The organism is Burkholderia sp. GbtcB21, assembly GCF_019091065.1.
In the GTDB taxonomy this organism is placed as follows: Bacteria; Pseudomonadota; Gammaproteobacteria; order Burkholderiales; family Burkholderiaceae; genus Burkholderia; species Burkholderia pyrrocinia_C.
Map to the genome: position 1 here is coordinate 285,467 of NZ_JAGXKA010000005.1, position 113,589 is coordinate 399,055.

Below are 113,589 nucleotides of genomic sequence, written 5' to 3' on the forward strand. Positions count from 1 at the left end.
CTGACCGCGTGGGAGGACGACTACACCGCGCGCATGCTTGCGTATGCGGCGGAGGGCCACGGTGCCGGCGACACGCTGGCGCGTTACCTTCGCATTGCCGCCGAGAAACGGCCGGGGCGTGAAATCGCGATTCGCGCATGGGCATTGCACGATCCGCTGGTCGCGGAATTCCAGCAGCGCGTCGACGCGGCGCGGCTCGCGTTTGCGATCGAGACGTCGCGCCGGCTGGTGCGCACGCCGGGTGAGGCCGAGATCGTCGGGCAGGCCGTGCACTTGTGCCTGATCGGCGGACAACAGGCGGGGCTGCGGCGCGATGCCGACCGGTTCAACAGTTTCATGCAGCGCGCTGTTTCAATGGTCGAACGTGTGTTGCCGATGCGTCGTGCATGACGCGCGACGTGGCAGCGTACCGGCAGCGCGTGCTGCATGAATGGAGCGAACCTGGTATCAGTTAGGCGCGTTCGCGTGCCCGGTGCGTATGACGTGGAGGGCGGCGCGATATCCCGCGCCGGCCACGGTCATGCGTGCTGCGGCGAGGCGGGTGGTGCCGCGCGATAGCGCAGGTGAATCAGCGGATAGGCTCGCCCTTGTCCATCGAGCGCCGATCGCCCGCAGCGCTCGAAGCCGAGCCGTTCATAGAATCCCGCTGCCGATTCGTTCTGCTCGTTGACGTCGGTCGACAGGTCGGAATGACGCCTGAGCGCATCTTCCACGAGCAGCCGCCCGACACCTGCGCCATGGTGAGCGGGATCGACGAACAGGGCTTCCATGTGACTGCCGTCGAGCAGCATGAAGCCGATCGGGCGGTCGTCCTCGTCGACGGCGAGATCAAGCGGCGCACCGGGCAGGAACGCGACAACGTCGGATTCGATCGCACGACGGTCGTCGTCGCTTAGGAAGTGATGCGTGGCGTCGACTGCGTTGCGCCAGATATCCAGCACGCGTGCGCCGTCGGCCTCGGTGGACCGGCGAATTCTGATCATGGGTTGACCTGTTTTGATTTGTCATTTGAAGGTCGGCGGGTAACCGACCCCGTCACGGCCCCGATCGGGCTGATCGCAAGGGAAGCGGGAAAGACGGCGTTGTTTCAGGTAATGGCCGGATGCCGTGCGTCGCCAAGGGCCGCCGCGCGCTCGATCGCTCGTCGCGCGACGTCGCGAACGCCCGCGCTCGTCGGCAGATCATCGCGGTCGAGCTCGGCGTGCTCGGCCACGCGCGCGCCGGCGTCGCGCAGCGCATCGTCGCTGCCGTGCGACCGGCTCCATACGACGAGCGGCGTGCCGGCCCGCGCGAGATTGAGCGCCATCGGCGTGCCCATTACGCCGAGGCCGATGAATCCGGTTTCGGTTTGCATGTTCTGGCTGCCACTGTGGGTGGAGACAATCGTGGGCGTCAGTACCGCAGCGTTTCCGCACGACTGCCATGTCGTCGGCGCACCCGCGGGAGCCACGTCACGGCCGCGCCGTCATATCCGCCAGATACGGCCACGGATAGATGCCGCGCGCATGGCCGTCGCCGAACAGGGCGCGGATGCCGTAGCCGGCCGCTTCGAGGCTGTCCAGCGTCAGGTCGGGCTGCGCATCGACACGACCGCCGTCGAGCCGGATCCTTCGGCATTCCGCACACGGGCACTCACCGCGCAACCGCGCATAGCCGATACGTTGCGTGCGGCCGTCCGGCCAGCGGAGTGTCAACGTGCGTGCCTGGTGATCGAATGCGATTTCGATCGGCGAGATCATCGCGACGCCTCGTCGATTTGCCGGATCGCGATTCGCACCGCCTTGCGTACTTCCGGATCGTGATCGTCCAGCGCGTGCGTGAGCGCGGGCAACGTCGCGCGGTCGCGCAATTCGCCGAGTGCAAGCGCGGCTTCCTTGCGCAGATTGCTGATCGCGTGCGAGAGCAGCGCGACGACGGCCGGCGCTGCGGCAGCATCGCGCAACTGCCCGAGCGCACGCGCGGCACGCAAGCGCACTTGCCAGTAGTCGTCGTCAAGCGCGGCGACGAGTGGTTCGCGGGCGGCCGTGATGCGCAACTTGCCGAGCGTCGTGGCGGCCTCCTCGCGCACCTGCCATACCGTGTCCCGCAGTGCCGCAAGCAACGCAGCGACGACGGTCGTGTTGCCGGGTGTCGCGAACCCGATCGCACCGACCGCAACACGCCGCACGTCCGCATCGGCATCGGTCGTCGCGACGCGCGCGAGCGGCGACAACGCGCGTATATCCCTGAGCCAGCCGAGCACGGCGACGGCCTCGGCGCGCACGGCGGTGGCGTCGGCGTCGAGCGCGCGTAACGCAGGCGCGAACGCATCGGGATCGCGCAACTCGCGCAGCCCGCGCAGCACTGCGCTGCGCACGTACGGCTCGGGCCGGTCGGCCCAGCTGCAAAGCACGGCGCCCGATGCCGCGTCCTTCAGTTCGGACAGGCTCTGCGCAGCGGTCGCGCGCACACCGTCGTCCTGATCGAGCAGCGCGCGGCACAGCGCATCGACGACGTCGGGCTGTTCCCATGCGCCGAGTACACGGGCCGCCTCGCTGCGCACGTCGGCCGACGGGTCGTCGCGCAGCGCCGCGACGAACGCGGGGATGAAGCCGGATTCCTCGAGATCGGCGAGTTCGAGCAGCGCGATGCGGCGCACGGATGCGTCGGGTGCAGCGAGGCGGGCGACGAGCGCGGCACGATCCGGATCGTGCGTGCCGGGCAGCGAGGAGGTGGAAGAGAAAGCGGTCATGGGAAGAAGGTCGGTTCGATGAAAGAGCGGCTGCTCGCGGAGCGCGGTGCATGGGCGGCGCGGTATGGCGACGCGAATCTGGCGAACGCCGGCCCGGCCCTCACGTCGTCGATGCACGGCTCCCGCGAGCAGCACGACGACGATCGGCGTGCGCCCGGTCAGCGCAGCAGGTAAGGGATCTCGACCTTGACCGCACCGGTCGGGCAATCGCGCTCGCACGGCATGCAGTACCAGCATTCGTCGAACTGCATGTAGGCCTTGCCCTTGGTTACGTCGATCGCGAGCAGGTCGAGCGGGCACACGTCGACGCAGACGGTGCAGCCCTTGTCTGCGATGCACAGCGCCTCGTCGATCGTGACGGGCGCGCTGCTGCGCTGGAAGATGTCGTGCGGGGTATGGGGCATGGTAAGGCTCCTCAGAGAGCGGCCGCGAGCGCGGCCGGTTCACGGATGCGCAGATGCGCGTAGGCGCCGCGTTCGTCGTCGGCCAGCGGCACGATGTAAGGCTCGATCGGCCGCTTCTCGCTGCGCATCGCGCCGTAGGCATCCTTGTGCAGCCACGTATGGCAGAACCATTCGGCGTCGTTGCGGTGCGGATAGTCGACGCGATGGTGGTACAGCCCCCAGCGGCTCTCGGTGCGGAATAGCGACGCGCGCGCGGCCATCTCGGCGCAGTCGCGGATCGCCCGCACTTCGGCCGCGCGCATCAGTTCGTGAGGGTGGCTCGCCTTTATTTCTTCGATATCCTCAGTAATCTCGTCAAAACGCTGCAGCCCGATTTCCATCTTGCGCGTCACCTTCGGCGGTTGCAGATAGTCGTTCACCATGCGGCGCAGCTTGTATTCCACCTGCGCCGGCGCCAGGCCGCGCTCGCGTAACAGCGGGGCGAACACGCGTGTACGTTCGGCGTCGACCTGTTCGTCGTCCACCGGTGCATGGTCGCGGCCGGCCACGTAGTCGGCCGCGTTCTGCCCGGCGAACCAGCCGTACGTGAAAGCGCCGAGCATGTAGTTGTGCGGGACGGCGGCCATGTCGCCGGCGGCGTAGAGCCCGGGCACGGTCGTCTCCGCGCGTGCGTTCACGTAGACGCCCGACGCGCTGTGGCCGCTGCAGAAGCCGATCTCGGAGATGTGCATTTCGACCATCTGGCTGCGGTAGTCGGTCCCGCGCCCCGCATGGAAGCGGCCGCGGCTCGGCCGCTCGTTCGTATGCAGGATCTGCTCGATGGTCCGGATCGTTTCTTCCGCGAGGTGGTCGAGCTTCAGGAACACGGGGCCATTGCCGCTTTGCAGTTCCTGGTAGAACTCCCACATCATCTGGCCGCTCCAGTAATCGCATTCGATGAAGCGCTCGCCCCGGCCGTTCGCGGTGAAGCCGCCGAGCGGCCCGGTCACGTATGCGCATGCAGGGCCGTTGTAGTCCTTGATCAGCGGATTGATCTGGAAGCATTCGAGGTTCGCGAGCGCGGCGCCCGCGTGATAGGCCATCGCGTAGCCGTCGCCCGCATTGGTCGGGTTCTCGTACGTGCCCATCAGGTAGCCCGACGCCGGCAACCCGAGCCGGCCGGCCGCGCCGCAGCAGAGAATCACGGCCTTCGCGCGGATCACGTGGAACTCCGCGGTGCGGCAGTCGAAGCCGAGTACGCCGCTCGCGCGGCCGTGCGCGTCGGTCAGCACGCGCGTCGCGACGATCCGGTTCGTGATCGCGATGCGTGCGCGCTTCAGTTGCCGGTACAGCACCTTCTTGATGTCGTGTCCTTCCGGCATCGGCAGCACGTACGAGCCCATGTGATGGACCTTCTTCACTGCATAGTCGCCGGTGCCGTCCTTCTCGAACTTCACGCCCCAGCGGTCGAGCTGTTCGATCGTCGCGAAGCTGTGCGTCGCATACGCGTACACGGCTTCCTGGTCGACGATGCCGTCGTTGGCGATCGTGATCTCGCGCGTGTACTGCTCGGGCGTCGCATGCCCGGGGATTACCGCGTTGTTCAGTCCGTCCATTCCCATCGAGATCGCGCCGCTGCGCTTCACGTTGGCTTTTTCGAGCAGCAGCACGCGCAGGGACGGGTCGCGTTCCTGCGCCTTGATCGCCGCCATCGGGCCGGCCGTGCCGCCGCCGACCACGACGACGTCGTATTCGTGCAGATGGGTATTCATTTCGGGTTCCTTGCAGGTTTGCGCGCCTTCTGCCGGTCGATGCGCAACCGGTACTGGAAGGCGTCGCCGCGGAAGTAGAGGTATTCGTAGTCGATCGGTGCGCCCGATGCGTCGTGCGTGAGGCGCTCGATGCGCAGCACGGGGCTGCTTTCCTCGACGTGCAGCGCGTCGACGATCTCGTCGTCGGCGAGGATCGCGTCGATCGACACGTCGGCATGACCGAGCGGGATGCCGCAGTCGTTTTCCAGGATCAGGAAGATGTCGCGGGTCGCGAGATCGGTGCCCGCAAGACGCTTGCCGAGCGCTTCGGGCACCCAGGTCTGTTCGAGCGACACGGGCTCGCGGTTCAGCAGCCGCACGCGATGGATCTCGACGAGCGGCGCGCCTTCCGGCACGTTCAGCTTCGTCGCGAGATGGCGATCGGCCTTCACGGTGCGAAAGCTGCGCAACTGGTTGACGATCTCGTAGCCCATCGACGACATCGCCTCGGCGAACCCCTGCAGCGACGTCACGTTCTGGAACGCCTTCGGCTTCGACACGAACGTGCCCTTGCCGTGCAGCTTGAACAGCAGGCCTTCCTTCTGCAGGTCGCCGAGCGCCTGGCGCACCGTGATGCGGCTGACGTCGAACATCGCGCAGAGTTCGTGCTCGGACGGCATCCGGCGGTGCGGCGCATAGGTGCCGTCGAGAATGCGCGCGCGCAGCGTGTCCTTGATCTGCACGTAGAGCGGGGCCGCCGACAGCGGGACGACGTTGGTTGGAGGCATCGGTCAACTTGTTATGACAAGATGGTCCGAGTGTAGCCAGCGCGATCGTGCGTCCAAACCAACCATTTCTGATTTCGACTTTCCGAAATCGGAAAAGCGGGGCGGCGGGCCGGAGGGGCGCTCCTGCGTTCGGTGTTCGAACGATCCGCCCGTTGCCAGCCGCGCGGATCGGCTGACAATCCAAAAAATCGCCGGCGCGTGCGCCGCACATGTCGATTTCCCGATGCGTCGCTCGTCGTATCCATGTCGACCGGGTTCGCGACAGCGTCGATGCGACAGCCGGGCAGGCCGCCGCGCGGCGCAGCAGGCGCGCGGTTCCCGAGGATTGCCGAAACGAACAAGGAGACGCCAAATGCCGGATTCCCGATACCGCTGGGTGATCGTCGCCGCGGGCGGCCTGATGGGCTGCATCGCGATCGGCGCGATGTTTTCGCTGCCGGTGTTCCTGCGCGCGATTGCGCGCGACACGGGCTGGTCGATGACCGGCATTTCCGGCGCGATGACGCTCGGCTTCATCGCGATGGCCTTCGCGAGCATGGGGTGGGGCAGCCTGTCGGACCGGATCGGCACGCGCGCGGTCGTCGTGACGGGCGCCGTGCTGCTGTCGGCGAGCCTCGCGCTGGCGAGCCGAGCGCCGTCGCTGCTCGCGTTCCAGCTGACCTTCGGCCTTGCCGTCGGCAGTGCGACGGCCGCGGTGTTCGCGCCGATGATGGCGTGCGTGACGGGCTGGTTCGACACGCACCGCAGCCTGGCGGTGTCGCTTGTCTCGGCCGGCATGGGGATGGCGCCGATGACGATGTCGCCGCTGGCCGCGTGGCTCGTGTCGACGCACGACTGGCGCACGTCGATGCTGCTCGTCGCCGCGCTGGCGGCCGTCGTGATGATCCCTGTGTCGCTGCTGGTGCGCCGGGCGCCCGCGCTCGACCGTGCGCACGCGGCGCCTGCGCCTGCCGGCGCGCCCGCGGCGATGTCGGTCGCGGACGCACTGCGCTCGCCGCAGTTCATGGTGCTGCTGCTGACCAATTTCTTCTGCTGTGCGACGCACTCGGGTCCGATTTTCCATACGGTCAGCTACGCGGTGACGTGCGGGATCCCGCTGATCGTCGCGGTGTCGATCTATAGCGTCGAAGGGCTCGCGGGCATGGGCGGCCGGATCGTGTTCGGGCTCCTCGGCGACCGTGTCGGCGCGAAGCGCATGCTGGTGGCCGGGCTGCTCGCGCAGGCGCTGGGCGCGCTCGGCTACTACTTCGTGCGCACGCTGGACGGGTTCTACGCGGTCGCGACGCTGTTCGGCTTCATCTATGCGGGCGTGATGCCGCTGTATTCGGTGCTCGCGCGCGAGAACTTCCCGCTGCGGATGATGGGCACCGTGATCGGAGGCAGCGCGATGGCCGGCAGCCTTGGCATGGCCGCGGGGCCCGTTGCCGGCGGCCTGATCGTCGATACGTTCGGCGGTTACGGCTGGCTGTACCTCGGTTCGTTCGCGATCGGTCTCGGTGCGTTCCTGATCGCGATGATGTTTCGCCCGTTTGCGAAAGCACGGCCGGAAACGGTGGCCGCGTGACCCGGCAGCGGAAGTGGGGCGGTGTCCGTTTCGCCGGATTGGCGACGCCCGGAACGCACCGCCGCAGATAGAAATCAGGGCCCGACACCGCCTGCATTTGCCGGTGCCCGGACGGCGCTTCGCCCGCTGCGGCGCAGCAGACCGGCAACTGGCGCCGATCGGCGCGCATGCGTCACGATTCGGCCCCTAAAAGCACAATATCGAGCATGTATTCGAAGGGCCTGTCATACCCGCGTCACCCTGCTAGAATTCGGCCTGCCGCATTGTTCCCATTGACTGATGAGATTGCTTGACGCCCTGGTCGAACAACGTATTGCCGCCGCCGCCGCGCGGGGCGAGTTCGACGATTTGCCGGGTACCGGCGCGCCGCAGGCGCTGGATGACGACCTGCTCGTGCCCGAGGAGGTGCGGGTGGCCAACCGTATCCTGAAGAACGCGGGCTTCGTGCCGCCGGCTGTCGAGCAATTGCGCGCGCTGCGCAACCTGCATGACGAAGTGCAGGCGGTCAGCGACCGCGCCGCGCGCTGCCGGCTGCAGGCGAAGATCCTGGCGCTCGACATGGCGCTCGAATCGCTGCGCGGCGGCCCGATGGTGATGCCGCGCGACTACTGCCGGCGCATCGCGGAACGCCTGTGCGAGCGCGGGCTCGACGAGGCGCCCGCCGAAACGGGGCCGATGTGACGTCCGACGCGCTGCACGACGCAGCCCGATCGGTGGCCGACGCGGCCGCTGAACCCGCCGCACAGTCTCCTATTTCCGAAACCGCACCCGTATCGGCGCGCGACCTGCATTTCATGCGGCTCGCGCAGGCCGCCGCGGAAGAGGCGCGCGCGGCCGGCGAAGTGCCGGTCGGCGCGGTGCTCGTGCGCGGCGACGAAGTGATCGCACGCGGCTTCAATCATCCGATCGGCGGGCACGACCCGTCGGCCCATGCGGAAATGGCGGCGCTGCGCATGGCCGCGCAAAATCTGCAGAATTACCGGATGCCCGGCTGCGAGCTGTACGTGACGCTCGAGCCGTGCCTGATGTGCGCGGGTGCGATCATGCACGCGCGCATCGCGCGGGTCGTCTACGGTGCCGCCGATCCGAAGACGGGTGCATGCGGCAGCGTGATCGACGCGTTCGCGAATCCGCAGCTCAACCACCATACCGAAGTGACCGGCGGCGTGCTCGCCGACGAGTGCGGCGCCGCGCTGAAGTCGTTCTTCGCCGAGCGCCGTCGCGCGTTGCGCGAAGCACGGCTGGCCCGCGACGCCGAATCCGGCGCGTCATAGTCGCGCCGGCCGCGCCTGTCGCCCCGGGCGCGCACGGTTCCGCTGAACCGAAGACGGTTCGGACCCTCTAAGCAGGTTTGACGACCCGACACCTTTCGCCATGTCCTTCCAGCCCGCCGCGTCCTACACCATCCGCCTGCTGGCGCCGTCCGGTTATCCGCACGATCCCGACGCGATCAATCGCGCGCTCGAACGCCTCAGCACCGCGCAGCAGCGCATCGAGAACATCGAGGCGACGCAGCGGCGCTTCCAGCGTTTCGGCGGCACCGACGGCGAGCGGGCAGGCGACCTGAACCGTCTCGCCGATCCGGAGCGGCCGCTGCCGGACATTGCGCTCGCGGTGCGCGGCGGCTACGGTGCCGCGCGGATCCTGCACGGGCTCGACTATCGCGGGCTCGAGCGCAGGCTGCGCGACCAGCCGGTCGCGCTCGTCGGCCACAGCGATTTCACGGCGATCCAGCTCGCGCTGTACGCGAAGGCGCGCATCAAGACGTTCGGCGGCCCGATGCTTTCCGCCGATTTCGGCGCGGAAACGCCGAGCGACTTCACGATGCAACACTTCTGGCAGACGCTGACGCAGCCGAGCACGACGATCATCGCCGAAGCACCGCAGGTGCAGACCATGAACGTGACGGGCACGCTGTGGGGCGGCAACCTCGCGATCCTCACGTCGCTCGTCGGCACGCCTTACATGCCCGACATCGAGGGTGGCATCCTGTTCATCGAGGACGTCAACGAACAGCCGTTCCGGATCGAGCGGATGATCTATCAACTGCACCTGTCGGGCCTGCTCGCGCGCCAGCAGGCGCTCGTGCTCGGCCAGTTCACCGGCGCGCGGACGTTCGAGTACGACAACGGCTACGACATGCAGGCGATGATCGACCAGGTGCGCGAGGTGGTCGGTATTCCGGTCGTCACGGGCCTGCAGTTCGGCCACGTGCCCGACCTGCTGACGCTGCCGTTCGGCGCGCAGGCGCAACTGGTCGCGAATGCGCACGGTTTCCGGCTCACGTTGTCCGATTATCCGCATCTCGGCTGATGCGGGCGCGGTCGATCGAAAGGCGGGTTCTCCGCCTTTTTCTTTACGTAATTGTGCAACTAACGGTCAAAAATTTCGGCTGACGTCGACAGAATCGTCGCCGGATTTTGCACCAGTTTTGTCAACAAAATGGCCGGGAGGGTATACGACGAGACGGCCTCTGTCATGGCACTCAGGCTTGTTGTGCATGGATTTCGCGCATCCTGCACCGATTGGAGTCGTGTCCGTGCACGCCGATTGTGCGAAATGTCGGAAAAGAATTGTTGACAATCTTTATGTCCATCCTAGGATGAGGACCATCACACGATGCAGATCATGAACGAGCCCGATTCCCACCCGTCCGGTGCCGCCAGTCCCGAAGCGATCGCCGAGCGGATCCGCACGGCGATTCTCGAGCATCGGCTCGCGCCCGGCGCGAAGCTGACGGAGGCGCAGCTCTGCGACGTGTTCGGCGTGAAGCGCGGGACGATCCGCCAGGCGCTCGCGCAGCTCGCGACCGACAAGCTGGTCGAGCTCGAGCCGAACCGCGGTGCGTTCGTCGCGAGCCCGACGCTGCAGGACGTGCACGAGGTGTTCGAGATGCGCCGGATCATCGAGCTCGCCGTGGTCGAGCGGCTCGCGACCGGGCCCGGCGCGAAGCGGCTGAAGGGCGTCGCCGCGCTGATCGACAAGGAACGCAAGGCGTTCGAGCGGCACGACTTCGCGGCATGGATCCGGCTGTCGGGCGAATTCCATACGGCGCTCGCCACGCTGATGGGCAATGCGACGCTCAGCGAGTGCCTCGAGGGGCTCGTCGCACGCTCGACGCTGATGTCGGCACTGTACGAATCGCACGGGCGCAGCCCGTGTTCGTGCGACGACCACGACGAGATCCTCGCCGCGCTGGAGGCGGGCGATCCGAAGCGGGCGGTGACGCTGATGGCGCGCCACCTGCAGCATGTCGAACTGAAGATGCTGGACCGGCCCGCGCAAGGGCAGGTCGATCTGCGCGAAGTGTTCGGCGGCGCCTGAGCGGCGACGCGAACCCGGCCGCGCGCCACAGAACGAGAGCAATGCAGGCCTGCGGTGTCCGCCGCGGGCCGCTGGTCCGACTCCGGGCGACGATCCGGAGCGGTAACGATGACAGTGGAGCGGCCTCGGCCGCGTCAAGGAGAAGTCATGGCTCAGTTCAGTGTGGCGCACGACAGCGCCTATCCGGCGGAAGAAGGCGGCGAGGGCGGCGATCCGACGCTGCCGGGCGGTTACAGCGAACGTCTGTACAACGAAGATTTGGCACCCCTGAAGAATCAGACATGGGGCTCGTACAACATCTTCGCGTTCTGGATGTCGGACGTGCACAGCGTCGGCGGCTACGTGTTCGCGGGCAGCCTGTTCGCGCTCGGGCTGACGAGCTGGCAGGTGCTGATCGCGCTGATCGTCGGGATCGGCCTCGTGAACGTGCTGTGCAACCTGATCGCGCGGCCGAGCCAGCAGATCGGCGTGCCGTATCCGGTCGCGTGCCGCGCGACGTTCGGCGTGCTCGGCGCGAACGTGCCGGCAGTGATCCGCGGGCTGATCGCGATCGCGTGGTACGGCATCCAGACCTATCTCGCTTCGAGCGCGCTGGTGATCGTCGTGCTGAAGTTCTTTCCGCAATGGCTGCCGTATGCGGACGTCCATCGCTACGGCTTCCTCGGGCTGTCCGCGGTCGGCTGGGCCGGGTTCATGCTGCTGTGGGTGCTGCAGGCGTTCGTGTTCTGGAACGGGATGGAGACGATCAAGAAGTTCATCGACTTCGCGGGCCCGGCCGTCTATGTCGTGATGTTCATCCTCGCCGGCTACATGGTGTGGCGCGCGGGCTGGCGCAACATCGGCATCAACCTCGGCGGCGTCAAGTATCACGGCGCGGAAGTGATCCCGGTGATGATCACGGCCGTGTCGCTGGTCGTGTCGTACTTCTCCGGGCCGATGCTGAACTTCGGCGATTTCTCGCGCTACTGCCGCTCGTTCGGCGAAGTGAAGCGCGGCAATTTCTGGGGGCTGCCCGTCAACTTCCTCGCGTTCTCGCTCGTCACGGTGATCACGACGGCAGCGACGCTGCCGGTGTTCGGCGAACTCATCACCGATCCGGTCGAGACGGTCGGCCGCATCGACCATCCGACCGCGGTGATCCTCGGCGCGCTGACGTTCACGATCGCGACGATCGGCATCAACATCGTCGCGAACTTCGTATCGCCCGCGTTCGATTTCTCGAACGTCGCGCCGCGCCTGATCAGTTGGCGCGCGGGCGGGATGCTCGCGGCCGTCGCGTCGATCTTCATCACGCCGTGGAACCTGTTCAACAACCCGGCCGTGATCCACTACACGCTCGACGTGCTCGGCGCGTTCATCGGCCCGCTGTACGGCGTGCTGATCGCCGACTTCTATCTCGTCAAGCGCGGCCGGCTCGTGCGCGACGACCTGTACACGATGTCGGAGAGCGGCACCTACTGGTACACGGGCGGCGTGAACCGCCGTGCGCTCGCCGCGCTGCTGCCGGCCGCGGTGATCGCGGTCGCCTGCGTGATGGTGCCGGGCTGGCAGGGCGTCGCGAACTTCTCGTGGTTCATCGGCGCGGGGCTCGGCTTCGTGTTCTACCGGCTGCTCGTGAGCGCGAAGGCCTGAGGAGCATGCGATGAAGATCCGACTGATCAATCCGAATACGACGCAGCGGATGACCGACGCGATGGGCCGCTGCGCGCGCGACGTCGCGGCCGCGGGCACGGAGATCGTCGCGGTGAGCCCGCCGATGGGGCCGCCGTCGATCGAAGGGTATTACGACGAGGCGCTCGCGACGCCCGGGCTGCTCGCCGAGATCGCGCAGGGCGAGCGCGACGGCTGCGACGCATACGTGATCGCGTGCTTCGGCGATCCGGGCCTCTACGCGGCGCGCGAGCTCGCGCGCGGGCCGGTGATCGGCATCGCCGAGGCCGCGATGCATGCGGCGAGCGTGCTCGCTCCCGGCTTCTCGGTCGTCACGACGCTCGCGCGCACCTGCGGGATGGCATGGCACCTGGCTGAACGCTACGGGATGAAGCGGTTCTGCCGCAACGTGCGCGCGACCGACGTCGCGGTGCTCGAACTCGACCGGCCGGGCTCGGCCGCGCGCCGGATCATCGTCGACGAATGCCGGCGCGCGCTCGACGAGGACGGCGCGGACGCGATCGTGCTCGGCTGCGCGGGGATGGCCGAATTCGCGCACGAGATCGAGCAGCAGATCGGCGCGCCGGTGGTCGAGGGCGTCACGGCGGCCGTCAAGTGGGCCGAGGCGCTCGTTGCGCTGCGCCTCGCGACCGCGAAGCGCGGCGACTACGCGCGGCCGCTGCCGAAGCGCTATGACGGCGCATTCGCCCGCTTCAGCCCGCCGGACGGGGAGGCGGCGGAACCCGCCCCGAATTTGCCGCAGCCGCACATACACACCGTCTGACATGCACTATCTGCGCCGCTGTATGGGCGCGTCTGGACGTTTTCGCTACACTGGGCCGTCAACGCATCGGCCCGCGCGGCCGGCCTGCGGCACCCGCGCGGTCGATGCGAACCCATTATTTCAGCGAAACCTTCGCGGCACTTCGAACCATGTCACTCGATCCCAACTATCCTCGCGACCTGATCGGCTACGGCCGCCATCCCGTGCAGGCGAACTGGCCGGGGCGCGCCCGCGTCGCCGTGCAATTCGTGCTGAACTACGAGGAGGGCGGCGAGAACTGCGTGCTGCACGGCGATCCGGGCTCCGAGCAGTTCCTGTCGGAAATCGTCGGCGCGGCCGCGTATCCGGACCGCCACATGAGCATGGAGTCGATCTACGAATACGGTTCGCGGGCCGGCGTGTGGCGCATCCTGCGCGAATTCGAGAAGCGCGGGCTGCCGCTGACGGTATTCGGCGTCGGCATGGCGATCGAGCGTCACCCGGAGCTCGCGCGCGCGTTCGTCGAACTCGGCCATGAGATCGCGTGCCACGGCTGGCGCTGGATCCATTACCAGAGCATGACGCCCGAACTCGAGGCCGAACACATGCGTCTCGGGATGGAGGCGATCGAGCGCGTGACGGGCGAGCGCCCGCTCGGCTGGTATACCGGTCGCGACAGCCCCAATACGCACCGCCTGGTCGCGGAATACGGCGGCTTCCTGTACGACTCCGACAACTACGGCGACGACCTGCCGTTCTGGATGGACGTCGCCGTGTCGGGCGGCGGCACGCTGCCGCAACTGATCGTGCCGTACACGCTCGACACGAACGACATGCGTTTCGCGACGCCGCAAGGCTTCAACACCGGCGATCACTTCTTCGACTATCTGCGCGACGCGTTCGACGTGCTGTACGCAGAGGGCGACGAGGCGCCGAAGATGCTGTCGATCGGCATGCACTGCCGGCTGCTCGGCCGGCCGGGCCGGTTCCGCGGGCTGCAGCGGTTCCTCGATCACATCGAGAGGCACGATCGCGTATGGGTGACGCGCCGTGTCGATATCGCGCGTCACTGGCGTGAACATCATCCGTATCAGCCCAATCATCGAAACGAAGGGAAAGCATGAAGGCGATGCGTTACACGTTGAATCAATTGAACACGATGGCGCCGAACGCATTCGTCGCGGCGCTGTCGGGGATTTTCGAACATTCGCCGTGGGTGGCCGAGGTCGCCGCGGGCGAGCGGCCGTTCGCGAGCATCGACGCGCTGCACAAGACGATGTCGGGCGCGGTGGAAACGGGCGGAGAAGCGCGCCAGCTCGCGCTGATCAACGCTCACCCGGAGCTGGCCGGCAAGGCCGCCGTGCGCGGCGAGCTGACGGCCGAGTCGACGCGCGAGCAGAGCGGCGCGGGCCTCGACCAGTGCACGCAGGAAGAGTTCGACAAGCTGCTGACGCTGAACCGCATGTATCGCGAGAAGTTCGGCTTCCCATTCATCCTCGCGGTGCGCGGCTACGACCGGCACGGCATCATCGCGAACTTCGAGTCGCGCGTGAATCATTCGCGCGCCGAGGAATTGCGCGCGAGCCTCGACCAGATCTACCGGATCGCGCGCTTCCGCCTCGACGACCTGATCGACGCCTGACACCGCAATACGGCCTGCTGCGTCGCGGCGGCCGGATCGCATCACTGAAACAAGGAAATATCATGGCTGTTCCGCTTCTCGATCCCAACGCACCCGAATTCACGCGGCGCTACGTGAATCTTGCAGACCCGCGTCTCGGTGCGCAGGCGCTCGAAGCCAGCGACGATTTCTTCGCGCCGAAGGACCGGATGCTGAACCCCGAGCCGGCCGTGTTCATTCCCGGCAAATACGACGACCACGGCAAGTGGATGGACGGCTGGGAAACGCGCCGCAAGCGCACGACGGGCTACGACTGGTGCATCGTCAAGCTCGCGCGCCCGGGCGTGATCAAGGGCTTCGACATCGACACGAGCCACTTCACCGGCAACTTCCCGCCGGCCGCGTCGATCGAGGCCGCCTTCGTGGCCGACGGCGCGCCGACGCATGCGACCGAGTGGGTCGAGGTCGTGCCGTCGACGACGCTGCAGGGCAACAGTCATCACTACGTCGAAGCGAGCGATGCACGTGCATTCACGCATCTGCGCGTGAACATCTATCCGGACGGCGGCATTGCGCGCCTGCGCGTGTACGGCCAGCCGCAGCTCGACTGGGCCGGCGCGAGCGCAACCGAGCAGTTCGATCTCGCGGCGATGGAAAACGGCGGCTACGTCGTGGCCGCGAACAACCAGCACTTCGGCGTTGCGTCGAACCTGCTGCTGCCGGGCCGCGGTGTGAACATGGGCGACGGCTGGGAAACCCGCCGCCGCCGCGAGCCGGGCAACGACTGGGCGATCATCGCGCTCGCGCAGCCGGGCGTGATCCGCAAGATCGAAGTCGATACCGCGTTCTTCAAGGGCAACTACCCGGATCGCTGCTCGATCCAGGCTGCCTATGTGTCGGGCGGCACCGACAGCTCGCTGATCACGCAGTCGATGTTCTGGCCGGTGCTGCTCGGCGAACAGAAGCTGCAGATGGACAAGCAGCACTACTTCGAAGCCGACATCGCGTCGCTCGGCCCCGTCACGCACGTGCGACTGAACATCATTCCGGACGGCGGCGTGTCGCGCCTGCGTCTGTGGGGGACGCTCGACAAATGAAGACGCTTGTTATCGAACCGCTGACCAAGGAAGCGTTCGCGCCGTTCGGCGACGTGATCGAGACGGAAGGAGCAAAGCAGATCCCGATCAATCTCGGCACGACGATCCGCTTTCACGATCTCGCGAAAGTCGATGTGAGCGACGAAGACGGCCGCACGCTCGTCAACCTGTTTCGAGGCCAGCCGCGCACGCTGCCGTTCGAAGTGAAGATGCTCGAGCGGCACCCGCTCGGCAGCCAGGCATTCGTGCCACTGAACGACCAGCCGTATCTCGTCGTCGTGGCGCCCGCGGGCGATCTCGATCCGGCGAAGATCCGCGCGTTCGTGACGAGCGGCTGGCAGGGCGTCAACTATGCGAAGGGCGTGTGGCATCACCCGCTGATCGCACTCGGCGGCGTCAGCGATTTCATCGTGGTCGACCGGGGCGGCGACGGCCTGAACCTCAACGAGCAGGATCTGCAGGAATCGCTGTGGCTCACCGATGAGGCGCTAACTGCGTTGACCGCCTGAGTCGTCGGCGTTTCCGCGCCAACTCGTCGAAACCCGCGCATGTTGCGCGGGTTTTTTTATGTGCGGCCGTTTATGAGCGACTCAGGTCGCCACGGTCTTGCCCGTGTCGCGCGAACCGCTGCCGCCGCGACGCCGGTTCGCGACCGGCGCATGCTGCGCCATCAGGTCGGCGATCCAGTCGACGAAGACGCGCAGCTTCGCGCTGACGTGCCGGTTCGGCGGGAACGCGACGTACATCGGCATCGGTTCGAGCTGCCACGCGTCGAACAGCTGCACCAGTTCGCCGCGCTCGCGATGCGCGGCAGCCATGTAGTCGGGCAGCCACAGAATGCCCAGCCCGGCGAGGCCGGCCTCGAGGTATGCGTTGCCGTCGTCGACCGCGAGCACGTAGCGCCCGCGCACGTCGACGCGCTCGCCGTCGCATTCCATCGCAAACGGCAGCGCCTTGCCGGTACGCGCCCACAGGAAGCCGACGATCCGGTGATGCGTGTCTTCCAGTTCAGCCGGATGCGACGGCGTGCCGGCGCGCGCGAGGTAGGCAGGCGACGCATACACGCCGAGCCGCAGGTCGCCGACGCGACGCGCGACCAGCGAGCGGTCGGCCGGTTCGCCGCCGCGCACGACGCAGTCGACGTTCTCGCCGATCACGTCCACCACGCGGTCGCTCACGCCCATGTCGAGCTGGATGTCAGGATAGCGAGCATGGAACGCGGGCAGCGCGGGGATCAGGATCAGGCGCGCGAACGGGCTCGGCACGTCCACGCGCAGCCGCCCGCGGGGCGACGCGGACGCGGCGGACAGGCTCGTTTCGGCATCGTCCATGTCGGCCAGCAGCCGCACCACGTGCTCGTAGTACGCGGCACCGTCGGCGGTGACGACGACCTTGCGCGTCGTACGGTTGAACAGCTTCACGCGAAGCCGCGCTTCGAGCTGCTGCACCAGTTGCGTGACGGTGGTGCGGCTCATGTGCAGCGTCTCGGCCGCCTTCGTGAAGCTGCCGGCTTCCACTACGCGGGCGAACGCCTGCATTGCGTCGAATCGATCCATCGGGTCAGGGCTCCGCGTCGGTCGGAAATTGTTTGGTGCGCGCAAACAGTGTTGGACAGGGTTGCCGGTTTATCCGCCGGGCGACGGTCCTTAAAGTGCCTTCATCGTTGATGCAGGGGCGGCTTCGCCCCACTGACTGATGGAGGTGTTGGATGGCAAAGCGTAGCGTAGTTTTCCCGCCCGGTCGCCGGGCGCTGTATGAGCGCAACCGCTACTCGCCGGCGCTGCGCTCGAACGGTTTCCTGTTCGTGTCCGGGCAGGTCGGCAGCCGCGACGACGGTTCGCCCGAGCCGGAGCTGGGCGCGCAGGTTCGCCGCGCGTTCGACAACCTGAACGCGGTGCTGAGTGCGGCCGGCTGCACGTTCGACGATGTCGTCGACGTGACGGTGTTCCTCGTCGACCCCGAAGCGACGTTCGAGCGGATCTGGGAGATCGTCCCCGAGTATTGGGGCGATGCACCGCATCCGACGCTGACCGCCGTCGGCGTGACCTGGCTATACGGCTTCCAGTTCGAGATCAAGGCGATCGCGCGGTTGCCGGAATCCGTCGACGGGTGAGGTGGCCGTCCGAGGCTGGCTTGCGGATGAAGTCGCGGCGGTGCGTGCATGGCACCGTCATCGCGCGTGCTATCGTGCCCGCATCGCCACCGCACGACGTCCTGTTCCGGACGTATTCCTCCGATGAGCCAACCTGAAAACGACCTCGCGATCCTGCTGCGCACGATGCAACCCGAACTGCATCCGGGCGCGTTCGCGTTCGTCTCGCTGCCGACCGATGCAGACGTATCGTTATCCGAAACGATTGCAACGTTCCGCGAAGCGGAAGGGCTGACGGTCGTGGTCGACGAAGAGGCGGCTGCGCGTCGCGGCTGGCCCGTGCTGTTCCGCGCCGCGTGGATCACGCTGACCGTGCATTCCGATCTCGCGGCAGTCGGCCTCACCGCGGCATTCGCGCGGGCGCTCGGCGCGGCCGGCATCAGTTGCAACGTGATGGCGGCCGCGTATCACGACCACATCTTCGTGCCGTTCGACGACGGCCCGCGTGCACTCGAGGCGCTCGTCGCACTGCAGCGCGACGCGATGCGCGGCTAGCGCGCTGCGCATTCGGAACACGCAAAAAAACGGGCCCGTCACCGGGCCCGCGAACGGAGAGGATGGCGCCGGCAACCGGCGCACGGCGGCTTACTTGACCGCGCCGCCCTCGAACCAGGCGGCGAGCTTCGTCCGCTCGTCGTCGGTCATGTGCGTGACGTTGCCGATCGGCATCGCCTTCAGGCGCACGGCTTGTTCGTAGATGCGCTGCGCGTTCTTCGACACTTCGTCCGGCGTATCGAACAGCACGCCCGCGGGTGCGCTGCCCATCAGCGTCGGCTTCGACGAGTGGCACTCGACGCAGCGCTGCTGCAGGATCGGCATGATGTCGTTGATCACGATCTTCGGCGCGTTGGCGGCCTGCGCTTCCGGTGCGACCGGCTTCGGCATCGTCCACACCAGCGCGCCCGACAGCAGCGCGACGCCGCCGATCGGCAGGTACCACAGCTGCTTGCCGCGGTGACGCATCACGAAGAACTGGCGGATCAGCGCGCCGGCCAGCATGATCAGCACGAGCACGATCCAGTTGAACTTGTTCGTGTACGTCATCGCATAGTGGTTCGACAGCATCGCGAACACGACGGGCAGCGTGAAGTACGTGTTGTGCACCGAGCGCTGCTTGCCGCGCTTGCCGTAGATCGGGTTCGGCTCTTCGCCCTTGAGCATCTTGTCGACCATCTTGCGCTGGCCGGGGATGATCACGAAGAACACGTTCGCCGACATGATCGTCGCGAGCATCGCGCCGACGATCAGGTACGCGGCACGGCCCGAGAAGATGTGGCAAGCGAGGTACGCCGCGACGACGACGTAGAGGCCGACGCAGATGCCGAGCACGCGGTCGTTGGTGCCGAGGAGGCGGCACAGCGAGTCGTAGACGATCCAGCCGGCTGCGAGGAAGCCGAGCGCGGATGCGACGGCGACGACCGGGCCCATGTCGAGCACGCTCTTGTCGATCAGGTAGGTGTTCGGCGCGAGCAGGTACAGCACGAAGAACAGCGAGAAGCCCGACAACCAGGTCGTGTACGACGGCCACTTCGACCAGTGCAGGTCATCCGGCATTTCCGGCGGGGCGACCGTGTACTTCTGCATGTTGTAGAAGCCGCCGCCGTGGACGTGCCACAGTTCGCCGAACACGCCGCGCTTGCGCTGGTTCGGGTCGGTCGGCGGTTTCAGGCTGTTGTCGAGCGCGACGAAATAGAACGACTCGCCGATCCACGCGATGGCGACGATGACGTGCAGCCATCGCAGCGCGAGGTTCAGCCAGTCGGTGATGAAGCCTTCCATGAAACTCCTCCAGACTCAGATCGTTTGTCTTTGATGCGGGCGCCGATGCGTATGTCAGCTGCCGCGATAGGTGCTGTACGACCACGGCGACACGAGCAGCGGCACGTGGTAGTGCGAGCCGGTGTCGGCGATGCCGAAGCGCAGCACGACGCGGTCGACGAAACGGGGTTCGGGCACCTTCACGCCGAGCGACGCGAAATAGTCGCCGGCATGGAACACGAGTTCGTATTCGCCGGCGGCGAGCGCGGCGCCTTCGAGCAGGGGTTCGTCGCAGCGGCCGTCGCTATTGGTCAGCACGGTCTTGATCGCGCGGCGCGATTCGCCGTCCAGCGCGTAGAGGTCGACCTTGATTGCGGCGCCGGGACGACCGTGCGCCGTATCGAGTACGTGGGTAGTGAGCTTTCCCATTCGTTGTGTCCTTGTGTGAATGCGAGGTTCGGCGGCGACTCGATCCATTGACTGTGCGGCGGATCGAGGCTCCACGTCACGTGGCTACATACCCGTCGGCGAGGTGAAGCGAGCGCCGTGCAGGCATTGTAAAAAGGTTCCCCGAGCAAATACGGGCGCGATATCGAAGATAATGCGCCGCGCATAAGCGGCTGTCGACGGCACGCCGGATATGGCTTTCAGCCTGCGTTTCGGGCGTCCGGCGGCAGGGCGGACCATGCGCGCGCGGCGTACCATATCGGAACCGTGAAGTGCGGTATTACGGATTGCGCATTGTGCGCCGCGCGTGCTTGGGCGATCCTCCCGCCGTGCGCGTCGGCCTGTGGCCCGCGCGTACCCCGAAGACGGCGAGCACGCCGGGTAACCGGGCCAGGGCGTTCGAACGGACGCAGGCACCGGGGCGTGCCGCGAATCAGCGTTCGAACGGCTTTGTGACCGTCCCCAGGATCAGCCCCTGGGGCCGACCGACGCGGAGAACGCATGAACCTCGAGCAGCACGCCGGCGCACACGCGCCGAACGCATCCCCATCCCGCCCGAAAACCCTGCTGGTCAAGCACGCCGACGTGCTCGTGACCATGGACGACACGCGCCGCGAATTGCGCGACGCGGGGCTCTACATCGAAGACAACCGGATCGTCGCGGTCGGCCCGACCGCCGAGCTGCCCGACACGGCCGACGAAGTGCTCGACCTGCGCGGCCACCTCGTGATCCCGGGGCTCGTGAACACGCACCACCACATGTACCAGAGCCTCACGCGCGCGGTGCCGGCCGCGCAGAACGCCGAGCTGTTCGGCTGGCTCACGAACCTGTACCGGATCTGGGCGCACCTGACGCCCGAGATGATCGAGGTGTCGACGCTCACCGCGATGGCCGAGCTGCTGCAGTCGGGCTGCACGACGTCGAGCGACCACCTGTACATCTACCCGAACGGCAGCCGGCTCGACGACAGCATCGGTGCCGCGCAGCGAATCGGCATGCGTTTTCATGCGAGCCGCGGTGCGATGAGCGTCGGCCAACGCGACGGCGGGCTGCCGCCCGATTCCGTTGTCGAACGCGAACCCGACATCCTGCGCGACACGCAGCGCCTGATCGAGACCTATCACGACGAAGGCCGCTACGCGATGCTGCGCGTGGTGGTCGCGCCATGCTCGCCGTTTTCCGTGAGCCGCGACCTGATGCGCGACGCGGCCGTGCTCGCGCGCGAGTACGGCGTGTCGCTGCACACGCACCTCGCGGAGAACGTCAACGACATCGCGTACAGCCGCGAGAAGTTCGGGATGACGCCCGCCGAATATGCGGAAGATCTCGGCTGGGTCGGCCACGACGTATGGCATGCGCATTGCGTGCAGCTCGACGATGCGGGCATCGGCCTGTTCGCGCGCACCGGCACGGGCGTCGCACACTGTCCGTGCTCGAACATGCGGCTCGCGTCGGGTATCGCGCCGGTGAAGAAGATGCGTCTCGCGGGCGTGCCGGTCGGCCTCGGCGTCGACGGCTCCGCGTCGAACGATGGCGCGCAAATGGTCGCGGAAGTGCGGCAGGCGCTGCTGCTGCAGCGAGTCGGCTTCGGGCCCGATGCGATGACCGCGCGCGAAGCGCTCGAGATCGCGACGCTCGGCGGCGCGAAGGTGCTGAACCGCGACGATATCGGCGCGCTGAAGCCCGGCATGGCTGCGGACTTCGCCGCGTTCGACCTGCGCCAGCCGCTGTTCGCGGGCGCGCTGCACGATCCGGTCGCGGCGCTGGTGTTCTGCGCGCCGTCGCAGACGGCGTACACGGTGGTGAACGGGAAGGTGGTGGTGCGGGAAGGGCGGCTGGCGGCCCTCGATCTGCCGCCCGTCATCGAGCGTCATAACGCGCTCGCGCATGCGCTGGTCGAGGCATCGCGCTGAACGAAGCCTGAAGCGATACGGTGGCCGCCTTGCCGGGCGTGCCGCCAGCCGCCGTCGCGTTGCTCCGCGCCGCGACGGCGCGGGCGGTGCGTGCGGTTACGCTTCGATCAGCGTGCGGGTGGCTTCGGCGACGAGGCTGCGCAGCCAGCGCACTTCGTCGGAGTAGTGGCAGCGCTCGTGCCACAGCTGGTAGTACTGCATCGGCGGGAAGTCGAGCGGCGCCGGCACGACCGACAGCGGCAGGAACTTCGCGTAGTGATCGGCGAACAGGCGCGTGGTCGTGAAGATCAGGTCGGACTTCACGAGCACGTACGGCGCGAGGTTGAAGTACGGCAGCGTGACGACCACATGACGCTTGAGCCGTTCGCGCGCGAGATGCACGTCGATCGCGCCGCGCTGTCCGACCGAGTACGGCGTCGGCGCGAGATGCGGCGCGTTCAGGTACTGGTCGAGCGTGAGCCCGCCGCGCTTCGCGAACGGGTGCGTGTTGCTCATCAGGCAGACGATCTCGTCGACGAACAGGTTCGACAGGTGCAGCTGCTCGGGCGGTTCGGGCCAGTTGCCGACGACGATGTCGAGCTTGCCGTCTTCCAGCGCGAGTTCGTAGTCGAACGCGGGGCCGAGCGAGTGAAACTCGAGCGTCGCGTTCGGCGCGGCCAGGCGGAAGCGCTCGACGACGGTCGGCACGAACAGCACGTTCAGGTAGTCGGGGCAGCCGATCCGGTAGCAGCGGATCGACGTGGCCGGGTCGAAGTTGTGCTGCTGGAACTTGATGCGCTCGATTTCACGCAGCGCATTCTGCACGGGCTCGAGCAGACGCAGCCCGTATTCGGTCGGCACCATGCCGGATTTGCCGCGCACCAGCAGCGGATCGCCGGTGATGTCGCGCAGGCGCCGCAGCGCGGCGCTGATCGCCGGTTGCGACTGGTTCAGTTTGACGGCCGCGCGCGTGACGCTGCGCTCCATCAACAAGGTGTGCAAGACGCGCAAGAGGTACGTGTCGATCGCCTCGCGTTGCTGACTCATGATTTCTCCAGGTTATATGGCTGGGCTGATCGAGGGGTACTGTGGGTATATCGTTTTTAATATGAACGAAAGTCAGCGTCAAGAGATGGATACCCGCACGCACCCGCCGGCCGGGCCTCGACAAGGGGCCTGAACGGGGTTGCAAGCGGGCGCGCGCGGCGCCGCGCGGAGGCGCGTGTAGTGCGACTCCGGATCGCGGCGCGGCGCGTGATGCGGCGGTTGTGTCAGTCGTCGATGCGCATGCCGACCTTCAGCGTGACCTGCCAGTGAACGACCTGGTCGCCTTCGATGTGGCCGCGCGTTTCGGTCACCTGGAACCAGTGCAGGTTGTGCAGCGTCTTGCCGGCCTTCGAGATCGCGTTGCGGATGGCGTCGTCGCTCGATTGCTGCGACGAACCGGTCAGTTCGATCAGCTTGTACACGTGGTCGCTCATGATGCGCTCCCTGGGATATCGGTCTGTATCGCCGGTGCAAGCTGCGGTCCCGAAGCGGCGCCGCGCGTGCCCGGCTTCTTGAGTGATAGGTATGATGGGCGGCAAGTGCAACCCATATCGGAGACGAGGAATATCGTGGAAGTCGGATTTTGCGGACCGGGATTGATGGGCGCGCCGATGATTCGGCATCTGCTGGCGGCCGGGCATCGGGTCAGCGTGTGGAATCGCTCGCGCGACAAGGCCGAGGCGCTCGTGAAGGGCGGCGCGCAGGTGGTCGGCACGCCGCGCGAACTGGCGGAACGCGTCGATACGGTATTCGTGTGCGTGCTCGACGGGCGTGCGGTCGGCGACGTCGTGTTCGGCGAGCACGGGCTGCTTTCCGGCGACGCGGCGGCGCGCCGCCTGCGGCGCATCGTCGATCATTCGAGCATTCCGCCTGCCGCGACGCGCGACTACGCGGCGCGCGCGGCCGCGCTCGGCGCCGGCTGGGTCGATGCGCCCGTGTCGGGCGGCGTGCCGGGCGCGCAGGCCGGCACGCTCGCGGTGATGGCCGGCGGCCGCGCGACCGATCTCGACGCGGTGCGGCCGCTGATCGGCACGTACGCGTCGCGCGTCACGCACATGGGCGACGCGGGCGCGGGCCAGACGGCGAAGCTGTGCAACCAGGCGATCGTCACCGCGACGGTGACTGCGATCGCCGAGGCCGTCGGCCTCGCGCAGGCGAGCGGCATCGACGCCGCGCGGCTGGCCGAGGCGCTGGCCGGCGGCTGGGCCGATTCGGTGCTGCTGCAGACGTTCGTGCCGCGCATGACGTCGAGCGGTCACGCGCCGATCGGCGCGCTGAGCACATTCCAGAAGGACGTCGATGCGATCGCCGACGCGGCGCGCGACACGGGGGCGGTGATGCCCGTGTCGGCCACCGTGCAGCAGGTGCTGCGGCTCGGCGCCGCGCAGGGGCTCGCCGGCGCCGATTTCGCCGCGTTCATCGATATCGTGCGGCCCGGCAACGGGCGTCGGCAGCCCGCGTGACGGGCAAGCGGCGCGCGTGAATGGCAGATGGGCCGCCCGGAGGCGGCCCATCGAATGACTGGCGGTTCAGCCGAGGGAGCGTGGTGTCGTGTCGCCGGCGTTCTGGCGACCGAGCCCGCCGCGCAGGCTCGCTTTCGTGCCTGCACCAAACTCGGGCAGGATGCGCGCGCGTGCCCGGCTCGCGAATACCAGGAAGCCGAAGCCGTTCGCTTCGTACCAGTACCCGCCGTTCTCGAGGCCGTCCAGCGGCTGCTCGAGCGCGTTGGCGATCGATTCGATGCAGCGCTTGCGCAACTCGGCGATGGCCGGATAGGGCGGCTGTGCGCCGCGCACGCTGCACAGGAGCACGTCGAGACCGGGCAGCACATGCGCGTAGAGGACGGGTTCGTCCTGCGCACGGGCGCGGGCAATCTTGGTGTCGAGCTGGGCGAAAGGTTTCGAGTGACGCAACACCGCGAGGAATGACTCCTGGCCATCCTGTTGGGCACGCCGACGTTTTTTCGGGAAGGACATAAACACTCGCCTCAAAAACAATTGCAAGAAATGCGGCACTTTCATGCGACCCACTCCCGGCTATGTACGCCGCATGTCGATCCTTTATAGCACACGAAAATGCTGCATTCGTGCAGTACGACGATCAATGTCTCCCGTCGACCTGCTCGCCATGATCGACACAGCCAGCGTCTTGGCGCCCGTACTGTCGTTTAGTCTCCATCATAGACCCGCTTTCCCCGCGCGTGCATTCGCGCGTCACAAAAAAATGAGACAGGCTGCATGCGGCGGGCGGCGCATGGCGTGCGCAATAAAAAGGCCCGCACGGGGCGGGCCTGACAGGCGGGGCGCTCAGCGGCTCAGCGCTGCTTGAGCGAATCGCGGATCTCGCGCAGCAGCACGGTGTCTTCCGGCGTCGCGGCCGGCGCGGCTTCTTCCGGCTTGCGCAGCTTGTTGATGAATTTCACCATCAGGAAAATGATGAACGCGAGGATGACGAAATTGATCGCCACGGTGATGAACGAGCCGTAGCCGAACGCGGCGACACCGGCCGTCTGCAGGTCCTTGAACGAATCGGGATTACCCTTGAACGTCGGAGGGATGGTGCCGAGCAGAACGAACTTGTTCGAGAAATCCAGGCCGCCCGTCAGCAAGCCGATGACCGGCATGATGAGGTCTTTCACGATCGAATCGACGATCTTCGAGAAGGCGCCGCCGATGATCACGCCGACGGCGAGATCCATCACGTTGCCCTTGACGGCGAACTCCTTGAATTCCTTGATGATGCTCATGAGCGGCTTTCTCCTTGTTGGTGCCAGAGGAGGCGTGCCGCGACGCGCAGGCTTGTATTGCGTCGAATGAGGGTCGGTGGCACGCCGATGGCCGCATGATAGCGAACGCTCCCCATTGCCGGTAGTCCATCTTGAAATGATTGACAAATCCGCGCGTCGGCGCGGCCGGTGATGCAGGGGAGCGTGGCGTGTGTTGCGGCGCGTCGACGGGAATGTCGACGCGCCGCGCAGGGTCAGGTGTTGTCGTCCGTCCAGCCGTCGTCGTTGCTGCCGAGATCGACGTTGCCGCTGCCGCCGTCGCTCCAGTTCGACGCGTCGCCGCGGCCGAGGTCGAAGCCCGGGTCGGCATCCTGCCGGCGGTGCTCGCCGTCGACGATCACGTCGCGTTCGACCACGCGCTCGCGGCCGCCGGACATCGCCTCGCCGAGCAGCACGCCGGTCAGCAGCCCGCCCATCCCGCCGCCGAAACCGCCGCCGCCTTGCTGGATCACGACGGGCGGCTGCTGTTGCGGGTAGGGCTGTTGCGGATACGGCTGGCCCTGCGCGCCCGTCATGCGATCGGCTTCCTGCGCGTACACGGAGCCGCTGCCGTTCGCCGGCGGCGCGGGTTGCGCGGCCGGATCGGGTCGGCCTTCGACGCGTGCCTTCACGCTCGCGTGACGCTGCTCGAGTTCGTCGACCTGATACGGCGGCACCGGATTCTTGCCGTTCGCCAGCGCCTCGACGAGCGTGCGCGCGTCGGTCTCGATCGCTTCGAGTTCGCCCATCAGCGCCGCGGCGCCGGGCGCCGCCGACAGCTTCGCGTCGAGTTTCAGCGGACGGATGTCGTTCAGTACGTCGGTCGCACGCTTGAGCTGCGTGCGGCGTTCGTCGTCGGCGCGGCTGTTGTCGGCCGTGCGCGCGCGCCGCAGCGTCCAGCGCAGCACCAGCGCGATCACCGCGACGATCAGCCCGAGGCCGATCCACATGCCGGTCGACGGGCCGTGTTTTTCGGCCGGCACGACGGCGGGCGCGAGCGACGGCTGCAGCGTGCCGGCCTGTGTGGCCGACGGCGCGTTGCCGCTCACGCGCGCGGCGTCCGCACGAATGCGCGACTCCGTCTGCGCGAAGCGCGACGCGTCGGTGAAGCGCAGTTGCGGATCGAGCGACTTCGCACGCTGCAGCTGCGCGAGCGCGTCGGGCGCGCGGCCTTCGCGGTCCAGCACCTGCGCATACAGGTAGCGCGCGTGCGCGTTGTTCGGATGGGCGTCGATGACTTGCGACAGCTGCGTGTCGGCTTGTTGCCAGTTGCGCTGGGCGATCGACTGCTCGACCTGTTGCAGCGACGGTACCGCAAACGCGGCGGACGACAGCAGCATCAGCGAGAGGCCGAGTGCGGCGAGAGATTTCTTCATGGTCGAACCGGGCGCAGGCGCCCGTCTCCTGACGATCGGTTCGCGCCGCGTGCCCGGGCGGGCCGCGGCGCGGTTGCCGTTACTGCGCGGGCGTGTCGAGCTGCTTCTTCAGCGCGGCGAGGCGATCCTCGACCGACGGGCCCTTGTTCAGTGCGGCGAGCTTGTCGTCGAGCGCCTTGCCGCTCGACGTGTCGGCCGAATTGAGGCGCGCGTCCGAGCGTGCGTTCTGCAGTGCGACCTTGTCCTCGAGCTTCTGGAAGTCCTCGGACAGGTTCTTGCCGCCGATGCCGCCCAGGGCGCTGGCCGCGACATCCTTCGCCTGCGCGATTTCCTGCTTGGCCTGCAGGATGTTCGAGCGCGCGTTCAGGTCGTTGCGGCGCTGGCGCATGTCGGCGATCTGCCCCTTCAGCTTGTCGACCGACGGTTCGAGCGTCGTCAGCTCGGCCGCGAGCGCGTCGCGCTCGGCTTCCGCGTTCGACTGTGCGGCCAGTGCCTCGCGTGCGAGCGCTTCGTCGCCGGACTGCAGCGCGCGCTTCGCGCCGTCTTCGTACTTCTTTACCTTGTCGTCGGCCGCATCGCGCTTGCTGCGCTGGGTCGCGACCTGCGCCTCGATCTCGATCAGCGAATTTTCGGCACGACCGATGCTGTCGTCGAGCTCCCGCACGATCTGCCGTGCGTCGCGCGACGGATCCTGTACCGAATCGGCCGCATCGTTCAGCAGGCCTTTGATCGTGCGCGAAACAGAGTCGAAAAGCGACATGAAATCCTCCGTGGTTGAAAGGCGCCGCGTAACCGCGGCAATGCCCGCCGCGTGCTGGTTGCAACCCGCGTGAGCCGGCGGATATTACACCACCGGTTCACTTAAATACGGCTTAAACGCGTGAGTTCAAGTGGCTTGCGTATCGGGATGACAAACCTTTCGCGATTGAAAGAAAATCGGCCGCGCGCACCATATTGCGTGTCCATGATAGGCCGAGGATGCCGACAATACGTTCCGCAAATCACGGCGTTGCGGGAATTTTTACAAAAAATCGCGAAGGCACCCGGTCGATTTCATTAAAATGCGCTGTCACGTCGCGGGAACGGATCGCCGCGCGGCGGGGTCTGTCGACGTGACAGTCGCATCTCGATGCACCCGCTCTGATCCATCCGCTTGCATTTCCGCATGCGTCCGAGGGCGCCACGTACGCCCGCCATTCCGACATGCCAATTATCAAACGACCACCTTCTTCTTCCGACAGGAACGAACCCCACTACACGCTGCGCCGTTCACCGTCCGGAGCCTATTACCCCGATGACGACGATCGCGACCATCGCGACGACGGCCGCCGCGCACAGCGCAGCGGCGGCGGGGGGCGTCGAACGTTCGGTTCGCGCGTCGCGCTGTGGTTCGCCGGCCTGTTCGCCACGCTGGCGATCGTCGGTGCGTTGATCGTCGGCTACGCGCTGGTCGTGATGGCGCCGCAACTGCCGTCGCTCGATGCGCTGACCAACTACCAGCCGAAGGTGCCGCTGCGCGTGTTCACGGCCGATCACGTGCTGATCGGCGAGTTCGGCGAGGAGCGCCGCAGCCTGGTGCGCTTCCAGGACATTCCGGACGTGATGAAGAAGGCGGTGCTCGCGATCGAGGACTACCGCTTCTACGAGCACGGCGGCGTCGATTTCGTCGGCATCCTGCGGGCGGGCGTCGCCGACCTGATGCACGGCGGCGCCCGCCAGGGCGCGAGCACGATCACGATGCAGGTCGCGCGCAACTTCTTCCTGTCGAGCGAGAAGACCTACACGCGCAAGATCTACGAGATGCTGCTCGCGTACAAGATCGAGAAGGCCCTGACGAAGGACCAGATCCTCGAGCTGTACATGAACCAGATCTATCTCGGCCAGCGTTCGTACGGCTTCGCGGCCGCCGCGCGGGTCTATTTCGGCAAGGACCTGAAGGACATCACGCTCGCGGAAGCGGCGATGCTCGCGGGGCTGCCGAAGGCGCCGTCCGCGTACAACCCGGTCGTGAATCCGAAGCGCGCGAAGGTGCGCCAGGAATACATCCTGAAGCGCATGCTCGAGGTCGGCTACATCACGCAGCCGCAGTACGACGCGGCCGTGAAGGAAGAGATCCACGTGCGCACGCCGGGCAACCAGTACGCGGTGCACGGCGAATACGTCGCCGAGATGGTGCGGCAGATGATGTACCAGCAGTACAAGGACGAAACCTACACGCGCGGGCTGACCGTCACGACGACGATCAACTCGGCCGACCAGGAAGCCGCGTACCAGGCCGTGCGTCGCGGCATTCTCGACTACGAGCGCCGCCACGGCTATCGCGGGCCGGAAGCGTCGATCAACCTGCCCGCGGCCGGCGACGACCGCGACGAGGCGATCGACGATGCGCTCGCCGATCACCCGGACAACGGCGACCTGCAGTCGGCGGTCGTGCTGTCGGCCTCGCCGAACGCGGTCGAGGTGCAGTTCGTCGGCGGCGCGACGACGACGATCGGCCCGGCCGGGCTGCGCTTCGTGTCGGGCGCGCTCGGCCCCCGCGCGAACAACGCGCTGCGCATCAAGCCGGGCTCGATCGTGCGCGTGCTGAAGGACGGCAAGGCGGGCTGGCAGGTCGTGCAGCTGCCGCAGGTCGAAGGCGCGCTCGTCGCGATCGCGCCGCAGGACGGCGCGATCCGCTCGCTCGTCGGCGGCTTCGACTTCAACAAGAGCAAGTTCAACCACGTGACGCAGGCATGGCGGCAGCCGGGCTCGTCGTTCAAGCCGTTCATCTATTCGGCATCGCTCGACAAGGGCCTCGGGCCGGCGACGATCATCAACGACGCGCCGCTGTACTTCCCGCCGAGCGTGCCGGGCGGCACCGCGTGGGAGCCGAAGGACGACGACCAGCCGGACGGCCCGATGACGATGCGCACCGGCCTGCAGCGCTCGAAGAACCTCGTGTCGATCCGGATCCTCGCATCGATCGGCACGCAGTATGCGCAGCAGTACGTGACGCAGCGCTTCGGCTTCGATCCCGCGAAGACGCCGCCGTACCTGCCGATGGCGCTCGGTGCGGGCCTCGTGACGCCGCTGCAGCTCGCGACCGGCTACGCGGTGTTCGCGAACGGCGGCTACAAGGTCGATCCGTACCTGATCGCCGAAGTCGACGACGCGCGCGGCCAGGCACTGCAGAAGTCGCAGCCGGTGATCGCGGGCAGCACCGCGCCGCGCACGATCGAAGGACGCAACGCGTACGTGATGAACAGCCTGCTGCATACGGTCGCGACGGCCGGCACGGGCGCGGGCACCAACGCACTGGGCCGCAGCGATCTGCAAGGCAAGACGGGTACGACGAACGACGCGAAGGACGGCTGGTTCGCCGGCTACCAGCAGTCGCTCGTCGCGGTCGCGTGGATGGGCTTCGACCAGCCGAAGAGCCTCGGCAGCCGCGAATTCGGCGCGCAGCTCGCGCTGCCGATCTGGGTGAACTACATGCGCACCGCGCTGAACGGCGTGCCGGAGCAGCAGATGCCGATGCCGGACGGCCTGACCTCGCTCGACGGCGAGCTGTACTACGCCGATCGCACGCCGGGCAACGGCTTCGTCGGGAACGTCGACATCAATCCGGCCGAGAACGCGATCAGCGCGAACGACGCACTCGGCTCGGCGGGCGCGGCAGGGCTCACGCCGCCGCCCGTCACGGCGCAGGAGAAGCAGCAGATCATGGACATGTTCGAGAGCAAGTAAGCGGTACGCCGCTGTTCCGGCATGCGACGGGCGCCTTCGGGCGCCCGTTTTTTGTGCGCCCAGCATGGGCGCACTCCTGCGGGTGTAAGTCCCGCCGTAAGTTGGTCACAACGAACGAAGTGAAGCGCAACTGCATGAGGGTGACCGAGTGTGGGAAGGAAGCGTGGAGCGTAAATCGTGAGCCGATGGACAAGAACCGTATAGAAGGCATTGCTGAGCAGGGCGAGCGGGCAAAAGACCGCGAAGCTCTTGTGACCAAGGCGAGGCGATGTAAATACGGCGGTTGTGCGATGAAGGAGTGCGTTCTTACCTGGGGAGACCTTGCCTTACGTCTGAAAGGGCGACGGTGACGAGCCGGAGCAAGGAGTCAGCAGAGGCCATAGTAGCCGCTAGCCAGGGCGAAGGGCCGAACGAGTAGGAGAGTGATCGGTCATGTCGTTCGAACGAGCAAGGCATCAGAAGTCCGGGGAACCGGAGCGAATCGCGGAGAGGCGAGGTGAAGCTTCGCCGGACGCGGGGCGCGATGAAGCACGTGCGGCACGGCGAGAATCCGAAAGCTCAGGACGGGAGGAACTGCTAGTGCAGGCCCTCTCGACCACGAACATGGTGTTGGCATGGAAACGTGTCAAAGCCAATCGTGGCAGTGCAGGGGTTGATGGAAGGACGATTACCGAAACGGCGAAATACCTGAAGACGCACTGGCCGCGGATTCGGAAGGAAATACAAGACGGAAGCTACCGGCCTCAGGCCGTGCGGCGCGTCGAGATTCCGAAGCCCGACGGTGGAGTGCGAGAACTGGGGATTCCGACGGTGACGGATCGTCTGATTCAGCAAGCCCTTCTGCAAGTCCTGCAACCGTTGATTGATCCCGGCTTCTCCGAACACAGCTACGGCTTCCGGCCGGGCCGTCGAGCGCGTGACGCGGTGCTGATGGCACAAAGTCACGTGCGGGACGGGTACGACGTAGTCGTCGATGTGGATCTGGAAAAGTTCTTCGATCGAGTCAATCACGACGTTCTGATGGAACGGCTATCAAGGCGAATCGAGGATAAAGCCGTCCTTCGGTTGATCCGTCGATACCTCACGGCCGGGGTCATGGACGACGGGATTACCAAGGAGCGATTCGAGGGCACGCCGCAAGGCGGTCCGCTATCGCCCCTCTTGGCGAACGTGTTGCTGGACGAGGTGGATCGAGAGTTGGAGCGGCGCGGGCACCGGTTCGTGCGCTATGCCGACGACTGCAATGTTTACGTACGCAGTCGGCGCGCGGGGGAACGCGTACTGGATGGATTACGCTGCCTCTACTCTGCTCTACGCTTGAAGGTCAACGAGTCCAAAACGGCGGTCGCACCAGCGACGGGCCGAAAGTTCTTGGGGTACGAGTTGTGGCGTGACCCAAGTGGCCAGGTCAAATGTGCGGTTTCGTTAAAGGCGCACGCAGCCTTCAAGCAGCGTATCCGGGAGATCACGCGTCGGTCTGGCGGCAGCAGCATGCCGTCCGTGGTGGAGCGACTACGGCAATACGTGCCGGGGTGGAAGGCGTACTTCCAACTGGCACAAACACCGAAGGTGTTCCGCCGACTGGACGAATGGATCAGACACCGGCTGCGTGCACTGCAGCTCAAGCACTGGCGTCGGGGCACAACAGTCTATAGAGAACTACTAGCGCTGGGCGCGTCGGAATCGGCGGCGCGGAAGGCCGCTGGTCATAGCCGCCGATGGTGGCACACCAGCGGGCGGGCGCTGCACCTCGTGCTCTCCACTGGTTACTTCGACCGCCTCGGCGTACCCCGACTCTCATAGCCTCAACTACTCGAACCCCCCGGTGCGGACCCGCACGCCGGGTGGTGTGGGAGGGGAACGGTCAGGCTTCTGACCGCCCCTATCCCGATCTGTGCGCTGCCGGTAGCGGGAGACGCGGAATCAGAACGACGCGCAGGCCGGCGCGAACGTGATGCCGACCGACTCCTGATGGAACCGCTCCGCGTACGCGTGCCGGATCGCGGCGAGCCGCGCGTGCGTGTCGGGCGTATCGTCGGCGATGATACGGATCACGAAGCTGTCTTCGCGTGTGATGTTGCCGGTCGCGCGGTCGCGCCACTGGCCGTGCGTGTCCCAGTACGTGAGGCCGTCGGGGAAACGCGGCGTGACGGTGTCGGCGAGGAACGCGGCGCGTTCCGCATCGGTGACGGGGCCGCGCCCCGCGATGTCGCGCCCGAACAGCAGGTCGGCCTGCAACATGCGGCTCGCGCCCGGCTGCGTGCAGGCCGGCTGCGCGCCGGCGACGGGCGAGGGTGGTGCCGCGCAACCGGCGAGCAGCGCAATCGCCGCGGCGGCGATCAGCGGCCGCGCGCGGCGCCGCCAGATTGCAGCCCATAGCGACCGCATTTGCTCATTTCGCGTCCGACGACCTTCGTGCGCGCAAAACGCTGCGCGCTCAACCACTTGCATGCTTGTTCGGCGGGTTATCAACAGGGCTGTCAACATAATCTGGGGATAACCCTAGGTCGGTTCGCCGGCGCCCGGCGTGTGGTCAGTGCTGCAGTTTCGCGTGCGCGAGATGCATGCCGAGCGTGCCGGGGTCGGTGTTCGTGCCCGACAGCAGCACGCCGACGCGCTTGCCCTGCAGCGTTTCGCGCAGCGGGCCGAGCAGCGCGGCGAGTGCGGCTGCGCAAGCCGGTTCGACCGACAGCTTCAGGTGCGAGAACAGGAACAGCATCGCGGCGCGCAGCGCGTCGTCGGACACGGTCACGATGCGGTCGACGTGGCGCCGGCACAGCTGGTAGCTGTATTCCTCGGTATGCGGCGCCATCAGCGAATCCGCGATCGTCTGCATCGCACTCATCTTGATCGTGTGATTCGCCGCGAAGCTGCGGCTCATCGCGTCGGCGCCTTCCGGCTCGACGCCATACACGTGCACGCGCGGATTCGCGAGCCGCAGCGCGGTCGCCATGCCGGCCGCGAGCCCGCCGCCGCCGATCGGCACGATCACCGCATCGAGGTCGGGTGTCTGCGTCGCCCATTCGTAGCCGAGCGTCGCGGTGCCGAGGATCGTGTGATAGCCGTTGAACGGATGGATGAAGAAGCGGCCTTCCTCGGCCTCGATCCGCCGCACGAGATCGAACGCCTGCGATGCGCTGCCCGCGAGCACGACTTCCGCGCGGTACTGCTTGCACTGCGCGATGCGCGTCGGGCTCGCGGTATGGAACATCACGACCTTCGCGCTGCTGCCGAGCCGCATTGCCGCATACGCGACGGCCGCCGCATGATTGCCGGCCGACACGCAGGTGACGCCGGCATCCTTGCGTGCCTCGTCGAGCGCGAGCAGGTGCGTGAATGCGCCGCGCGCCTTGAAGCTGCCGCTCACCTGCAGCAGTTCGAACTTGAAGTTGACGTGCGTGCCCTCGAGGGACGGCAGGTCGGCGCGTTCGAACACGGGCGTGCGCGCGACCCAGGGCGACAACGCGAAATGCTGCGCGGCGATTTCGTCGAGCGTCGGAATCGGCTCGCCGTCGATCGTCGTATGGGCAGTGCCCTGCTGTTCAGTCGACATGACGTGGCGGGTGGCGGAGTGGGCCGGCCCGCACACGCGGGCCGGCGTGGCGGGAGGCAGTCAGTGCGCGTCGACCGACATGCTGCGGATGAACTTGCGCAGGAACTGCTCGCAGCCGGCGAGCTGCGCGAGCTCGACATATTCGTTCGGCTTGTGGGCCTGCTCGATGTTGCCGGGCCCGCACACGACGCTCGGGATGCCCGCGCGTTCGAACAGGCCGGCTTCGGTGCCGTACGCGACCTTGCGCTTGTCCTGGTCGGCGGTCAATGCGCGCACGAGCTGCGTGATCGCGGCCTGTTCGGTCGCGTCGAGGCCGGGCGCCGCGGCGATCTTCGAGAACTCGATCGCGGCATTCGGATGCTCGCGAAGCATCTGCGGCAGCAGCGTTTCCTGCGCATATGCTTCGATGCGCGTGAAGATCTGCTCGGGATCGAGCGTCGGCAGGTTGCGGAACTCGAAGTCGAACCGGCATTCGGCCGGCACCGTGTTGATCGCGTTGCCGCCCTGGATCGTGCTCGTTTGCGCGGTCGTGAACGGCACGTCGTACAGCTCGTCGAACGGGCCTTCGGCGCGGAAGCGCTCGGCGATGTCGCGGATGTGGCAGATGAGGCGCGCCGCGTACTCGATCGCGTTGAGCCCCTTCGGCGTCAGCGACGAATGCGCCGCGTGGCCGCGCACGCAGCAGCGGTACGCGTTGATGCCCTTGTGCGCGATGATCGGCCGCATGCTGGTCGGCTCACCGACGATGCAGCCGGACGGCTGCACGCCGCGCTTGACGAGGTCGGCGATCATCAGCGGCGCGCCCGCGCAGCCGATTTCCTCGTCGTAGGACAGCGCGAAATGGATCGGCTTCGCGAGCTTCGTCGCCTGCATCTCGGGCAACAGCGCGAGCGCCGTGCCGATGAAGCCCTTCATGTCGCAGGTGCCGCGGCCGTACAGGCGGCCGTCGCGGATTTCCGGTGCAAACGGGTTGCTGTCCCATTGCTGGCCGTCGACCGGCACGACGTCGGTATGCCCGGACAGCACGATGCCGCCGTTGGTCGAGCCGTCGTGCGCGGGCACCGTCGCGAACAGGTTTGCCCAGCCTTCGCGCGGATCGTGCGTGATCGTCGAGGCGATGCCTTTCGCGGCGAGCGCGTCGCGCACCGTTTCGATCAGGCCGAGATTCGGCACGCGGCTCGTCGTGTCCATCGACACCAGTTGCTTGACCCACGGCAGACTGACCAGCGATGCGTCGCCTTGGGTTGCGGCGGACGGCGCCGTCGCGTCGAGAGTGGACATGGCAAAACTCCGTCTGATGAATGGGAAAATCATACTCAAAAACGCGCCGGCCCGCCTGCGCCGGGCGCGGTGCGGTGCAGCATCGCCGCGGCCCTCAGCGCACCGCGGCGGCCGCTCCCTGCTTCGGCGCGAGCGCGCGCAGCGTTTCCTTGATCGTCGACACGCGGATCGCGAGATCGGGCGAGCGCGTCTCGATGCGCAGCTTGTCCTGGCCCGCGAGCTTGATGTGCCGGTGCTTCTGCACCATGTCGATGATCCGCATCGGATCGATCGGCGGATTCGGCTCGAACTGCAGCCCGATCGCGGCTTCGCTCGCGTCGATCTTCACGATGCCGAGCGGCTTCGCGGCGATGCGCAGCCGGTGCGTCTCGACGAGTGCGTGCGCCTGCGGCGGCAGCTTGCCGAAGCGGTCGATCAGTTCCTCCTGGATGCCGTCGATCGCGTCGCCGTGCTCGCAGTTCGCGAGACGCTTGTACAGCGACAGCCGCTCCTGCACGTCCGCGCAGTAGTCGGCCGGCAGGATCGCGGGCGCATGCAGGTTGATTTCCGTCGTCGCGGCCAGCGGCGCGGTGAGGTCGGGCTCCTTGCCGTTCTTCAGCGCCTTCACCGCGTCGTTCAGCATGTCCGTATAAAGCTGGAAGCCGATCTCGTGGATCTCGCCCGACTGCTTGTCGCCGAGCACTTCGCCGGTGCCGCGGATCTCGAGGTCGTGCATCGCGAGATAGAAGCCCGAGCCGAGTTCCTCCATCTGCTGGATCGCTTCCAGCCGGCGCTGCGCCTGCTTGGTCAGTGCCTGCGGATCGTGGACCAGCAGGTACGCATAGGCCTGGTGATGCGAGCGGCCGACGCGGCCGCGCAACTGGTGGAGCTGCGCGAGGCCGAACTTGTCCGAGCGGTGCATGATGATCGTGTTCGCGCTCGGCACGTCGATGCCGGTCTCGATGATGGTCGTGCACAGCAGCACGTTCGCGCGCTGCGCGACGAAATCGCGCATCACGCGCTCGAGCTCGCGCTCGTGCATCTGGCCGTGCGCGATCACGATGCGCGCCTCGGGCACGAGCTCCTCGAGCATTGCCCTGCGGTTCTCGATCGTCTCGACCTCGTTGTGCAGGAAGTACACCTGGCCGCCGCGCTTCAGCTCGCGCAGCATCGCCTCGCGGATCACGCTTTCCTCCTCGCGGCGCACGAAGGTCTTGATCGCGAGCCGCTTCTGCGGCGCGGTCGCGATCACCGAGAAATCGCGCAGCCCTTCGAGCGCCATCCCGAGCGTGCGCGGGATCGGCGTCGCGGTGAGCGTCAGCACGTCGACTTCCGCGCGCAGCGCCTTCAGCGCTTCCTTCTGGCGCACGCCGAAACGGTGTTCCTCGTCGATGATCACGAGGCCGAGGCGCTTGAACTGCACGTCCGACGACAGCAGCTTGTGCGTGCCGATCACGATGTCGACGCTGCCTTCGTTGATCTGCGCGATCGCCGCGTTGACTTCCTTCGTGGTCTTGAAGCGCGACAGCTCGACGATCCGCACCGGCCAGTCCGCGAAGCGGTCGACGAAGGTCTGCGTGTGCTGCTCGGCGAGCAGCGTGGTCGGCGACAGCAGCGCGACCTGCTTGCCGCCCATCACCGCGATGAACGCGGCGCGCAGCGCGACCTCGGTCTTGCCGAAGCCGACGTCGCCGCACACGAGGCGATCCATCGGCTTGCCGCTCGTCATGTCGCCGATCACGGCCGCGATCGCGGCAGCCTGGTCGGGCGTTTCCTCGAAGCCGAAGCTTTCCGCGAATTTCACGTAGTCGCGCGGGTCGAGCGCGAACGCGTGGCCTTCGCGGGCCGCGCGGCGCGCGTACAGGTTCAGCAGCTCGGCGGCCGTATCGCGGATCTGCTGCGCGGCCTTGCGCTTCGCGCGCTCCCACTGGCCGGAGCCGAGCGCGTGCAGCGGCGCGCTGTCGGGATCGGCGCCGCTGTAGCGCGAGATCACGTGCAATTGCGAGACGGGCACGTAGAGCTTGCTGTCGCCCGAGTATTCCAGATGCAGGAATTCGGTTTCGCCTTCGCCGAGATCCATCGACACGAGGCCCATGTAGCGGCCGATGCCGTGCTGCGCGTGGACGACCGGGTCGCCGACCTTCAGCTCCGAAAGGTCGCGCACCATCGCGTCGACGTTGCTGGCCTGTTCCTGCCGGCGACGGCCCGCGCGGCGGCCGAGCGCGCCGTACAGCTCGGTCTCGGTGACGATCGCGTAGCCTTCGCCCGGCACCGCGAAGCCGCTCGACAGCGGCGCGACGCCGAGCGCGAAGCGTTCGTCGCTCGCGAGCCAGCCGGCGAAATGGTCGTTCGACACCGGCCGCAGATGGTGCTCGGCGAGCAACTGCAGGATCGTCTCGCGGCGGCCGGCCGATTCGACGGTCAGCAGCACGCGCTTGCCCGACGATTCGACGAACGTACGCAGCGACGCGAGCGGATCGTCGGAATGCCGGTCGACGGTGAGTTCGGGCAGCGCGGTCGCCCAGCCGCCGGCCGGTTGCGCGGGCAGCACGACGCGTGCGAACGGCTTCGCGAACGCGAAGAAATCCTCGTCGGACAGGAACAGGCGCTGCGGCTCCAGGATCGGCCGCTCGCGATCGTGCGACAGGAACGCGTGGCGCTGCTTCGTATCGGCCGTGAAGCGGCGGATCGACGCTTCGAGATCGCCGGTGAACACGAGGTGCGCGTCCTGCGGCAGGTAGTGGAACAGCGTGGCCGTTTCGTCGAAGAACAGCGGCAGGTAATACTCGATGCCGGCCGACGGCACGCCGTTGCCGATGTCCTTGTAGATCGGCGCGCGGCTCGGGTCGCCTTCGAAGGTCTCGCGCCAGCGGCTGCGGAAGGCCGTGCGCGCGGCTTCGTCGAACGGGAACTCGCGGCCGGGCAAGAGGCGCACGTCGCGCACCGGGTAGAGGCTGCGCTGCGTGTCGGGGTCGAACGCGCGGATCGAGTCGACCTGGTCGTCGAACAGGTCGATCCGGTACGGCAGCGGCGAGCCCATCGGGTACAGGTCGATCAGCGAGCCGCGCACGCAGTATTCGCCGGGCCGCACGACCTGGCTCACGTGCTCGTAGCCGGCCAGCGTGAGCTGCGCCTTCAGCTTCGCCTCGTCGAGCCTTTCGCCCTGCGCGAACGCGAACGTGTACGCGGCCATGAACGACGCAGGCGGCATCCGGTACAGCGCGGTGGTGGCGGGCACGAGCAGGATGTCGCAGCGGCCTTCGCCGAGGTCGTGCAGCGTCGCGAGCCGCTCGGACACGAGGTCCTGGTGCGGCGAGAACGTGTCGTACGGCAGCGTTTCCCAGTCCGGCAGCAGGCGTACGCGCGCATCGGGCGAGAAGTAGCGGATTTCCTGCGAGAGCCGCTGCGCGTCGACCGCGTTCGCACAGATCACCGCGAGGAGCGGCACGTCCCGGCGGTTGTCGGCGAGATAACGGGCGATGGCGAGCGCGTCGGCGGAACCGTGCGCGCCGTCGAAGGCAAAGCGCTGGCCGGGTTTGACGCGGGCAACGGGCGAGGCGGACAGGGTGGAAGCGTTATCTGGCATAGGGACGGCAGGGGTGGCGTGCACGGGCGCATCGCGGTGCGCCGGTCGAGACGAAAGACCTATTATAAAATCCGCTTCTCGATTTCACCTTTCCGGCGTTTCCTTTCGTGACTCCCCGACTTTTCGCCCTGATTCCCTGTGCCGGCACGGGCAGCCGCTCCGGTTCGGCCGTGCCGAAGCAATATCGCACGCTGGCCGGCCGCGCGCTGCTGCATTACACGCTCGCCGCGTTCGACGCGTGCAGCGAATTCGCGCAGACGCTCGTCGTCCTCGCGCCCGACGATTCCCATTTCGACGCGCGCCGCTTCGCGGGCCTGCGCTTCGCGGTGCGCCGCTGCGGCGGCGGCTCGCGGCAGGCGTCGGTGCTGAACGGGCTGCTCGGGCTGGCCGAATTCGGCGCGACCGACCACGACTGGGTGCTGGTGCACGATGCCGCGCGCCCGGGCATCACGCCGGAGCTGATCCGTACGCTCGTCGCGACGCTGAAGGACGACCCGGTCGGCGGCATCGTCGCACTGCCGGTGGCCGATACGCTCAAGCGCGTGCCGGCCGGCGGCGACGCGATCGAGCGCACCGAGTCGCGCGACGCGCTGTGGCAGGCGCAGACGCCGCAGATGTTCCGCATCGGCATGCTGCGCGAGGCGATCCTGCGCGCGCAGCGCGAAGGGCACGACCTGACCGACGAAGCGAGCGCGATCGAATGGGCGGGCCACACGCCGCGCGTGGTGCAGGGCAGCCTGCGCAACTTCAAGGTCACGTATCCGGAAGATTTCGCGCTCGCGGAAGCGATCCTCGCGCGCGCCCCGCAATCCACCTGACACTTACTCAATCGGAACACGCATGGATTTCAGAATCGGACAAGGCTACGACGTGCACCAGCTCGTCCCGGGGCGCCCCCTCATCATCGGCGGCGTGACGATTCCGTACGAACGCGGCCTGCTCGGCCACTCGGACGCGGACGTGCTGCTGCACGCGATCACCGACGCGCTGTTCGGCGCGGCGGCGCTCGGCGACATCGGCCGCCATTTCTCCGACACCGACGCGGCGTTCAAGGGCGCGGACAGCCGCGTGCTGCTGCGCGAGTGCGTCGCCCGCGTGCAGGCGGCCGGCTTCACGATCCAGAACGTCGACAGCACCGTGATCGCGCAGGCGCCGAAGCTCGCGCCGCATATCGACGGGATGCGCGCGAACATCGCGGCCGATCTCGGGCTGCCGCTCGACCGCGTGAACGTGAAGGCGAAGACCAACGAGAAGCTCGGCTATCTCGGCCGCGGCGAGGGCATCGAGGCGCAGGCTGCCGCGCTGCTGGTCAGGCAGGGCGGCTGATGGCCGGTTGTGGCGGCGCGCGGCTCGTTCCGCGCGCGGTGGTGCTGCGGAAATGAAAAATGCCACGCTGGTGCGTGGCATTTTCGTTTGGGGCGGCTGCCGCTCCGGCACGGCTGCCGGTCGCGCGGCGAAACCGCTCATGCAGCCGTTTACTCGCCTTCGGCGGCGATCACCTGCGCGGCGGCGTTGATCACCGACGCGATGCGGCCGACGTCGCGCAGCTGCGTGACGGTCATCCCTTGCTCGTCCTTCAGCAGCGCATAGTGCGACTTCACGCAGAAGTGGCACTTGCCGACGATCGACGCGGCGAGCGCGTACATCTCGAACTTGCGCTTGTCGACGCCGCCGTGCGTCGCGTACGCACCCATCCGCAGCTCGGCGCGCTGCGTCTTCAGATCGGCGTCGTCGGCCATCTCGACATACGGATACCAGGTGTTGTTCATCCCCATCAGCGCGGCTGCCGTCAGCACGGCGTTCGTCTCTTCGGGCGACAGCACGCCGGCTTCGCGGATCGTCTTCACGAGCACCGTGCTCTTCGCCGCGATCGCCGCCGCCAGCGCGACGCCGACCGCATCGGTGCCTTCGAGCGACGAGCGCGAGATCGTGCCGTCGAGGTTCAGGCGAATGTCCTTCGCGTAGTCGGGAATACGTGCCTTAATCGAATCGATGAATTCCATTGATATCTCCTATGGGTTGGCCGTTAAAAAAGCCCGCAGGCAGGACGTGCGCCGCGGGCTTCGTGCATCGATGCGCTTACAGCGTTGCGCCGCCGACTGCACGGTTGCACGGGCACAGTTCGTCCGTTTGCAGGCCGTCCAGAATGCGCAGGACTTCTTCCGGGCTGCGGCCGACGTTCAGGTTGTTCACCGAAACGTGCTGGATCGTGTTGTCCGGATCGACGATGAACGTTGCACGCAGGGCCACACCGGCTTCCTTGTCGCGCACGCCGAGCTGGTCGATCAGCTCGCCCTTGACGTCGCCGAACGAGTAGTGGTTCAGCTTGTCGAGGTCCTTGTGCTCACGGCGCCATGCGAGCTTGACGAATTCGTTGTCCGAGCTGCCGCCGAGCAGGATGGCGTCGCGCTCTTCGAACTGCTTCGTCAGCTTCGCGAACTCGACGATTTCCGTCGGGCACACGAACGTGAAATCCTTCGGATAGAAGTAGATGATCTTCCACTTGCCCGGGAACGACGCTTCGGTGACGGTCTCGAACGCCGACTGGCCGTTTTCCTCGTGATTGTTGAAGCCCGGCTTCGCGGCTACGACGGTGAAAGCTTCGAGTTTATCGCCCACGGTTTTCATGCGGATACTCCTGTATGAGTTGGGAAGAAGGCTGAGTCAAGCTACCTCGGTGCTGCAACGATGATGTGACAGCATGCGGCAGACTATAACACTATTAATAAAATGCTTCAATAGATTTTAACTAACGATCTTCATAGTTTTTTTCAACCGGATCGATAGTGTGGGGCGCAAGAAGCGTGCGCGAGCGCGTCACGCGGTCGCACGCGCCTTGCCGGCGCCGGGGAATTCGAGCGTGACTTCGAGGCCCGCTTCGGGGTTGCGGTTGCGCAGTCGCAGCGCGCCGCGATAGCGGCCGACGAGCCGCAGCACGATCGCCATCCCGAGGCCCGTGCCGTCCGCCTTGGTGCGCGCGGTGTCGACGCGATAGAACGGCCGCATCACGAGCGGCAGCTGATCTTCGGGGATGCCGGGGCCTTCGTCGCTCACCGACAGCTCGACGCGCGCGTGCGATATGCGCGTCTCGAGCGTGATGCGCGAGATGCCGTCCTGCTTGCTCTGGCCGTACTTGCGCGCGTTCTCGACGAGATTGCCGATCACGCGGCGCATGTCGGTCTCGTCGGCTTCGATGACCGCGCTCGGCGCGAGCCGCGTGCGGATCTCGACGCCGTCCTCGCTCGCTATGCGCGCGGCAACCTCCTGCGCGATCGACGACAGGTCGACGGGCTCGGGCTTGCGCTGCGACGGGCGCGCGTAGTCGATGAAGGCGGCGATGATGCGGTCCATCTGCTCGATGTCGTCGACCATCGCGTCCTTGGTGGCCTGGTCGGACGGGCTCATCTCGGTTTCGAGGCGCAGCCGCGCGAGCGGTGTGCGCAGGTCGTGCGAGATGCCCGCGAGCATCAGCGCGCGGTCGGCCTCGAGCTGTTCGAGGTCGCGCACCATCTGGTTGAAGCTGCGATTGGTGTCGGCCGCGACGCCCATCCCGCGCTCGGGCAGCGGCTCGGGCGCCTGGCCCGAGCCGACCTGGCGCGCGGCGAGCGCGAGCCGCGAGAACGGCCGGTTCACGAGGCTCGTGATGAACGCGGAGCCGAACAGCGACAGCGCGAGCGCGAACAGCCCCCAGCCGGCCCACTGCAGGCCCGTGACGTTGTCGAGCTGGTCGCGATCGAGCGCGACCCAGTAATCGTCGTCGTCGATCTTGAAGCTGATCCACACGCCGGGAATGTCGTTGACCGACTGCGCGATCACGGTATCGTCGCCGAGGCGGCTGCGGATGTCGTGCTCGATCAGGCGATTCAGCGATTCGTCGGGCTGCAGCTTGAACTTGTCGGTCTTCTCGCGCGGGTAAACGCGCACGCCCTCGTTGCTCTCGAGATCCTGCAGCAGCGCGCGCCGCAGATCGGGATCGGAATAGAGCAGGGCGGTGCGCGTGAGCTTCACGACCGCGACGAGCTGCAGCGCGACGCGCTGCGCACGCGGCTCACGCTCGATCACGCGAAAGCTCTGGAACCACGCGGCGAGACTGACCGAGATCAGCAGCGCGATCAGCAGGAAGGTGCGCCAGAACAGCCCGCCGAATGCGAGCTGCAGGAGGCGCCGGTCAATACGCATGGGACGGGCCGTGGGCGGGCGAAACCGGAAAAGAAAAAATCAGGCGGCGCCGTCCGGAATGAACACGTAGCCGAGGCCCCAGACGGTCTGGATGAAACGCGGGCTGCCCGGATCCGGCTCGATCAGCTTGCGCAGGCGCGAGATCTGCACGTCGAGGCTGCGGTCGAACACTTCGTATTCGCGGCCGCGCGCGAGCTCCATCAGCTTCTCGCGCGACAGCGGCTGGCGCGGATGACGCGCGAACACCTTCAGCACCGAGAACTCGCCGGTCGTCAGCGGAATTTCCTGGCCGGACTTCGTCAGCGTGCGCGTCGCGAGGTTCAGCGAGAACTCGCCGAACTCGAACACCTCGGTCGTTTCGGACGGTGCGCCCGGCAGTTCGGCCGGCGCCTGGCGGCGCAGCACCGCGTGAATGCGCGCGACGAGTTCGCGCGGGTTGAACGGCTTCGGCAGGTAATCGTCGGCGCCCATCTCGAGGCCGACGATGCGATCGACGTCCTCGCCCTTCGCGGTGAGCATGATGATCGGCGTGCGGTCGTTGCTGCCGCGCAGGCGGCGGCAGATCGACAGGCCGTCTTCGCCCGGCAGCATCAGGTCGAGCACGAGCAGGTCGAAGCGCTCGCGGACCCAGAGCTTGTTCATCGCGGTCGCGTTTTCTGCGACATATACGTTGAAACCCTGCTCGCCGAGATAGCGGCGCAGCAGATCGCGCAGGCGTGGGTCGTCGTCGACGACGAGAATCTTGGAGGGGTTTTTCGTTTCCATGATCGGCATCTTATCGCGAATGGGAATTGGCGCACGGCCGCGAATTTTCGCGCGTTACAGTCGGTTACAAAATTTACCCGTAGTGTCGCGCCGAGTAAAGGCAGGCTATAGAGATTCCTTTACTCGAAGCCGAAGTTCGGTAGATACTCCCCTGCATTCCATCTTTCATCTTTGCACACCCGAATTCCGCAGGGTTTTTCAAGTACCAGAGGTAGCCGGTTGCCGCGTGACGAAGGGAACAAATCGACCAAAGAAGCGAGGACGGTCATGCGATCTGCCCGGATTGCACTGATGCTGACGATCGCGCTTGCCGGTCCATATGCGTCGAACTTCGCGTATGCGCAGCGCCCCGAGCAGGGTGCGCCGTCGCGCAAGCTGCCGCGCGGCAAAACGCAGCAGCCCGATCATGCCGCCGATACGACGGTCCGTTCCGCCGTGCCTCCCGATCTCGAACAGCGCCGCCGCGACGGGCACATGACGCCCGAGGAGCGCCACCTTTTGCGCCAGCACATCGAAGACGCCGTTCGCGAGTTGTACAAGCGCTGACGCGTGCCGTCCTCGACCTGCGCGGAACACACCGCGCCGAAAAAATTCGTAGCACTTTTTCCGTCAACTTTCGCCTGCCGATTGCCGTTGTACCGGCATCCGCACCGCCGGTGCGTTCCGGGAGTCCATGACGATGAAAGCGAACGCTGCCGCACCGGTGCCGTCGCCCGCCATGCAGTCGGCGCTCGACGCCGACGATGCGCTGTTTTTCCTGAGCCGCACCGGTTTCTCTCCCGCGCCCGCCGAGGTCGCGCGCATCGTCGGCATGACGCGCGCGCAGGTCGTGGCCGACACGCTCGGCAACGTTCGCCGCGAACCCGTCACGGCGTGGCCCGACTGGCTCGCCGAGCTGCCGCCGACGCGCGCGCAGCGCCAGGCGCTGACCCCCGACATGCGGCGCGACGAGCAGCGCGAGCGCGATCGCCGCTACGAGGCGTTGCGCGCGGCGTGGGTCAACGAGATGGTCGTGACGCCGTCGCCGCTGACCGAGCGCATGACGCTGTTCTGGCACGGGCACTTCACGTCGGGGCAGGACAAGGTGCCTTATCCGCAAACGATGGCCGCGCAGAACGCGCTCTTTCGCCGCGAGGCGCTCGGCAACTTCGGCACGCTGCTGCACGCGGTCGCGAAGGACCCGGCGATGCTGCAGTATCTCGACGGCGCGAGCAATCGCAAGGGGCGCCCGAACGAGAATTTCGCGCGCGAGGTGATGGAGCTGTTCACGCTCGGCGAAGGGCATTACACGCAGTACGACGTGACCGAAGCCGCGCGTGCGATGACGGGCTGGACGATCGATCCCGATACGCTGCGCTTCGAGGTGCGGCCCGAATGGCACGACGCGGGCGACAAGACGATTCTCGGCGAGACGGGGCCGTTCGACGGCGACGGCTTCGTCGACATCCTGTTGAAGCGGCCCGGCACCGCGCGCTTCATCGTCGGCAAGCTGTGGCGCGAGTTCGTGTCGGATACGCCCGACGCCGGCGCGCTCGATAGCCTGGCCGAGCGGTTTCGCGCGAGCGGCTACGACATTCGCACGGCGCTCGCCGCGCTGTGGTCGACCGACGCATTCTGGGATCCGCGCAACCGCGGCGTGCTCGTCAAGTCGCCGGCCGAGTTCGTCGTCGGGTCGGTGCGGCTGTTCGACGTCGCGTACGGCGATCCGCAGATGCTCGCGAACACCGTGCGCACGCTCGGGCAGAACCTGTTCTATCCGCCGAACGTGAAGGGCTGGCCGGGCGGCGCGCTGTGGATCAACAGCACCACGCTGCTGGCGCGCAAGCAGTTCGTCGAGCAACTGTTCCGCGCGACGGAGACGGCCGGCATGCGGCCGCCGGCGCATCCGATGGCGCCGCCGCCGAATGCGCGTGCGCAAGCGATGCCGGTGGCCGACACGGCGTCCGCCGCCGGCATGCGCGGCGCGCCGGCCAAGCCCGCGCGCGGCGGCCTGCGCTTCGACCTCGAACGCTGGCTGGCGCAATATCGCGCGCGGCCGCAGGCGATCGCGGGATTGTCGACCGAGCTTCAGCTCCAGCACGCGGTGCTGCCGGTGTCGCCGGTCGCGGCGATCGACACGGATTCGACCGGCAGCGCGTATCTCGAAGCGCTGCTGATGGATCCGGCCTATCAACTGAAATGATGCAAACGACGACGAATCGGAGCGCCGGAGCGGCCAAGGTGCCGAGCGGCGAACCAAAGGATGCGCGATGAACCGACGTGATTTTCTGACGCTGACGGGCGCCGCTGCCGCGGCGGGCGTGTCGATGTGGCAGTCGCCCGCGCTGGCGGCCTCGGGGGCGACAACTGGCCGGCAAGCGGCGGCCGGCTATGCGAACGTGCTGATCCTCGTCGAGCTGAAGGGCGGCAACGACGGCCTCAACACGGTGGTGCCGTATGCGGACCCGCTGTACTACCAGTTCCGGCGCGGCATCGGCATCAAGCGCGAGCAGGTGCTGCAACTCGACGCGCACACCGGGCTGCACCCGTCGCTCGCGCCGCTGATGCCGCTGTGGCGTGACGGGCAGGTCGCGGTCGTGCAGGGCGTCGGTTATCCGCAGCCGAATCTGTCGCATTTCCGCTCGATCGAGATCTGGGATACCGCGTCGCGTTCGGACCAGTACCTGCACGAAGGCTGGCTCACGCGCACGTTCGCGCAGGCGCCGGTGCCGCCCGGTTTCGCGGCGGACGGCGTCGTGCTCGGCAGCGCGGAGATGGGGCCGCTCGCGAACGGCGCGCGCGCGATCGCGCTCGTCAATCCCGCGCAGTTCATCCGTGCGGCCCGGCTCGCCGAACCGTCGTCGCTGCGCGAGCAGAACCCGGCGCTGGCGCACATCATCGACGTCGAGAACGACATCGTGAAGGCAGCCGACCGGCTGCGCCCGCGCGGCGGGATGCGTGAATTCAGGACGGCGTTTCCGGCCGGCACGTTCGGCACGTCGGTCAAGACCGCGATGCAGGTGCTGGCCGCATGCGAAGCGTCCGGGCCCGGTGCGCAGGATGGCGTCGCGGTGCTGCGCCTGACGCTCAACGGCTTCGATACGCACCAGAACCAGCCGGGGCAGCAGGCCGCGCTGCTCAAGCAGTTTGCGGAAGGAATGAGCGCGATGCGCGGCGCGCTGATCGAACTCGGGCGCTGGAACCAGACGCTCGTGATGACGTATGCGGAATTCGGGCGGCGCGTGCGCGAGAACCAGAGCAACGGCACCGATCACGGCACGGCCGCGCCGCATTTCGTGATGGGCGGCCGCGTGGCCGGGGGCCTGTACGGCGCGCCGCCGGCGCTCGGGCGGCTCGACGGCAACGGCAACCTGCCGGTCGCGGTCGATTTCCGCCAGCTCTACGCGACCGTGCTCGGGCCGTGGTGGGGGCTCGACGCGACGCGCGTGCTGCAGCAGCGCTTCGACACGCTGCCGTTGTTGAAGGCGTGATGCGTCAGGTTCAGCGCCGGCGTGCGGCGCGCCACGCGATCCACAGCTTGCGGATCGGCGTCAGCGCGATGCGCTGGTGCAGCACCTGGTAGCCGTCGCGCTCGATTTCGTCGAGCAGCGCGCCGGCCAGCGCGATCTGCGCGCGCAGCGTGCGCTGCGCGCGGCGTTCGGGCGCAGGGATCGCGGCATCAGTGGCCGCGAGCGCTTCGCGCGCGCGCGCCGTCTGGAATTGCAGCAACTCGGTGAAGGCCGGGCTGTAGCGGCGGTTCAGCAGATCGGCTGCGGTCACGTTGTAGCGCTGCAGTTCGTCGATCGGCAGGTAGATGCGGCCGTGGCGCGCGTCGTTGCCGAGTTCCTGCACGAATTGCGCGAGCATCAGCGCGCGGCCGGTGTCCGCGGCCCACGGCTGCGGGTCGGCCGGGTTCGCGGCGCTGGCGCGCGCGACCAGCGACGCGAAGGTGCCGCCGACCTGCGCGATGTAGCGCTGCAGGTTCGCGAAATCGAGGTAGCGCGCCTGTTCGAGGTCCATCCCGTAACCGTTGACGAGCGTACGCAACGCGTCGGCCTCGGCGGCGATCGCCGGATGATGCTGCGCGAGCGCCTTCGTGACGGGGTGCGACGGCTGAGCGTCGGCCAGCGCCGCGAGTTCCTTGTGCCACCACGCGAGCTTCGTGTGGCCGATGGTCGGGTCGCTGGTTTCCTTGACGGTTTCCTCGAGCTCGCGGCGCAGCGCGAACAGCGCCGTCAGGCGCGGCTGCGTGGCGAGCGGCGCCTGACGCAACGCGTAGTAGACGCTGGAGCCCGCGGGGGCGGCCTTTTGCTGACAGTAGTCGTCGAAGTTCACGGGCGGAATCGGGTGGGGGCGGGTTCGGGGGACGCGCGGCGGCGCGGTGCCGAAACGTCGAGCGCGGCATTCTAGCACCGCTGCACGACGGGTGCCGGCAGGGCGAGACAAGGTCGCACGGATCGGGTAGAATCTCGCGCTCGCCTGATCGGACGTGCCGGTTTTCAGGCCGGCGTGAAGTGTCCCGAGCGGTACCGGGCGCGCGGAGAACGCATCTTGCGTGCCGCGCGGTCAGGCGACGGAAAATGCGCGTGAGTGGCGAAATTGGTAGACGCACCAGGTTTAGGTCCTGACGCCCGCAAGGGTGTGCCGGTTCGAGTCCGGCCTCACGCACCAGAAGTCGGACCAGCACCCGTCAGGGTGCCGTTCCCGAAAAAGCGCTGCCGGTCGGCTGACCGCAGCGCTTTTTTGTTTCAAGCGCATCTACTCCCAGAAGCTCCGGATCGCGACCGCCACGATCACCGGAACCGAGAACACCAGCGGGATCGCGAAATACTGCGCTTCGCGATCGACGACCCAGCTATAGATCAACCACGCCGCGCCGATCGCGAACGTGATGAGGCCGACTGCCACGGCGGCGATGTTCAGCACCAGCTTCGAAGGCTGGCGGCGCGTCTTGGCATTGTCGTTGTTATCGCGCGGGGACGATTTCATCGGAAGAGTGCGGCCTCGGCCGAAACAGGGGTAAAAGCACAGGAAACCCCATCCGCACGGATCGCGCAAGGGCCGGCGCATGCCGGCCCCGTCATGTTCATTCCCGAGCGTTACAAGTTACAACCCGAACGACGCAGCCAGTTCGTCGAGCAGCTCGCGCTGGAACGCGACGAACCGCTCGCCCGGCTGCTGCGCGATCGCGAGGTCGAGCATCGGATCGGCGACGTCGGTGCGAATGCCGGCCAGCGCCTCGACGATCGCGAGCCCGCAGAACGGCACGTAGGCCTCCGAATAACCGCCTTCGTGAACGATCACGAGCCGCTCGTCGCAATGGCGCCGCGCGGCATCCTTCACCGCGTGCGTCATGAACCGATAGCTGTCGGTATGCAGCTGCATGCGCGCGAGCGGGTCGACCGCGCTCGCGTCGAGGCCGCTCGCAACGACGATCAGCTCGGGCCGGAAGCGTTCCAGCGCCGGCAGCACGATCCGCTCGAATGCGTAGCGATACGCATCGTCGCCGCTGCCCGCGAGCAGCGGCACGTTCAGGTTCGCACCGATACCCGCGCCTTCGCCGCGATCGTCCGCGCCGCTGTAGCCGGGCGGGAAGCAGCGATCCTGGTGCAGCGAGATCGTCAGCGTGTCCGGATCGTCGTAGTAGATCGACTGCGTGCCGTTGCCGTGATGCACATCCCAGTCGATCACCGCGACGCGCTCGATGCCGTGTTTCGCGCGGGCGGCCTCGATCGCGATCGGGATGTTAGCCAGCATGCAGAAGCCCATCGGGCGGTCGCGCAGGCAGTGATGGCCGGGCGGCCGCGACAGCGAGAACGCATTGGCCGCGCGCTCGCCGACGACCGTGTCGACCGCCGCGATCGCGAGGCCGGCCGACAGCGCGGCGATCTCGTAGCTGCCCTTGCCGAACGGCGCGAGATCGCCGAGGTCGCCGCCGTTCGCGTCGCTGAGTGCGCGGAACGCGTCGAGATAGTGCGCCGGATGAATGCGCAGCAGGTCGGCGGTCGTGGCTGGGGCGGCGCCGCGCAGGTCGAGTTGCGCGGCAAGGCCCGAAGCCTGCACGAGCGACAGGAAGCGGCGCTTCGAATCGGGCGATTCCGCGTAGCCCGCGCTCGACGGCGGCTGGACCCAGCCGCCGACCGGGAAGAACAGCGCGTGCGTGCCGCCGGTGTGCCAGAAAGTGCGTTCGTCGGTGAAGAAGGCAGTGCGATTCATGGATGTGCGTGACCTGTCACGGTTGGGAGGAAACGGCTGGGCGTGCGCTGCGATCGATATGGCGCAGCGCGGCGAACGAAACGATCGCGACGGCCGTCGCGGCCGCGAACAGCGCGCGCATCGTGCCGCCGGCGTCTAGCATCAGGCCGGCGAGCAGCGGGCCGGCCGCGAGGCCGGCGCCGATCACGAAATTGAGCGTCGCGACGAGGCGGCCCGACGTGTCGATCTGCGCGACGGTCGCGAGGATGAACGGCAGCACGAAGGTCCACGCGAACTTGAACGCGAAGATCGCCGCGCTGTAGCCGCCCGCGTGCCGCATCGCGGCGAGTGCGACGAGCGAGGCCGCGAGCAGCGCGTAACCGGCGGCCAGCATCGCGCGCCGCGCGAGCCGGCCGCCGGCGCACGACGCGAGTGCCGCGCCGGCGATTCCCATCACGCTCGCGATCGCGAGCACGTTGCCGGTCGACTGCGGATCGAGCCCGACATCCGCCGCCGCGCGGCTCGCGAAGGTCCACACGCTGCCGATCGCGAGATAGAACGTCAGCACCGCGCCGATTGCGAGCACGACGAAGCTTCGCGGCGCATGCGTCGCAGCGTCATGCGCGGTTTGCGCAGACGCCATCCGCGCGCCGAGCGACGACGGAAAGCCGCGCGACAGCGGTGCCGCGAGCAGCGCCAGCGCGGCGAGCGCGATGTACAGCGCGCGCAGCCCGAACGCGGCGAACACATGCGGCAGCACGAACAGGCCGATCGCGCCCGCGACCAACTGGCCGACGACCCACAGCCCGTACACGCGGTCGCTGTTGCTGCTCGTTGCCGCGCTCGTCATGCAGAGCACCATCAGCGAGCCGCCGCCGAGCGCGGTGACGGCGCGCAGCGCGAGCAGCGCCGCGAAGCCCGGCATCCACAGCGCGGTCAGCAGGTTGCCCGCGCCGAACAGCGCGATCGCGAACGCGGCGACGCGGCGCGCGTCGACGCGGCCGAGCCACAGGTACGACGGCACGGTCGCGAGGCTGAACGCACCGAGTTCGACGAAGAAGTAGGTGCCGATCTGCGATGCGGACAGCCCGAGCTGCATCGCGAGCTGGCTCGCGACGGCCGGTGCGACGAGCAGCAGCAATGGCGTGATGGCCGCGAACACGACGAGCGCGGCGAGCGTCGAGCGCGCGAACGTCGGCGCGCGGCCGTCGGGCGAGAGTGCGGCATCCGGAGACAGGGTTTTCATGGCGGGATCTCGTTGGGGAATCAGAACAGGTGGTACATGCCGACCATCGCGCCGAACTGCGACGCGCCGGCGAGCGGCGTCGGGTCGTATTCGTAGACGGTCTGCGAACTCTGGCCGCTGTTGCGCGCATAACCGAGGTTCGCGTACGCGACGGTGCGTTTCGACAGCGCGTACGTGGTGCTCGCAATAAACAGCGTCGGATGGCCGATCGCCGGCGTGCGCGAGTCGGTGTGGTAGACGCCCGCGTTCAGGCCGATTCCGTTCGAGCTCAGGTAACGCGCGCCGCCCCAGACGATCGTGCGCGCCGCGTCGAGGTCGCCCGTCAGGCGTTCGACGCCGACGTAGACGGTGAGCGGCAGGGACGCGAACGAATAGCGCGCGGCGAGCGTGCCGAGCTCGCGGCGGCGCGCCGACGCGTCGTCGGCCGCCGACACATCGCCGTGCGCCTGATGCAGCACCGCGCTGACCGACAGGCCGTTGCTCGTGTACTGGCCGCCGAGTTCGAGCACGCGTCCGGCACGCGTATTGCCGGCGACGCCGGCCGTCGCGGCGAGCGCCTCGACGTCGAAGCCGGCAAACGTCGGCGACTGGTACTTGATCGAGTGGTCGATGAAGTTCGCGTTCATCGGCACGATCACGCCCTGGCCGCTGTACGACGCGTACCAGAGCGGGTCGTAGAACAGCGTCTTGTCGAACAGCACGCTGAACTGCCGGCCAACCGTGACGGTGCCGACCGGCCCTGCGATACCCATATACGCGCCGCGAAAGAACGCGTAGCCGGGCACGGTCGCGGTGCCGTCGTTGAGGTTGAGGCCCTGTTCGAGCTTGAACAGCGCACGCCAGCCGCCGCCGAGATCCTCGTTGCCCTTCAGCCCGATCTGCGAAGGCAGGATGCCGTAGTTCTGCAACTGCACGGCCGAGTGGCGCCCGTCGGCGTGCGTCAGGTATTGCACGCCGGCGTCGAGCGCGCCGTACAGCGTGAAGGTCGACTGCGCGTGCGCGGCGGCGCTGCACGCGGCGAGCGTCGCGGCGGCCGCGGCCGTGCGGATGAAGCTGGGTTTCGTCACGAGGGGTTCTCCATACCGTGCTGCATCGGTTTGTCGTTGGTGTTGTCGCGACGCAGTGTCCGCAGCGGGAAAACCTTCGAACAGTCGTACAGATGAACGGTGCGGAAAACCCGCGGTGCTCGGCATGCACGCGGCGCGATGCAGCGGCGCGGCGTGCTGCGGAGCAGCAACGTGCCGCGCACCGTTCAAATGGATGGGGTTGCCGCCGGTTCCGGCACCGTGGCCCGCCAAAAAAGCCGCTCGCTATAATCGGCGGACTGCGTTGCGCGCATCAGCGGCCCGGTCGGGCAGGGGAGCGGAAGGTGAGGATCACGACGGATACCGGGCAGGATCTCGAGGCGCTGCGCGACGTGCCGGCCGCCATCGTGCTCGACGAATTCGCGTGGCCGCCGCTGCCTTCGCGTCGTGCCGATTTCGATGGTGTCGCACGCGGCGACGCATCGCAGCGCGAACTCGGGCTGATGCTGCTCGATCTGTACGCGGTCGCCGCGCAGTCCGGCATCGGCGAATTCGAATACCGCTTCTTTACGCTGCTGCAGGCGCTCGTCCCGTTCGACGCCGCATGGACGGGCATCGCGACGCATGCGTCCACCGGCCCGGTGATGCACAACAGCTTCCTGTATCGCCTGCCGCACGCGTTCTTCGGCGACTGGAAGCGTGTGCGCGACTGCGACCCGCTCGCGCACCGCACGCTGCGCGGCGCGCACGGACGTGCGGTGCGGCTGTCGGTCGTCGAGCCGGGGCTCGATGCGCGGTTTCGCGACTGGTGCGTGAAGTACGGGCTCGCGCAACTGATGTGCGTGTGCACGCTCGATCGCCGCTTCGGCCTGACGACGTTCATGTCGATCTACCGCCAGGGCCTGAATCGCCCGTTCAGCGACGACGATGCGCGTCGTTTCGAGGAAGTGATTCCGCATCTCGCGGCCGCGCTCACGGTCAATCGCGCCGCGCAGCTCACGCGCGAGCGCGGCGATACGGTCGCACCGGCCGCACGCGCGCTGTGCGACAACTTCGGCGTGCTCCACCACGCCGATCATGGCTTTGACGACGTGCTGCGCGCCGAATGGCCGGCGTGGGCCGGCGCGCGCGTGCCGCAGCCGCTCGTCGCGCACCTGCGGCGCCAGTCGGGCCAGCCGTTCGTAGGCGATGCGCTGCGCATCCAGTGCGTGCCCGTCGCGGGGCTGTTCCAGATCGAGGCACGGCCGCGCTCGCTGCTCGACCGGTTGAGCCCGCGCGAGCTGGCCGCGATCCGTTATTACGGCGCCGGCCGTTCGCACAAGGAAGTCGCGCAACAGATGGCGATTTCGCCGACGACCGTGCGCCACTACCTGCGCTGTGCGTACCGCAAGCTCGGCATGCACGACAAGAGCCAGATCGCGGGCGTGCTCGGCGCGACGGGCGGCGCGACCGATGACGAACCGGTGGAAGCGGGCGGCGAGCCGCGCTGAATCGCTCGAACGCGCGCACGTGGCACGCTCCGCCATAATGGTTGTATCCGCAACTATTGAGCGTTATGCTCGTCAGCTCCCGGGAGACGGAATTCCATCATGAACGACACGAATTCAGGGTCGGTGCGCGCGGCGGTGGTCGGTGTCGGCGCGATCGGCGGATTGCTCGCGGCCGCGCTGTCGCGGGCCGGCATGACCGTGAGCGCATACGCACGCGGCGCGACGCTCGACGCGCTGAACGCGCACGGCGTGCGCGTGATCGACGAGGCGGGCGTCACATCGTCGGTGCCGGTGCGCGCGAGCGACGATGCGGCCGCGCTCGGCGTGCAGGACTACGTGGTGATCGCGCTGAAGGCGCAGGCGCTGCCGGCGCTGGCCGCGCGCATCGCGCCGCTGGTCGGGCCGGACACCGTGATCGTCGCGGCGATGAACGGGCTGCCGTGGTGGTTCACGCATGGGCTCGAAGGACCGATCGACGGCGTGCCGCTCGACGCGGTCGATCCGGCCGGCGCGGTGTCGGCGGCGCTGCCGCCCGCGCAGGCGATCGGCTGCGTCGTGCACCTGTCGTCGAGCACCGACGCGCCGGGCGTCGTGCGCCGCGGGCGCGGCAACCGGCTGATCGTCGGCGCACCCGATCCGCGGCTCGACTCGGCCACCGCACGGTTCGCCGCTGCGCTCGCGGCGGGTGGTTTCGACGTTGAATCGACGCCCGCGATCCGGACCGAGATCTGGGCGAAGCTGTGGGGCAACATGAACATGAATCCGCTGAGTGCGCTGACGGGATCGACGGCCGAGCAGTTGCTCGACGATCCGTTCACGCAGGATCTCGCGCTGCGGATGATGGAGGAGGCTGCCGCGATCGGCGCGAAGCTCGGCTTGTCGACGGGGATGAGCGGTCCCGAACGGATCGCGGTCACGCGCAAGCTCGGCGCGTTCAGGACGTCGATGCTGCAGGATTTCGAAGCGGGGCGTCCGCTCGAGATCGGGCCGATCCTCGGCGTGTTTCCTGAGCTCGGGCGCAAGCTCGATGTGCCGACCCCGTATTGCGACGCGGTGCTCGGGCTGCTGCGCCAGCGCGCGGCCAACAGCGGGCTGTAGCGTCTGCGAGCCTGATGGATTCGCGGTCGCGGGCAACGCGGCGAAGCGCGACCCTTGGCGGATGCCGCCGCACGATGCAAAACGGGCCGCCCGGTCGCTGGTTACGCGGCCCGGGCGGCCCGTCGAATTCGTCGGATCAATGCTGCCGGCAGCGCTCGATCGTCTGCCGATGCCGAGCCCGTCACGCGGCTCAGTCGTCCCGCTCGGTTGCGTGCGCGACGACCTTGTCGAGCAGCCGCTCGAACGTCTGGCGTTCGCTGTCAGACAGGCACGCGAGCAACCCGTCGTTCCACTTGCGCACGATCGGCATGATCTTGCGATGCAGCGCGCGGCCGTCGGTGGTCAGCGCGATCAGCACGATCCGGCCATCCTCGTCGCTCGCGCTGCGCTCGAGCAGCCCCTGGCGCAGCAGCGCTTCGGCCGCGCGGCTCGCCTGGCTCTTGTCGAGATTGGTGTGGCGCGCGAGATCCATGATCGAGAACGGACCGAACGCGCCGACGGCGGCGATCACGCGTGCTTCGGGCAGCGAGATGTCGAGCTTGTGCCGGTACACCTCGCCGATCCCGCGGTCGGATCGCTTCGTGAGTGCATGGAGGCGATAGGTCAGAAACTGATCGAGCCCGGTTTGACGGCCTTTCATAGCGAATCCTGAAGAAAAAGGGCGGGCCCGATTGTTCCTGTATCGCGCGCTCGGGTCAACGGTCAGTGTGCGCCGTACTTTAGGCGTGTCAATTGCTCCGCTTCGTTCGCGAGCAGGTTCGCTGCGTCGCGGATCGCGACGTCGAGCGTGATCGGCCCGGGAGCCGGCGAGAAGCAGCCGGAAAAATGTTCGGACAGGCGCGGCAGCGCGGCCGGGTCGACCGCACCCGACAGCAGCGACGCGGGCACGCCGACGGCCTGTGCGTGCCGGCACGCGATGAACGGCGCCTTGCCGTGCAGCGTCTGCACGTCGGAGCGGCCTTCGCCGGTGATCAGCCAGTCGGCGCCGGCGAGCGCCGCGTCGAGCCCGACCTGCCGCGCGACCACTTCGGCGCCGGCTTCGAACTGCGCGCCGAGCATGTGCAGCGCGAAACCGAGGCCGCCCGCGGCGCCGGCGCCGGGCAGGTCGCGGGCGCGTCGGTCGAGCGCGGCTTCGAGCAGATCGGCGAAATGGCCGAGCGCGGCGTCGAGGGTCGCAACCTGCGCGGACGTCACGCCTTTTTGCGGGCCGAATACGGCGGTCGCGCCGTGCGCGCCCGTCAGCGGGTTGTCGACGTCGGACATGCCGACGAATTCCGTTTCCTTCAGGCGCGGGTCGAGCGCCGACGCGTCGATGCGCGCGATGTCGGCGAGCCGCGACGGCACGGGCTCGACCGGCTGGCCGGCCGCGTCGAAGCATTGCAGGCCGAGGCCCGCGAGCAGCCCGGCGCCCGCGTCGTTGGTGCTGCTGCCGCCGAGCGCGACGAAGAAGCGTCGCACACCGCCGTCGAGCAGCGTGCGGATCGCCTCACCCATGCCGCGCGTGCTGCGCGCGTCGACCGGCACGCTCATGCCGACCGGATCGGTAATGCCGACGATCTCGGCCGTCTCGACGATCGCGGTGCGCGCGTCGATCACGCCGACCGCCGCGTCGCGTGCCGCGAGCGACGCGCCGGCCACCCGCAGCGAGCGCCGCGTGCCGCCGCCGGCCAGCATCGCGTCGAGCGTGCCTTCGCCGCCGTCGGCCATCGGGCAGCAGCGCACGACCGCGTCGGGGCGCGCGCGGCGGATGCCGGTGGCGATCGCATCCGCGACCTGCTCGGCGGAAAGCGAGCCTTTGAACGAATCGGGCGCGATGACGACGACAGGCGCGGACGGGTGTTGCGGCATGGTGTCTCCGGAAGGCGTGATTGGTGTGAAGAATAATGGGGCGCGACGGCGGCGCACCCTCAATCGGAGCTTACAGGATGGCGGGCCCGCGGTGGATACGGCGTACGGCATAGCGGCGATCCGCGCGCATTGCCGTGCAAGGGGCTGCCGACATGGCGCAGACGCATGCGCGTCGCGCCGAACTGGAGGTGCGAGGAAAATTGTTTGCTAGAATAGTCGATTCTTCCGGCCAAAGCCGTGCTCCGAGCCGCTTGCGCTAGCCATCCGGCGCGTGCAGGGATGGCGTGGCGCTCCGGCGCGGCGTGTATGCGTGTCGCAGTAGCGCCGCAGGCAGGCACGGCAAGGAAAACCCGATTCGCTCGAATAATTTTAGGACGATTGAAGCCATGGCTAACGTTGTTGAGAACCTCGGCAAGCTTGAACGCCGCGTGACGATTTCCCTGCCGAAAGACACCGTGCAGAAGGAAATCGACGCCCGTATCCAGAAACTCGCGAAGAACGTGCGCATGCCGGGTTTCCGCCCGGGCAAGGTGCCGCTGAAGATGGTCGCGCAGCAGTACTCGGGTCAGGTCGAGGCGGAAGTGCTGAGCGACAAGATCGGCCAGGAGTTCTTCACGATCAGCCGCGCGGAAAACCTGCGCGTCGCCGGCCAGCCGAGCTTCGAGCCGAAGCAGGAGCAAGCCGAAGATGCGTACGCGTTCGACGCGACGTTCGAGGTCTACCCGGAAGTGAAGATCGGCGATCTGGCGACGGCTGAAGTCGAGCGCTCGACCACGTCGATCGGCGACGCCGAAATCGACCGCACGCTGGACATCCTGCGCAAGCAGCGCGTGCACTACCACGCACGCGGCGAAGCCGGCGAGCACGGCGACGGCGGCGCGGACACCGCAGCGAAGAACGGCGACCGCGTGACGGTCGACTTCGTCGGCAAGATCGACGACGTCGCGTTCCAGGGCGGCACGGCCGAAGACTTCCCGTTCGTGCTCGGCGAAGGCCGCATGCTGCCGGAATTCGAAACCGCGGCGCTGGGCCTGAAGGCCGGCGAATCGCGCACGTTCGACCTGAAGTTCCCGGACGACTACCACGGTGCAGACGTCGCGGGCAAGACCGCGCAATTCACGGTCACGATGAAGAAGATCGAGTGGCCGCACCTGCCGGAAATCGACGGCGAATTCGCGAAGTCGCTCGGCATCGAAGACGGCGACCTCACCAAGATGCGCGGCGAGATCAAGGAAAACCTCGAGCGCGAAGCGAAGCGCCGCACGCAGTCGATCGTCAAGAACCAGGTGATGGACGCGCTGCTGAAGATTTCCGAGCTCGACGTGCCGAAGGCGCTGATCGAGCAGGACCAGCAACGTCTCGTCGAAATGGCTCGCCAGGATCTGGCGCAGCGCGGCGTGCCGAACGCGAAGGACGCACCGATCCCGGCCGAGATGTTCGCCGAGCAGGCCGAGCGTCGCGTGAAGCTGGGCCTCGTGCTGGCCGAGCTCGTGAAGTCGAACAGCCTGGAAGCGAAGCCGGAACAGATCCGCGCGGAAGTCGACGAGTTCGCAAAGAGCTACGAAGACCCGAAGGAAGTGGTCCGCTGGTATTATTCCAACCAGCAGCGCCTCGCCGAGATGGAAGCGTTCGTCGTTGAAAGCAACGTCGTCGATTTCGTGCTGGGCAAGGCAAAGGTGACGGACAAGGAAGTGAGCTTCGAGGCACTCGCGAGCGCATCGGCGCAAGCGTAAGTGTCGCTCTAGCGGCGTGCCGGCTGTCGGAGCGACGGCCTGCACGCCGTTTTTACGTCAAGCGCACGGTTGCCATTAATATGGCGATTGAGCGGGCGGCTTCCCTCCGTTCAATTTTCCATTCGAACAAGGTTCATTGAATGATCACTCGCGCTGAATTGCTGGACATGCTTGCTTCGAACGCGCCGCAGGGTTTCGAGGCGCAAGCACTGGGGCTGGTGCCGATCGTCGTCGAAACGAGCGGCCGCGGCGAGCGTTCGTACGATATCTATTCGCGTCTCCTGAAGGAGCGCCTGGTGTTCATGGTCGGCGAAGTGAACGACCAGACCGCGAACCTCGTGGTCGCGCAGTTGCTGTTCCTCGAGAGCGAGAATCCCGACAAGGACATCAGCCTGTACATCAACAGCCCGGGCGGGTCGGTGTCGGCCGGCATGGCGATCTACGACACGATGCAGTTCATCAAGCCGGACGTATCGACGCTGTGCATGGGCCTCGCGGCCAGCATGGGCGCGTTCCTGCTGGCGTCGGGCGCGAAGGGCAAGCGCTTCGCGCTGCCGAACTCGCGCGTGATGATCCACCAGCCGCTCGGCGGCGCACGCGGCCAGGCATCCGACATCGAGATCCAGGCGCGCGAAATCCTCTACCTGAAGGAGCGGCTGAACCAGTTGCTCGCGCAGCACACGGGCCAGGACGTCGAGCGCATCGCGCGCGACACCGACCGTGATAACTTCATGTCGAGCGAAGACGCGAAGGCGTACGGGCTGATCGACCAGGTGCTGCTGAAGCGCCCGTAAACTTTTAAGTGGGGTGCCGCCCCGATTCGCGCGGCGCCCCTGCGATGTTCCGCACGCCCCGAGCCTCTGCGGCAAGCGCATCCGGCCGGCTCCGGTCGCGCCCTAGGCGCGGCGTTCGGAGCATTCGGCGTATCATGTCATTTACCTGTCCGGAGGCTCTACATTCATGGCGGACAAAAAAGGTTCGAACAGCGAGAAGCTGTTGTATTGCTCGTTTTGCGGGAAAAGCCAGCATGAGGTGAAAAAACTCATCGCGGGCCCGTCGGTGTTCATCTGCGATGAATGTATCGACCTCTGCAACGAGATCATTCGCGACGAGGCGGCTGCCGCGGGCGTCGAGGCCAGCCTGTCCCGGTCGGATCTGCCGAGCCCGCAGGAAATTCGCGACATCCTCGATCAGTACGTGATCGGCCAGGAGCGCGCGAAGAAGATCCTCGCGGTGGCCGTGTACAACCACTACAAGCGCCTGAAGCATCTCGACAAGAAGGACGACGTCGAGCTGTCGAAGAGCAACATCCTGCTGATCGGCCCGACGGGCTCCGGCAAGACGCTGCTCGCGCAGACGCTCGCGCGGTTGCTCAACGTGCCGTTCGTGATCGCCGATGCGACGACGCTGACCGAAGCCGGCTACGTCGGCGAGGACGTCGAGAACATCATCCAGAAGCTGTTGCAGAACTGCAACTACGAGGTCGACAAGGCCCAGCGCGGGATCGTCTACATCGACGAAATCGACAAGATCAGCCGCAAGTCGGACAACCCGTCGATCACGCGCGACGTGTCGGGCGAGGGCGTCCAGCAGGCGCTGCTGAAGCTCGTCGAGGGCACGATGGCGTCGGTGCCGCCGCAGGGCGGCCGCAAGCACCCGAACCAGGATTTCATCCAGGTCGACACGACCAACATCCTGTTCATCTGCGGCGGCGCGTTCGACGGTCTCGAGAAGGTGATCACCGATCGCACCGAGAAAACCGGCATCGGCTTCGGCGCGACGGTCAAGAGCAAGCAGGAGCGCGACGCGGGCGAAGTGCTGCGCGAAACGGAACCGGAAGACCTGATCAAATTCGGTCTGATCCCCGAATTGATCGGCCGCCTGCCGGTGGTCGCGACGCTCGGCAAGCTCGACGAAGCCGCGCTGATGAAGATCCTGGTCGAGCCGAAGAACGCGCTCGTCAAGCAGTATCACAAGCTGTTCGCGATGGAGCGCGTCGAGCTGGAGATCCGGCCGGGCGCGCTGCAGGCAGTCGCCCGCAAGGCGATCCGCCGCAAGACCGGCGCGCGCGGTTTGCGTTCGATCATCGAACAGGCGTTGCTCGATGTGATGTACGAGCTGCCGACGATGAAAGGGGTCAGCAAGGTCATCATCGACGAGAACGTCATCGATGGGGACGGCAAGCCTTTGCTGATCTACGAGGACACGCCGAAGGTGGCGGGTTCGAACTGACCGGCTTGCCGACGATGTTCTGCGAAAAAGGCCGTTCATGAGACCGTGGGCGGCTTTTTTTCGTTTATCTTGTGGGTAACTCTGACTCGACACGCGGTGGTTACTTTCTTACCGAATATTTCCCGCACTTGAAGGCTTGCAATTCGTTGTGGCGGCCTCAATTACCGAACAATTGATTCCACTCATGGGGAAATGAAATGTCAGGCACCCAACTTCTCCCGCCGGAACGCATCACGCTCCCGCTGCTGCCGCTGCGGGATGTCGTCGTTTTCCCGCACATGGTGATTCCGCTCTTCGTGGGCCGGCCGAAATCGATCAAGGCCCTCGAAGCAGCGATGGAAGGCGGCAAGCACATCATGCTCGTCGCCCAGAAAACCGCGGCCAAGGACGAACCGACCGAAAAGGACATGTACGAGGTCGGTTGCATCGCCAACATCCTGCAGATGCTGAAGCTGCCGGACGGCACCGTGAAGGTGCTCGTCGAAGGCCTGCAGCGCGCGAAGGCACTGTCGATCGAAGAACAGGAGACGCAGTTCTCCTGCGACGTGATGCCGCTCGAGCCCGATCATGCCGACAGCGCCGAAACGGAAGCGCTGCGCCGCGCGATCGTGTCGCAGTTCGACCAGTACGTGAAGCTGAACAAGAAGATCCCGCCGGAGATCCTCACGTCGTTGTCGGGCATCGACGAAGCAGGCCGCCTCGCCGACATGATCGCCGAGCGCCTGCCGCTGAAGCTCGACCAGAAGCAGCACATCCTCGAGATGTTCCCGGTCATCGAGCGCCTCGAGCACCTGCTCGCGCAGCTCGAAGCCGAGATCGACATCCTGCAGGTCGAAAAGCGCATCCGCGGGCGCGTGAAGCGCCAGATGGAAAAGAGCCAGCGCGAGTACTACCTGAACGAGCAGGTCAAGGCGATCCAGAAGGAACTGGGCGAAGGCGAAGAGGGTGCCGATCTCGAGGAACTCGAGAAGCGCATCAACGCCGCGCGCATGCCGAAGGAAGCCAAGAAGAAGGCCGATGCCGAGCTGAAGAAGCTGAAGCTGATGTCGCCGATGTCGGCGGAAGCGACCGTCGTGCGCAACTATATCGACACGCTGATCGGCCTGCCGTGGCGCAAGAAGAGCAAGGTCAACAACGACCTGTCGAACGCCGAGCAGGTGCTCGACGAGGATCACTTCGGCCTCGAGAAGGTCAAGGAACGCATTCTCGAGTATCTCGCGGTGCAACAGCGCGTCGACAAGGTCAAGGCGCCGATCCTGTGCCTCGTCGGGCCTCCGGGTGTCGGCAAGACCTCGCTCGGCCAGTCGATCGCCCGTGCGACGAACCGCAAGTTCGTCCGGATGGCGCTCGGCGGCGTGCGTGACGAAGCCGAGATCCGCGGCCATCGCCGTACGTATATCGGTTCGATGCCGGGCAAGATCCTGCAGAGCCTGACGAAGGTCGGCGTGCGCAATCCGCTCTTCCTGCTCGACGAAGTCGACAAGATGGGCATGGATTTCCGCGGCGATCCGTCGTCGGCGCTGCTCGAAGTGCTCGATCCCGAACAGAACCATACGTTCGCCGACCACTACATCGAGGTCGACTTCGACCTGTCGGACGTGATGTTCGTCGCGACGTCGAACTCGCTGAACATCCCGCCGCCGCTGCTCGACCGGATGGAAGTGATCCGTCTGTCGGGCTACACGGAAGACGAGAAGGTCAGCATCGCGCAGCGTTACCTGCTGCCGAAGCAGAAGAAGAACAACGGGCTGAAGGAAGGCGAGATCGACGTCACCGAGCAGGCGATCCGCGACATCATTCGCTACTACACGCGCGAAGCCGGTGTGCGCTCGCTCGAGCGGGAAGTGTCGAAGATCTGCCGCAAGGTCGTGAAGATGCTGCTGCTGAAGAAGGCATCGGGCGCGATCAAGGTCGATGGCGAGAACCTCGATACGTTCCTCGGTGTGCGCAAGTACGACTTCGGCCTCGCGGCGAAGGAAAACCAGGTCGGTCAGGTGACGGGCCTCGCGTGGACGGAAGTCGGCGGCGACCTGCTGACGATCGAAGCCGCGGTGATGCCGGGCAAGGGCAACGTGATCCGCACGGGTTCGCTCGGCGACGTGATGAAGGAGTCGGTCGAGGCTGCGCGTTCGGTCGTGCGCTCGCGTTCGCGCCGTCTGGGCATCAAGGACGAAGCGTTCGAGAAGCAGGACATCCACATCCACGTGCCGGAAGGCGCGACGCCGAAGGACGGTCCGTCCGCCGGCGGTGCGATGACGACCGCGCTGGTGTCGGTGCTGACGGGTATCCCCGTGCGTGCCGATGTCGCGATGACGGGCGAAATCACGTTGCGTGGCGAAGTGCTGCCGATCGGCGGGCTGAAGGAGAAGCTGCTGGCCGCGCATCGCGGCGGCATCAAGCTCGTGCTGATCCCGGAAGAGAACGTGAAGGATCTCGCGGACATTCCGGACAACGTGAAGAACGCGATCGAGATCGTGCCGGTCCGCTGGATCGACAAGGTGCTGGAGCTCGCGCTCGAGCGTTCGCCGACTCCGCTGCCGCCGGAAGAAGAAGCGAAGGCAGCAGCGCCGGTCGGCGAGGCGGCGAAGGATGCCGGCTCGACGGAAGTCGTCAAGCACTGAGTGCCTGAACGCCGTCCTTGCTGACGGTTGTTCACGAAACCCGCGGCGTGTCCGCGGGTTTTTTTATGTGTGCCGGAATCGCGAGCGGGCGCAGCAAAAAAATTCGCATCCGGGCTTGGCAAAATGATCGGGGATGAATTAAACTTGCGGGCTCGCTGGTTGTTGATGCGGAAACGCAGATCGCAGCCAGAACGAATCGGGAACGGGTGCTTAGCTCAGCTGGTAGAGCGGCGCCCTTACAAGGCGTAGGTCGGGGGTTCGAACCCCTCAGCACCCACCAGTTTTCTGATTCAGCCAGACCAAGGAGCGGTAGTTCAGTCGGTTAGAATACCGGCCTGTCACGCCGGGGGTCGCGGGTTCGAGTCCCGTCCGCTCCGCCAAACAAACGAAAGTGCCCGCCTTGTGCGGGCATTTTCGTTTGTGCGTCCAGTTGTTGCGCCCGTTCTCGGGCGCGTGACTGCGGGGCGGAGGAAGCCGCCTGCGCGGCTTTCGGCGGGACTCGAAGGGCTGCGCTTGCAAGCGCAGCCGCGGCCTGCGGGATGTAGGCGAGTCCCGTCCGCTCCGCCAAACAAACGAAAGTGCCCGCCTTGTGCGGGCATTTTCGTTTGTGCTGTCCGTTGCGCCCGCTTGCTGCACGTCCGCTTTTCTCCCGTCCCACCCCGTATGTTGTAATATCGGTCGTTTTGTCCAATTTTCCCGTCACGCATGCTCGATTTCTTCCGTAATCACCAGCGCCTGATGATGGCGCTCCTGCTCCTGATCGTGTTGCCGGGGCTGGGTTTTGTCGGGATCCAAGGCTTCCGCGGCTTCTTCGACGACAGTGCGAACGCCGCGGCGGTCAACGGGCACAAGATCACGCGGGTCGAATTCGACGGCGCGTTCCGCCAGCAGATCGACCAGGCGCGTCAGGCGCTCGGCGGGCAGTTCGACATCAAGATGTTCGATACGCCCGAGCATCGCAAGCAGGTGCTCGACGGCCTGATCCAGCAGCGCGTGCTGGCCGATGAAACGCAACGCCTGCACCTGACCGCGTCCGACAATGCGGTGCGCGATGCGCTGATGAGCGACCCGATGATCGCGTCGCTGAAGAAGCCCGACGGTTCGATCGACGTCGAGCGTTACGCGCAACTGCTGTCGTTCCAGGGGATGACGCCCGAGCAGTATCAGGAGCGCGTGCGCTACAGCCTCGCGCTGCAGCAGATTCCGGCCAGCATCGTGTCGAGCGCGTTCACGCCGAAGAGCCTCGCGCAACGCCTGTCCGAACTCGCCGCGCAGCAGCGCGACGTGCAGGCGCTCGTGCTGAAGACGAGCGCCTACGCATCGAAGGTCCAGCCGACCGACGCGCAGCTCGCCGCGTACTACGACGCGCACAAGCAAGGCTTCGCGACGCCCGAGACCGCAACGATCCAGTACCTCGTCTATTCGCCGGCCGCGGCCGCTGCAAGCGCGCAGCCGACCGATGCGGACATCAAGAAGTTCTACGACGACAACCCGACGCACTTCCGCACCGAAGCGCAGGTTCGCGTGAGCCACATCTTCATCGCCGCGGCGAGCAGCGCAAGCGCGGCCGACAAGGCCGCAGCGAAGGCGAAGGCCGAGCAACTGCTCGCCGACGTGAAGGCGCATCCGGACCAGTTCGCGCAGATCGCGCAGAAGAGCTCGCAGGACGCGCCGTCGGCCGCGAAGGGCGGCGACCTCGGCTTCATCACGCGCGGCTCGACGGCGGGCGGCAAGGCGTTCGACGATGCCGCGTTCGCGCTCAAGCAGGGCGACGTGAGCGGTGTCGTGCAGTCGGATCTCGGCTTCCACGTGCTGAAGGCGACCGAAGTGAAGCCGGCGGCCGTCAAGCCGTTCGCGGAAGTGAAGGACCGGATCGCGGTGGACCTGAAGCAGCAGTACGCATCGAAGGCGTTCACGGACAACGCGGAAGGTTTCACGTCGACCGTCTATGAAAAGGCGAAGACGCTGCAGCCGGCCGCGGACAAGTACAAGCTGACGATCCAGACGGCCACCGTCACGCCGACGCCGAATCCGCAGCTGCCGCCGACGAACCCGCTGAACAATCCGAAGTTCCTGGCCGCCGTGTTCGCGAACGACTCGGTGAAGAACCAGAACAACACGCAGGCGATCGACGTCGGCAACAACACGCTGATCTCGGCGCGCGTGACCGACTACAAGCCGGCTGCCGTGCCTGCACTCGATGCGATCAAGGACGTCGTGCGCCAGAAGGTCGTCGCCGAGCAGGCCGCGGCACTCGCGCAGAAGGACGGTGCGGCGAAGCTCGCCGAGCTGCAGAAGTCGAAGTCGACCGACGGGTTCGCGGCAGCGCAGAAGGTGTCGCGCACGCAATCGCAGGGCCTGACGCCGGCCGCGCTGAGCGCCGTCTACAAGGTCGATGCGAAGACGCTACCGGCTTACGTCGGCGTCGATCTCGGCGCGGACGGCTACGCGATCTACCGCGTGAACGCGGTGATCCCGGGTACGGCCGTCGATCCGCAGCAACTGGCGGCCGCGCAGCAGCAGATGGCGCAGGTCGACGCGCAAAGCGAAGGCGAAGCGTATCTCGCCGCGCTGCGCGATCGCTCGAAGGTGAAGCTGTACGGGACGACGACCAGCCAGTCGCAGGACGGCGACAACTGAGCATCGTTTCGCACGCAACAATAAAAACAACAAAAAGCCCCGCTTCGAGCGGGGCTTTTTGTTTTCCGGCGGGGCGGTACGTCGTCAGCCGCGCGGCTTGCCGAGCAGCGGCTTCAGCGCCGGCCACACGTTGTCGAGCAGGATGCCCTGCGCCTGCCGCGCGGGATGCATCTGGTCGGCCTGGAACATCTCGGGCTTGTTCTCGATGCCGGCCAGCAGGAACGGCACGAGCGGCACGCCGAGATCCTTCGACAGCCGCGTATAGACGGCGTGGAACTTTTGCGTGTAGTCGGGGCCGTAATTGGGCGGCACGTACATGCCGACCAGCACGACCTTTGCCCGTGCGCGCCGTGCGCCGGCGATGATGTCGCGCAGGTTCTGCTCGGTCGTCGCGAGCGGCACGCCGCGCAGCGCATCGTTCGAACCGAGCTCGACGACGACGATCGAAGGCTTGAGCCGTTGCAGCACCGCAGGCAGCCGCGCGCGGCCGCCGCTCGTGGTGTCGCCGCTGACGCTGGCGTTCGCGACGCTATAATCGATTCGCTCGTTCGTGAGCCGCTGCCGCAGCAATGCAACCCAGCCCGTGTCGCGCGGCAGCCCGTATTCGGCCGACAGGCTGTCGCCGAGCACGACGATCACCGGCTGGCCCGATGCCGGGGCCGGCGCCGTCGCGGCGCGTGCGGGCGCGGTTGCGGTCAGCAGGGTGCCCAGCAGCGCGGCGAGCGCCGCGCGTCTTTTCCAGCGAAATGTCGTGTCCATGTTCAAGATTACCGATCCGATCATCGAAGTCCGTGACGTGTGCAAGCGGGTCGCCGACGCAACGGGCGAGCTGACGATCCTCGACGGCATCACGCTCGCCCTGCGGCCGGGCAGCAGCCTCGCGATCGTCGGCGCGTCGGGGTCGGGCAAGTCGACGCTGCTCGGCCTGCTTGCAGGGTTGGACAGCGCGACGAGCGGCACGGTTCGCCTGCTCGGCCGCGCGCTCGACCAGCTCGACGAGGACGAGCGCGCCGCGCTGCGCAACGGTGCCGTCGGGTTCGTGTTCCAGTCGTTCCAGTTGATGCCGCACCTGACGGCGCTCGAGAACGTGATGCTGCCGCTCGAACTGCGGGGCGGCATCAGTGCGCGCGAGGCGGCCGATCGCGCACGGGCGCTGCTCGTGCAGGTCGGTCTGGGCGAACGCACCGCGCATTATCCGAAGCTGCTGTCGGGCGGCGAGCAGCAGCGCGTCGCGCTTGCGCGTGCGTTCGTCACGCGCCCGGCGATCCTGTTTGCCGACGAGCCGACCGGCAGCCTCGACGCGGCGACGGGGCACGCGGTCATCGACCTGATGTTCGAACTGAATCGCACGCACGGCGCAACGCTCGTGCTCGTCACGCACGATACCGAACTCGCGCGCCGCTGTGCGACGACGGTGACGCTCGACGCCGGGCACATCGTCGAGCCGCACGCAGTGCAGCGCGGCGCCTGAATTTTCCTGCCAGCCGCGCGGGTTGCAATGCGCGGCCGGCGTGCGCATGACGCGGTCGCGTCAGCGCTTGAGCGCCGTGCGGGCGCGTTCGATCAGCGCCGTGGTCGACGAGTCGTGCTTCGCGGGATCGACCGACTCGGCCGACAGGTCGGCTTCCACGACCTTGCCGAGAATCTTGCCGAGCTCGACGCCCCACTGGTCGAACGGATTGATGTCCCACACCGTCGCCTGCACGAGCACCTTGTGCTCGTAAAGCGCGATCAGCGCGCCGAGCGTGCGCGGCGTCAGCGCATCGACGAGCAGCGTCGTCGTCGGGCGGTTGCCCGGGAACGTCAGGTGCGGCGCGAGCGCCTCCTTGCCCGGCCCGGCGACCTTGCGCGCTTCATCGAGCGTGCGGCCGAGCATCAGTGCCTCGCTCTGCGCGAAGCAGTTCGCGAGCAGCTTCGGATGATGGCTCGCGAGCGGATGCTCGGGCGTCAGCACCGCGATGAAGTCGATCGGCACGATCGTCGGCCCCTGGTGCAGCATCTGGAAGAACGCGTGCTGGCCGTTGGTGCCCGGCTCGCCCCACGTGACGGCCGACGTCGGGTAATCGACGAAGGTGCCGTCCAGGCGCGCGGATTTGCCGTTGCTCTCCATTTCGAGCTGCTGCAGGTACGACGGCAGGTAGTGCAGCGCTTCCGAATACGGCGCGACGAGATAACTCTGCGAGCTGAAGAAATTCCGATACCAGATGCCGATCAGGCCGAGCAGCACCGGCAGGTTGCGCTCGAGCGGCGCTTCGCGGAAATGGCGGTCCATGTCGTCCGCGCCGGCCAGCAGTTCGTCGAACTGCTCGGGGCCGATCGCGATCATGATCGACAGGCCGACCGCCGACCACAGCGAATAGCGGCCGCCGACCCAGTCCCACATTTCGAACACGTTGTCCGCGGCGATGCCGAACTTCACGACTTCGGCCGGGTTCGCCGACACGCCGACGAAGTGCTTCGCGAGCGCGTCCTCGGGGCAGCCACGCGCGACGAACCAGTCGCGCAGCGAGCGTGCGTTCGTCATCGTCTCGAGCGTCGTGAAGGTCTTCGACACGATGATCGCGAGCGTTTCCTCGGGATCGACCTGTTCGAGCACGCGCGCGAGATCGGCGCCGTCGACGTTCGACACGAAGTGGGTCGAGATGTCGGGCGTCGCGACGTGGTGCAGCGCATGCACGACCATCTTCGGCCCGAGATCGGAGCCGCCGATGCCGATGTTGATCACGTGGCGGATGCGCTTGCCCGTGTAGCCCGTCCACGTGCCGCTGCGCACGGCGCGCGCGAAGGTCGCCATCTTCGCGCGCTCGGCGCTCACCTGCGCGTGGAACGGCGCTTGCGGGTCGGTCGCGCGCAACGCGGTGTGCAGCGCGGCGCGGCCTTCGGTCGCGTTGACGATCTCGCCCGCGAACATCGCGTCGCGGCGCGTTTCAACGCCTGTGTCGCGCGCGAGCTGCACGAGCAGGCGCAGCGTTTCGTCGTTGATGCGGTTCTTCGAGAAATCGGCCGCGAGACCGGCGCCCGGGATCGTGAAGCGTTCAGCGCGGGTCGGCGCGCGGTCGTTTTCCGGTGCGAACCAGTCGCGCAGCCGGGCGTGGCGGATCTGTTCGAAGTGGGATTGAAGGGCAGTCCAGGCGGGGAGCGAATTCAGCGTCATGGCGGTTCGAGTGAAGCGTGAATCGGGAGGAATGCCGCGCCGGCTCATCGGGATCGGCAGGCCGGCGGACGAGAAGGCCCGCCGTGCGGCGGGGCAGTCAGTATAGCGGCGTTATGTGTCGGCGCGCGGCGATGGATAAAAAAGGCGATTGATCAGCGTGCGCACCATCGGCGCGAGTTCGCCGGCCGTGAGCCCGGCCGGGCCGGTGCCGTGCGCAGTCAGCGTGTCGGCCGCGAGGCCGTGCAGGTAGACGCCCGCGAGCGCCGCTTCGTACGGTGTGACTCGCTGTGCGAGCAGCGCGCCGATCAGGCCGCCGAGCACGTCGCCGGTGCCGCCGGTGGCGAGCGCGGCGTTGCCGGTCGGGTTGATCGTCACGCGGCCGTCGGGTGCCGCAATCACCGTGCCCGAGCCTTTCAGCACGACGACGGCCGCATGGCGCGCGGCGAGCGCCTGCGCGGCCGCGACGCGGTCGCGCTGCACCGTCGCCGTGTCGCTGCCGAGCAGCCGCGCGGCTTCGAGCGGGTGCGGGGTCAGCACGCAGGGATTGCCGCGCGCGCCGCGCGTGGCGACGGCGGCCGCGAGGTCCGCGTGCGTCGCGACGAGGTTCAGCGCGTCCGCATCGAGCAGCGTCGCGGCATCGTGGGCGAGCACGTCGCGCACGAGCGTTGCCGCGGCTTCGCGCGTGCCGAGGCCGCAGCCGGCCGCGATCGCGGTCATCGCGCCGAGGTCGAGGCTATCGGCCGGATGCAGCATCAGTTCGGGGAACGGCGGGTCGTACGGCGGCGCGCCGGCGCCGAGGAAGCCGACGTGCACCTTGCCGGCGCCCGCGAACAGCGCGGCGCGCGCGGCCAGAATCGGCGCGCCGCACATGCCGGTGTCGCCGCCGAGCACCGCGAGGCTGCCGAAGGTGCCCTTGTGGGACGCGAATGCGCGCGCAGGCAGCGCCGCGGCGAATCGCGCGGGCGTGTTCAGCACGATGGCCGGCGCGGCGGGCGGCGCGACGTCGAGCGACGCGACGTCGATCTCGCCGGCGAGGTCGCGGCCGTCGCCCGTGTAGAGGCCTGGCTTCGCGCCGATGAAGGTGAGCGTATGCGTGGCCGCGACGGCGACGCCCGCACCGACGATTCGGCCCGTATCGCTGTCGAGCCCGCTCGGCACGTCGAGTGCGAGCACGCGGCCGCCGCTGCGTGCATGCGCGGCGATGCGCGCGGCCTGTTCGGCGAATGCGCCGTCGAGCGCGCGGCCGAGACCGATGCCGAACAGCCCGTCGACGACCCAGGCGTAACCGTCCAGCGACGCGGGTGGCGTGGCCGACAGCGGGACGCCGGCCGCGCGCGCGAGGCCGAGCGCCCATTGCGCGTCGTCCGGCTTGACCGGCACCGGCATCCACGCCTGCGTCGCGACGCCGAGCTGCTGGAGCTGCGCGGCGGCCACCAGCGCGTCGCCGCCGTTGTTGCCGGGGCCGACCGCGAACCACACGGGGCGGTCATCGCCGGCGACGCGCTCGGACAGCCAGCGCGCGGCGGCGGCACCCGCGCGGCCCATCAGCGTGTGCGGCGGCAGCGCCGCGGTCGCGTCGGCTTCGGCGGCGCGCAAGTCGGCGACGCGCAGCAGTGCGATCGGATCGGAATCGGGAAGCGGGCGGGTAGCGGTCATCGCGGGATCGTGGCGGCTGGCAAGGTGCCGCCACGGGGCGATCCCGCGGCGGTCAGGTCGTGAAGCGCCCGGCGCGCAGTGCGGCGAGCGTGTCGGCGGGCCAGTGCTGCACGTTGCCGCCGAGGTAGTCGGTCACCACTTTAGCAGACCCGCATGCGAGGCCCCAGCCAGTCGGGCCGTGCCCGAAATTGACGAACACGCGCGGATGCGGGGTCGGACCCACGACGGGCAGGCCGTCCGGCGACAGCAGTTGCGTGCCTTGCCACGACAGCGCGGCCGAGATCCTGGCGGCACCGGGCACCCAGTCGTGGACGGCCTGGCCGAGCAGCGCGAGCGCGGCCTCGGACAGCGGCTCGGCAAGCGGCTTTGCGGTGTCGGCCAGGCTCTGCAGCACGGCGCCGCCGCCGATGCGCAGCCGCTGGTGGGTGCGCGTGATCGAGATGCGCTTGATCGAATCGACGACGCTCAGGTGCGGCGCGTGCTCTTCGTACGCGACCGGCGCGGTGAGCGTGTGGACCCGCACCGGGTGCAGCGGCAGGCGCCAGCCGAGCCGTTCGAGCAGCGGCAGGCTGCCGGCGCCGGCAGCGACCACGATCGCGTCGGCGGAGATCACGTCGACCTCGTGCGCCTTCGCCGCGTTCCGGTGGCCGGACGGTACGAGTTCGATCGCGGTGCGGCCGGTGTCGACGCGGATCGCGGCGACGTCCGCGCCGAAGCGGAACTGCACGCCGTGCTCGTCGAGCGTCTGCTTGACCAGTTTCGCGAACAGCGGGCAGTTCCCGGTGCGCTCGGTCTCGAGCAGCACGCCGCCGGCGAAGCCGGGCTCGGCCGGCACCGACGGTTCGAGCGCCGCGCATTCGTCGGCGCTCAGCATGCGGTACGGCTGGTCGAGCGTGCGCAGCAGGTCGAGCGCGGGCTGCATCGCTTCCCAGTCGCGCGGATCGCGCACGACGTGCAGGATGCCGGGCTTCTGTTCGAATTCGAGTTCGAGGCGCGCCTCGATGTCGGCGAGCGTGTCGCGTGACGCGTCGATCAGCGGGCGCAGCCGCGCGTATTGCGCGGCGAACGCATCGGGCTCGCGCAGCGCGCCGAGCTGCTTGACGAAGCGGCGCACGCCGCCGTTGAAGCCCGGCTTGTAGACGATGCCGCTGTCGCGCGGCTGGCGCTGGCGCATGAAGGTCGGGCCGAACCAGACGTCGAGCGGGCTCGGCAGCAGCGCGCCGCCGTCGCCGTAGGTCGCGCCCTGCGCGACGGTCGCGTGGCGTTCCACCACGCACACGCGATGGCCGGCCGCGCGCAACTGGTAGGCGGTGGCGACGCCGCTGATTCCGCCGCCGATGACGATGACATCCATGGATTGCTTCGATGACGGGCGGCGCGCACGCCGCCCGGTGAGGATTCGCTGAGGGCCCGGGCCCGGTGAACCCGGAATGATAGCGCCAAAACCGCGGGAACCGGCGCCGCGCGAGCAGGTGCCGTACGGCCGCGCGGCGGCCGCCGGCTGCCGCACCCGGGCGGGCCGGCCCGGCGGGCGGCCGTGCGCGGCGCGTGACGCGGCACCGTCGCGGTGCATGCGGGCTGCCGATCGGCCGGTTTGGGGCGACCGACTTCCGGGTATAATTACGGCCTTCCTTTCGCCCCACGTCGCCACTTCGCGCGACTCATCGACGTCAGTCCAGCCCATGGCTCACTTCTCGTGTTTTCCCGGCGCTTCGGCCCTCTCCGATTTCCGTCAAACCCGTCTGCTCGACACGCTCAGGCAAATCGACGCCAACATCGTCGCGGTGCGCGGCCAGTTCCTGCACTTCGTCAATGCGGCCGAGCCGCTGTCGGCCGACGACAGCGCGCGCATCGACGCGCTGATGCACTACGGCGCGCCGTTCGAGCCGGCGGCCGAGAAGGGCGCGGCCGAGACCTTCGTCGTGCTGCCGCGCTTCGGCACGGTCTCGCCGTGGGCGAGCAAGGCGACCGACATCGCGCAGCACTGCGGCCTCACGCAGGTGCGCCGCATCGAGCGCGGCGTCGAATTCACGGTCACGCTGAAGTCGGGCCTGCTCGGCGGCAAGAAGGCGCTGTCCGACGACGCGCGTGCAGCCGTCGCCGCTGCGCTGCATGACCGGATGACCGAAAGCGTGGTCGCCGCGCGCGACGACGCGAAGCACCTGTTCGACGAACTGCCGGCCAAGCCGCTCGCGAGCGTCGACGTGCTGGGCGTCGGCCGCGGCGCGCTCGAGCGTGCGAACGTCGAGCTGGGCCTCGCGCTCGCCGACGACGAGATCGACTACCTGGTCGATGCGTTCCGCAAGCTCGAACGCAACCCGACCGACGTCGAACTGATGATGTTCGCGCAGGCGAACAGCGAGCACTGCCGCCACAAGATCTTCAACGCGCAGTGGACGATCGACGGCGAAGCTCAGGACATGTCGCTGTTCGCGATGATCCGCAACACCGAGAAGCTGAACCCGCAGGGCACGATCGTCGCGTATTCGGACAACTCGTCGATCATGGTCGGCGCCGAGGCCGAGCGCTGGTTCCCGCGCAACGCGGGCGCGGCCGGCGAGCCCGGCGAGCGATATGGCCGCCACACCGAGCTCACGCACACGCTGATGAAGGTCGAGACGCACAACCACCCGACGGCGATCTCGCCGTTCCCGGGTGCGGCGACCGGCGCAGGCGGCGAGATCCGCGACGAAGGCGCGACGGGCCGCGGCGCGCGTCCGAAGGCCGGCCTCACGGGCTTCACCGTGTCGAACCTCGACCTGCCCGATGCACGCCAGTCGTGGGAAAACGCGCGCGACGCAGCGCAGCCGGTCGGCGAGCGCAACCCGAACGATGCGCACGGCCCGTACGGCCGCCCGGACCGCATCGCGTCGCCGCTGCAGATCATGATCGACGGCCCGCTCGGCGGCGCCGCGTTCAACAACGAATTCGGCCGCCCGAACCTCGGCGGCTATTTCCGCGTGTACGAGCAGAACGTCGGCGGCCTGGTGCGCGGCTATCACAAGCCGATCATGATCGCGGGCGGCCTCGGCAACATCGCGGATCAACATACGCACAAGCACGACGTGCCGGCCGGCTCGCTGCTGATCCAGATCGGCGGCCCCGGCATGCGGATCGGCATGGGCGGCGGCGCCGCGAGCTCGATGGCGACCGGCGCGAACACGGCCGAGCTCGACTTCGACTCGGTGCAGCGCGGCAACCCCGAAATCGAGCGTCGCGCGCAGGAAGTGATCAACGGCTGCTGGCAGCTCGGCGCGGAAAACCCGATCCTGAGCATCCACGACGTCGGCGCGGGCGGCCTGTCGAACGCGTTCCCCGAGATCGTCGACGGCGCGGGCAAGGGCGCGCGCTTCGAACTGCGCAAGGTTGCGCTCGAGGAATCGGGCCTTTCGCCGCGCGAGATCTGGTCGAACGAGGCGCAGGAGCGCTACGTGCTCGCGATCGCGCCGGCCGACCTGCCGCGCTTCGAGGCGATCTGCGCGCGTGAGCGCTGCCCGTTCGCGGTGGTCGGCGTTGCAACCGACGAGCGCCAGCTGCAGCTCGTCGACGCCGAAGCGACGGGTGCCGACGAATATCCGGTCGACATGCCGATGGAAGTGCTGCTCGGCAAGCCGCCGCGCATGCACCGCGACGTCACGCGCGTTGCGACCGAGCGCGCGCCGGTCGACGTGACGGGCATCGCGCTGTCGGAAGTCGCGGTCGACGTGCTGAAGCACCCGACGGTCGGCAGCAAGTCGTTCCTGATCACGATCGGCGACCGTTCGGTCGGCGGCACGTCGGTGCGCGACCAGATGGTCGGCCCGTGGCAGGTGCCGGTGGCCGACTGCGCGGTCACCGCGCTCGACTATGCGGGCTTCAAGGGCGAGGCGATGACGATGGCCGAGCGCACGCCGCTCGCGGTGATCGACGCGCCGGCATCGGGCCGCATGGCCGTCGGCGAAGCGATCACGAACATCGCGAGCGCGCCGATCGCGTCGCTCGACAAGCTGAAGCTGTCGGCGAACTGGATGGCCGCGTGCGGCACGGCCGGCGAGGACGCCGCGCTGTTCGACACGGTCAAGGCGATCGGCATGGAACTGTGCCCGGCGCTCGGGATCGGCATCCCGGTCGGCAAGGACTCGCTGTCGATGAAGACGAAGTGGGACGAGCAGGGCGTCGCGAAGGAAGTGGTCTCGCCGGTGTCGCTGATCATCTCCGCGTTCGCACCGGTCGAGGACGTGCGGCTCCACCTGACGCCGCAACTGCGCCGCGTCGCCGACGCGGGCGACAGCGTGCTGATCGCGATCGATCTCGGCCGCGGCAAGAACCGGATGGGCGGCAGCATCTTCGCGCAGGTCACGCAGCAGGTCGGCGACACGACGCCGGACGTCGACGATGCGGAAGACCTGAAGCGCTTCTTCAACGCGATCCAGTCGCTCAATGCGCAGGGCAAGCTGCTCGCGTACCACGACCGCTCGGACGGCGGCCTGTGGGCGACGGTGTGCGAAATGGCGTTCGCGGGCCACGCGGGCGTGTCGCTGAACGTCGACATGCTGACGCTCGACCCGCATCACGAATCCGACTACGGCGACGCGAAGGACTGGGCGAAGCAGACGAGCGGCCGCCGCGACGATCGCACGCTGCGCGCGCTGTTCTCCGAGGAGCTCGGCGCCGTCGTGCAGGTGCGCACGGCCGACCGCGACGCGGTGCTCGGCGCGCTGCGCGAATTCGGCCTGTCGACGTGCTCGCACGTGATCGGCTCGGTCAACGACCGCGACGTGATCGAGGTGTACCGCGACGCGAAGAAGATCTTCGACGCGCCGCGCACCGAACTCCATCGCGCATGGGGCGAAGTGAGCTGGCGCATCGCGCGCCTGCGCGACAACCCCGCGTGCGCGGATGCCGAATACGACGCGCTGCTCGACGCGGCCGATCCGGGCATCTCGCCGGTGCTGAGCTTCGATCCGGCCGACGACATCGCCGCGCCGTTCATCGCGACCGGCGCGCGGCCGCGCGTCGCGATCCTGCGCGAGCAGGGCGTGAACTCGCATCTGGAAACGGCCTACGCGTTCGACCGCGCGGGCTTCGACGCGCACGACGTGCACATGAGCGACCTGCTCGCGGGCCGCGCGACGCTGGCCGATTTCGCGGGTGCGGTCGCGTGCGGCGGCTTCTCGTACGGCGACGTGCTCGGTGCGGGCGAAGGCTGGGCGAAGACGATCCGTTTCAACGCGAACCTCGCCGACATGTTCTCGGCGTTCTTCGCGCGTCCGGACACGTTCGCGCTCGGCATCTGCAACGGCTGCCAGATGCTGTCGAGCCTCGCGTCGATGATCCCGGGCGCGGAAGCATGGCCGAAGTTCACGCGCAACAAGTCCGAGCAGTTCGAGGCACGCTTCTCGTTCGTCGAAGTGGAGAAGTCGCCGTCGATCTTCTTCGCGGGGATGGAAGGCTCGCGGATTCCGGTCGCGGTCGCGCACGGCGAAGGTTATGCGGACTTCTCGCAGCAGGGCGACATCGACCGCGTTGCAGTCGCGATGCGTTACGTCGACCACCGCGGCGAAGCCACCGAGCGTTATCCGTTCAACCCGAACGGCTCGCCGGCCGGCATCACGTCGGTGACGACGGCCGACGGCCGCTTCTCGGTGCTGATGCCGCACATGGAGCGCGTGCACCGCACGGTCGCGATGAGCTGGCACCCGGAAGGCTGGGGTGAAGCGAGTCCGTGGATGCGTGTGTTCCGCAACGCGCGCCGCTGGATCGGCTGATCCGGATGAGGTTCGCCCCGAACGCGTCGGTCGAGGTCGTCACGCTGCGCGACGAGCGCGCGAGCGAGGCCGACGCGATCGGTCGCGTGATCGTCGCGGCGTTCGCGGGCGAACCGCAGGGCGGGCAGTTCGAGCGGCGGATCGTCGACGCGCTGCGCGCGGGCGGCGCACTGAGCGTGTCGCTCGTCGCGGAGCGCGACGGCCGCATCATCGGCCACGTCGCGTTCTCGCCGGTCGCGATCGGTGGTGAGCCGGCGGATCGACAGCAGTGGTACGGGCTTGCGCCGCTCGCGGTGCTACCCGACTGCCAGCGGCAGAGCATCGGCGCCGGGCTCGTGCGCGCGGGGCTCGACGCGTTGCGCCGGCTCGGCGCGCGCGGCTGCGTCGTGCTCGGCGATCCCGCGTATTACGCGCGCTTCGGGTTCGAGCCGTCCGGCGACATCGTGTTTCCCGGCGTGCCGCCCGAGTATTTCCTCGCATTGTCGTTCGACGCAGCGGCGCCGCTGCCGTCGGGTGAAGTGCGCTATCACGACGCGTTCCATCCCGCGTAGCGAACGCTGCGGCGCGGGTGATGTCCGGCACGAGAGGCCGCTCTTCGGAGCGGCCTTTTTATCGCGCGTCGACTGACTGCCGAAACCTCACGATGCATGCGCTCCGGCGCGCCAAATGAAAAAGCCGCTCCGAAGAGCGGCTTTTCGATGCGCGGAGACGAGCGCCTGCGTTACTGGATCTTTGCCTGCTGGCGCAGACCTTCCTCGAACGCCTGCAGCTTCTGCTGCACGAGCTGTTGCGCGATCTGCGCCTTCACCTGGTCGAACGGCGGCGGCGCGATGTCGCGAATGTCGTCGACGCGGATGATGTGCCAGCCGAACTGCGTCTTCACCGGCGCGTCGGTCATCTGGCCTTTCTGCAGCTTCTGCGCGGCCGCCGAGAATTCCGGCACGTACGCCTTCGGGTCGGACCAGTCGAGATCGCCGCCGTTCTTGCCCGAGCCCGGATCCTTCGAGTATTGCTTCGCGAGATCCTCGAACTTCGCGCCGGCCTTGATCTTCGCGATCAGGTCCTTGGCCTGCTGCTCGTTGTCGACGAGGATGTGGTGCAGGTGATATTCGCGATTGCCGCCTGCGCCCTTGACGAGTTCGTCGTAGCGCGCCTTCACTTCGGCGTCGGTCGGCTGGTTCTTCTTCAGGAAGCTCTCGATCATCGAACGCAGCACGACGGTCTGCTGCGCGACGGCGACCTGCGCCTTCACGTCCGGACGGTTCGGGATGCCTTCGCGGATCGCTTCCTGCATCAGGATTTCGCGGTTCACGAGTTCCTGGCGCACGGCCTGCTGCAGTTGCGGGCTGTCGGTCTGGCCTTGCTGGACGAGCTGCGCGACCATCGCGTCGGCGCGCGACTTCGGAATCGGCGTGCCGTTGACGACGGCGATGTTCTGGGCGAATGCCGGTGCCGCTGCGAATGCAGCCGCCGCGACCCACAGGCGAGGGGATTTGAGGATCATCGGGAATTCCTAATGAGACTAGATTGAAGATTCGTTGAATTCTTCGGGCGTGTAAGCCACGATCGCGAGCGCGTGAATGCCGCGCTGCATCGCATCAGCGAGCGCATCATACACCAGCCGGTGCCGTGCGACGCGCGGCTTGCCCGCGAATGCGGCCGACACGATCGTGACCGTGTAGTGGCCGCCCGAGGCCGCGCCGGCGTGGCCCGCGTGTTGCGCGCTGTCGTCGCGCACGGCGAGCGACACGGGTGCGAGCGACGCGGTGAGGCGCGCTTCGATCAGCGCGATGCGTTCTTCGGGCGACGCGTGGAGAAAGGCGTCCGTCATGTCATTCGTCCTTCAGGTATTTCGTGAGCCACAGGCTCTGCAGGATGATGAACACGACCATCGCGCCCGTCGTGCCGAACAGCTTGAAGTTCACCCATTGCGATTCGGTGAAGTTGTGCACCACGTACAGGTTCGCGACGCCGAGCACCGCGAAGAACAGCGCCCACGCGACGTTCAGCTTGTCCCACACGGGGTGCGGCAGCGTGAGCTGCTTGCCCATCATCTTCTCGATCAGGTTGTTGCCGAACGCATAGCGCGCGGCAAGCAGCCCGACCGCAAACAGCCAGTACAGCACAGTCGGTTTCCATTGAATGAATTTCTCGTCATGCAGGACGAGGGTGGCGCCGCCGAAGACGACGATCACGCCGAGGCTGACCCACAGCATCGTGTCGACCTTCCGGTGCCGGAAGGCGACCCATGCGACCTGGGCCAGCGTCGCGACGATCGCGACGGCGGTGGCGGTGAAGATGCCCCAGACCTTGAAGGCGACAAAAAACAAGATGATCGGAAACAGATCGAACAGGAATTTCATGGCGCTCGCAGCTGCGTGAAACGCCGCGTGCGCGGCCTTTCACCGTTGTAGGGACCCGCCAGGCACCGCCGTCGCGGATCGGGGCGGCCTGCCCGAGAGCAGGTTGCCCGGGCGAAGGTCGCCCCGCCGATCCGCCCGGCGCCGCTCATTCGTTTTCGGGTCGGGACTCGAAGTTTAACGCAGCCGAATTGATGCAGTACCGCAAACCGGTCTTGTCGCGCGGGCCGTCCTCGAAGACGTGCCCGAGATGCGCGCCGCAATGGTTGCAGCGGACCTCGACGCGCACCATGCCGTGCGAGTAGTCGACCTTCTCGTCGATCACCTCGCCGTCGAGCGGCTTGAAGTAGCTGGGCCAGCCGCAGCCCGAATGGAACTTGGAACCGGATTCGAACAGCGGCGTGCTGCAGACGACGCATTTGTAGATGCCGGCGTCTTCGGTGTCGGTGTATTCGCCGGTGAAGGCGCGCTCGGTCGCTGCATGCTGCGTGACCTCGTACTGCATCGGCGTGAGCCGGCGGCGCAGCTCGGCGTCGTCCTTCTCGTACGGGAAGGTCTTGTCGTCGGAATCGTGGGACATATGGGGTTCTCCTGATCGGTCGGTCGATACGCGCGGGTTGGGGGCTTCAGGACGAGCAGCTCACTTCGAGCGACCCGGCCCAGTCCGGCGGCAACGCCGCGTATGCTTCATGCTCCGGTTGTTCGTCGAACGGCCGGCGCAGGATCTGCGCGAGCCGCTCGATCTCCGAAAAATCCTTTTCCTTCGCGCGCCGGATCGCGACTTCGGCCAGATGGTTGCGCAACACGTATTTCGGGTTCACGCGATTCATCGCGGCCGCACGTGTCGCGTCGTCGCGCGTTTCCTCCGACAGCCGCGCGCGGTAGAGGTTCGCCCAGGCGTCGAATGCGTCGCGGTCGATGAACAGGTCGCGCACGGGCGCGTCGCGGCTCGCGTCGTGCTTCGACAATTGCGCGAGCCGGCGGAACGTCAGCGTGAAATCCGCATGGCTCGCATGCATCGTCTCGAGCAGCTTGTTCGCGAGTTCGGCATCGTTTTCGCGTTCAAGTTCGAGGCCGAGCTTCGCGCGCATCGCGCGTTCGAGCGCTGGGCCGAAGCGTTCCGGAAATTTCGCGAGCACGGCCTGCGCGTCGTCCACCGCGCGCTCGGCGCGCGCATCGTCATCGGCGATGCCGTGCTGCAGCCCGATCAGCGGCAGCAGCGCCTGCGCAAGGCAATAGCAGTTCCAGTGCGCGATGCGCGGCTGCATCCGGTATGCGTAGCGGCCGCTGTTATCGGAGTGGTTGCAGATATGGTTCGCGTCGAACGCGTCGACGAAGCCGAACGGGCCGTAGTCGATCGTCACGCCGAGGATCGACATGTTGTCGGTGTTCATCACGCCGTGGCAGAAGCCGACGGCCTGCCACTGCGCGACGAGGTCGGCCGTGCGCAGCGTCGCGGCTTCGAGCAGCGCGAGGTATGGATCGTCCGCGTCGCGGCAATCCGGATAGAAGCGGTCGATCACGTGATCGGCGAGCTGGCGCAGCAGGTCGGGGCGATCGTTCGAGAAGAAGTGCTCGAAGTGGCCGAAGCGCACGAAGCTTTCCGACACGCGCGTGACGACGGCCGACGTCTCGATCTCCTCGCGCACCACCGGCTGGTCGGAGCCGATCACCGTCAGCGCGCGCGTGGTCGGGATGCCGAGGTGATGCATCGCTTCCGAGCACAGGAATTCGCGGATCGACGAGCGCAGCACCGCGCGGCCGTCGCCCATCCGCGAGTACGGCGTGCGGCCGCTGCCTTTCAGTTGCAGTTCGTAGCGGCGGCCATCGGTGCCGGTGCGCTCGCCGATCGTCAGCGCGCGGCCGTCGCCGAGCTGGCCGGCCCACACGCCGAACTGGTGGCCGGAATATACCGATGCGTACGGCATCGCGGTTGCGGGCCAGTCGCGCGTCGGGTTGCCGGCGAACAGTTCGGCAAAGCCGGGCTGCGCGGCGAGCGACGTCGGCAGGTCGAGCAGTTGCGCGACTTCGTCGGAAAAGCCGACGACGTACGGCGCGGCAAGCGGCGCGGCCGGCAGCCGCGTATGAAACGCGTCGCCGAGCTGGACGAACGCGCCTTCGGCGGGTGCGCCGAGCGTGGCGGCGAGGTCGGGCAAGGTGTCAGCCGGATCGGCTGCGCTTCGGGAAAACGACATGTTGAGCGCCTCTGGGTAAGCCGATATTGTAAGGCGGCGCCGCGCCGCCCGCATGGCGGCCCGCGCACCGTGCGCCGCGCCCGTCCGGGCCGCTGACGGGCGCGCGCCGGTTCGAGGCTGGTCACCGATTCGCGTCCTTCCGGGAGAACAAGACGATGGGTAAGCCGTTGCTGGGCCAGATGATGGACATGCCGTTGCTGGTGTCCTCGCTGATCGCGCATGCCGCGCGTCACGCGGGCGACACCGAGATCGTGTCGAAGCGCATCGAGGGCGATGTGCATCGCTACACGTACCGCGATTGCGAACACCGCGCGAAGCGGCTCGCGCAGGCGCTCGCGCGGCTCGGCGTCGAAACCGGCGACCGCGTCGGCACGCTGGCGTGGAACGGCTACCGGCATCTGGAGGCGTATTACGGGATCGGCGGGATGGGCGCCGTATGCCACACGATCAACCCGCGCCTCTTCCCCGAGCAGATCGCGTACATCGTCAATCACGCGGAAGACCGCTACGTGCTGTTCGACATCAATTTCGCGCCGCTGGTCGACGCGATCGCGCCGCAATGCCCGCATGTGAAAGGCTGGGTCGCGATGACGGACGCCGCGCACCTGCCGTCCTGCGCAACGCCGTTGCTCTGCTACGAAACGCTCGTCGAAGCGGAGGACGGCCGCTACGACTGGCCGCGCCTCGACGAGCAGCAGGCGTCGGGGCTCTGCTACACGTCGGGCACGACCGGCAATCCGAAAGGCGTGCTGTATTCGCACCGCTCGACGGTGCTGCACGCGTACGGCGCCGCGCTGCCCGACGCGATGAACCTGTCCGCGATGGATGCGGTGCTGCCCGTCGTGCCGATGTTCCACGTCAATGCGTGGGGGCTGCCGTACGCGGTGCCGCTCACCGGCGGCAAGCTGGTGCTGCCGGGCAAGGATCTCGACGGGAAATCGCTGTACGAACTGATGGAGGCCGAGCGGGTGACGTTTTCCGCGGGCGTGCCGACCGTGTGGCTCGGCCTGCTCAACTACATGCGCGAATCCGGCGTGCGCTTCTCGACGCTGAACCGCACGGTGATCGGCGGCTCCGCGTGCCCGCCCGCGATGCTGCGCACGTTCGAAGACGAATACGGCGTGCGCGTGATTCATGCGTGGGGGATGACCGAACTGTCGCCGCTCGGCACGCTCGCGAAGCTCAACTGGGCGCAGTCGCAGCGTCCGCTCGACGCGCAGCGCAGGCTGCTCGAGAAACAGGGGCGCGTGATCTGCGGCGTCGACATGCGCATCGTCGGCGAGGACGGCCATGAACTGCCGTGGGACGGCGTCGCGTTCGGCGAACTGCAGGTGCGCGGGCCGTGGGTGATCGATCACTACTTCCGCGGCGACGCGTCGCCGCTGTCGGACGGCTGGTTCCCGACCGGCGACGTCGCGACGATCGACCCCGACGGCTTCCTGCAGATCACCGACCGCAGCAAGGACGTGATCAAGTCGGGCGGCGAGTGGATCAGCTCGATCGACATCGAGAACGTCGCGATCGCGCACCCGGGCGTGGCCGAAGCCGCGTGCATCGCATGCGCGCACCCGAAATGGACCGAGCGTCCGCTGCTCGTCGTGGTGCCGCGCGAAGGCGCGAACCTGAGCCGCGACGCGCTGCTCGCGTTCTACGAAGGCAAGGTCGCGAAATGGTGGATCCCCGACGACGTCGTGTTCGTCGAATCGCTGCCGCACACCGCGACCGGCAAGCTGCAGAAGCTGAAGCTGCGCGAGACATTCCGCGACTACGTGTTGCCGACGGCGGTTTGCGAGCCATAAGGCCAGGCAGGCCCGGGCCGGCGACGGCCCGCGATCCGGTCGCCCGATCCGTCCCCCGATCGGGATACAAATTCAAATTGAACGACCGTGCTTTTCCGTTGTATGCTGCCTCCGTTCGATCCGGACATGCGGCTGTTCGACCGCGCACAATGAAGCGCAGCCACCCCGGCGCGCGATGCATGGAGGCAGGCAGATGGCAGTGGATTACTCGACTCGCGACGGCGTGGCCGTCCTCACGCTCAACAATCCGCCCGTCAACGGGCTCGGCCTGTCGACCCGCCAGGGCGTCATGGAAGCGCTCGATCGCGCCGCGCAGGACCCGTCGGTCACGGCCATCGTGCTGACCGGCGCGGGCCGCGCATTCTCGGGCGGCGCCGATATCACCGAATTCAATACGCCGAAGGCGCTGCAGGAGCCGACGCTGCACACCGTGATCCGAGCGGTGGAGGCGAGCGCGAAACCCGTCGTCGCGGCGCTGCACAGCGTCGTGATGGGCGGCGGCCTCGAGCTCGCGCTCGGCGCGCACTACCGCGTCGCGGCGCCCGGCGCGCAGGTCGCGCTGCCCGAAGTGAAGCTCGGCCTGCTGCCGGGCGCGGGCGGCACGCAGCGCCTGCCGCGCGCGGTCGGGCTCGAAACCGCGCTGAACATGATCGTGTCGGGCGCGCCCGTGCCGTCCGAGCAGCTCGCGAAGAGCGGGCTGTTCGACGAGATGGCCGACGGCGACCTGCTCGACGCGGCCGTCGCGTTCGCGCGCAAGGTCGGTGCGCAGAAGGGGCCGCATCCGCGCGTGCGCGACCGCAAGATCGTCCACGAGAACGCCGCGGGTTTCATCCAGTTCGCGCGCAATTCCGCGCGGGCCGCCGCGCCGAACTTCCCCGCGCCGCACAAGTGCATCGACGCGATCGAGGCCGGCGTGCTGAACGGGTTCGACAAGGGTAGCGTCGCCGAGCGCGAGGGGTTCGTCGCGCTGATGATGACGCCGGAAAGCCGCGCGCTGCGCCATGCGTTCTTCGGCGAACGCGCGGCGAGCAAGATTCCCGATGTGCCGGCCGATACGCCGCTGCGCGAGATCCGCCGCGTCGGCGTGATCGGCGCGGGCACGATGGGCGGCGGGATCGCGATGAACTTCGTCAACGCGGGCCTGCCCGTCACGCTGCTCGAGACCAAGCAGGAAGCGCTCGAGCGCGGCGTCGCGACGATCCGCAAGAACTACGACGCGCAGGTGAAGAAGGGCAAGCTCACGCAGGAGAAGCTCGACGCGCGCATGGCGTTGATCGCGCCGACGCTGTCCTACGACGACTTGAAGGATGCGGACCTGATCGTCGAGGCCGTGTTCGAGGAACTCGGCGTGAAGGAGCAGGTGTTCAGGAAGCTCGACGAAGTCGCGAAGCCGGGCGCGATCCTCGCGTCGAACACGTCGACGCTCGACGTCGACAGGATCGCGGCGTTCACGAAGCGTCCGCAGGACGTCGTCGGCATGCACTTCTTCAGCCCGGCGAACGTGATGAAGCTTCTCGAGGTCGTGCGCGGCGCGCAGACCGCGAAGGACGTGCTCGCGACCGTGATGGCCGTCGCGAAGAGGATCCGCAAGACGGCGGTCGTGTCGGGCGTGTGCGACGGCTTCATCGGCAACCGGATGATCGAGCAGTACATCCGCCAGGCGCTCTTCATGCTCGAGGAAGGCGCGCTGCCCGCGCAGGTGGATCGCGCGATCGAGAAGTTCGGTTTCGCGATGGGGCCGTTCCGGATGAGCGACCTCGCCGGCAACGACATCGGCTGGGCGATCCGCAAGCGTCGTTACGTCGAGAAGCCCGATCTGCAGTACTCGAAGATCGCCGACCGCCTGTGCGAGCAGGGCCGCTTCGGCCAGAAGACGGGCGCCGGCTGGTACGACTACGTGCCGGGCGATCGCAAGGCGAAGCCGTCGTCGCTGGTCGACGAGATGGTCGTCGCGTATTCGAAGGAGCGCGGCGTCGAGCGGCGCAAGATCGGCGACGACGAGATCGTCGAGCGGCTGGTGTTCGCACTCGTCAACGAAGGCGCGAAGATCCTCGAAGAGAAGATCGCGTCGAAGGCGTCCGACATCGACATGGTCTACCTGACCGGCTATGGCTTCCCGCTGTGGCGCGGCGGCCCGATGCTGTACGCGGACACGGTCGGCCTCTACAACGTCGAGCGCGCGATTCGCCGCTACGCGGCCGCGCCGAACGGCGACGCGTGGCAGCTTGCGCCGTCGATCGTGGAGCTTGCGAAGGCCGGCCGCGGGTTCAACGGCTGACGCGCGCGCGGCGGCGCGAAGGACACGGGATCAGAGCAAGCGCCGACGCGCCAGCTCTGATCGACCGCGCAAGGCATGGGACCAGAGTAGGCGCTAAAGCGCTAACTCTGGTCGACCGCGCAAGGCATGGGACCAGAGTAAGCGCTGAAGCGCTAACTCTGGTCGACACACGGAGAAACGCAATGAAACGCACCGACGACGTACTGCTCGTGATCGACGTGCAATACGACTTCATGCCGGGCGGCGCGCTCGCGGTGCCGGACGGCGACGCGGTCGTGCCGGTGATCAACGCGCTTGCGCGACGCTTCGACCAGGTCGTGCTGACGCAGGACTGGCACCCGCGCGAGCACGTGTCGTTCGCGGCGAACCACGCGGGTCGCGAGCCGTTCTCGACGCTCGCGCTGCCGTACGGCGAGCAAGTGCTGTGGCCCGTACACTGCGTGCAGGACACCGACGGCGCGGCGCTGCATCGCGACCTCGACATCCCGCAGGTGCGGCTCGTGATTCGCAAGGGCGGCGACGCGCAGATCGACAGCTATTCCGCGTTCGTCGAGGCCGACCGCACGACCCGCACGGGGCTCGCGGGCTATCTGCGCGAACTCGGCGCGAAGCGCGTGTGGTGCTGCGGGCTCGCGACCGACTATTGCGTCGCGTGGTCGGCGCTCGATGCGCGCGAGGCCGGTTTCGAAGCCGCGGTGATCAACGATGCGTGCCGCGCGATCGACCTGAACGGGTCGCTAGCGCACGCATGGCAGCAGATGCAGGCAGCGGGCGTCGCACATGTGACGTCCGCGGGCGCGCGCCCGGCGGCGTAGCGCATTCCCCATCCGAATCAGGACATGAAGCAGGACCGAAGGAGACTCGCATGACCGAAGCCGTAATCGTATCGACCGCACGCACGCCGCTCGCGAAATCCTGGCGCGGCGCCTTCAACATGACGCACGGCGCGACGCTCGGCGGCCACGTGGTCGCGGCCGCGCTCGAACGCGCGAAGCTCGACCCCGCGCGCGTCGAGGACGTGATCATGGGCTGCGCGAACCCCGAAGGCGCGACCGGCGCGAACATCGCGCGGCAGATCGCGCTGCGCGCGGGGCTGCCGGTGACCGTGCCGGGGATGACGGTGAACCGTTTCTGCTCGTCGGGGCTGCAGACCATCGCGCTGGCCGCGCAGCGGATCATCGCGGGCGAAGGCGACGTGTATGTCGCGGGCGGCGTCGAATCGATCTCGTGCGTGCAGAACGAGATGAACCGGCACATGGTCCAGGAGGGCTGGCTGGTCGAGCACAAGCCCGAGATCTACTGGAACATGCTGCAGACGGCCGAGAACGTCGCGAAGCGCTACGGAATCTCGAAGGAGCGGCAGGACGAGTACGGCGTGCAGTCGCAGCTGCGGGCCGCGGCCGCCCAGGAAGCCGGTCTCTTCCGCGACGAGATCGTGCCGATCACCGTGCTCGCGGGTATCGCCGACAAGGCGACGGGCCGCCTGTTCACGAAGGAAGTGACCGTATCGGCCGACGAAGGCATCCGTCCCGACACGACGCTCGAAGGGGTGTCGAAAATTCGTTCGGCCGTGCCGGGCGGCGTGATCACCGCCGGCAATGCGAGCCAGTTCTCGGATGGCGCGTCGGCGTGCGTCGTGATGAGCGCCGATGTGGCGCAGCGCGAAGGGCTGCAGCCGCTGGGCGTGTTCCGCGGCTTCGCGGTGGCCGGCTGCGAGCCGGACGAGATGGGCATCGGCCCCGTGTTCGCGGTGCCCAAGCTGCTGAAGCAGACGGGGCTGAAGGTCGACGACATCGGCCTGTGGGAACTGAACGAGGCGTTCGCGGTGCAGGTGCTGTACTGCCGCGACACGCTCGGGATTCCCGAGGATCGCCTGAACGTGAACGGCGGCGCGATCGCCGTCGGCCATCCGTACGGCGTGTCGGGCGCCCGCCTGACGGGCCATGCGCTGATCGAAGGCAAGCGCCGCGGCGTGAAATACGTGGTCGTCACGATGTGCATCGGCGGCGGGCAGGGCGCGGCCGGCCTGTTCGAAATCATCTGATTTTTGGCTGGTGGCGGCCGCGGTTTCGCTTCGGCGAGGCCGGCGGCCGCGATGCGACGCGAATCGGCGCGGCAGGATTGCCATTCGAAACGACCGGGAGGCAAAAAGCGTGCTCCCGGCAATGCCGTTTCCCCTTACTTGTCAAACGAATTGCCCCACCTATACTTGCTCTGACATTTGCCTTTCGGCACGATGGGCCGGATCGTACGTCGCGCGATACGTGCCGCGAAGGTTGAACCAACGCAGCAGACCGACCGGGGACCGAATGAGTACGACCTATGCAGCCGGGGAACCGCCGCGCGTCGTCAGCGCGGCCGCGAGGCTCTACGCGAAATGCCTGCTGGTCGGATTCGCGTTGCTGCCTGCCTATCTGATCGCCTATCTGTGGTTCTTCAGCGACCCGCACGTCGTGTTCGAGAGCCACGCGTTCCATGAAATCGCGATTGCGGCGGCGACCCTCGAGGGCGCGTTCGTCACCTACGTGACGTGGGTGTGCTACCGGTCGTCCGGCGAGCCGCTGCTGCGCTGGCTGACGCTCGGCTTTCTCGGCTTCGCGATGATCTATTCGCTGCACGGTGCGTTTACCGGGATGGCGCACCACAATATCTGGCTGTTCCTGCTGTACGGGCCCGCGTCGCGGCTCGTGATGTCGATCCTGCTGCTCACGGGCCTGATGTCCTATTCGCGTCCGCCCGATCGCATCGAGAAGCGCACGAGCGTGCGGACATGGCTGCCGTGGATCGTGTTCTTCGTGATCGTCAACGTGGCCGTTGCGTACATCGCGTATTCGCCGGTCGCGGGCGCGCTGGGCACGCGGCTGTCGATGGAGGGCGGCGCGCTCGTGTTCTCGCTGCTGAACGTCGGCGTGCTGCTCGCGCGGCGGATCCGCTCGCCGCTGATGGTGATCTACGGCGTGTCGATCATGGCGTTCGCGCTGTCGTCGCTCGCATTCATTCTCGGCAAGCCGTGGAATCACATGTGGTGGCTCGCGCACGCGATCTTCGCGGGCGGCTTCTTCCTGCTCAGCTACGGCGTCGTGCAGGCGCTGCAGACGACGCGCTCGTTCTCGGCGATCTACAGCCAGGAAGACCTGATGAGCCGGCTGTCGGAATCGATGGCGCGCGCCGAGAGCGCGCTGCAGGAACTGCGGCGCACGAACCAGAAGCTCGAGTACATGGCCGCGACCGATCCGATGACGGGCGCATCGAACCGCCGGCAGTTCATCGCGCAGGTCGAGCGCGAGATGGTGCGGGCCGAGCGCGACGGCACGCCGTTTTGCCTGCTCGCGCTCGATCTCGACAATTTCAAGAACATCAACGATGCGTACGGGCACCAGATCGGCGACGAGGTGCTGCGCGGCGTCGTACGCCAGTGCCTCGAGGCGATCCGCCCGGCGGGCGGGCTCGCGCGAGTCGGCGGCGAGGAGTTCATGGCGCTGCTGCCGGAGATGCCGCTCGAGGGCGCGCGAATGACGGCCGAGCGCGTGCGCTCGTCGATCGCGAGTTCGCCGTTCGGGCTGGACTTCAAGCGCGTGCAGGTGACGGTCAGCGTCGGCGTCGCGCAATACGGGGTCGACGGCAGTACGGTCGATGCGCTGCTGCGGGTGGTCGACGAGCGGCTGTACCAGGCGAAGCGGGAAGGGCGGAACCGGGTCGTGTCGCGGTGACGCGGGTTCGAGCGGCACGCCGGCGTCGTTGAGCGAGTGCGGTGCGTTCGGCAACGCGGTTGTGCCGAAGCGATGATCGATGCAGCCCCTGCCGAAGCCCTGGGGGCGGGAACACCCCGGAGCTTCGGCATGCTCGGTTGGCGCGCGATGGGCAATGCGCTAGCGCGATGCCACGACCGCTGCGTTTTTCGGCTGCACCTCCTGCATCCGCTGCGACGCCTGCCACCAGTACTTGCCCGCGCGCTGCTGCGGATCGCGGATCGCGAGATACGTCGTACTCCAGAGCTGCGCCGCGTTGGCTTCGGTCGCGTCGGCGCTGCGCGTGCCGAACGCATCGGTCCGGTACTGGCCGTTCACGTAGGACCACGTCCACATCTCCGACGTGCGCATGTCGCGCCCGTTCGAGATCACTTGCCAGATCGTCTGCCGCGCCTGCGCGAGCAACGTGCGTGTCGCGGCCGACAGGTCCTGGCGCGCGAGCTGGCGGTCGAGCCCGGCCACCCACATCGCCTGCTGCCACGACCAGATCACCGTGCCGTGATACGCGGAGCTCGTGAACTTCGGCCACAGCGACTGGTTCGCATACGCCGGGTTCGCGATCAGCATGCCGGCATCGGTCACGAGCCCGGTCGGGAACGGCCGCGTGACGTCGGTTACGATCCGCTGGAGTTCGTCGTCCGGCGGCGTGCCGAACAGCAGTGCGAAGCCGCCGTCGGAATTCATCACCGGAACCGGGTTGCCCTGCTGATCGAGCGACAGCGCGTAGAACGACAACGGTGCGCTCGGCGCGGCGCCGGCCGGCACGCCGGCGGACGGCGCATAGGCCGACACGTCGGTGGCTGCCTGCGCGGCCGGCACGCTGACCTGGAACAGCGGCGGCGCCTGCATTTCCCACGTGGCGGCCTGGTTCGCCGTGTTGGCGAGCGTCGCGCGCTGCGCGGCATCCAGGTACGGATCGAGCAGGCCGCGCGCGAGGAACGCATTCGCCGCGCGCAACGCGGCGGGCACGAGCACCGCGTTCACGTCGTACGGGTAGACGCCGCCGCCCAGCCCGTCGGTGCTGTCGCGCCAGTTGCCGACGATCTCGCCGGATCGCAGGTGGATCAGGTTCGCGACCGACGGCTGCTGCGCGAACGGCTGCGCGGTCGTCGCGACGTGCAGCAGGTTGACGACCAGGCGGCTGCCGTTGGTCTGCCCGTCGCTGCCGCGCTGCGCCAGATAGGCGGCCGCGCGGGCCTGGCCGCGCGTATCGTCGATCAGCCACGCGGCCGCGATCGGCGCGAGCAGGTAGTCGCTGTCGATCATCTTGTAGTCGTAGGTCGGCGTCGGATCGTTCGGCCGTCCGTTCTTCTGGTTGTCGACCAGCGCGAATTCGCCGATGCCTTCCTCGTGCGCGACCTTGCCGTCGGCCGACAGGCGGCCCAGCACCGACGACAGCCCGGCCTCGATCGCCGCGGGTTCGAGCACGGGCATCAGCATGCGGACCGAGATCAGCGTGTCGCGGCCGAAGTACGTGTCGTACTGCCACGAGCCGGCCAGCAGCTTGTCGTGGAAGCTCAGGAATTCGAGCACGTTCTGGCTGACCGGATCGGGGTTCACGGACGGCGCGAGCAAATCGGCGCGCGTGATCGGCGACAGCGGCGTCTCGCCCGACAGCGCGTCGACATGCAGCTTCAGCGTGTGCGCGCCCGCCGGTGCGCGCAGCACGAGCTTGCCGCCCGCCGCCGGCGCGATGCTGCCGCCGTCGCGCAGCGTGATGCGCAGCGCATAGCCGGGCGCGCCGTCGATCCGGTCGCGTTGCCATTGCGCTGCGCTGCCCTGGATTGTCGGCGCCGTGACGATCTGCTGCGGAATCGTTGCGCCGCCGTTGAAGTCGCGCAGGAAGCGCACGTTGCTGAGCACGCCCTGGCGGATCGTCAGCGTGTCGGTGTCCACCGACACGTCGGCGCCGATCCCGTACAGCGGGCGGCCGTGCGTGTCGGGGGCCGATAGCGCGGACGGCGGCGTGTCGAGGCTCCAGTTCACCGGCTGCGCGGTGTCGTCGAACCACAGCCCCGTGCCGCTGTTGCCGGCGGGGAAGACCACGAGCAGGCGCGGTTTCGTCGACGAGCGCGCCAGCAGGTGCGCGGCGACCTTGTCCTGCCGGTAGAACGCATTGATCTGGCCGCCGGTGTCCATGCGGAACGACAGCGCGGCGTTGTGCGACGGTGCGTCGCTCGACCGGACGTCGTCGTCGTTGCAGGCCGCGAGCAGGCCGGCGCAGACGAACCCGAGACACAGCGACTTCGCAAGGCGATGCATGTTGATATCCCTCCTGATGACTGGCGATTTTTATCGGAATGGTCGAATGAACGGATCTTCTGTCCGTTTCGTTCAGAGCTGCGGGCATTCAGGGCGAATGCCTGGAATTAATCGAGATGCGGTGCTTCTGCGACAAGCGAATTGCGCGGCAAATAAGCGAATGACCGATCAGTGCCGAAAACGGAAATGGCGGAGGGCATCGCCCCGGCGCGGCATGGGAAAAGGCTCAGGGGTAGCCTTCGCGCGAGCGAATGGCGACTCGTGTGCGGCGGGAGAAAATGAAGCGTAAGCCGTCGTAGGGGATTCTAAATTTACGGGAAAGTCGAAGTCAATAATGTTTTAGCGGTTTTCCGGTATTCGATTGAAAAGGCGATCGCAATTATTACTCGTTGAGTCGGTAAAATATGCGATTTAATGAAAATGAATAATGGAATGCGGATATGCGGTGGTGAAACAATTGACAATGACGTTTCAATTCGGCGATTGATGCCGGACAGGAATTGAATCGTCGCGGTTGTGCCGGCTGTTGTCGGGCAATGCCGGAAGGCGCGGAAACGGAGCGCGCGACGCATGAGCAATTCGCGTTCCTGCGATGCAGCGGAAGAGGTGCGCCGTTCTGGCTCCAAAGCGCGATCCGGATAACAGACCCCGTGATCGGTACTGGTTCGGCCGCGAACCGTGCGATCGTTCCATCGGAGCCGTCAAGGTTGGCAGGCTTGGTGCCTGCCGCCGTTTGCGCGGATCGCGCCGTCGAGTGCCGACGCGGTGAAAAAGTGCGTATCGTCTCCGGCAAGGTCGGACGACAGCCGATTCGATACGCGCTTTTTCCCCGATCGCCCGCTATCGCGTGCAAGCGAAGCAGACAGACGACGGGCCGGGCGTCGCCCGGCCGGCCGCGATGCGAGCCGCGCCCGCAACGTGGACCCCAACGAACAGGAGCAACCGAAGTGATCCGACATATCGTGATGTGGAAGGCGTCCAGGCAATCTCGGACCTGATCGGACGCTGACCGAGAGATCAGGTCCAGTCTTACGCAATACAAGCGATTGGTTGTTCTGAAAACAATGATGCCTGTCTGCGTTTTGTCGGCCTCGGACAATTGCCTATGGTGTGCGGTGCACTCGGTCCGTGGTCCGAAGCAGATCGTGCGAGATGCCCTGCACAGCGTCCCGCGCGCTACGCATCACACCGATGAGCGTAGCCGAGGCGGCACCACACCATTCACCATAGCCGACCAGCCACAAGCGCTGCTCGCCTGTCGCGTGCGTTCCGTGTGTCCTTGGCAATCCATCGGCGCCACAGATCTGTAGCGGGTCAAGGTGTTTGAGTGCGGGGCGAAACCCAGTACACCAGATCACTACATCGACGCAGGAATGCGTGCCGTCGCTCCATACGACGCCGTCTGTATCGAAGTGGCTGAATGGACGCGTTGCGTGCAAGATGCCTCGCGCGCGCGCCTCTCGTACAGGGGGCACCATGACAATGTCGCCCAAGCCGCCTACTGGCGCCGTCATCGCGTGCCCATCGCGCAGAGCCTGCCATTTGGCGGTCGCGCGTTCGAACAAGACCCGGCCATCTACGTCGTCGGGAAGAAAAACGGGTTCCTGCAACGTCACCCACGTAGCGTTGCAGACGGCCGATACCTCCGCCAGAATCTGCGCACCCGAGTTGCCGCCGCCTATCACCAGCACGTCTTTTCCGTGTAGATCGTCTGGATTGCGATACTGCGCCGAATGCATCTGGCGACCACGAAAGATCTCGCGTCCAGGGTAGTCAGGGACATAGGGTGCGCTCCAGGTGCCGGTCGCACTCACGACCGCCTTGGCCAACCATTCTCCCTGATCGGTGGTGACTAGCAAGCCATGCTGAACGCGTGAAACGTGTTCGACATGAACGGGGCGCCGGACAGGGAGGTCATAACGATTCTCATATCGCGCCAGATAGTCGATAACCTCGTTGCGTGACGGGTACTTATCGCGTGATACGGGCATCCGCCAGCCTGGCAGCGAACTCCATTGCGCCGGCGAAAACAGGTGGAGTGAATCCCAGCCATGTCGCCAGGCACCCCCGGGGGTACTCTGGTCATCCAGCACGAGATAGTCGAGTCCCGCACGGCGCAGGAAGTAGGCGGTGGCAAGCCCGGCCTGGCCACCTCCGATGACGACTACATCGATGTCTGTAGGCATGCGCTGTCGTCCCATCTCCTGATTCGAATTCTGGCGGTGACACGGCCCATTGGGCCTGGAGGCGCTGATCGGCGCACTAGGTGGCCGCCCGTGACGTGATCACGTGCTCGAGGCCGGCCGCCCCGACCGGTGCCTCGGCGAGCCACGGGATCAGTGCGGTCCGCTGCGCCAGCTCGTCCGCCACACGGCGGATGAACGGTACCTCATAAGCGCTTCGCTGACACAGCATGGGATCGGTCGTGCCGCTCGCCAGCAGCGACTGGTTGATGACCCATGCATACGGCGTGATTCCGGCGCGCGCCAGGTCGGCGCACAGGCGTTCCGCTTCGTGAACCGGAGTCGCTTCCGGCAACGTGACGATGAGGATCCGGCTGTAATCCGGATCGCGCAGGCGCGGCAGCAGTTGACGGACCGACTCCGGCATGTCGCCCTGTGTGCGCATCACTTCACGGTGATAGGCCTCCGCTGCATCAAGCAGCAGAATGGTGTGCCCGGTCGGCGCCGTGTCCAGCACCACAAAGCCGGACTTGCCTTGATCGACCGTGCGGGCGAAGGCCCTGAAGACGGCAATTTCTTCGGTGCAGGGCGAGCGCAAATCTTCTTCGAGCATCGCCCGGCCGCTCGCATCGAGGTGTGATGACGCTTTGGTCAGCACTTCTTCGGTGTACTGCTGCACTTCCCGCGCCGGGTCGATGCGTGTGACGCTCAGGCCAGGTACGACGCCATCGACGGTGGCGGCCACATGCGAGGCGGGGTCGGTGGTCGAGAGGATCACCTCGTGTCCGCGCCCGGCGAGCGCGACGGCGATTGCAGCTGCCACCGTGGTCTTGCCTACGCCGCCTTTCCCCATCGTCATGATCACACCGTGGCCCGCGGCCGACAGTTCGTCGACGAGGCGGCCGAGACCCGGTGGCAAGGCGGTTTCGGGGACCCGGCGCTCGGTCGGCATGCGCACGCGCTCAGGGTGCGCCATGTCGCGCAGCGCGTCCAGGCCGACCGTGCCGCGTGGCAGAAAAGGAATGCGTATCTGCGGCAAGCCGGCCAGTTCGCGCGGCATGTCGGCCAGCGCCTGTTGCGCGCGCCGCGCCATCGCGGTCGCAATTGCGTCGTCATGCCCGTCCGAGGCAAAGAGGCCATTGATCGCCAGCACCTGATTGCGAATCCCGAGTTCAGCCAGTTCGTGCCGCGTGCGGTTTGCTTCGCGCAGCGCGGCGACTTCGGGTCGGCTCACCAGAACGACGGTTGTTTCCGCTGCGCTCGAAAGGCGTTCCACGGTCGCCGTGTACAGCGCCTTCTGCTTTTCCAGGCCGGCTAACGGACCGAGGCACGAGGCGCCTCCCGTCGACGACGAGATGAACGCGTTCCACGCCGAAGGCAACGTCAAGAGCCGCAGCGTGTGCCCGGTCGGTGCCGTATCGAAAATCACGTGACCGAAATCCGCCGTCGCAGCCGGGTCGCCGAGCAGCTTGGAGAATTCATCGAAGGCCGCTATTTCGACGGTGCAGGCGCCGGAAAACTGCTCTTCCATGTTGCGGATGGCAGCTGCAGGCAAGACACCGCGATACGGTGCGACCATGCGTTCCCGGTAGGCTTGGGCAGCCGCTTCCGGGTCGATGTTCAACGCGAACAGGCCGGGCGCGCCGGGCACCGCCGTCGGCAACTGACCCAAGCCGACGCCGAGTACTTCGTCGAGATTGGAGGCGGGGTCCGTGCTGACGATCAGAACCCGCTTGCCGGCATCCGCCATGGCGAGGCCGGTGGCACAGGAAAGCGATGTCTTGCCGACACCGCCTTTCCCGGTGAAGAATAGATATCGGTTTTGCAATCCGAGCAGTAAGGGCAGCGAGGGCATGGACATGGGCCTCCCTAGCAGCAGCCGGAGCCTGGCGAACAGCTGCCGACCTTGATATGCGGTTTTTCCGCCGTCGTCAGCGCAAAGCCGAGTTTCTGCGCGAGTTGCTGGCGGGAGGGATACATCCCCGTCGACACGATATCGCCATCGATCACGAGGATCGGCAGTCGTTCGATACCGGCCTCCATTTCCTTGACCACCGCGACGTTGGCCGCGAACGCTTGCGGCGCCTGACCGAGGTTGTAACGAGCCACGGTCACGCCGTGCGCCTCGACCCACTTCAGATCCGCAGCGAATTGCGCCAGCACGGGGTCCACATCCACACCGCAAACGCCCGTCGAGCAACACATCGCGGGATCGAACACTTCGAGTTTCTTCATGGCAGCCGCCTCAGAGCAATCGGAATTCAGCGCTTTCCACATGCGCGGATGCGTCTGCGGGCACAGGTGGGTGAATTCACGCCGACCGCGGATCGCCCTGCGAATGTGGTTTCGCTCGATGCGCATAAATTCGCACCGCGCAAAAATGTGCGGGCGGATTCATCGTTCGAACTAAGGTAAGGCGCGCGGAGCGATCGCGTTTGCGCTAGCGCAATGGAGGCGTCAATAAGGCGGCTACACAGACCGGATTATCGTTGCCTGCAGGGGGACGGTGGAGGGGCGGCAAATTTTCTGAGGGTCGGACTTCATATTCTCCAGGATGAGGTCGATCACCTAACTTGATGTTTTCCGGAGGAACCCGCCACTCTGCGGCACCGAGATCGATTTCTTCTCAACGCGCTCGGCAGAGTTCGATCGTTCTGGGAAACAGCATCGTCAGCATTGAATCGCAATTGTGGTTCTCCTGCTCTTGTAGTGCGGGAGTTGCTGAAAGAGTGCCTGCAGTTACTCGCGACTTAACGGCCGAGCGGTCTCCGTTGGCGGCTTGAGAACGGATCAGCGTAAAACGGAAGCAGGATTCCTGCTGGCTATGGCGGCGGGACGCATGCGACTAGCGAGTAGGGACCGTGAAGAACTCTGCAACCGTCTAAAAGCGATAGCGCTACCAAGATATTTGCAAGACTTGGTACAAGAGGTTGAGTCCGGGGGGAGTGCCGGCTGACGAGTCTACGAACGATTCTCCTGAAAAGACGCGCGGTGGATTAAAAAGGACGCTGCGATATACCATCCAGTGATTCGGCTGGAATCCGTAATCCAGACCGCTTTGAGAACTTCCGAGTCTAGAAAGGACAGATCGTTTATCGATGGAGCCTTTTCAAAATCACCTTGTGTTGCTTACATGCGCGTCGTCATTGCAAGGAGTTCGCAACTGAATGGAGGCGCGAGGACAGGTGTAATCTGCGGCCACGTGAGCCCGCGCAATTGCGGTCACGATGCCAGATGTTCGTTGATAGCATCAAGAAGACCGTCAAGAATCGTCACGGTGCCTATATCGTGCCGAGCGGAATTTGGTATGATCTTTGGCGCTATCTAGCTAAATTCCGCAATCACCTCTGTGATCGGATGCGGTCTTTTTGTGAAAGAATTATTTAATATTTTTGTTTCTTATTTGTAATTTTTAGTTGTAACACAACATATACGCAGTCCCGGCGTTCCGGTCGGACGCGTTCCCGAAGGAACCGAACCCGTGGCATCTCCATCCGATCGGGTTGATTGGAAACTTCGCCCAAAAAAGCGAAGAGGGTTGTGGCGATTGCGCCGCTCGCTTCAAGAAGATATCTAAAATTATTCTGAATCACGAGGGCGGAATTGTGAACAACAAAAACGATAAAGGTGGACTCGCAAATAGCGGGATAGCTTGGCCGACGTGGCAGAAATATGCCAAGGAAGACCTTGGGTTGAGCCAGCCGTCGAAAATCTAAAAGCGCTTACCGAGAGTCAAGCAGAGGTAATTTATTTAAAGAGATTCTGGGAGCCAAAAGGATTTTGCCAATTCCGTGACGACCGCATTGCTCTTATGACATACGATTGGACGATTACATCTGGCGGCGCCGTGAAGCAAATTCAGAAAATGCTTAATTCAAAATACGGAGCCGGTGTGGGTGAAGATGGTGGCCTTGGCTCCAACACAATCAAAGCGATAAACGCGGTTCAAGATCAGGACCAGTTGCTCCAGGATATCGCGGAAATTCGCCGAAAATATTACAAGATGCTGGTCGACAATGATTCCAGTCAAGTCGTTTTCTTGAAGGGCTGGCTTGACCGTGTTAACGACTGCCTTCAGGTAAAATTATGAATAGATTGATGCGCATTTTTATTGGCCTGTGCCTTCTTATTGGATTCGAGGCGGCGATTGCGCAAGTGCCTCAAACTGAGGTGAGCCCACTTCTTGGCGAATGGCGGTATGTTTCTGCGCAACACGAAGGCAAGAAACCCTATTCCACTTTTGTCATTAAATTACACAAATCCTCAAGCAATCAAGTTGCAGGGAGCTATTGCTTTATCACCGAAGAAGGACGAAGAATTGATTGTGACCCAGAAGGGACCAGCAATTTGGATGGCACAATATCGCCTGACGGATTGCATGCCACGATCAACTTCTTCTCGTTCTTTGGTGCAAAAAATGGGGTCTCAGAGATTTCATTAAATAACGGAGAATTGCACTGGAAGGTCGCAAAAAATCCAGATGGCGATTTTTTTTACGGCCCATTCGATGTTTTCCTAACCAAGGATGGAAAGGCATCCAAGAATAGGCAAGTGATTGCTAATCGAGCATACTTATACGCAGAGCCAGCCAGCAAAAATAAATCAAAGGCATGCATAATAAAGGGGGGCGCGGTTGAACTATTGAATATTTCTGACGACCTTAAGTTTTGGAGGATCAGATATACCGCGAAAGACGGAAGGATTATAGAGCGCTGGATTGAATGCGGCACAGTTAACGCATGTCCATAGCCTGGAGCGAAGATGATCAATTTGATTCGGGTAGGCGACGACACCGACCACGGCGGCAAGGTCGAAACAGGGTCAATTTCGATGCGCTTCGATGGCCGCTATGTTGCCCGCAAGGGCGATCGTGTGTCATGTCCGCAGCATCCCGACGTGTCGCCCAACATCATGAAGAGGGCGACTCATCGATGACGGATGGCGGCATCCCGATCGCGCGGCACGGCCACCGTGCTACGTGCGGCTGCCACCTGATCTCAAGTCTCGTTTGATCCTGAGGAATGGGGGCGCCGTCCGTATCTGCCCGAAGTGTGATCACCGCGTATTGGAACACGTTCGATACGTACTGACGGAGCTAAATTGCTACGGAAGGCGAGCCCCGCTCTTCGACTCGGCGCATCAAAGCAAGGACATCGTGGGCGGTAATGGAGCGCATGGGGCGGTTCCCGATGAACGGGTACGCATCGGTTTCTAGCATGCGCAGAATCTCGCCAAAGTGCCGCTCGGTCCAAGTCTTCCGCTTCTTCTCCAGCCACTCGTCGCTGACGGCTCGAAAAGTTGCTTTGCCTTCGTTGATACGCGCCGACAGCACTTCCTGTCGCGCATGCGACGGATGCAGTCCCTTCTTGACGAGTTCGCGGACATCGTCACGCGCCGCGCGAGCGGCTTGGAGGCTGACCGTTGGATATTCACCGATCGCGAAGAGATTCTCCTTCCCAGCAATTCGGTACTTATATCGCCAGAGCGTGGAGCCGGACGGCTTCACCAACAGATACAGTCCATTGCCGTCGGTAAGTTTGGTAGGCTTGTTGCCTGCCTTCGCTTGCCGGATCTTGACGTCGGTAACTGGGACGGTGAAAAAGCGGGTATCGTCATTGGAAGTTTGAAATGATACCCGCTTTGATACCCGCTTTGATACCCGCTTTTCCCCCCAGGCTGGGCGCGATTTTCGGCGAACGGGAGCGAACGGTAAAAGGGCTGAGGGTGCCCGATTGGTATGGGTTCAAGGCCATTCGCCGAACCAACACGAACTGGAGCGAACGAAGTGATCAGACATATTGTCATGTGGAAGTTGAAGGAAACCGCGGAAGGCGCGACGCGCGCGCAGAACGCGCTGAAGCTGAAGGAAAAGCTCGAAGGCTGCCGCGATCTCGTGCCGGGTATCCTGCAGATCGACGTCGGCCTGGCGACGCCCGGCCTCGACGCGACCTCCGACATCGTGCTCGTGTCCGATTTCGCGGACAAGGCCGCGCTCGACGCATACCAGGTGCACCCGGTTCACCAGGAAGTGAAGAAATTCGTCGTCGCGGTGGCCGAATCGCGCGAGTGCGTCGACTACGTCGTCGACAGCGCACGATGAGCGACGTGGCATCCCCGACGGACGGCCCGTCGATCGAAAGCCCGTTCGTCGACCTGCTCGGCGTGCAGCTCGTGTCCGCGAAGGACGGCGCGAGCGAGATCGTGCTGCCGCTCGAAGAGCGGCACATGAACACGTGGGGCATCGCGCACGGCGGCGTGACGATGACGCTCGCGGACATCGCGCTCGCGATGGCGGCGCGCAGCCTGACCGACGACGGCGTCGGCGTCGTCACGGTCGAGATGAAGGTGAACTTCATGCAGCCGGGGCGCGGCGAATTGCGCGCGTACGGGCGCGTGATGCATCGTTCGACGACGATGGCTTACTGCGAAGGCGAAGTGCGCGACAGCGACGGCAACTTCGTCGCGAAGGCGCTCGGTACGTTCAAGTACATGCGGCGGCTCGCGGTGGGCCGCGACATCAAGCGGCAACGCTCGCGCACGGCGCCGGACGCGCAGCCCGGCCCGAGCGACGCGTAAGCGCCTCGACGCACGGCCCTGCCTCTTCACAGGCAGGGCCTTTTTGTTTTGCGGTGCGAGATTGCGTGAAGGACGCGCTTCACAGGACACCGAAGGGCCGGTATTTCGACACGCGGCGCGCATGGCGCCGGCCTGACGCGGGCGTGGCATCATGTGACGCTTGTCCGTTCACGGCGCCGCGCAGGCGCCGTCCTCACCGATGCCGCTGAATCCGAAGATCGCCCAGGTGCTCGACATGATCGAGCGCGCGAAACGTCCGTCCTATCACCACCAGACGGCGCAGCAGGCGCGCGCCGCGTACGAGAAGAGCGCGCCGATCCTCGACGTGGCGCCGGCGCCGATGCATTCGGTCGAGGAATGCGTCGTGCCGACGCGCGACGGCCGCACGATCGGCGCGCGGCTGTACCTGCCGGTCGAGCCGAGCCTCGCGGAGCCGCTGCCCGCGCTCGTCTACTACCACGGCGGCGGCTTCACGGTCGGCAGCGTCGACACGCACGATGCGCTGTGCCGGATGTTCGCGCACGACGCGCAATGCGCGGTGCTGTCGGTCGGCTACCGGCTCGCGCCCGAGCACCGGTTTCCGACCGCGGTGAACGATGCCGACGACACATTGCGCTGGCTGCATCGCGAGGCTGCCGCGTTCGGCATCGACGCCGCGCGGCTGGCGGTCGGCGGCGACAGCGCGGGCGGCACGCTCGCGACCGTCTGCGCGGTGCTCGCGCGCGACGCGGGCATTCGCCTGGCGCTTCAAATGCTGATCTATCCGGGCGTGACGGGCTACCAGGACACCGACTCGCACGCACGGCTCGCGAACGGCTATCTGCTGTCGCAGGACACGATCCAGTGGTTCTTCACGCAGTACGTGCGCGATCCGGCCGACCGCGACGACTGGCGCTTCGCGCCGCTCGACGGCACGCGCGACGCGCCGTCGTTCGCGGGCGTTGCGCCGGCCTGGATCGCGACGGCCGAATACGATCCGCTGAGCGACGAGGGCGCCGCGTACGCGGACAAGCTGCGCGCGGCCGGCAACGCGGTTACGCTGGTCTGCTATCCGGGGATGATCCACGAATTCTTCAAGATGGGCGGCTACGTGCCCGAGGTGCGGGCCGCGCATGCCGATGCGGTCGCGGCGCTGAAGGCCGCATTCGACGACGTTTGACGGGCGGGTGTTCGACGGCGCGTGCGCCGCATGGAGGGCTGCGATGACGGACGGCGTAGTGGAAACGGGCGACTGGACGGTACTGGGCGGCGACGCGGCGCGGATTCGCGACGCGGTATTCGTGCGCGAGCAGCAGATTCCGCCGGAATGGGAGCTCGACGACGACGATCCGCTATCGCTCCATGCGGTCGCGTACCGGATCGACGCGGCGACGGGAATACGCCGCGCGGTCGCGACGGGGAGGCTGCTGCCGTCCGGCACGATCGGCCGCGTCGCCGTGCTGGCCGACGCGCGCGGGCAGGGCGTCGGGTCGGCTGTGCTGAACGCGCTGCTCGATGGCGCACGGCGCCGCGGCGAAGCCGTCGTGCGGCTCTACGCGCAGGATTCGGCAGTGTCGTTCTATGTGCGGCACGGCTTCGCGGCGGTCGGCGAACCGTTCGTCGAAGCCGGCGTGCCGCACGTCGAGATGGCGCGCGCGCCGTAGCGCGGGGAATGCGCGTTCAGCGCGACCGCGTTGCGCCGACGTCGACGTCGAACGTGAATGCGCGCTCGAACGCACCCGGGCGGACGGTGCGGTGCGAACCGTCGTCGTCGCAGCGCTCCTTGATCTCGACCGTCAGCCGCACGCCTTCCTTCATCGTGACGCGCAGCGCGGTCGTGCCGCGCGTGCCGTACTCGGGCGTTTCGATGAACGCGGCCGACAGCGCGCGCTCGCGCTCGATCGGAATGCCCGTGTGCGGTAGCGCGTCGTCGTCCGCGACATGCGGGTCGCGCATCAGATCGATCAGTTCGTCGAGCGACGGGGTCGGATTGTCGGTGAGCAGCGTGCCGAGCTCCGCGCGCTTGCGCACCACTTTCGGCCAGGGCGTATCGAGCCGCGCATTCGACAGCGCATGCACGCCCGGCGCGATCGCGACGGGCGCGGCGACACTGCTTTCGCCGTCGGGCGCACGGTTGCAGAACCACGCGAGTTCGCGCCGCTTCCAGTCGCCGACGAGCAGGTTGAAGCCGTTGTATACGGCCGCATGCTCGGCAAGCTGCCCGAGATAGTCGAGCGGCGCGACGGACGGGCCGCGGAGGAAATCGGACACGAGCTTGCCGCGGGTGGGCGCGCCCGCGCGGATGTCGAACGGCGCGCGGTAGTTCGTCAGCGCCGCGAAGCGGCCGTCGCGCGTTATGCCGAGCCACGTGCCGCCGGCTTCGAGGTCGCGGCCGGCCAGCACGCCCGGTACATCCTCCCACCAGGTGAGCGGCGCGCTCGTGCGGCGAAAGAACTCGTCGCGGTTGGCGGTGAGGGTAAAGACGGGACCGGCGGCGGCATCAGGCTGCCAGTCGAAGGCAATCAGACACATCGGGCGAATCTCTCGCAGGAAACATCGGGCGCCGGCTGCGACTCGCGAGCCGGCGCGCGAACGGGTTGTCAGTGCGTCACGCTTCCGTCGGCCACGCGTACGGAAGCGCGTCGAACGCGAGCGCCGGGCCGTCGGCCGAACCGACGTGCACGGTGCCGTTGTCGAGCGCGGCGAGCTTGATCTCGACGAGCGCGTCGACGCCGCCCGCGGGCGCGGCCGCCGCGTTGACGATCATCCCGCACGGCTGGCCGGGATCGTCGCTGTGGAACAGCTCGACGCCGGCATGCACGGTATCGGTCTCGCCGGCGACATGCGCGAGCGCGGTGCGGCGCTTGATGGTGCCGCGGTACTGGCTGCGCGCGACGACTTCCTGGCCCGGGTAGCACCCCTTGCGGAAGTTGACGGCGCCGATCACGTCGAAGTTGACCATCTGCGGCACGAACTGTTCGACGGCCGGCTGCGTGATGCGCGGCTCGCCCGCGCGAATGTCGAGCCAGTCCCACACGGCCGGCGACACGACCGGCAGCGTGCCGGCGAGCGCGGCGATGCGTGCATCGACTTCCGCGCGCGGGCCGATCCACAGATAGCGTTTGCGGCCGGCCGCATCGGGCACGCGAATCAGCGTGCCGGCCGGCCCGTCGACCTTCACGTGCACGCCGTCCGGCAGCGCATCGAAGATGCCCGCCAGCGCGTCGCGCACGTCGCCGGCGAAACCGACCACCGCGAGCGCGTCGCTCGCATCGGTGAGCTTCGCCTTCGCGCGCAGCACGAACATCGACAGCCGCTTCTGCACGGCGGGCTGCACGTCCTTCGACACCAGCAGGCGCACGTCGTGGCCGGCACGCCACGCGAGGAACGACCCGAGAAGGCGCCCCTTCGGCGAGCAATAGCCGGACAGCCGCGCGCTCGCGGCATCGAGATGCTCGATGTCGTTGGTCAGCTGGCTGTGCAGGAACGTCGCGGCGTCGTCGCCGGCCACGTCGATCACGCCGAACTGCGGCAGCGGCATGCAGGCGCCCGGCGCATCGAAATCGGCGGCGGACGGGCGGGGGAATACGGGGAGCGAGGCGGATGCGGCCTGGGCAGCCGGTGAAGCGAACGGTGAGCTCATGGAATGAGGGAACAGTCAACCCTGACTTTGACGGAGGCGAGCAAGTATTATATGGGTCTTACCTGAGTCACGTTTCCATGTCCCTACTGAAGAAATGCGCCGCGACGATCGCGGCGCTGGCCGTCGTTGTGGCCGCTGCCGGCGCGGGCGGCGGATATTACTGGGCGACCCGGCCGCTGCTGCTGGGTTCGGCATCGCTCGACGTCACGATCAAGCCGCGCAGCAGCGTGAAGAGCGTCGCGCTGCAGCTCAAGCGCGGCGGCGTGCCGGTCGAGCCGTTCGGTTTCGTCGCGATGACGCGCGTGCTCGGACTGTCGAGCCGGCTCAAGTCCGGCAACTACGAATTCAAGACGGGCATCACGCCTTACGAAGTCCTGCAGAAGATCGCGCGCGGCGACGTGAACGAATACGTCGCGACGGTGATCGAAGGCTGGACCTTCAAGCGGATGCGCGCGGAACTCGACGGCAACCCCGATCTTGCGCACACCACGGCCGGCATGAGCGACGCCGAGCTGCTGCGCGCGATCGGCGCGTCGGACAGCGCCGTGCAGCGCGGCAGCGGCGAAGGGCTGTTCTTCCCGGATACCTACCTGTTCGACAAGGGCACGAGCGACCTGAACATCTACCGGCGCGCGTACCACCTGATGCAGACGCGTCTCGACGAGGCCTGGGCCGCGCGCACGCCGGGGCTGCCGTACAAGTCGCCTTACGAAATGCTGACGATCGCATCGATCGTCGAGAAGGAAACGGGCCACGCGGCCGACCGCGCGTTCGTCGCGGCCGTGTTCGCGAACCGGCTGCGCATCGGCATGCCGCTGCAGACCGATCCGTCGGTGATCTACGGGCTCGGCGACGCGTACGACGGCCGCTTGCGCAAGCGCGACCTGCAGGCCGACACTCCTTACAATACCTACACGCGACGCGGCCTGCCGCCGACGCCGATCGCGCTGCCGGGCGTCGCCGCACTGCAGGCGGCGATCAATCCGGCGCAGACGAGCGCGCTCTATTTCGTCGCGAAGGGCGACGGCACGAGCGTGTTCTCGGATACGCTCGGCGACCACAACAAGGCCGTGGACAAGTACATACGAGGTCAATAATGGCGAGCGGTAAATTCATCACGTTCGAAGGCATCGACGGGGCGGGGAAGACCACCCACCTGCAATGGTTCTGCGAACGCCTCCAGGGCAAGCTGGCCGCGGCCGGCCGGCAGGTCGTCGTTACCCGCGAGCCGGGCGGCACGCAGCTCGGCGAGAAACTGCGCGAGATCCTGCTGAACCAGCCGATGGATCTCGAGACGGAAGCGCTGCTGATGTTCGCCGCGCGCCGCGAGCATCTTGCGCTCGTGATCGAGCCGGCGCTCGCGCGCGGCGACTGGGTCGTGTCCGATCGCTTCACCGATGCGACGTTTGCGTATCAGGGCGGCGGCCGCGGGCTGCCGCGCGACAAGCTCGAGACGCTCGAGCGCTGGGTGCAGGGTGGTTTTCAGCCCGACCTCACGGTGCTGTTCGACGTCGCGCCGCAGGTCGCGAGCGAGCGCCGCGGCGCGGCGCGCATGCCCGACAAGTTCGAAAGCGAGTCCGATGCGTTCTTCACGCGCACGCGCGGCGAATACCTGCGGCGCGCGGAAGAGGCGCCGCACCGCTTCGCGATCGTCGACGCGACGCAGTCGATTCCCGAGATCCGCCGGCAGCTCGAACGCGTGCTCGCCGCGCTGTAACCCGCAAGGAACGCACCACATGATCTATCCGTGGCAAACCGACGACTGGAACCGCCTGCAGCAACTGCGCGCGCAATGGCCGCATGCGCTGCTGCTGCACGGCCAGGCCGGGATCGGCAAGCTGCAGTTCGCGCAGCATCTCGCGCAGGGCTTCCTGTGCGAATCGCCGCTGCCGAACGGCGAGCCGTGCGGCACGTGTGCGGCCTGCACCTGGTTCTCGCAGGGCAACCACCCGGACTACCGGATCGTGCTGCCCGAAGTGCTGGCCGGCGAAGCGCCGGGCGCCGCGGACGACGCGAAGCCGGCCGACGCGGACGAAGGCGGCAAGAAGACGCGCGCGCCGAGCAAGGAAATCAAGATCGAGCAGGTGCGGGCGCTGCTCGACTTCTGCGGGGTCGGTTCGCACCGCGGCGGCGCGCGCGTCGTCGTGCTGTATCCGGCCGAGGCGCTCAACGTCGCCGCATCGAACGCACTGCTGAAAACGCTGGAGGAGCCGCCGTCCGGCGTCGTGTTCCTGCTCGTGTCGGCGCGCATCGACCGCCTGTTGCCGACGATCATCAGCCGCTGCCGGCAGTGGCCGATGACCGTGCCGGCGCCCGACGCGGCCGCGGCCTGGCTCGCGGCGCAGGGCGTCGACCATGCGAGCGCGCTGCTTGCCGAAGCCGGCGGCGCGCCGCTCGCCGCGCTGGCGCTCGCGAGCGACGAGAACCGCCCGCTGCGCGACTACACGCTCGGGCAGCTCGCGGCCGGTGCGGCGTGCGACCCGTTCGCGTGCGGCGAGACGCTGCAGAAGCTGCCGGTGCCGCTGGTGCTCGGCTGGCTGCAGCGCTGGCTGTACGATCTGCTCGCGCAGCGGATGGCGGGCGCGCCGCGCTACTTCCCGATGCACGCGGCGGCGCTCGCGCGCTGCGCGGAATCGGTCGACGCGAACGCGTTCGCGCGCTTCATGAAGGCCGTGACGCGGCAGCGGACGGTCGAGAACCATCCGCTGAACGCACGGCTCGTATTCGAGGAATTGTTTCTCGGGTATCGGGAAATGTTCGCGTGACCCGGCATTGTTTCTGATGGGTTGCGAAACGATGTTCGGCTTACTCAGCGACGCGACCGCGGCCGGCCGGCCCGCGAACGCCGCCGGTTGCCGCACGCCGGCGAGCGCATGAGCGCCCGCCTTACGTATTCAGGAAACACGATGTTCGTCGACTCTCACTGCCACATCAATTTCAAGGGCCTGGCCGACCGCCTGCCGGCCGTTCTCGAGAACATGCGCGAGCACGACGTCACGCACGCGCTGTGCGTGTCCGTCGATTTCGAGACGCTGCCCGAGGTCCTCGCGATCGCGGACGCGTACGACAACGTCTACGCGTCGGTCGGCGTGCATCCCGATCATGAGGACGCGCGCGAGCCGACGCTCGCGGAACTCGTCGAGCTGGCCGCGCACCCGAAGGTCGTCGCGATCGGCGAAACGGGCCTCGACTACTACCGTCTCGAGGGCCGCTCGATCGCCGACATGGAATGGCAGCGCGAACGCTTTCGCACGCACATCCGCGCGGCGACCGCGACGATGAAGCCGCTGATCGTCCATACGCGGTCGTCGTCGGAGGACACGCTGCGGATCATGGCCGAGGAGCGCGCGGACGTGCCGGGCGGCGTGATGCACTGCTTCACCGAGCCGTGGCCCGTCGCCGAGCAGGCGCTCGCGCAGAACTTCCATATCTCGCTGTCGGGCATCGTCACGTTCAAGAACGCGACCGACGTGCAGGACGTCGCGCGGCGCGTGCCGCTCGACCGGCTGCTGATCGAGACCGACTCGCCGTACCTCGCGCCGGTGCCGTATCGCGGCAAGCCGAATGAACCTGCGTACGTCAGCCATGTCGGACGCTTTATCGCATCCGAGCGCGGGATCGCCGTCGAGGCGCTGGCCGATGCGACGACTGAGAACTTTTTCCGGCTGTTCAAGATCGCCCGCTAACGACGCGCGCGCAGCCGACAACCCAGGGAAGGAGCCCACAACACAATGACGAAGCCGACCAACCATCTGACCAAACGTGCACTCGTCACCGCCGCGCTGGTCGCGAGCGGCCTGTTCGCTGCAGCCGGCGCGCATGCCGAGTCGCTCGACGCGATCGTCAAGGCCGTCAAGTTCGACGACATCGCCGACATCGGCAAGCAGCTCAAGAACGGCCTCGATCCGAACACGCTCGCACCGAACGGCGACCCGCTGCTGGTGATCGCCGCGCGCGAGAAATCCGACAAGGTCGCGGCGGCGATCGCCACGACGCCGAACGTCGACCTCGAGAAGGAAGACAAGGCCGGCGAGAACGCGCTGATGCTCGCGTCGCTGAACGGCGACGTCGGCCTCGTCAAGCTGCTGATCGACAAGGGCGCGGAAGTCAGCAAGAAGGGCTGGGCGCCGCTGCACTACGCGGCGACCAACGGCCAGGACGCGGTCGTCAAGGTGCTGCTCGACCACGACGCGTATATCGACACGGCTTCGCCGAACGGCACCACGCCGCTGATGATGGCCGCGCGCGGCAACCATGCGTCGACGGTCACGCTGCTGCTCGACCAGGGTGCCGATCCGCAGGTGAAGAACCAGCTCGGCATCACCGCGCTCGAGTTCGCGAAGCATTACAAGGCGCCGGACGCGATCGATATCCTGAGCAAGCGTACGGTGCGTATCGGCGCGTCGGCGCCGGCAGATGCGCAAAAGAGTGCAAAATGACGGTTTTCGGTGCACCGGCCAGCGCGGCGGTGCGCACCCGGCCGGGCGGATTCCGGCCGGAGAAGGGTGTCCGGCGCCGCGCCGGCCAACGCAGCAGGCGGTCTCGGGCCGCATTGACATAAGGAACACCATGTTGCGCGCAATGTTTTGTGCCGCGGCGTTTGCCGTGCCGTTGTCGGCGGCGGCTTTCACGGGCGCGGATCTCGACCGGCTGTGCGCGAAGACGGACGTCAAGTCGCGGGCGTCGTGCGCGGCCTACATCGAAGGCGCTGCCGACGGCGTCTACAACACCATCGACGCGATCGGCGGCACCACGGGGCCGCGTGTCGGCCAGTATTTCTGCCTGCCGCCCGACATCCGGGCGCAGCAGATGACCGATGCGGTGCGCAAGTACATCGCGGAAAATCCGAAGCTGGCCGACTACAACGCGAGCACCGCGGTGTCGCTCGGTCTCGGCAAGGCGTTTCCCTGCAGGGGCGGCAACTGATCTGACGCCGTGTCCGGGCGCTACCCGGACGTCGCCGACGCATCCAGGACGAGGCGTGCGCGCCTCATAACCGAAGCATCCCGGGCGCCGATGATTTCAATCGAGGAACTGCAGCGCATCGCCGATGCGCCGCTGCATTCGTGGCTCGGCACGCTGGCCGTGTCGGTCATCGTCGTGCTGGTCGTCACGATCGTGCACCGTCTCGGCGCACGCATCGTCAAGCGCATCGCGCAGCCGTATCCGCTGATGAGCGCGATCCTGCGCTACATCGACAAGCCGTCGCTCGTCGTGCTCGCGCTGCTGGCGCTCGAATTCCTGTGGGTCCAGGCCGACGACGGCATGTCGTTCGTGGGCGGCATGCGCACCGCGGCGGCGGTCGGCTCCATCGTGTCGCTCACGTGGCTGCTGGTGCGGCTCGCGGCCGGCGTCGGCGACGCGATCATCCGGGCGCATCCGCTCGATACGGCCGACAACCTCCAGGCGCGGCGCATCCATACGCAGGCCAAGGTGCTCGTGCGGACGGTGATGGTGCTGATCGTGATCATCGGCACCGGCGCCGCGCTGATGACGTTCCCGAACGTGCGCCAGGTGGGCGCGAGCCTGCTGGCGTCGGCCGGCGTCGCGGGCCTGGTCGCCGGTATCGCCGCGCGGCCGGTGCTCGGCAATCTGATTGCCGGGCTGCAGATCGCGCTCACGCAGCCGATCCGGCTCGACGACGTGGTCGTGATCCAGGGCGAATGGGGGCGCATCGAGGAAATCACCGGCTCGTTCGTGTCGGTGCGGTTGTGGGACCAGCGGCGCCTCGTCGTGCCGCTGCAGTGGATCATCGAGAACCCGTTCACGAACTGGACGCGCAACAGCGCGGAAATCATCGGCACGGTCTACCTGTCGGTCGATTACCGCACGCCGCTCGCGCCGCTGCGCGAGGAGCTCGCGCGGCTCGTCCATGCGGCGCCCGAGTGGGACGGCCGCGTGCAGGTGCTGCAGGTGACCGATGCGACGGAGCGCACGATGCAGTTGCGCGCGCTCGTCAGCGCGGCCGATTCGTCGTCGTGCTGGGATCTGCGCTGCCGCGTGCGCGAAGGGTTGATCGCATACCTGCAGGGCCGCTATCCGCAATGCCTGCCGCGCAGTCGGATGGAACTGTATCCGCATGATTCCGCGCCGGACGCGCCGAATCCCGAACGGCCGCACGCGCGGGCGCCCGCCGCCAGCACGGCGGCCAACACCGCAGCCGATCCGCAGGCCGTCGAAGGCCGCTGAACGCGGCCCGGCGCCTGCCCGCCATCCATCGTCATGACCGCGCTGAACACGCTCGCCATCGCCAATTACCGCTCGCTGCGCGAGCTGATCGTGCCGCTCGCGGCGCTCAACGTCGTCACGGGGCCGAACGGCAGCGGCAAGTCGAGCGTATACCGCGCGCTGCGGCTGCTCGCCGACACCGCGCAGGGCCGCGTGATCCCGTCGCTCGCCCGCGAGGGCGGCTTGCCGTCGACGCTGTGGGCCGGCCCCGAGCGCTTCTCGCGCGCGATGCTGAACGGCGACGAGCCGGTGACCGGCACGGTGCGCAAGGGGCCCGTGAGCTTGAAGCTCGGCTTCGCGTGCGACGATTTCGGCTATTCGATCGATCTCGGCCTGCCGCTCCCGAGCAGATCGCAGTTCGCGCTCGATCCGGTGGTCAAGCGCGAATGCATCTGGGGCGGCGCGCTGCCGCGCCCGTCGACGCTGCTGGTCGACCGGCAGGGTGCACAGATCCGCACACGCACCGCGTCGGGCGACTGGCAGACGATTCCGCAGCCGGTCGCGAGCTTCGACAGCATGATGACCGAGTTCGCCGATCCGACCGGCGCGCCCGAGATGATCGCGGTGCGCGAGCGGATTCGCTCGTGGCGCTTCTACGACCATTTCCGGACCGATGCGCAGGCGCCGGCACGGCAGTCGCACATCGGCACCCATACGCCGGTGCTGGCGGATGACGGCGCCGACCTCGCCGCCGCGCTGCAGACGATCCGCGAAATCGGCGACGGCGCGGCACTCGATGCGGCGATCGCCGACGCGTTTCCCGGCGCATCGGTCGAGATCGACAACCCGGGCGGCCGCGGCCGCTTCGACGTGCTGATGCGCCAGCCGGGGCTGCTGCGGCCGCTTGCGGCGGCCGAGCTGTCCGACGGCACGCTGCGCTACCTGCTGCTCGCGGCCGCGCTGCTGACGCCGCGGCCGCCGGCGCTGATGGTGCTGAACGAACCGGAGACCAGCCTGCATCCCGATCTGCTGCCGGCGCTCGGCCGCCTGATCGCGCAGGCCGCGCAGCGCTCGCAGGTGCTGGTCGTGTCGCATGCGGCGCGGCTCATCGCGACGCTCGAGCGCGAGGCCGGCTGCGAATCGCTGGTGCTCGACAAGCAGCTCGGCGCGACCGCGCTCGTCGATGCCGACGCGCGCGACCTGCCGCCGTGGAAGTGGCCGTCGCGCTGACGCGGGCGGCGTGCATTCGGCCGCGTCCGGCGCCCGGGCGGGGGCATGCCCCGACGGTGCCCGATGCGGTGCGATCGGGCGAGGCGGAACGAATGTATCCTGTCTGTAACAACGCCCATAAAATGCAAGACAGGCGGTTCCGGGCATCGGGATCGCCAATAATGGCGGGATATCCGGCCGGCGCCGCGCCGGCCGGCGCTGCACGGGGCGGGGGCGCGCGAAAAGCGCACACTCCCGCGTGCCGTACGGGACAGGACACAGGAGACGTGGACCATGAGAATTGCCCAGATCGCCCCGCTGACCGAATCGGTGCCGCCGAAGCTGTACGGCGGCACGGAGCGCGTCGTGTCCTACATCACCGAGGCGCTCGTCGATCTCGGCCATGATGTGACGCTGTTCGCGAGCGGCGACTCGACGACACGCGCGAAGCTCGAGCCGGTCTGGCCGCGCGCGCTGCGGCTCGACACGTCGATTCGCGACCGCGTCGCGCCGCACATGCTGCTGATGGAGACGGTCGCGCGCCGCGCGAAGGACTTCGACGTGCTCCATTTCCACATGGACTACTACTCGTTCTCGGTCTTCAACCGGCAGGAAACGCCTTACGTGACGACGCTGCACGGTCGGCTCGACCTGCCCGAGCAGCAGCCGGTGTTCGACACGTTCAACACGGCGCCCGTGATTTCGATCTCGAACTCGCAGCGCCAGCCGCTGCCGCAGGCGAAATGGCTGACGACCGTCTACCACGGGTTGCCCGATACGCTGTACATGCCGCAGCCCGTCGAGCCGCGCTATCTCGCGTTCCTCGGCCGCATCTCGCCGGAGAAGCGCGTCGACACGGCGATCAGCATCGCACGCCAGTGCGGGCTGCCGATCCGGATCGCCGCGAAGATCGATGCGGCCGACCAGGAATACTTCGACCGCGAGATCAAGCCGCTCTTCGCGTTGCCGCACGTCGAATACATCGGCGAGATCGCCGATCACCAGAAGGCCGAATTCCTGTCGGGCGCGCATGCGCTGCTGTTCCCGATCGACTGGCCGGAGCCGTTCGGTTTGGTGATGATCGAGGCGATGTCGTGCGGCACGCCGGTGATCGCGTTCAATCGCGGCGCGGTGCCCGAGGTGCTGGACGAGGGCGTGTCGGGTTTCATCGTCGAGGATGAAATCAGCGCGGTGGCCGCCGTGAACCGGCTGCACCTGCTGCCGCGTGCGCGCGTGCGGCAGCGCTTCGAGGAACGCTTCACGTCGCGCCGGATGGCGCAGCAGTACGTCGACGTCTACCAGTCGGTGATCCGCGCGCAGAAGCGTTCGCGCTTCAAGGTGATCGACTCGACGACCTGACGCGGAGCGCGGGCGGATAAAAAAACGGCGATGCCCGCAAGGACATCGCCGTTTGCGCATGGCCCGCGCGCGGTGCGCACGGGCGGTGCGTGAGCGTCAGATCTTGAGCTTCGTGACCTTCGTGCCGTTGATCGACACATCGCCCATCAGGCCCGCGTTCGTCAGCACGACGACCTGGACCGGTGCGGTGGCCGTGGTCGTGTCGATCGCGCCGTTCGCGCCCATCTTCACGAGCGCGACCGATGCACCGGCGCCGGCTGCCCAGCCGTCCGAGCCGCGGAATTCGTCGAGCGCTTGCTGCGTCATGAACAGGAACACGATCGCCTTCGACTGCGCACCGGCCTGCAGGCCGACCGACAGCGACGACGTGTTGTAGTAGCCGACCGTGCTGCCGCCGACGCGCAGCGCGCCGTTGCCGGACTGGCCGCCGACGATGAAGCCGGCCTGGAGCACGTCAGGGAAGACCAGCACGCCGCGCGATTTCGCGACGAGTTCACGCGAACCCTTGACCGTGGAATACAGGCGCGACAGCGTTGCGTCGACGCTCGAGTCGATTGCCTGACGCTTCGACGCGCTGGTCGCGGCGTTGTCCGGCTTGTCCGGGGTGGTGGTGCAACCGGTGAGCGCGAGGCTACCGACGATGAGCGCAGCGGCGGCTTTCAGCACAAGATTCCGTTTTTGCATCGTTATTCTCCATCGGATGACGTTCGGAGTGAGTCTCGCTCAAGGAGCGGATCACGTCGGCAGTTATATCACAGCGGATTACAACCCCTTTTCGTTCGTGCGTGAAAGAGCGTCAAATCGGGGTGGCGGTGTCGCTGCGCACCAACGGACCGACCGGATCGGCGGCCGCGCGCCGACGCGCCCCGCGCGGGTCGGCATGCGGGGAACAAGGGCGGCAAATCGGGCGGCGACGGCGCTTGCGGGCGGGTCAGTGCGTGACCGGCGGGACGGGGGGCTTGATCGGCGGGCGGCGCAGCGCGCGGC

The 113,589-nt window shown here is 66.9% G+C and carries 104 protein-coding genes, 3 tRNA genes and 1 pseudogene (2 of these 108 only partly in view); 58 read left to right on the plus strand and 50 right to left on the minus strand.

Annotated features, from left to right (window positions below; translation table 11 throughout):
- Positions 1-390 carry the 3' portion of a TetR/AcrR family transcriptional regulator gene (locus KVT39_RS14575; RefSeq protein WP_034181391.1) on the plus strand. 165 nt of this gene lie to the left of the window's left edge, so the window shows 390 of its 555 coding nt (coding positions 166-555); the start codon falls outside the window, past its left edge; it ends in the stop codon at positions 388-390.
- A 128-nt stretch (positions 391-518) separates the two neighbouring features.
- On the opposite strand, the gene KVT39_RS14580 is transcribed toward KVT39_RS14575, so the two are convergent.
- From KVT39_RS14580 to KVT39_RS14600, 4 genes are all read right to left on the minus strand, one after another.
- The gene (locus KVT39_RS14580; RefSeq protein WP_217589420.1) at positions 519-983 is read right to left on the minus strand and encodes an acetyltransferase; all 465 of its coding nucleotides are present in this window, start codon (positions 981-983) and stop codon (positions 519-521) included.
- A gap of 104 nt (positions 984-1,087) precedes the next feature.
- Positions 1,088-1,354 carry an NAD(P)-binding domain-containing protein gene (locus KVT39_RS38490; protein WP_131948659.1) on the minus strand — a complete coding sequence of 89 codons (267 nt, stop codon included), beginning with the start codon at positions 1,352-1,354 and terminating at the stop codon, positions 1,088-1,090.
- Positions 1,355-1,451: 97 nt separating this feature from the next.
- Positions 1,452-1,739, minus strand: coding sequence for a DUF971 domain-containing protein (locus KVT39_RS14595; protein ID WP_034181144.1), 288 nt, complete (start codon positions 1,737-1,739; stop codon positions 1,452-1,454).
- Positions 1,736-2,731, minus strand: a complete 996-nt coding sequence (locus tag KVT39_RS14600) for a HEAT repeat domain-containing protein (protein ID WP_217589421.1) — start codon at positions 2,729-2,731, stop codon at positions 1,736-1,738. Before KVT39_RS14600 ends, KVT39_RS14595 begins: the two co-directional genes overlap by 4 nt.
- A gap of 18 nt (positions 2,732-2,749) precedes the next feature.
- Here KVT39_RS14600 and KVT39_RS14605 point away from each other — a divergent pair, with 18 nt between their 5' ends.
- Positions 2,750-2,905 carry a hypothetical protein gene (locus KVT39_RS14605; protein WP_161785058.1) on the plus strand — a complete coding sequence of 52 codons (156 nt, stop codon included), beginning with the start codon at positions 2,750-2,752 and terminating at the stop codon, positions 2,903-2,905.
- Here the strand turns inward: KVT39_RS14605 and KVT39_RS14610 are convergent.
- Genes KVT39_RS14610 through KVT39_RS14620 form a run of 3 tightly spaced genes read right to left on the minus strand, consistent with a single transcriptional unit; the run spans position 2,890 to position 5,653 of the window.
- Positions 2,890-3,135: a ferredoxin family protein gene (locus KVT39_RS14610; protein WP_034181146.1), complete on the minus strand. Its 246-nt coding sequence runs from the start codon at positions 3,133-3,135 to the stop codon at positions 2,890-2,892. The genes KVT39_RS14605 and KVT39_RS14610 overlap by 16 nt on opposite strands.
- Positions 3,136-3,146: 11 nt before the next feature.
- A complete protein-coding gene (locus KVT39_RS14615; RefSeq protein WP_217589422.1) occupies positions 3,147-4,886 on the minus strand; it encodes a fumarate reductase/succinate dehydrogenase flavoprotein subunit in 1,740 nt (579 codons plus the stop codon).
- Positions 4,883-5,653 carry a GntR family transcriptional regulator gene (locus KVT39_RS14620; protein WP_175749936.1) on the minus strand — a complete coding sequence of 257 codons (771 nt, stop codon included), beginning with the start codon at positions 5,651-5,653 and terminating at the stop codon, positions 4,883-4,885. Before KVT39_RS14620 ends, KVT39_RS14615 begins: the two co-directional genes overlap by 4 nt.
- A 352-nt stretch (positions 5,654-6,005) precedes the next feature.
- On the opposite strand from KVT39_RS14620, the gene KVT39_RS14625 reads away from it, so the two are divergent.
- The 11 genes from KVT39_RS14625 (at position 6,006) to KVT39_RS14675 (ending at position 16,181) form a co-directional block, all read left to right on the plus strand.
- Complete coding sequence (locus KVT39_RS14625; protein ID WP_105390479.1) at positions 6,006-7,217, plus strand: MFS transporter; 1,212 nt, start codon at positions 6,006-6,008, stop codon at positions 7,215-7,217.
- A 279-nt stretch (positions 7,218-7,496) separates the two neighbouring features.
- Entirely contained in the window at positions 7,497-7,898 is a 402-nt protein-coding gene (locus tag KVT39_RS14630; RefSeq protein ID WP_034181150.1) for a DnaJ family domain-containing protein, read from the plus strand.
- The gene (tadA, locus tag KVT39_RS14635) at positions 7,895-8,491 is read left to right on the plus strand and encodes a tRNA adenosine(34) deaminase TadA (RefSeq protein WP_181152213.1); all 597 of its coding nucleotides are present in this window, start codon (positions 7,895-7,897) and stop codon (positions 8,489-8,491) included. Before KVT39_RS14630 ends, tadA begins: the two co-directional genes overlap by 4 nt.
- A 100-nt stretch (positions 8,492-8,591) precedes the next feature.
- Positions 8,592-9,530: a muramoyltetrapeptide carboxypeptidase gene (gene ldcA, locus KVT39_RS14640; protein WP_131948653.1), complete on the plus strand. Its 939-nt coding sequence runs from the start codon at positions 8,592-8,594 to the stop codon at positions 9,528-9,530.
- Between the two features lie 306 nt (positions 9,531-9,836).
- Positions 9,837-10,541: a GntR family transcriptional regulator gene (locus tag KVT39_RS14645; protein ID WP_034181153.1), complete on the plus strand. Its 705-nt coding sequence runs from the start codon at positions 9,837-9,839 to the stop codon at positions 10,539-10,541.
- Between the two features lie 147 nt (positions 10,542-10,688).
- Positions 10,689-12,173 carry an NCS1 family nucleobase:cation symporter-1 gene (locus KVT39_RS14650; protein ID WP_034181154.1) on the plus strand — a complete coding sequence of 495 codons (1,485 nt, stop codon included), beginning with the start codon at positions 10,689-10,691 and terminating at the stop codon, positions 12,171-12,173.
- A 10-nt stretch (positions 12,174-12,183) separates the two neighbouring features.
- Complete coding sequence (locus KVT39_RS14655) at positions 12,184-12,975, plus strand: aspartate/glutamate racemase family protein (RefSeq protein WP_217589423.1); 792 nt, start codon at positions 12,184-12,186, stop codon at positions 12,973-12,975.
- Positions 12,976-13,124: 149 nt separating this feature from the next.
- A complete protein-coding gene (puuE, locus tag KVT39_RS14660; RefSeq protein WP_217589424.1) occupies positions 13,125-14,078 on the plus strand; it encodes an allantoinase PuuE in 954 nt (317 codons plus the stop codon).
- Positions 14,075-14,596 (plus strand): 2-oxo-4-hydroxy-4-carboxy-5-ureidoimidazoline decarboxylase, encoded by a 522-nt coding sequence (uraD, locus tag KVT39_RS14665; RefSeq protein ID WP_217589426.1) that lies wholly within the window; start codon positions 14,075-14,077, stop codon positions 14,594-14,596. Before puuE ends, uraD begins: the two co-directional genes overlap by 4 nt.
- Positions 14,597-14,658: 62 nt before the next feature.
- A complete protein-coding gene (gene alc / locus KVT39_RS14670; protein WP_034181158.1) occupies positions 14,659-15,672 on the plus strand; it encodes an allantoicase in 1,014 nt (337 codons plus the stop codon).
- Positions 15,669-16,181, plus strand: coding sequence for an ureidoglycolate lyase (locus KVT39_RS14675; RefSeq protein ID WP_034181159.1), 513 nt, complete (start codon positions 15,669-15,671; stop codon positions 16,179-16,181). The genes alc and KVT39_RS14675 overlap by 4 nt, the downstream gene beginning before the upstream one ends.
- Before the next feature lie 81 nt (positions 16,182-16,262).
- Here the strand turns inward: KVT39_RS14675 and KVT39_RS14680 are convergent, their stop codons facing one another.
- On the minus strand, positions 16,263-17,228 hold the full coding sequence (locus KVT39_RS14680) for a LysR family transcriptional regulator (protein WP_217589428.1): 966 nt from the start codon (positions 17,226-17,228) through the stop codon (positions 16,263-16,265).
- 152 nt (positions 17,229-17,380) lie between these two features.
- Here KVT39_RS14680 and KVT39_RS14685 point away from each other — a divergent pair, with 152 nt between their 5' ends.
- Both KVT39_RS14685 and KVT39_RS14690 read left to right on the plus strand, forming a co-directional pair.
- Entirely contained in the window at positions 17,381-17,785 is a 405-nt protein-coding gene (locus tag KVT39_RS14685) for a RidA family protein (RefSeq protein WP_034181161.1), read from the plus strand.
- A 123-nt stretch (positions 17,786-17,908) separates the two neighbouring features.
- Positions 17,909-18,319: an ACT domain-containing protein gene (locus tag KVT39_RS14690; protein WP_105390486.1), complete on the plus strand. Its 411-nt coding sequence runs from the start codon at positions 17,909-17,911 to the stop codon at positions 18,317-18,319.
- A 90-nt stretch (positions 18,320-18,409) separates the two neighbouring features.
- Here KVT39_RS14690 and KVT39_RS14695 read toward each other — a convergent pair whose 3' ends face one another.
- Together KVT39_RS14695 and uraH are read right to left on the minus strand one after the other, a co-directional pair.
- Positions 18,410-19,603 (minus strand): urate hydroxylase PuuD, encoded by a 1,194-nt coding sequence (locus KVT39_RS14695; RefSeq protein WP_105390487.1) that lies wholly within the window; start codon positions 19,601-19,603, stop codon positions 18,410-18,412.
- A 54-nt stretch (positions 19,604-19,657) separates the two neighbouring features.
- On the minus strand, positions 19,658-20,011 hold the full coding sequence (uraH, locus tag KVT39_RS14700; RefSeq protein WP_011352401.1) for a hydroxyisourate hydrolase: 354 nt from the start codon (positions 20,009-20,011) through the stop codon (positions 19,658-19,660).
- A gap of 519 nt (positions 20,012-20,530) precedes the next feature.
- Between uraH and KVT39_RS14705 the strand changes: the two genes are divergently transcribed.
- On the plus strand, positions 20,531-21,943 hold the full coding sequence (locus KVT39_RS14705) for an 8-oxoguanine deaminase (protein ID WP_105390488.1): 1,413 nt from the start codon (positions 20,531-20,533) through the stop codon (positions 21,941-21,943).
- A 96-nt stretch (positions 21,944-22,039) separates the two neighbouring features.
- Here the strand turns inward: KVT39_RS14705 and KVT39_RS14710 are convergent, their stop codons facing one another.
- Positions 22,040-22,969, minus strand: a complete 930-nt coding sequence (locus tag KVT39_RS14710; protein WP_006478550.1) for a LysR substrate-binding domain-containing protein — start codon at positions 22,967-22,969, stop codon at positions 22,040-22,042.
- 224 nt (positions 22,970-23,193) lie between these two features.
- Positions 23,194-23,403 carry a dodecin gene (locus KVT39_RS14715; protein WP_011549586.1) on the minus strand — a complete coding sequence of 70 codons (210 nt, stop codon included), beginning with the start codon at positions 23,401-23,403 and terminating at the stop codon, positions 23,194-23,196.
- 135 nt (positions 23,404-23,538) lie between these two features.
- Here KVT39_RS14715 and KVT39_RS14720 point away from each other — a divergent pair, with 135 nt between their 5' ends.
- Positions 23,539-24,432, plus strand: coding sequence for an NAD(P)-dependent oxidoreductase (locus tag KVT39_RS14720; protein WP_217589430.1), 894 nt, complete (start codon positions 23,539-23,541; stop codon positions 24,430-24,432).
- Between the two features lie 66 nt (positions 24,433-24,498).
- On the opposite strand, the gene KVT39_RS14725 is transcribed toward KVT39_RS14720, so the two are convergent.
- The 4 genes from KVT39_RS14725 to KVT39_RS14740 all read right to left on the minus strand — a co-directional run bounded on the left by KVT39_RS14725 (position 24,499) and on the right by KVT39_RS14740 (position 27,869).
- Positions 24,499-24,945: a hypothetical protein gene (locus KVT39_RS14725; RefSeq protein ID WP_027784713.1), complete on the minus strand. Its 447-nt coding sequence runs from the start codon at positions 24,943-24,945 to the stop codon at positions 24,499-24,501.
- 338 nt (positions 24,946-25,283) lie between these two features.
- Entirely contained in the window at positions 25,284-25,715 is a 432-nt protein-coding gene (gene mscL / locus KVT39_RS14730; protein WP_034181166.1) for a large conductance mechanosensitive channel protein MscL, read from the minus strand.
- A 233-nt stretch (positions 25,716-25,948) separates the two neighbouring features.
- Positions 25,949-27,109, minus strand: a complete 1,161-nt coding sequence (locus KVT39_RS14735; RefSeq protein WP_217589432.1) for a tetratricopeptide repeat protein — start codon at positions 27,107-27,109, stop codon at positions 25,949-25,951.
- 79 nt (positions 27,110-27,188) lie between these two features.
- Positions 27,189-27,869 carry a PspA/IM30 family protein gene (locus tag KVT39_RS14740; protein WP_059233905.1) on the minus strand — a complete coding sequence of 227 codons (681 nt, stop codon included), beginning with the start codon at positions 27,867-27,869 and terminating at the stop codon, positions 27,189-27,191.
- A 443-nt stretch (positions 27,870-28,312) separates the two neighbouring features.
- On the opposite strand from KVT39_RS14740, the gene KVT39_RS14745 reads away from it, so the two are divergent.
- Both KVT39_RS14745 and ltrA read left to right on the plus strand, forming a co-directional pair.
- Positions 28,313-30,835 (plus strand): penicillin-binding protein 1A, encoded by a 2,523-nt coding sequence (locus KVT39_RS14745; RefSeq protein ID WP_217589434.1) that lies wholly within the window; start codon positions 28,313-28,315, stop codon positions 30,833-30,835.
- Positions 30,836-31,267: 432 nt separating this feature from the next.
- Positions 31,268-32,638: a group II intron reverse transcriptase/maturase gene (gene ltrA / locus KVT39_RS14750; protein WP_217589436.1), complete on the plus strand. Its 1,371-nt coding sequence runs from the start codon at positions 31,268-31,270 to the stop codon at positions 32,636-32,638.
- 120 nt (positions 32,639-32,758) lie between these two features.
- Here the strand turns inward: ltrA and KVT39_RS14755 are convergent, their stop codons facing one another.
- The 4 genes from KVT39_RS14755 to mfd form a co-directional block, all read right to left on the minus strand.
- On the minus strand, positions 32,759-33,223 hold the full coding sequence (locus KVT39_RS14755; protein WP_243712426.1) for a DUF3574 domain-containing protein: 465 nt from the start codon (positions 33,221-33,223) through the stop codon (positions 32,759-32,761).
- 145 nt (positions 33,224-33,368) lie between these two features.
- Positions 33,369-34,388, minus strand: coding sequence for a threonine/serine dehydratase (locus tag KVT39_RS14760; RefSeq protein ID WP_034181170.1), 1,020 nt, complete (start codon positions 34,386-34,388; stop codon positions 33,369-33,371).
- 60 nt (positions 34,389-34,448) lie between these two features.
- The gene (argE, locus tag KVT39_RS14765; protein WP_034181171.1) at positions 34,449-35,669 is read right to left on the minus strand and encodes an acetylornithine deacetylase; all 1,221 of its coding nucleotides are present in this window, start codon (positions 35,667-35,669) and stop codon (positions 34,449-34,451) included.
- A gap of 94 nt (positions 35,670-35,763) precedes the next feature.
- A complete protein-coding gene (mfd, locus tag KVT39_RS14770; RefSeq protein WP_105390491.1) occupies positions 35,764-39,234 on the minus strand; it encodes a transcription-repair coupling factor in 3,471 nt (1,156 codons plus the stop codon).
- Between the two features lie 107 nt (positions 39,235-39,341).
- Here mfd and ispD point away from each other — a divergent pair, with 107 nt between their 5' ends.
- Together ispD and ispF are read left to right on the plus strand one after the other, a co-directional pair.
- Positions 39,342-40,052 carry a 2-C-methyl-D-erythritol 4-phosphate cytidylyltransferase gene (ispD, locus tag KVT39_RS14775; protein ID WP_217589438.1) on the plus strand — a complete coding sequence of 237 codons (711 nt, stop codon included), beginning with the start codon at positions 39,342-39,344 and terminating at the stop codon, positions 40,050-40,052.
- 22 nt (positions 40,053-40,074) lie between these two features.
- Positions 40,075-40,560: a 2-C-methyl-D-erythritol 2,4-cyclodiphosphate synthase gene (ispF, locus tag KVT39_RS14780; RefSeq protein WP_034181174.1), complete on the plus strand. Its 486-nt coding sequence runs from the start codon at positions 40,075-40,077 to the stop codon at positions 40,558-40,560.
- A gap of 149 nt (positions 40,561-40,709) precedes the next feature.
- On the opposite strand, the gene KVT39_RS14785 is transcribed toward ispF, so the two are convergent.
- From KVT39_RS14785 to ompR, 4 genes are all read right to left on the minus strand, one after another.
- Positions 40,710-41,237 carry a carboxymuconolactone decarboxylase family protein gene (locus KVT39_RS14785; RefSeq protein ID WP_034181175.1) on the minus strand — a complete coding sequence of 176 codons (528 nt, stop codon included), beginning with the start codon at positions 41,235-41,237 and terminating at the stop codon, positions 40,710-40,712.
- A gap of 76 nt (positions 41,238-41,313) precedes the next feature.
- Positions 41,314-41,862: a peroxiredoxin gene (locus KVT39_RS14790; RefSeq protein WP_034181176.1), complete on the minus strand. Its 549-nt coding sequence runs from the start codon at positions 41,860-41,862 to the stop codon at positions 41,314-41,316.
- Between the two features lie 189 nt (positions 41,863-42,051).
- Positions 42,052-43,413 carry an ATP-binding protein gene (locus tag KVT39_RS14795; protein WP_034181177.1) on the minus strand — a complete coding sequence of 454 codons (1,362 nt, stop codon included), beginning with the start codon at positions 43,411-43,413 and terminating at the stop codon, positions 42,052-42,054.
- Positions 43,414-43,452: 39 nt separating this feature from the next.
- Complete coding sequence (gene ompR, locus KVT39_RS14800; RefSeq protein WP_004199523.1) at positions 43,453-44,178, minus strand: two-component system response regulator OmpR; 726 nt, start codon at positions 44,176-44,178, stop codon at positions 43,453-43,455.
- Between the two features lie 267 nt (positions 44,179-44,445).
- Here ompR and KVT39_RS14805 point away from each other — a divergent pair, with 267 nt between their 5' ends.
- The 3 genes from KVT39_RS14805 to KVT39_RS14815 all read left to right on the plus strand — a co-directional run bounded on the left by KVT39_RS14805 (position 44,446) and on the right by KVT39_RS14815 (position 47,648).
- On the plus strand, positions 44,446-44,724 hold the full coding sequence (locus KVT39_RS14805; protein ID WP_034181178.1) for a hypothetical protein: 279 nt from the start codon (positions 44,446-44,448) through the stop codon (positions 44,722-44,724).
- A 133-nt stretch (positions 44,725-44,857) separates the two neighbouring features.
- Positions 44,858-46,360, plus strand: a complete 1,503-nt coding sequence (locus KVT39_RS14810; RefSeq protein WP_217589440.1) for a DUF1800 family protein — start codon at positions 44,858-44,860, stop codon at positions 46,358-46,360.
- A 67-nt stretch (positions 46,361-46,427) separates the two neighbouring features.
- A complete protein-coding gene (locus KVT39_RS14815) occupies positions 46,428-47,648 on the plus strand; it encodes a DUF1501 domain-containing protein (protein WP_034181179.1) in 1,221 nt (406 codons plus the stop codon).
- Between the two features lie 10 nt (positions 47,649-47,658).
- Here the strand turns inward: KVT39_RS14815 and hpnD are convergent, their stop codons facing one another.
- Positions 47,659-48,492 (minus strand): presqualene diphosphate synthase HpnD, encoded by an 834-nt coding sequence (gene hpnD / locus KVT39_RS14820; protein ID WP_034181180.1) that lies wholly within the window; start codon positions 48,490-48,492, stop codon positions 47,659-47,661.
- A 249-nt stretch (positions 48,493-48,741) separates the two neighbouring features.
- On the opposite strand from hpnD, the gene KVT39_RS14825 reads away from it, so the two are divergent.
- Positions 48,742-48,828: transfer RNA gene (locus tag KVT39_RS14825), tRNA-Leu, on the plus strand.
- 87 nt (positions 48,829-48,915) lie between these two features.
- On the opposite strand, the gene KVT39_RS14830 is transcribed toward KVT39_RS14825, so the two are convergent.
- The 4 genes from KVT39_RS14830 to KVT39_RS14845 all read right to left on the minus strand — a co-directional run bounded on the left by KVT39_RS14830 (position 48,916) and on the right by KVT39_RS14845 (position 52,665).
- Positions 48,916-49,146 carry a hypothetical protein gene (locus tag KVT39_RS14830; RefSeq protein WP_217589442.1) on the minus strand — a complete coding sequence of 77 codons (231 nt, stop codon included), beginning with the start codon at positions 49,144-49,146 and terminating at the stop codon, positions 48,916-48,918.
- A 117-nt stretch (positions 49,147-49,263) separates the two neighbouring features.
- On the minus strand, positions 49,264-50,373 hold the full coding sequence (locus KVT39_RS14835; protein WP_217589444.1) for a class II histone deacetylase: 1,110 nt from the start codon (positions 50,371-50,373) through the stop codon (positions 49,264-49,266).
- A gap of 16 nt (positions 50,374-50,389) precedes the next feature.
- Positions 50,390-51,598, minus strand: coding sequence for an MFS transporter (locus KVT39_RS14840; protein ID WP_217589446.1), 1,209 nt, complete (start codon positions 51,596-51,598; stop codon positions 50,390-50,392).
- A 20-nt stretch (positions 51,599-51,618) separates the two neighbouring features.
- Positions 51,619-52,665, minus strand: a complete 1,047-nt coding sequence (locus tag KVT39_RS14845; RefSeq protein ID WP_217589448.1) for a porin — start codon at positions 52,663-52,665, stop codon at positions 51,619-51,621.
- A 302-nt stretch (positions 52,666-52,967) separates the two neighbouring features.
- Here KVT39_RS14845 and KVT39_RS14850 point away from each other — a divergent pair, with 302 nt between their 5' ends.
- On the plus strand, positions 52,968-54,113 hold the full coding sequence (locus KVT39_RS14850) for a helix-turn-helix transcriptional regulator (RefSeq protein ID WP_217589450.1): 1,146 nt from the start codon (positions 52,968-52,970) through the stop codon (positions 54,111-54,113).
- 99 nt (positions 54,114-54,212) lie between these two features.
- Positions 54,213-55,211 carry a 2-dehydropantoate 2-reductase gene (locus KVT39_RS14855; RefSeq protein WP_034181187.1) on the plus strand — a complete coding sequence of 333 codons (999 nt, stop codon included), beginning with the start codon at positions 54,213-54,215 and terminating at the stop codon, positions 55,209-55,211.
- 190 nt (positions 55,212-55,401) lie between these two features.
- Here KVT39_RS14855 and KVT39_RS14860 read toward each other — a convergent pair whose 3' ends face one another.
- Together KVT39_RS14860 and KVT39_RS14865 are read right to left on the minus strand one after the other, a co-directional pair.
- Complete coding sequence (locus KVT39_RS14860; protein WP_034181188.1) at positions 55,402-55,851, minus strand: MarR family winged helix-turn-helix transcriptional regulator; 450 nt, start codon at positions 55,849-55,851, stop codon at positions 55,402-55,404.
- Between the two features lie 62 nt (positions 55,852-55,913).
- On the minus strand, positions 55,914-57,059 hold the full coding sequence (locus KVT39_RS14865; RefSeq protein ID WP_217589452.1) for a glycerate kinase: 1,146 nt from the start codon (positions 57,057-57,059) through the stop codon (positions 55,914-55,916).
- A 386-nt stretch (positions 57,060-57,445) separates the two neighbouring features.
- On the opposite strand from KVT39_RS14865, the gene tig reads away from it, so the two are divergent.
- The 7 genes from tig (at position 57,446) to KVT39_RS14900 (ending at position 66,285) form a co-directional block, all read left to right on the plus strand.
- Positions 57,446-58,792 carry a trigger factor gene (tig, locus tag KVT39_RS14870; RefSeq protein ID WP_034181190.1) on the plus strand — a complete coding sequence of 449 codons (1,347 nt, stop codon included), beginning with the start codon at positions 57,446-57,448 and terminating at the stop codon, positions 58,790-58,792.
- 140 nt (positions 58,793-58,932) lie between these two features.
- On the plus strand, positions 58,933-59,586 hold the full coding sequence (gene clpP, locus KVT39_RS14875; protein ID WP_010092137.1) for an ATP-dependent Clp endopeptidase proteolytic subunit ClpP: 654 nt from the start codon (positions 58,933-58,935) through the stop codon (positions 59,584-59,586).
- A gap of 166 nt (positions 59,587-59,752) precedes the next feature.
- Complete coding sequence (gene clpX / locus KVT39_RS14880) at positions 59,753-61,024, plus strand: ATP-dependent Clp protease ATP-binding subunit ClpX (RefSeq protein ID WP_006489345.1); 1,272 nt, start codon at positions 59,753-59,755, stop codon at positions 61,022-61,024.
- A 197-nt stretch (positions 61,025-61,221) separates the two neighbouring features.
- On the plus strand, positions 61,222-63,645 hold the full coding sequence (gene lon / locus KVT39_RS14885; protein WP_034181191.1) for an endopeptidase La: 2,424 nt from the start codon (positions 61,222-61,224) through the stop codon (positions 63,643-63,645).
- A gap of 204 nt (positions 63,646-63,849) precedes the next feature.
- A tRNA-Val gene (locus KVT39_RS14890) sits at positions 63,850-63,925 on the plus strand.
- 23 nt (positions 63,926-63,948) lie between these two features.
- A tRNA-Asp gene (locus tag KVT39_RS14895) sits at positions 63,949-64,025 on the plus strand.
- A gap of 325 nt (positions 64,026-64,350) precedes the next feature.
- Positions 64,351-66,285 carry a SurA N-terminal domain-containing protein gene (locus KVT39_RS14900; RefSeq protein ID WP_217589453.1) on the plus strand — a complete coding sequence of 645 codons (1,935 nt, stop codon included), beginning with the start codon at positions 64,351-64,353 and terminating at the stop codon, positions 66,283-66,285.
- Positions 66,286-66,369: 84 nt separating this feature from the next.
- On the opposite strand, the gene KVT39_RS14905 is transcribed toward KVT39_RS14900, so the two are convergent.
- Positions 66,370-67,044: an arylesterase gene (locus tag KVT39_RS14905; protein WP_034181193.1), complete on the minus strand. Its 675-nt coding sequence runs from the start codon at positions 67,042-67,044 to the stop codon at positions 66,370-66,372.
- On the opposite strand from KVT39_RS14905, the gene KVT39_RS14910 reads away from it, so the two are divergent.
- Entirely contained in the window at positions 67,043-67,756 is a 714-nt protein-coding gene (locus KVT39_RS14910) for an ABC transporter ATP-binding protein (RefSeq protein WP_217589454.1), read from the plus strand. The genes KVT39_RS14905 and KVT39_RS14910 overlap by 2 nt on opposite strands.
- Before the next feature lie 60 nt (positions 67,757-67,816).
- Here KVT39_RS14910 and pgi read toward each other — a convergent pair whose 3' ends face one another.
- The 3 genes from pgi to KVT39_RS14925 form a co-directional block, all read right to left on the minus strand.
- On the minus strand, positions 67,817-69,439 hold the full coding sequence (pgi, locus tag KVT39_RS14915; protein WP_217589455.1) for a glucose-6-phosphate isomerase: 1,623 nt from the start codon (positions 69,437-69,439) through the stop codon (positions 67,817-67,819).
- Positions 69,440-69,550: 111 nt separating this feature from the next.
- Positions 69,551-71,095 (minus strand): NAD(P)H-hydrate dehydratase, encoded by a 1,545-nt coding sequence (locus KVT39_RS14920; protein ID WP_217589456.1) that lies wholly within the window; start codon positions 71,093-71,095, stop codon positions 69,551-69,553.
- Positions 71,096-71,147: 52 nt separating this feature from the next.
- Positions 71,148-72,449 carry an FAD-dependent oxidoreductase gene (locus KVT39_RS14925; RefSeq protein ID WP_175749954.1) on the minus strand — a complete coding sequence of 434 codons (1,302 nt, stop codon included), beginning with the start codon at positions 72,447-72,449 and terminating at the stop codon, positions 71,148-71,150.
- Positions 72,450-72,777: 328 nt separating this feature from the next.
- Between KVT39_RS14925 and purL the strand changes: the two genes are divergently transcribed.
- Positions 72,778-76,842 (plus strand): phosphoribosylformylglycinamidine synthase, encoded by a 4,065-nt coding sequence (purL, locus tag KVT39_RS14930; RefSeq protein WP_175749955.1) that lies wholly within the window; start codon positions 72,778-72,780, stop codon positions 76,840-76,842.
- 5 nt (positions 76,843-76,847) lie between these two features.
- Positions 76,848-77,393 carry a GNAT family N-acetyltransferase gene (locus KVT39_RS14935; RefSeq protein ID WP_217589457.1) on the plus strand — a complete coding sequence of 182 codons (546 nt, stop codon included), beginning with the start codon at positions 76,848-76,850 and terminating at the stop codon, positions 77,391-77,393.
- 170 nt (positions 77,394-77,563) lie between these two features.
- Here the strand turns inward: KVT39_RS14935 and KVT39_RS14940 are convergent, their stop codons facing one another.
- The 5 genes from KVT39_RS14940 to KVT39_RS14960 form a co-directional block, all read right to left on the minus strand.
- Positions 77,564-78,346: a peptidylprolyl isomerase gene (locus KVT39_RS14940; RefSeq protein ID WP_034181200.1), complete on the minus strand. Its 783-nt coding sequence runs from the start codon at positions 78,344-78,346 to the stop codon at positions 77,564-77,566.
- Positions 78,347-78,364: 18 nt separating this feature from the next.
- Entirely contained in the window at positions 78,365-78,673 is a 309-nt protein-coding gene (locus KVT39_RS14945; RefSeq protein ID WP_034181201.1) for a BolA family transcriptional regulator, read from the minus strand.
- A gap of 1 nt (position 78,674) precedes the next feature.
- Complete coding sequence (locus tag KVT39_RS14950; RefSeq protein ID WP_034181202.1) at positions 78,675-79,205, minus strand: septation protein A; 531 nt, start codon at positions 79,203-79,205, stop codon at positions 78,675-78,677.
- A gap of 145 nt (positions 79,206-79,350) precedes the next feature.
- On the minus strand, positions 79,351-79,782 hold the full coding sequence (gene msrB, locus KVT39_RS14955; protein WP_034181203.1) for a peptide-methionine (R)-S-oxide reductase MsrB: 432 nt from the start codon (positions 79,780-79,782) through the stop codon (positions 79,351-79,353).
- Positions 79,783-79,828: 46 nt separating this feature from the next.
- Entirely contained in the window at positions 79,829-81,397 is a 1,569-nt protein-coding gene (locus KVT39_RS14960) for a YdiU family protein (RefSeq protein ID WP_217589459.1), read from the minus strand.
- 155 nt (positions 81,398-81,552) lie between these two features.
- Here KVT39_RS14960 and KVT39_RS14965 point away from each other — a divergent pair, with 155 nt between their 5' ends.
- The 5 genes from KVT39_RS14965 (at position 81,553) to KVT39_RS14985 (ending at position 89,184) form a co-directional block, all read left to right on the plus strand.
- Positions 81,553-83,196: a 3-(methylthio)propionyl-CoA ligase gene (locus tag KVT39_RS14965; protein ID WP_217589461.1), complete on the plus strand. Its 1,644-nt coding sequence runs from the start codon at positions 81,553-81,555 to the stop codon at positions 83,194-83,196.
- 193 nt (positions 83,197-83,389) lie between these two features.
- Positions 83,390-85,474 carry a 3-hydroxyacyl-CoA dehydrogenase NAD-binding domain-containing protein gene (locus KVT39_RS14970; RefSeq protein WP_217589463.1) on the plus strand — a complete coding sequence of 695 codons (2,085 nt, stop codon included), beginning with the start codon at positions 83,390-83,392 and terminating at the stop codon, positions 85,472-85,474.
- A 182-nt stretch (positions 85,475-85,656) separates the two neighbouring features.
- The gene (gene pncA / locus KVT39_RS14975) at positions 85,657-86,289 is read left to right on the plus strand and encodes a bifunctional nicotinamidase/pyrazinamidase (RefSeq protein ID WP_217589465.1); all 633 of its coding nucleotides are present in this window, start codon (positions 85,657-85,659) and stop codon (positions 86,287-86,289) included.
- 50 nt (positions 86,290-86,339) lie between these two features.
- Positions 86,340-87,518, plus strand: a complete 1,179-nt coding sequence (locus KVT39_RS14980) for an acetyl-CoA C-acyltransferase (protein WP_034181208.1) — start codon at positions 86,340-86,342, stop codon at positions 87,516-87,518.
- A gap of 265 nt (positions 87,519-87,783) precedes the next feature.
- The gene (locus tag KVT39_RS14985; RefSeq protein WP_034181209.1) at positions 87,784-89,184 is read left to right on the plus strand and encodes a sensor domain-containing diguanylate cyclase; all 1,401 of its coding nucleotides are present in this window, start codon (positions 87,784-87,786) and stop codon (positions 89,182-89,184) included.
- Between the two features lie 159 nt (positions 89,185-89,343).
- Here KVT39_RS14985 and KVT39_RS14990 read toward each other — a convergent pair whose 3' ends face one another.
- The 5 genes from KVT39_RS14990 to arsD form a co-directional block, all read right to left on the minus strand.
- The gene (locus KVT39_RS14990) at positions 89,344-91,485 is read right to left on the minus strand and encodes a hypothetical protein (RefSeq protein ID WP_217589467.1); all 2,142 of its coding nucleotides are present in this window, start codon (positions 91,483-91,485) and stop codon (positions 89,344-89,346) included.
- A gap of 311 nt (positions 91,486-91,796) precedes the next feature.
- Positions 91,797-92,111, minus strand: a complete 315-nt coding sequence (locus tag KVT39_RS14995) for a hypothetical protein (RefSeq protein ID WP_217589469.1) — start codon at positions 92,109-92,111, stop codon at positions 91,797-91,799.
- 477 nt (positions 92,112-92,588) lie between these two features.
- Complete coding sequence (locus KVT39_RS15000; protein ID WP_217589470.1) at positions 92,589-93,671, minus strand: ArsO family NAD(P)H-dependent flavin-containing monooxygenase; 1,083 nt, start codon at positions 93,669-93,671, stop codon at positions 92,589-92,591.
- A gap of 76 nt (positions 93,672-93,747) precedes the next feature.
- Complete coding sequence (gene arsA, locus KVT39_RS15005; RefSeq protein ID WP_306795583.1) at positions 93,748-95,523, minus strand: arsenical pump-driving ATPase; 1,776 nt, start codon at positions 95,521-95,523, stop codon at positions 93,748-93,750.
- A 14-nt stretch (positions 95,524-95,537) separates the two neighbouring features.
- Entirely contained in the window at positions 95,538-95,903 is a 366-nt protein-coding gene (gene arsD, locus KVT39_RS15010) for an arsenite efflux transporter metallochaperone ArsD (protein ID WP_105392677.1), read from the minus strand.
- A gap of 1,426 nt (positions 95,904-97,329) precedes the next feature.
- Between arsD and KVT39_RS15015 the strand changes: the two genes are divergently transcribed.
- From KVT39_RS15015 to KVT39_RS15025, 3 genes and pseudogenes are all read left to right on the plus strand, one after another.
- Positions 97,330-97,758, plus strand: coding sequence for a putative peptidoglycan-binding domain-containing protein (locus KVT39_RS15015; protein WP_368858923.1), 429 nt, complete (start codon positions 97,330-97,332; stop codon positions 97,756-97,758).
- Positions 97,755-98,417 carry a hypothetical protein gene (locus tag KVT39_RS15020; RefSeq protein WP_217589471.1) on the plus strand — a complete coding sequence of 221 codons (663 nt, stop codon included), beginning with the start codon at positions 97,755-97,757 and terminating at the stop codon, positions 98,415-98,417. Before KVT39_RS15015 ends, KVT39_RS15020 begins: the two co-directional genes overlap by 4 nt.
- A gap of 12 nt (positions 98,418-98,429) precedes the next feature.
- Positions 98,430-98,680 (plus strand): annotated as a pseudogene (locus KVT39_RS15025) (PAAR domain-containing protein).
- Between the two features lie 83 nt (positions 98,681-98,763).
- On the opposite strand, the gene KVT39_RS15030 reads toward KVT39_RS15025, so the two are convergent.
- Complete coding sequence (locus KVT39_RS15030) at positions 98,764-99,240, minus strand: integrase arm-type DNA-binding domain-containing protein (protein ID WP_217589510.1); 477 nt, start codon at positions 99,238-99,240, stop codon at positions 98,764-98,766.
- Between the two features lie 213 nt (positions 99,241-99,453).
- Here KVT39_RS15030 and KVT39_RS15035 point away from each other — a divergent pair, with 213 nt between their 5' ends.
- The 4 genes from KVT39_RS15035 (at position 99,454) to KVT39_RS15050 (ending at position 101,887) form a co-directional block, all read left to right on the plus strand.
- On the plus strand, positions 99,454-99,768 hold the full coding sequence (locus KVT39_RS15035; protein ID WP_217589472.1) for a Dabb family protein: 315 nt from the start codon (positions 99,454-99,456) through the stop codon (positions 99,766-99,768).
- Positions 99,765-100,244, plus strand: coding sequence for a PaaI family thioesterase (locus tag KVT39_RS15040; protein WP_175750372.1), 480 nt, complete (start codon positions 99,765-99,767; stop codon positions 100,242-100,244). The genes KVT39_RS15035 and KVT39_RS15040 overlap by 4 nt, the downstream gene beginning before the upstream one ends.
- Before the next feature lie 199 nt (positions 100,245-100,443).
- Positions 100,444-101,403: an alpha/beta hydrolase gene (locus KVT39_RS15045; protein WP_105392673.1), complete on the plus strand. Its 960-nt coding sequence runs from the start codon at positions 100,444-100,446 to the stop codon at positions 101,401-101,403.
- A 43-nt stretch (positions 101,404-101,446) separates the two neighbouring features.
- Positions 101,447-101,887, plus strand: a complete 441-nt coding sequence (locus KVT39_RS15050; RefSeq protein WP_034181394.1) for a GNAT family N-acetyltransferase — start codon at positions 101,447-101,449, stop codon at positions 101,885-101,887.
- Positions 101,888-101,903: 16 nt separating this feature from the next.
- Here the strand turns inward: KVT39_RS15050 and KVT39_RS15055 are convergent, their stop codons facing one another.
- Positions 101,904-102,755 (minus strand): NRDE family protein, encoded by an 852-nt coding sequence (locus KVT39_RS15055; RefSeq protein ID WP_034181214.1) that lies wholly within the window; start codon positions 102,753-102,755, stop codon positions 101,904-101,906.
- Between the two features lie 76 nt (positions 102,756-102,831).
- Complete coding sequence (locus KVT39_RS15060; protein ID WP_034181215.1) at positions 102,832-103,866, minus strand: folate-binding protein YgfZ; 1,035 nt, start codon at positions 103,864-103,866, stop codon at positions 102,832-102,834.
- 77 nt (positions 103,867-103,943) lie between these two features.
- Here KVT39_RS15060 and mltG point away from each other — a divergent pair, with 77 nt between their 5' ends.
- From mltG to KVT39_RS15105, 9 genes are all read left to right on the plus strand, one after another.
- A complete protein-coding gene (mltG, locus tag KVT39_RS15065; protein ID WP_175750369.1) occupies positions 103,944-104,963 on the plus strand; it encodes an endolytic transglycosylase MltG in 1,020 nt (339 codons plus the stop codon).
- Positions 104,963-105,583: a dTMP kinase gene (tmk, locus tag KVT39_RS15070; protein ID WP_034181217.1), complete on the plus strand. Its 621-nt coding sequence runs from the start codon at positions 104,963-104,965 to the stop codon at positions 105,581-105,583. Before mltG ends, tmk begins: the two co-directional genes overlap by 1 nt.
- 19 nt (positions 105,584-105,602) lie before the next feature.
- Positions 105,603-106,631 (plus strand): DNA polymerase III subunit delta', encoded by a 1,029-nt coding sequence (locus KVT39_RS15075; protein ID WP_072437177.1) that lies wholly within the window; start codon positions 105,603-105,605, stop codon positions 106,629-106,631.
- 141 nt (positions 106,632-106,772) lie between these two features.
- Positions 106,773-107,552 (plus strand): TatD family hydrolase, encoded by a 780-nt coding sequence (locus tag KVT39_RS15080; protein WP_105392672.1) that lies wholly within the window; start codon positions 106,773-106,775, stop codon positions 107,550-107,552.
- A 45-nt stretch (positions 107,553-107,597) separates the two neighbouring features.
- Positions 107,598-108,305 carry an ankyrin repeat domain-containing protein gene (locus KVT39_RS15085; RefSeq protein ID WP_105392671.1) on the plus strand — a complete coding sequence of 236 codons (708 nt, stop codon included), beginning with the start codon at positions 107,598-107,600 and terminating at the stop codon, positions 108,303-108,305.
- Between the two features lie 130 nt (positions 108,306-108,435).
- Positions 108,436-108,792 (plus strand): Rap1a/Tai family immunity protein, encoded by a 357-nt coding sequence (locus KVT39_RS15090; protein ID WP_011885036.1) that lies wholly within the window; start codon positions 108,436-108,438, stop codon positions 108,790-108,792.
- 90 nt (positions 108,793-108,882) lie between these two features.
- Positions 108,883-110,055: a mechanosensitive ion channel family protein gene (locus tag KVT39_RS15095; RefSeq protein ID WP_105392670.1), complete on the plus strand. Its 1,173-nt coding sequence runs from the start codon at positions 108,883-108,885 to the stop codon at positions 110,053-110,055.
- Positions 110,056-110,088: 33 nt separating this feature from the next.
- A complete protein-coding gene (locus KVT39_RS15100) occupies positions 110,089-111,264 on the plus strand; it encodes an AAA family ATPase (RefSeq protein ID WP_175750366.1) in 1,176 nt (391 codons plus the stop codon).
- 273 nt (positions 111,265-111,537) lie between these two features.
- The gene (locus KVT39_RS15105) at positions 111,538-112,602 is read left to right on the plus strand and encodes a glycosyltransferase family 4 protein (protein WP_034181223.1); all 1,065 of its coding nucleotides are present in this window, start codon (positions 111,538-111,540) and stop codon (positions 112,600-112,602) included.
- 96 nt (positions 112,603-112,698) lie between these two features.
- On the opposite strand, the gene KVT39_RS15110 is transcribed toward KVT39_RS15105, so the two are convergent.
- Both KVT39_RS15110 and KVT39_RS15115 read right to left on the minus strand, forming a co-directional pair.
- On the minus strand, positions 112,699-113,286 hold the full coding sequence (locus KVT39_RS15110) for a YSC84-related protein (protein WP_034181224.1): 588 nt from the start codon (positions 113,284-113,286) through the stop codon (positions 112,699-112,701).
- Between the two features lie 247 nt (positions 113,287-113,533).
- Positions 113,534-113,589: the final stretch of a membrane protein gene (locus tag KVT39_RS15115; protein WP_034181225.1), read on the minus strand. Its footprint extends 394 nt past the window's final position; the window shows 56 of its 450 coding nt (coding positions 395-450); the start codon falls outside the window, past its right edge; the stop codon is at positions 113,534-113,536.

Coding starts and splice junctions, on each gene's coding strand:
- KVT39_RS14580 (WP_217589420.1), bottom strand. CDS start 983: ATGATCAGAATTCGCCGGTCCACCGAGGCCGACGGCGCACGCGTGCTG.
- KVT39_RS38490 (WP_131948659.1), bottom strand. CDS start 1,354: ATGCAAACCGAAACCGGATTCATCGGCCTCGGCGTAATGGGCACGCCG.
- KVT39_RS14595 (WP_034181144.1), bottom strand. CDS start 1,739: ATGATCTCGCCGATCGAAATCGCATTCGATCACCAGGCACGCACGTTG.
- KVT39_RS14600 (WP_217589421.1), bottom strand. CDS start 2,731: ATGACCGCTTTCTCTTCCACCTCCTCGCTGCCCGGCACGCACGATCCG.
- KVT39_RS14605 (WP_161785058.1), top strand. CDS start 2,750: ATGAAAGAGCGGCTGCTCGCGGAGCGCGGTGCATGGGCGGCGCGGTAT.
- KVT39_RS14610 (WP_034181146.1), bottom strand. CDS start 3,135: ATGCCCCATACCCCGCACGACATCTTCCAGCGCAGCAGCGCGCCCGTC.
- KVT39_RS14615 (WP_217589422.1), bottom strand. CDS start 4,886: ATGAATACCCATCTGCACGAATACGACGTCGTCGTGGTCGGCGGCGGC.
- KVT39_RS14620 (WP_175749936.1), bottom strand. CDS start 5,653: ATGCCTCCAACCAACGTCGTCCCGCTGTCGGCGGCCCCGCTCTACGTG.
- KVT39_RS14625 (WP_105390479.1), top strand. CDS start 6,006: ATGCCGGATTCCCGATACCGCTGGGTGATCGTCGCCGCGGGCGGCCTG.
- KVT39_RS14630 (WP_034181150.1), top strand. CDS start 7,497: ATGAGATTGCTTGACGCCCTGGTCGAACAACGTATTGCCGCCGCCGCC.
- ldcA (WP_131948653.1), top strand. CDS start 8,592: ATGTCCTTCCAGCCCGCCGCGTCCTACACCATCCGCCTGCTGGCGCCG.
- KVT39_RS14645 (WP_034181153.1), top strand. CDS start 9,837: ATGCAGATCATGAACGAGCCCGATTCCCACCCGTCCGGTGCCGCCAGT.
- KVT39_RS14650 (WP_034181154.1), top strand. CDS start 10,689: ATGGCTCAGTTCAGTGTGGCGCACGACAGCGCCTATCCGGCGGAAGAA.
- KVT39_RS14655 (WP_217589423.1), top strand. CDS start 12,184: ATGAAGATCCGACTGATCAATCCGAATACGACGCAGCGGATGACCGAC.
- puuE (WP_217589424.1), top strand. CDS start 13,125: ATGTCACTCGATCCCAACTATCCTCGCGACCTGATCGGCTACGGCCGC.
- uraD (WP_217589426.1), top strand. CDS start 14,075: ATGAAGGCGATGCGTTACACGTTGAATCAATTGAACACGATGGCGCCG.
- alc (WP_034181158.1), top strand. CDS start 14,659: ATGGCTGTTCCGCTTCTCGATCCCAACGCACCCGAATTCACGCGGCGC.
- KVT39_RS14675 (WP_034181159.1), top strand. CDS start 15,669: ATGAAGACGCTTGTTATCGAACCGCTGACCAAGGAAGCGTTCGCGCCG.
- KVT39_RS14680 (WP_217589428.1), bottom strand. CDS start 17,228: ATGGATCGATTCGACGCAATGCAGGCGTTCGCCCGCGTAGTGGAAGCC.
- KVT39_RS14685 (WP_034181161.1), top strand. CDS start 17,381: ATGGCAAAGCGTAGCGTAGTTTTCCCGCCCGGTCGCCGGGCGCTGTAT.
- KVT39_RS14690 (WP_105390486.1), top strand. CDS start 17,909: ATGAGCCAACCTGAAAACGACCTCGCGATCCTGCTGCGCACGATGCAA.
- KVT39_RS14695 (WP_105390487.1), bottom strand. CDS start 19,603: ATGGAAGGCTTCATCACCGACTGGCTGAACCTCGCGCTGCGATGGCTG.
- uraH (WP_011352401.1), bottom strand. CDS start 20,011: ATGGGAAAGCTCACTACCCACGTACTCGATACGGCGCACGGTCGTCCC.
- KVT39_RS14705 (WP_105390488.1), top strand. CDS start 20,531: ATGAACCTCGAGCAGCACGCCGGCGCACACGCGCCGAACGCATCCCCA.
- KVT39_RS14710 (WP_006478550.1), bottom strand. CDS start 22,969: ATGAGTCAGCAACGCGAGGCGATCGACACGTACCTCTTGCGCGTCTTG.
- KVT39_RS14715 (WP_011549586.1), bottom strand. CDS start 23,403: ATGAGCGACCACGTGTACAAGCTGATCGAACTGACCGGTTCGTCGCAG.
- KVT39_RS14725 (WP_027784713.1), bottom strand. CDS start 24,945: ATGTCCTTCCCGAAAAAACGTCGGCGTGCCCAACAGGATGGCCAGGAG.
- mscL (WP_034181166.1), bottom strand. CDS start 25,715: ATGAGCATCATCAAGGAATTCAAGGAGTTCGCCGTCAAGGGCAACGTG.
- KVT39_RS14735 (WP_217589432.1), bottom strand. CDS start 27,109: ATGAAGAAATCTCTCGCCGCACTCGGCCTCTCGCTGATGCTGCTGTCG.
- KVT39_RS14740 (WP_059233905.1), bottom strand. CDS start 27,869: ATGTCGCTTTTCGACTCTGTTTCGCGCACGATCAAAGGCCTGCTGAAC.
- KVT39_RS14745 (WP_217589434.1), top strand. CDS start 28,313: ATGCCAATTATCAAACGACCACCTTCTTCTTCCGACAGGAACGAACCC.
- ltrA (WP_217589436.1), top strand. CDS start 31,268: ATGTCGTTCGAACGAGCAAGGCATCAGAAGTCCGGGGAACCGGAGCGA.
- KVT39_RS14755 (WP_243712426.1), bottom strand. CDS start 33,223: ATGCGGTCGCTATGGGCTGCAATCTGGCGGCGCCGCGCGCGGCCGCTG.
- KVT39_RS14760 (WP_034181170.1), bottom strand. CDS start 34,388: ATGTCGACTGAACAGCAGGGCACTGCCCATACGACGATCGACGGCGAG.
- argE (WP_034181171.1), bottom strand. CDS start 35,669: ATGTCCACTCTCGACGCGACGGCGCCGTCCGCCGCAACCCAAGGCGAC.
- mfd (WP_105390491.1), bottom strand. CDS start 39,234: ATGCCAGATAACGCTTCCACCCTGTCCGCCTCGCCCGTTGCCCGCGTC.
- ispF (WP_034181174.1), top strand. CDS start 40,075: ATGGATTTCAGAATCGGACAAGGCTACGACGTGCACCAGCTCGTCCCG.
- KVT39_RS14785 (WP_034181175.1), bottom strand. CDS start 41,237: ATGGAATTCATCGATTCGATTAAGGCACGTATTCCCGACTACGCGAAG.
- KVT39_RS14790 (WP_034181176.1), bottom strand. CDS start 41,862: ATGAAAACCGTGGGCGATAAACTCGAAGCTTTCACCGTCGTAGCCGCG.
- KVT39_RS14795 (WP_034181177.1), bottom strand. CDS start 43,413: ATGCGTATTGACCGGCGCCTCCTGCAGCTCGCATTCGGCGGGCTGTTC.
- ompR (WP_004199523.1), bottom strand. CDS start 44,178: ATGGAAACGAAAAACCCCTCCAAGATTCTCGTCGTCGACGACGACCCA.
- KVT39_RS14805 (WP_034181178.1), top strand. CDS start 44,446: ATGCGATCTGCCCGGATTGCACTGATGCTGACGATCGCGCTTGCCGGT.
- KVT39_RS14810 (WP_217589440.1), top strand. CDS start 44,858: ATGAAAGCGAACGCTGCCGCACCGGTGCCGTCGCCCGCCATGCAGTCG.
- KVT39_RS14815 (WP_034181179.1), top strand. CDS start 46,428: ATGAACCGACGTGATTTTCTGACGCTGACGGGCGCCGCTGCCGCGGCG.
- KVT39_RS14830 (WP_217589442.1), bottom strand. CDS start 49,146: ATGAAATCGTCCCCGCGCGATAACAACGACAATGCCAAGACGCGCCGC.
- KVT39_RS14835 (WP_217589444.1), bottom strand. CDS start 50,373: ATGAATCGCACTGCCTTCTTCACCGACGAACGCACTTTCTGGCACACC.
- KVT39_RS14840 (WP_217589446.1), bottom strand. CDS start 51,598: ATGAAAACCCTGTCTCCGGATGCCGCACTCTCGCCCGACGGCCGCGCG.
- KVT39_RS14855 (WP_034181187.1), top strand. CDS start 54,213: ATGAACGACACGAATTCAGGGTCGGTGCGCGCGGCGGTGGTCGGTGTC.
- KVT39_RS14860 (WP_034181188.1), bottom strand. CDS start 55,851: ATGAAAGGCCGTCAAACCGGGCTCGATCAGTTTCTGACCTATCGCCTC.
- KVT39_RS14865 (WP_217589452.1), bottom strand. CDS start 57,059: ATGCCGCAACACCCGTCCGCGCCTGTCGTCGTCATCGCGCCCGATTCG.
- tig (WP_034181190.1), top strand. CDS start 57,446: ATGGCTAACGTTGTTGAGAACCTCGGCAAGCTTGAACGCCGCGTGACG.
- clpP (WP_010092137.1), top strand. CDS start 58,933: ATGATCACTCGCGCTGAATTGCTGGACATGCTTGCTTCGAACGCGCCG.
- clpX (WP_006489345.1), top strand. CDS start 59,753: ATGGCGGACAAAAAAGGTTCGAACAGCGAGAAGCTGTTGTATTGCTCG.
- lon (WP_034181191.1), top strand. CDS start 61,222: ATGTCAGGCACCCAACTTCTCCCGCCGGAACGCATCACGCTCCCGCTG.
- KVT39_RS14900 (WP_217589453.1), top strand. CDS start 64,351: ATGCTCGATTTCTTCCGTAATCACCAGCGCCTGATGATGGCGCTCCTG.
- KVT39_RS14910 (WP_217589454.1), top strand. CDS start 67,043: ATGTTCAAGATTACCGATCCGATCATCGAAGTCCGTGACGTGTGCAAG.
- KVT39_RS14905 (WP_034181193.1), bottom strand. CDS start 67,044: ATGGACACGACATTTCGCTGGAAAAGACGCGCGGCGCTCGCCGCGCTG.
- pgi (WP_217589455.1), bottom strand. CDS start 69,439: ATGACGCTGAATTCGCTCCCCGCCTGGACTGCCCTTCAATCCCACTTC.
- KVT39_RS14920 (WP_217589456.1), bottom strand. CDS start 71,095: ATGACCGCTACCCGCCCGCTTCCCGATTCCGATCCGATCGCACTGCTG.
- KVT39_RS14925 (WP_175749954.1), bottom strand. CDS start 72,449: ATGGATGTCATCGTCATCGGCGGCGGAATCAGCGGCGTCGCCACCGCC.
- purL (WP_175749955.1), top strand. CDS start 72,778: ATGGCTCACTTCTCGTGTTTTCCCGGCGCTTCGGCCCTCTCCGATTTC.
- KVT39_RS14935 (WP_217589457.1), top strand. CDS start 76,848: ATGAGGTTCGCCCCGAACGCGTCGGTCGAGGTCGTCACGCTGCGCGAC.
- KVT39_RS14940 (WP_034181200.1), bottom strand. CDS start 78,346: ATGATCCTCAAATCCCCTCGCCTGTGGGTCGCGGCGGCTGCATTCGCA.
- KVT39_RS14945 (WP_034181201.1), bottom strand. CDS start 78,673: ATGACGGACGCCTTTCTCCACGCGTCGCCCGAAGAACGCATCGCGCTG.
- KVT39_RS14950 (WP_034181202.1), bottom strand. CDS start 79,205: ATGAAATTCCTGTTCGATCTGTTTCCGATCATCTTGTTTTTTGTCGCC.
- msrB (WP_034181203.1), bottom strand. CDS start 79,782: ATGTCCCACGATTCCGACGACAAGACCTTCCCGTACGAGAAGGACGAC.
- KVT39_RS14960 (WP_217589459.1), bottom strand. CDS start 81,397: ATGTCGTTTTCCCGAAGCGCAGCCGATCCGGCTGACACCTTGCCCGAC.
- KVT39_RS14965 (WP_217589461.1), top strand. CDS start 81,553: ATGGGTAAGCCGTTGCTGGGCCAGATGATGGACATGCCGTTGCTGGTG.
- KVT39_RS14970 (WP_217589463.1), top strand. CDS start 83,390: ATGGCAGTGGATTACTCGACTCGCGACGGCGTGGCCGTCCTCACGCTC.
- pncA (WP_217589465.1), top strand. CDS start 85,657: ATGAAACGCACCGACGACGTACTGCTCGTGATCGACGTGCAATACGAC.
- KVT39_RS14980 (WP_034181208.1), top strand. CDS start 86,340: ATGACCGAAGCCGTAATCGTATCGACCGCACGCACGCCGCTCGCGAAA.
- KVT39_RS14985 (WP_034181209.1), top strand. CDS start 87,784: ATGAGTACGACCTATGCAGCCGGGGAACCGCCGCGCGTCGTCAGCGCG.
- KVT39_RS14990 (WP_217589467.1), bottom strand. CDS start 91,485: ATGCATCGCCTTGCGAAGTCGCTGTGTCTCGGGTTCGTCTGCGCCGGC.
- KVT39_RS15000 (WP_217589470.1), bottom strand. CDS start 93,671: ATGCCTACAGACATCGATGTAGTCGTCATCGGAGGTGGCCAGGCCGGG.
- arsA (WP_306795583.1), bottom strand. CDS start 95,523: ATGCCCTCGCTGCCCTTACTGCTCGGATTGCAAAACCGATATCTATTC.
- arsD (WP_105392677.1), bottom strand. CDS start 95,903: ATGAAGAAACTCGAAGTGTTCGATCCCGCGATGTGTTGCTCGACGGGC.
- KVT39_RS15020 (WP_217589471.1), top strand. CDS start 97,755: ATGAATAGATTGATGCGCATTTTTATTGGCCTGTGCCTTCTTATTGGA.
- KVT39_RS15040 (WP_175750372.1), top strand. CDS start 99,765: ATGAGCGACGTGGCATCCCCGACGGACGGCCCGTCGATCGAAAGCCCG.
- KVT39_RS15045 (WP_105392673.1), top strand. CDS start 100,444: ATGCCGCTGAATCCGAAGATCGCCCAGGTGCTCGACATGATCGAGCGC.
- KVT39_RS15050 (WP_034181394.1), top strand. CDS start 101,447: ATGACGGACGGCGTAGTGGAAACGGGCGACTGGACGGTACTGGGCGGC.
- KVT39_RS15055 (WP_034181214.1), bottom strand. CDS start 102,755: ATGTGTCTGATTGCCTTCGACTGGCAGCCTGATGCCGCCGCCGGTCCC.
- KVT39_RS15060 (WP_034181215.1), bottom strand. CDS start 103,866: ATGAGCTCACCGTTCGCTTCACCGGCTGCCCAGGCCGCATCCGCCTCG.
- mltG (WP_175750369.1), top strand. CDS start 103,944: ATGTCCCTACTGAAGAAATGCGCCGCGACGATCGCGGCGCTGGCCGTC.
- tmk (WP_034181217.1), top strand. CDS start 104,963: ATGGCGAGCGGTAAATTCATCACGTTCGAAGGCATCGACGGGGCGGGG.
- KVT39_RS15075 (WP_072437177.1), top strand. CDS start 105,603: ATGATCTATCCGTGGCAAACCGACGACTGGAACCGCCTGCAGCAACTG.
- KVT39_RS15080 (WP_105392672.1), top strand. CDS start 106,773: ATGTTCGTCGACTCTCACTGCCACATCAATTTCAAGGGCCTGGCCGAC.
- KVT39_RS15085 (WP_105392671.1), top strand. CDS start 107,598: ATGACGAAGCCGACCAACCATCTGACCAAACGTGCACTCGTCACCGCC.
- KVT39_RS15090 (WP_011885036.1), top strand. CDS start 108,436: ATGTTGCGCGCAATGTTTTGTGCCGCGGCGTTTGCCGTGCCGTTGTCG.
- KVT39_RS15095 (WP_105392670.1), top strand. CDS start 108,883: ATGATTTCAATCGAGGAACTGCAGCGCATCGCCGATGCGCCGCTGCAT.
- KVT39_RS15100 (WP_175750366.1), top strand. CDS start 110,089: ATGACCGCGCTGAACACGCTCGCCATCGCCAATTACCGCTCGCTGCGC.
- KVT39_RS15105 (WP_034181223.1), top strand. CDS start 111,538: ATGAGAATTGCCCAGATCGCCCCGCTGACCGAATCGGTGCCGCCGAAG.
- KVT39_RS15110 (WP_034181224.1), bottom strand. CDS start 113,286: ATGCAAAAACGGAATCTTGTGCTGAAAGCCGCCGCTGCGCTCATCGTC.